Origin of the sequence: Hungatella sp. SB206, from assembly GCF_051132295.1 — a bacterium.
GTDB lineage: Bacteria > Bacillota > Clostridia > Lachnospirales > Lachnospiraceae > Hungatella > Hungatella effluvii.
The window spans coordinates 3137647-3252989 of sequence record NZ_CP096603.1 but is presented as its reverse complement, the minus strand read 5'-3'; the positions used below and the strand labels follow the sequence as shown (position 1 = coordinate 3252989).

Annotated in this window: 117 protein-coding genes and 7 pseudogenes (2 of these 124 only partly in view); 20 read left to right on the top strand and 104 right to left on the bottom strand. The window is 46.0% G+C overall.

Features of this window, described 5'->3' with window-relative positions; all coding sequences use genetic code 11:
- The 6 genes and pseudogenes from M1L66_RS14275 to M1L66_RS14250 all read right to left on the bottom strand — a co-directional run.
- Nucleotides 1-1531, bottom strand: partial view of a cell surface protein gene (locus tag M1L66_RS14275; protein WP_117634093.1) — the 5' portion only. Its footprint begins 122 nt before the window's first position; the window shows 1531 of its 1653 coding nt (coding positions 1-1531); its start codon is at nt 1529-1531; its stop codon lies beyond the left edge, outside the window.
- Between the two features lie 126 nt (nt 1532-1657).
- On the bottom strand, nt 1658-2602 hold the full coding sequence (locus tag M1L66_RS14270) for a 3D domain-containing protein (protein ID WP_434694253.1): 945 nt from the start codon (nt 2600-2602) through the stop codon (nt 1658-1660).
- A 47-nt stretch (nt 2603-2649) separates the two neighbouring features.
- Nucleotides 2650-3432, bottom strand: a pseudogene (locus tag M1L66_RS14265) (transglutaminase domain-containing protein).
- Between the two features lie 264 nt (nt 3433-3696).
- Nucleotides 3697-4587 (bottom strand): tyrosine-type recombinase/integrase, encoded by an 891-nt coding sequence (locus M1L66_RS14260; protein WP_117634091.1) that lies wholly within the window; start codon nt 4585-4587, stop codon nt 3697-3699.
- 981 nt (nt 4588-5568) lie between these two features.
- Nucleotides 5569-6954 (bottom strand): YfcC family protein, encoded by a 1386-nt coding sequence (locus M1L66_RS14255; protein WP_117634090.1) that lies wholly within the window; start codon nt 6952-6954, stop codon nt 5569-5571.
- A gap of 11 nt (nt 6955-6965) precedes the next feature.
- Nucleotides 6966-8144, bottom strand: coding sequence for a M20 family metallopeptidase (locus M1L66_RS14250; RefSeq protein ID WP_117634119.1), 1179 nt, complete (start codon nt 8142-8144; stop codon nt 6966-6968).
- A 317-nt stretch (nt 8145-8461) separates the two neighbouring features.
- On the opposite strand from M1L66_RS14250, the gene M1L66_RS14245 reads away from it, so the two are divergent.
- The gene (locus tag M1L66_RS14245; RefSeq protein WP_181988624.1) at nt 8462-9400 is read left to right on the top strand and encodes a LysR family transcriptional regulator; all 939 of its coding nucleotides are present in this window, start codon (nt 8462-8464) and stop codon (nt 9398-9400) included.
- A gap of 1581 nt (nt 9401-10981) precedes the next feature.
- Here M1L66_RS14245 and M1L66_RS14240 read toward each other — a convergent pair.
- The 10 genes and pseudogenes from M1L66_RS14240 to M1L66_RS14195 all read right to left on the bottom strand — a co-directional run bounded on the left by M1L66_RS14240 (nt 10982) and on the right by M1L66_RS14195 (nt 20330).
- Nucleotides 10982-12285: pseudogene (locus M1L66_RS14240) on the bottom strand (Na+/H+ antiporter NhaC family protein).
- A 703-nt stretch (nt 12286-12988) separates the two neighbouring features.
- Nucleotides 12989-13573: an IbrB-like domain-containing protein gene (locus M1L66_RS14235; protein ID WP_118077281.1), complete on the bottom strand. Its 585-nt coding sequence runs from the start codon at nt 13571-13573 to the stop codon at nt 12989-12991.
- Nucleotides 13563-14888: a phosphoadenosine phosphosulfate reductase gene (locus M1L66_RS14230; protein ID WP_117634086.1), complete on the bottom strand. Its 1326-nt coding sequence runs from the start codon at nt 14886-14888 to the stop codon at nt 13563-13565. The genes M1L66_RS14235 and M1L66_RS14230 overlap by 11 nt, the downstream gene beginning before the upstream one ends.
- 142 nt (nt 14889-15030) lie before the next feature.
- On the bottom strand, nt 15031-16065 hold the full coding sequence (locus M1L66_RS14225) for a hypothetical protein (protein ID WP_368271390.1): 1035 nt from the start codon (nt 16063-16065) through the stop codon (nt 15031-15033).
- Between the two features lie 78 nt (nt 16066-16143).
- The gene (locus M1L66_RS14220; protein ID WP_434693652.1) at nt 16144-16491 is read right to left on the bottom strand and encodes a 4Fe-4S binding protein; all 348 of its coding nucleotides are present in this window, start codon (nt 16489-16491) and stop codon (nt 16144-16146) included.
- Nucleotides 16479-17990, bottom strand: coding sequence for a recombinase family protein (locus M1L66_RS14215; protein ID WP_434693650.1), 1512 nt, complete (start codon nt 17988-17990; stop codon nt 16479-16481). The genes M1L66_RS14220 and M1L66_RS14215 overlap by 13 nt, the downstream gene beginning before the upstream one ends.
- A gap of 94 nt (nt 17991-18084) precedes the next feature.
- Nucleotides 18085-18240 carry a hypothetical protein gene (locus tag M1L66_RS14210; protein ID WP_412640640.1) on the bottom strand — a complete coding sequence of 52 codons (156 nt, stop codon included), beginning with the start codon at nt 18238-18240 and terminating at the stop codon, nt 18085-18087.
- 43 nt (nt 18241-18283) lie between these two features.
- Nucleotides 18284-19228, bottom strand: coding sequence for a MobV family relaxase (gene mobV, locus M1L66_RS14205; RefSeq protein ID WP_434693647.1), 945 nt, complete (start codon nt 19226-19228; stop codon nt 18284-18286).
- Nucleotides 19229-19409: 181 nt separating this feature from the next.
- A complete protein-coding gene (locus M1L66_RS14200; RefSeq protein WP_434693645.1) occupies nt 19410-19805 on the bottom strand; it encodes a replication initiator protein A in 396 nt (131 codons plus the stop codon).
- A 111-nt stretch (nt 19806-19916) separates the two neighbouring features.
- Nucleotides 19917-20330 (bottom strand): cysteine-rich VLP domain-containing protein, encoded by a 414-nt coding sequence (locus M1L66_RS14195; RefSeq protein WP_434693642.1) that lies wholly within the window; start codon nt 20328-20330, stop codon nt 19917-19919.
- A gap of 360 nt (nt 20331-20690) precedes the next feature.
- Here M1L66_RS14195 and M1L66_RS14190 point away from each other — a divergent pair, with 360 nt between their 5' ends.
- The 3 genes from M1L66_RS14190 to M1L66_RS14180 are packed head-to-tail and all read left to right on the top strand — an operon-like array spanning nt 20691 to nt 22638.
- Nucleotides 20691-21440: an SMI1/KNR4 family protein gene (locus tag M1L66_RS14190; protein WP_021750165.1), complete on the top strand. Its 750-nt coding sequence runs from the start codon at nt 20691-20693 to the stop codon at nt 21438-21440.
- A gap of 38 nt (nt 21441-21478) precedes the next feature.
- Complete coding sequence (locus M1L66_RS14185) at nt 21479-22279, top strand: helix-turn-helix domain-containing protein (protein WP_002606602.1); 801 nt, start codon at nt 21479-21481, stop codon at nt 22277-22279.
- Nucleotides 22210-22638, top strand: coding sequence for a hypothetical protein (locus M1L66_RS14180; protein WP_418615680.1), 429 nt, complete (start codon nt 22210-22212; stop codon nt 22636-22638). The genes M1L66_RS14185 and M1L66_RS14180 overlap by 70 nt, the downstream gene beginning before the upstream one ends.
- A 504-nt stretch (nt 22639-23142) precedes the next feature.
- Here the strand turns inward: M1L66_RS14180 and M1L66_RS14175 are convergent.
- From M1L66_RS14175 to M1L66_RS14165, 3 genes are all read right to left on the bottom strand, one after another.
- The gene (locus M1L66_RS14175) at nt 23143-23769 is read right to left on the bottom strand and encodes a 4Fe-4S binding protein (protein WP_243008465.1); all 627 of its coding nucleotides are present in this window, start codon (nt 23767-23769) and stop codon (nt 23143-23145) included.
- Nucleotides 23769-23855: a CD1871A family CXXC motif-containing protein gene (locus M1L66_RS14170; protein WP_333490840.1), complete on the bottom strand. Its 87-nt coding sequence runs from the start codon at nt 23853-23855 to the stop codon at nt 23769-23771. The genes M1L66_RS14175 and M1L66_RS14170 overlap by 1 nt, the downstream gene beginning before the upstream one ends.
- 82 nt (nt 23856-23937) lie before the next feature.
- Entirely contained in the window at nt 23938-25095 is a 1158-nt protein-coding gene (locus tag M1L66_RS14165; RefSeq protein WP_117635000.1) for a TlpA family protein disulfide reductase, read from the bottom strand.
- A gap of 876 nt (nt 25096-25971) precedes the next feature.
- Between M1L66_RS14165 and M1L66_RS14160 the strand changes: the two genes are divergently transcribed.
- Nucleotides 25972-26241 (top strand): tyrosine-type recombinase/integrase, encoded by a 270-nt coding sequence (locus M1L66_RS14160; protein ID WP_117635004.1) that lies wholly within the window; start codon nt 25972-25974, stop codon nt 26239-26241.
- 344 nt (nt 26242-26585) lie between these two features.
- The gene (locus M1L66_RS14155) at nt 26586-26900 is read left to right on the top strand and encodes a tyrosine-type recombinase/integrase (protein WP_319638387.1); all 315 of its coding nucleotides are present in this window, start codon (nt 26586-26588) and stop codon (nt 26898-26900) included.
- Nucleotides 26901-27955: 1055 nt separating this feature from the next.
- Here M1L66_RS14155 and M1L66_RS14150 read toward each other — a convergent pair.
- Complete coding sequence (locus tag M1L66_RS14150) at nt 27956-29122, bottom strand: IS110 family transposase (protein ID WP_195626101.1); 1167 nt, start codon at nt 29120-29122, stop codon at nt 27956-27958.
- A 277-nt stretch (nt 29123-29399) separates the two neighbouring features.
- Here M1L66_RS14150 and M1L66_RS14145 point away from each other — a divergent pair, with 277 nt between their 5' ends.
- The 4 genes and pseudogenes from M1L66_RS14145 to M1L66_RS14130 all read left to right on the top strand — a co-directional run bounded on the left by M1L66_RS14145 (nt 29400) and on the right by M1L66_RS14130 (nt 32486).
- A complete protein-coding gene (locus M1L66_RS14145; protein WP_117634835.1) occupies nt 29400-30098 on the top strand; it encodes a response regulator transcription factor in 699 nt (232 codons plus the stop codon).
- Entirely contained in the window at nt 29980-31128 is a 1149-nt protein-coding gene (locus tag M1L66_RS14140; protein ID WP_243008432.1) for a sensor histidine kinase, read from the top strand. Before M1L66_RS14145 ends, M1L66_RS14140 begins: the two co-directional genes overlap by 119 nt.
- 112 nt (nt 31129-31240) lie before the next feature.
- On the top strand, nt 31241-31579 hold the full coding sequence (locus M1L66_RS14135; RefSeq protein WP_117634830.1) for a hypothetical protein: 339 nt from the start codon (nt 31241-31243) through the stop codon (nt 31577-31579).
- A gap of 19 nt (nt 31580-31598) precedes the next feature.
- Nucleotides 31599-32486: pseudogene (locus M1L66_RS14130) on the top strand (DUF4300 family protein).
- A gap of 14 nt (nt 32487-32500) precedes the next feature.
- Here the strand turns inward: M1L66_RS14130 and M1L66_RS14125 are convergent.
- Nucleotides 32501-32914, bottom strand: coding sequence for a hypothetical protein (locus M1L66_RS14125; RefSeq protein ID WP_227146770.1), 414 nt, complete (start codon nt 32912-32914; stop codon nt 32501-32503).
- Nucleotides 32915-33574: 660 nt separating this feature from the next.
- Between M1L66_RS14125 and M1L66_RS14120 the strand changes: the two genes are divergently transcribed.
- From M1L66_RS14120 to M1L66_RS14110, 3 genes are all read left to right on the top strand, one after another.
- Nucleotides 33575-34069: an ABC transporter transmembrane domain-containing protein gene (locus M1L66_RS14120; RefSeq protein ID WP_227146767.1), complete on the top strand. Its 495-nt coding sequence runs from the start codon at nt 33575-33577 to the stop codon at nt 34067-34069.
- A gap of 369 nt (nt 34070-34438) precedes the next feature.
- On the top strand, nt 34439-34948 hold the full coding sequence (locus M1L66_RS14115) for a GGDEF domain-containing protein (RefSeq protein WP_182464870.1): 510 nt from the start codon (nt 34439-34441) through the stop codon (nt 34946-34948).
- An 809-nt stretch (nt 34949-35757) separates the two neighbouring features.
- Entirely contained in the window at nt 35758-36261 is a 504-nt protein-coding gene (locus M1L66_RS14110; RefSeq protein WP_118077407.1) for a DUF3955 domain-containing protein, read from the top strand.
- Nucleotides 36262-36607: 346 nt separating this feature from the next.
- Here M1L66_RS14110 and M1L66_RS14105 read toward each other — a convergent pair whose 3' ends face one another.
- On the bottom strand, nt 36608-36910 hold the full coding sequence (locus tag M1L66_RS14105) for a tyrosine-type recombinase/integrase (RefSeq protein ID WP_412331404.1): 303 nt from the start codon (nt 36908-36910) through the stop codon (nt 36608-36610).
- 320 nt (nt 36911-37230) lie between these two features.
- Between M1L66_RS14105 and M1L66_RS14100 the strand changes: the two genes are divergently transcribed.
- Both M1L66_RS14100 and M1L66_RS14095 read left to right on the top strand, forming a co-directional pair.
- Entirely contained in the window at nt 37231-37815 is a 585-nt protein-coding gene (locus M1L66_RS14100) for a class I SAM-dependent methyltransferase (RefSeq protein ID WP_118077409.1), read from the top strand.
- Between the two features lie 69 nt (nt 37816-37884).
- The gene (locus M1L66_RS14095; protein ID WP_118077410.1) at nt 37885-40377 is read left to right on the top strand and encodes a clostripain-related cysteine peptidase; all 2493 of its coding nucleotides are present in this window, start codon (nt 37885-37887) and stop codon (nt 40375-40377) included.
- Nucleotides 40378-40881: 504 nt separating this feature from the next.
- On the opposite strand, the gene rpmG is transcribed toward M1L66_RS14095, so the two are convergent.
- The 11 genes from rpmG to M1L66_RS14040 form a co-directional block, all read right to left on the bottom strand.
- Complete coding sequence (gene rpmG / locus M1L66_RS14090; RefSeq protein ID WP_118077411.1) at nt 40882-41031, bottom strand: 50S ribosomal protein L33; 150 nt, start codon at nt 41029-41031, stop codon at nt 40882-40884.
- A 317-nt stretch (nt 41032-41348) separates the two neighbouring features.
- Complete coding sequence (locus M1L66_RS14085; RefSeq protein ID WP_118077412.1) at nt 41349-42302, bottom strand: TIGR03943 family putative permease subunit; 954 nt, start codon at nt 42300-42302, stop codon at nt 41349-41351.
- Entirely contained in the window at nt 42299-43858 is a 1560-nt protein-coding gene (locus M1L66_RS14080; RefSeq protein WP_118077413.1) for a permease, read from the bottom strand. Before M1L66_RS14080 ends, M1L66_RS14085 begins: the two co-directional genes overlap by 4 nt.
- The gene (locus tag M1L66_RS14075) at nt 43855-44829 is read right to left on the bottom strand and encodes a CobW family GTP-binding protein (RefSeq protein ID WP_022512821.1); all 975 of its coding nucleotides are present in this window, start codon (nt 44827-44829) and stop codon (nt 43855-43857) included. Before M1L66_RS14075 ends, M1L66_RS14080 begins: the two co-directional genes overlap by 4 nt.
- 43 nt (nt 44830-44872) lie before the next feature.
- Nucleotides 44873-46387: a polysaccharide deacetylase family protein gene (locus tag M1L66_RS14070; protein WP_118077414.1), complete on the bottom strand. Its 1515-nt coding sequence runs from the start codon at nt 46385-46387 to the stop codon at nt 44873-44875.
- A 10-nt stretch (nt 46388-46397) separates the two neighbouring features.
- On the bottom strand, nt 46398-47195 hold the full coding sequence (locus tag M1L66_RS14065; RefSeq protein WP_002565713.1) for a metal ABC transporter permease: 798 nt from the start codon (nt 47193-47195) through the stop codon (nt 46398-46400).
- Nucleotides 47182-47889 carry a metal ABC transporter ATP-binding protein gene (locus tag M1L66_RS14060; RefSeq protein ID WP_434694250.1) on the bottom strand — a complete coding sequence of 236 codons (708 nt, stop codon included), beginning with the start codon at nt 47887-47889 and terminating at the stop codon, nt 47182-47184. Before M1L66_RS14060 ends, M1L66_RS14065 begins: the two co-directional genes overlap by 14 nt.
- Before the next feature lie 23 nt (nt 47890-47912).
- On the bottom strand, nt 47913-49007 hold the full coding sequence (locus M1L66_RS14055; protein WP_002571365.1) for a metal ABC transporter substrate-binding protein: 1095 nt from the start codon (nt 49005-49007) through the stop codon (nt 47913-47915).
- 182 nt (nt 49008-49189) lie between these two features.
- Nucleotides 49190-49501, bottom strand: coding sequence for an AraC family transcriptional regulator (locus tag M1L66_RS14050; protein WP_118077416.1), 312 nt, complete (start codon nt 49499-49501; stop codon nt 49190-49192).
- A gap of 472 nt (nt 49502-49973) precedes the next feature.
- On the bottom strand, nt 49974-50381 hold the full coding sequence (locus tag M1L66_RS14045) for a Fur family transcriptional regulator (RefSeq protein ID WP_118077417.1): 408 nt from the start codon (nt 50379-50381) through the stop codon (nt 49974-49976).
- 380 nt (nt 50382-50761) lie between these two features.
- On the bottom strand, nt 50762-51082 hold the full coding sequence (locus tag M1L66_RS14040; RefSeq protein ID WP_118077418.1) for an ACT domain-containing protein: 321 nt from the start codon (nt 51080-51082) through the stop codon (nt 50762-50764).
- A 688-nt stretch (nt 51083-51770) separates the two neighbouring features.
- Here M1L66_RS14040 and M1L66_RS14035 point away from each other — a divergent pair.
- From M1L66_RS14035 to M1L66_RS14025, 3 genes are all read left to right on the top strand, one after another.
- A complete protein-coding gene (locus M1L66_RS14035) occupies nt 51771-52055 on the top strand; it encodes a hypothetical protein (protein ID WP_147418942.1) in 285 nt (94 codons plus the stop codon).
- 316 nt (nt 52056-52371) lie between these two features.
- Complete coding sequence (locus M1L66_RS14030) at nt 52372-52926, top strand: putative ABC transporter permease (protein ID WP_118077419.1); 555 nt, start codon at nt 52372-52374, stop codon at nt 52924-52926.
- Nucleotides 52927-52999: 73 nt separating this feature from the next.
- Nucleotides 53000-53146 (top strand): hypothetical protein, encoded by a 147-nt coding sequence (locus M1L66_RS14025; protein WP_156703686.1) that lies wholly within the window; start codon nt 53000-53002, stop codon nt 53144-53146.
- A gap of 196 nt (nt 53147-53342) precedes the next feature.
- Here the strand turns inward: M1L66_RS14025 and M1L66_RS14020 are convergent, their stop codons facing one another.
- The 11 genes and pseudogenes from M1L66_RS14020 to M1L66_RS13970 form a co-directional block, all read right to left on the bottom strand.
- Nucleotides 53343-53600 carry a helix-turn-helix domain-containing protein gene (locus tag M1L66_RS14020; RefSeq protein WP_118077420.1) on the bottom strand — a complete coding sequence of 86 codons (258 nt, stop codon included), beginning with the start codon at nt 53598-53600 and terminating at the stop codon, nt 53343-53345.
- 12 nt (nt 53601-53612) lie between these two features.
- Nucleotides 53613-54365, bottom strand: a pseudogene (locus M1L66_RS14015) (type IV secretory system conjugative DNA transfer family protein); the annotation flags it as partial.
- Between the two features lie 1560 nt (nt 54366-55925).
- A pseudogene (locus tag M1L66_RS14010) lies at nt 55926-56939 on the bottom strand (type IV secretory system conjugative DNA transfer family protein); the annotation flags it as partial.
- A gap of 82 nt (nt 56940-57021) precedes the next feature.
- Nucleotides 57022-58002 (bottom strand): DUF3991 and toprim domain-containing protein, encoded by a 981-nt coding sequence (locus M1L66_RS14005; protein ID WP_118077422.1) that lies wholly within the window; start codon nt 58000-58002, stop codon nt 57022-57024.
- 18 nt (nt 58003-58020) lie between these two features.
- Nucleotides 58021-60891: a MobP3 family relaxase gene (gene mobP3, locus M1L66_RS14000; protein WP_156703684.1), complete on the bottom strand. Its 2871-nt coding sequence runs from the start codon at nt 60889-60891 to the stop codon at nt 58021-58023.
- A gap of 12 nt (nt 60892-60903) precedes the next feature.
- Nucleotides 60904-61242: a hypothetical protein gene (locus M1L66_RS13995; protein WP_118077424.1), complete on the bottom strand. Its 339-nt coding sequence runs from the start codon at nt 61240-61242 to the stop codon at nt 60904-60906.
- Between the two features lie 592 nt (nt 61243-61834).
- A complete protein-coding gene (locus M1L66_RS13990) occupies nt 61835-62272 on the bottom strand; it encodes a ribbon-helix-helix domain-containing protein (protein WP_118077425.1) in 438 nt (145 codons plus the stop codon).
- Between the two features lie 327 nt (nt 62273-62599).
- Nucleotides 62600-62863, bottom strand: a complete 264-nt coding sequence (locus M1L66_RS13985; protein WP_434693623.1) for a hypothetical protein — start codon at nt 62861-62863, stop codon at nt 62600-62602.
- Nucleotides 62860-63135: a DUF6103 family protein gene (locus M1L66_RS13980; protein ID WP_117634822.1), complete on the bottom strand. Its 276-nt coding sequence runs from the start codon at nt 63133-63135 to the stop codon at nt 62860-62862. Before M1L66_RS13980 ends, M1L66_RS13985 begins: the two co-directional genes overlap by 4 nt.
- 216 nt (nt 63136-63351) lie before the next feature.
- A complete protein-coding gene (locus M1L66_RS13975) occupies nt 63352-63486 on the bottom strand; it encodes a hypothetical protein (protein ID WP_264469643.1) in 135 nt (44 codons plus the stop codon).
- 425 nt (nt 63487-63911) lie between these two features.
- Nucleotides 63912-64916, bottom strand: a complete 1005-nt coding sequence (locus M1L66_RS13970; protein ID WP_117634820.1) for a C40 family peptidase — start codon at nt 64914-64916, stop codon at nt 63912-63914.
- Nucleotides 64917-65083: 167 nt separating this feature from the next.
- Here M1L66_RS13970 and M1L66_RS13965 point away from each other — a divergent pair, with 167 nt between their 5' ends.
- Nucleotides 65084-65458, top strand: a complete 375-nt coding sequence (locus M1L66_RS13965; RefSeq protein ID WP_117634818.1) for a helix-turn-helix domain-containing protein — start codon at nt 65084-65086, stop codon at nt 65456-65458.
- A 41-nt stretch (nt 65459-65499) separates the two neighbouring features.
- Here M1L66_RS13965 and M1L66_RS13960 read toward each other — a convergent pair whose 3' ends face one another.
- From M1L66_RS13960 to M1L66_RS13745, 44 genes and pseudogenes are all read right to left on the bottom strand, one after another.
- Complete coding sequence (locus M1L66_RS13960; protein WP_165643013.1) at nt 65500-66015, bottom strand: gamma-glutamylcyclotransferase family protein; 516 nt, start codon at nt 66013-66015, stop codon at nt 65500-65502.
- A 13-nt stretch (nt 66016-66028) separates the two neighbouring features.
- Nucleotides 66029-67114 (bottom strand): amidoligase family protein, encoded by a 1086-nt coding sequence (locus tag M1L66_RS13955; protein WP_320998659.1) that lies wholly within the window; start codon nt 67112-67114, stop codon nt 66029-66031.
- 16 nt (nt 67115-67130) lie between these two features.
- Complete coding sequence (locus M1L66_RS13950) at nt 67131-68960, bottom strand: helicase HerA domain-containing protein (protein ID WP_320998660.1); 1830 nt, start codon at nt 68958-68960, stop codon at nt 67131-67133.
- 83 nt (nt 68961-69043) lie between these two features.
- Complete coding sequence (locus M1L66_RS13945) at nt 69044-69808, bottom strand: Fic family protein (RefSeq protein ID WP_320998661.1); 765 nt, start codon at nt 69806-69808, stop codon at nt 69044-69046.
- Between the two features lie 140 nt (nt 69809-69948).
- Complete coding sequence (locus tag M1L66_RS13940) at nt 69949-70551, bottom strand: hypothetical protein (RefSeq protein ID WP_320998662.1); 603 nt, start codon at nt 70549-70551, stop codon at nt 69949-69951.
- Complete coding sequence (locus M1L66_RS13935; RefSeq protein WP_320998663.1) at nt 70548-70808, bottom strand: hypothetical protein; 261 nt, start codon at nt 70806-70808, stop codon at nt 70548-70550. Before M1L66_RS13935 ends, M1L66_RS13940 begins: the two co-directional genes overlap by 4 nt.
- A gap of 10 nt (nt 70809-70818) precedes the next feature.
- Nucleotides 70819-71331 carry a hypothetical protein gene (locus tag M1L66_RS13930; RefSeq protein WP_320998664.1) on the bottom strand — a complete coding sequence of 171 codons (513 nt, stop codon included), beginning with the start codon at nt 71329-71331 and terminating at the stop codon, nt 70819-70821.
- 22 nt (nt 71332-71353) lie between these two features.
- On the bottom strand, nt 71354-71755 hold the full coding sequence (locus M1L66_RS13925) for a DUF7768 domain-containing protein (protein WP_320998668.1): 402 nt from the start codon (nt 71753-71755) through the stop codon (nt 71354-71356).
- 22 nt (nt 71756-71777) lie between these two features.
- Nucleotides 71778-72680 (bottom strand): conjugal transfer protein TrbL family protein, encoded by a 903-nt coding sequence (locus tag M1L66_RS13920; RefSeq protein ID WP_320998665.1) that lies wholly within the window; start codon nt 72678-72680, stop codon nt 71778-71780.
- 65 nt (nt 72681-72745) lie between these two features.
- On the bottom strand, nt 72746-73114 hold the full coding sequence (locus tag M1L66_RS13915) for a hypothetical protein (protein WP_320998666.1): 369 nt from the start codon (nt 73112-73114) through the stop codon (nt 72746-72748).
- 24 nt (nt 73115-73138) lie between these two features.
- Nucleotides 73139-73807, bottom strand: a complete 669-nt coding sequence (locus M1L66_RS13910) for a hypothetical protein (RefSeq protein WP_434693614.1) — start codon at nt 73805-73807, stop codon at nt 73139-73141.
- Nucleotides 73808-73883: 76 nt separating this feature from the next.
- On the bottom strand, nt 73884-74471 hold the full coding sequence (locus tag M1L66_RS13905; RefSeq protein ID WP_244053156.1) for a DUF4259 domain-containing protein: 588 nt from the start codon (nt 74469-74471) through the stop codon (nt 73884-73886).
- Between the two features lie 48 nt (nt 74472-74519).
- On the bottom strand, nt 74520-74858 hold the full coding sequence (locus M1L66_RS13900) for a DUF3852 domain-containing protein (protein ID WP_117634802.1): 339 nt from the start codon (nt 74856-74858) through the stop codon (nt 74520-74522).
- 87 nt (nt 74859-74945) lie between these two features.
- A pseudogene (locus M1L66_RS13895) lies at nt 74946-75422 on the bottom strand (hypothetical protein); the annotation flags it as partial.
- A 763-nt stretch (nt 75423-76185) separates the two neighbouring features.
- Nucleotides 76186-77514 (bottom strand): annotated as a pseudogene (locus M1L66_RS13890) (hypothetical protein); the annotation flags it as partial.
- The gene (locus tag M1L66_RS13885) at nt 77480-78097 is read right to left on the bottom strand and encodes a DUF6550 family protein (RefSeq protein WP_320998627.1); all 618 of its coding nucleotides are present in this window, start codon (nt 78095-78097) and stop codon (nt 77480-77482) included. The pseudogene M1L66_RS13890 and the gene M1L66_RS13885, both read right to left, overlap by 35 nt.
- 105 nt (nt 78098-78202) lie before the next feature.
- Nucleotides 78203-78748: a hypothetical protein gene (locus M1L66_RS13880; RefSeq protein ID WP_117634794.1), complete on the bottom strand. Its 546-nt coding sequence runs from the start codon at nt 78746-78748 to the stop codon at nt 78203-78205.
- Complete coding sequence (locus tag M1L66_RS13875; RefSeq protein ID WP_117634792.1) at nt 78745-79149, bottom strand: DUF4320 family protein; 405 nt, start codon at nt 79147-79149, stop codon at nt 78745-78747. Before M1L66_RS13875 ends, M1L66_RS13880 begins: the two co-directional genes overlap by 4 nt.
- Nucleotides 79137-79466, bottom strand: a complete 330-nt coding sequence (locus M1L66_RS13870; protein WP_434693611.1) for a hypothetical protein — start codon at nt 79464-79466, stop codon at nt 79137-79139. Before M1L66_RS13870 ends, M1L66_RS13875 begins: the two co-directional genes overlap by 13 nt.
- A 28-nt stretch (nt 79467-79494) precedes the next feature.
- On the bottom strand, nt 79495-80367 hold the full coding sequence (locus M1L66_RS13865; protein WP_117634788.1) for a secretion protein F: 873 nt from the start codon (nt 80365-80367) through the stop codon (nt 79495-79497).
- A gap of 5 nt (nt 80368-80372) precedes the next feature.
- The gene (locus tag M1L66_RS13860; RefSeq protein ID WP_117634787.1) at nt 80373-81302 is read right to left on the bottom strand and encodes a type II secretion system F family protein; all 930 of its coding nucleotides are present in this window, start codon (nt 81300-81302) and stop codon (nt 80373-80375) included.
- On the bottom strand, nt 81299-82939 hold the full coding sequence (locus M1L66_RS13855) for a CpaF/VirB11 family protein (protein ID WP_117634785.1): 1641 nt from the start codon (nt 82937-82939) through the stop codon (nt 81299-81301). The genes M1L66_RS13860 and M1L66_RS13855 overlap by 4 nt, the downstream gene beginning before the upstream one ends.
- Nucleotides 82933-83745: a ParA family protein gene (locus M1L66_RS13850; RefSeq protein ID WP_117634783.1), complete on the bottom strand. Its 813-nt coding sequence runs from the start codon at nt 83743-83745 to the stop codon at nt 82933-82935. The genes M1L66_RS13855 and M1L66_RS13850 overlap by 7 nt, the downstream gene beginning before the upstream one ends.
- Nucleotides 83746-84615, bottom strand: a complete 870-nt coding sequence (gene cpaB, locus M1L66_RS13845) for a Flp pilus assembly protein CpaB (protein WP_320998625.1) — start codon at nt 84613-84615, stop codon at nt 83746-83748. It lies immediately after the preceding gene.
- Nucleotides 84616-84873: 258 nt separating this feature from the next.
- On the bottom strand, nt 84874-85269 hold the full coding sequence (locus tag M1L66_RS13840; protein ID WP_173892493.1) for a prepilin peptidase: 396 nt from the start codon (nt 85267-85269) through the stop codon (nt 84874-84876).
- A gap of 1 nt (nt 85270) precedes the next feature.
- The gene (locus tag M1L66_RS13835; protein ID WP_117634776.1) at nt 85271-85615 is read right to left on the bottom strand and encodes a SpoVG family protein; all 345 of its coding nucleotides are present in this window, start codon (nt 85613-85615) and stop codon (nt 85271-85273) included.
- Nucleotides 85616-85656: 41 nt separating this feature from the next.
- Nucleotides 85657-85887, bottom strand: a complete 231-nt coding sequence (locus tag M1L66_RS13830; protein ID WP_118077430.1) for a DUF6133 family protein — start codon at nt 85885-85887, stop codon at nt 85657-85659.
- Nucleotides 85888-85942: 55 nt separating this feature from the next.
- Nucleotides 85943-86500: a YodL domain-containing protein gene (locus M1L66_RS13825; RefSeq protein ID WP_117634171.1), complete on the bottom strand. Its 558-nt coding sequence runs from the start codon at nt 86498-86500 to the stop codon at nt 85943-85945.
- Nucleotides 86501-86631: 131 nt separating this feature from the next.
- Complete coding sequence (locus M1L66_RS13820) at nt 86632-87444, bottom strand: hypothetical protein (protein WP_320998788.1); 813 nt, start codon at nt 87442-87444, stop codon at nt 86632-86634.
- A gap of 27 nt (nt 87445-87471) precedes the next feature.
- Nucleotides 87472-87789, bottom strand: a complete 318-nt coding sequence (locus M1L66_RS13815) for a hypothetical protein (protein ID WP_320998787.1) — start codon at nt 87787-87789, stop codon at nt 87472-87474.
- Nucleotides 87790-87953: 164 nt separating this feature from the next.
- Entirely contained in the window at nt 87954-88529 is a 576-nt protein-coding gene (locus M1L66_RS13810; protein WP_117634157.1) for a hypothetical protein, read from the bottom strand.
- Nucleotides 88519-88809, bottom strand: coding sequence for an AbrB/MazE/SpoVT family DNA-binding domain-containing protein (locus tag M1L66_RS13805; RefSeq protein WP_117634158.1), 291 nt, complete (start codon nt 88807-88809; stop codon nt 88519-88521). Before M1L66_RS13805 ends, M1L66_RS13810 begins: the two co-directional genes overlap by 11 nt.
- On the bottom strand, nt 88802-89230 hold the full coding sequence (locus tag M1L66_RS13800) for a hypothetical protein (RefSeq protein WP_117634159.1): 429 nt from the start codon (nt 89228-89230) through the stop codon (nt 88802-88804). Before M1L66_RS13800 ends, M1L66_RS13805 begins: the two co-directional genes overlap by 8 nt.
- Entirely contained in the window at nt 89230-89613 is a 384-nt protein-coding gene (locus M1L66_RS13795) for a hypothetical protein (RefSeq protein ID WP_320998786.1), read from the bottom strand. The genes M1L66_RS13800 and M1L66_RS13795 overlap by 1 nt, the downstream gene beginning before the upstream one ends.
- Nucleotides 89600-90499 (bottom strand): DNA adenine methylase, encoded by a 900-nt coding sequence (locus M1L66_RS13790; protein ID WP_434693602.1) that lies wholly within the window; start codon nt 90497-90499, stop codon nt 89600-89602. The genes M1L66_RS13795 and M1L66_RS13790 overlap by 14 nt, the downstream gene beginning before the upstream one ends.
- A gap of 66 nt (nt 90500-90565) precedes the next feature.
- Nucleotides 90566-91747 (bottom strand): hypothetical protein, encoded by a 1182-nt coding sequence (locus M1L66_RS13785; RefSeq protein WP_117634162.1) that lies wholly within the window; start codon nt 91745-91747, stop codon nt 90566-90568.
- Nucleotides 91748-92063: 316 nt separating this feature from the next.
- Nucleotides 92064-93698, bottom strand: coding sequence for a hypothetical protein (locus M1L66_RS13780; RefSeq protein WP_320998784.1), 1635 nt, complete (start codon nt 93696-93698; stop codon nt 92064-92066).
- Nucleotides 93692-94399, bottom strand: a complete 708-nt coding sequence (locus M1L66_RS13775; protein ID WP_320998783.1) for a hypothetical protein — start codon at nt 94397-94399, stop codon at nt 93692-93694. Before M1L66_RS13775 ends, M1L66_RS13780 begins: the two co-directional genes overlap by 7 nt.
- 153 nt (nt 94400-94552) lie before the next feature.
- Nucleotides 94553-94984, bottom strand: a complete 432-nt coding sequence (locus M1L66_RS13770; RefSeq protein ID WP_320998782.1) for a hypothetical protein — start codon at nt 94982-94984, stop codon at nt 94553-94555.
- A 24-nt stretch (nt 94985-95008) separates the two neighbouring features.
- Nucleotides 95009-95437 carry a hypothetical protein gene (locus M1L66_RS13765; RefSeq protein WP_368271397.1) on the bottom strand — a complete coding sequence of 143 codons (429 nt, stop codon included), beginning with the start codon at nt 95435-95437 and terminating at the stop codon, nt 95009-95011.
- 91 nt (nt 95438-95528) lie between these two features.
- Nucleotides 95529-96374 carry a hypothetical protein gene (locus M1L66_RS13760; protein WP_368271398.1) on the bottom strand — a complete coding sequence of 282 codons (846 nt, stop codon included), beginning with the start codon at nt 96372-96374 and terminating at the stop codon, nt 95529-95531.
- A gap of 232 nt (nt 96375-96606) precedes the next feature.
- Nucleotides 96607-98292 carry a recombinase family protein gene (locus M1L66_RS13755; RefSeq protein ID WP_434693596.1) on the bottom strand — a complete coding sequence of 562 codons (1686 nt, stop codon included), beginning with the start codon at nt 98290-98292 and terminating at the stop codon, nt 96607-96609.
- Between the two features lie 55 nt (nt 98293-98347).
- Nucleotides 98348-98509: a hypothetical protein gene (locus tag M1L66_RS13750; protein ID WP_171905590.1), complete on the bottom strand. Its 162-nt coding sequence runs from the start codon at nt 98507-98509 to the stop codon at nt 98348-98350.
- A gap of 79 nt (nt 98510-98588) precedes the next feature.
- A complete protein-coding gene (locus M1L66_RS13745; protein WP_002576184.1) occupies nt 98589-98939 on the bottom strand; it encodes a type II toxin-antitoxin system PemK/MazF family toxin in 351 nt (116 codons plus the stop codon).
- Nucleotides 98940-99595: 656 nt separating this feature from the next.
- On the opposite strand from M1L66_RS13745, the gene M1L66_RS13740 reads away from it, so the two are divergent.
- Nucleotides 99596-99970, top strand: coding sequence for a helix-turn-helix domain-containing protein (locus M1L66_RS13740; RefSeq protein ID WP_004797313.1), 375 nt, complete (start codon nt 99596-99598; stop codon nt 99968-99970).
- 59 nt (nt 99971-100029) lie between these two features.
- Here M1L66_RS13740 and M1L66_RS13735 read toward each other — a convergent pair whose 3' ends face one another.
- The 16 genes from M1L66_RS13735 to M1L66_RS13660 form a co-directional block, all read right to left on the bottom strand.
- On the bottom strand, nt 100030-100455 hold the full coding sequence (locus M1L66_RS13735; RefSeq protein ID WP_102288198.1) for an RNA polymerase sigma factor: 426 nt from the start codon (nt 100453-100455) through the stop codon (nt 100030-100032).
- A 466-nt stretch (nt 100456-100921) separates the two neighbouring features.
- Nucleotides 100922-101293, bottom strand: coding sequence for a metal-dependent transcriptional regulator (locus M1L66_RS13730; protein ID WP_054330196.1), 372 nt, complete (start codon nt 101291-101293; stop codon nt 100922-100924).
- Between the two features lie 24 nt (nt 101294-101317).
- Nucleotides 101318-103054, bottom strand: a complete 1737-nt coding sequence (locus M1L66_RS13725; RefSeq protein ID WP_102288197.1) for an ABC transporter ATP-binding protein — start codon at nt 103052-103054, stop codon at nt 101318-101320.
- Nucleotides 103055-103056: 2 nt separating this feature from the next.
- Nucleotides 103057-104871, bottom strand: coding sequence for an ABC transporter ATP-binding protein (locus M1L66_RS13720; RefSeq protein WP_112148967.1), 1815 nt, complete (start codon nt 104869-104871; stop codon nt 103057-103059).
- Between the two features lie 159 nt (nt 104872-105030).
- Nucleotides 105031-105648: an MptD family putative ECF transporter S component gene (locus M1L66_RS13715; protein WP_177968971.1), complete on the bottom strand. Its 618-nt coding sequence runs from the start codon at nt 105646-105648 to the stop codon at nt 105031-105033.
- A 32-nt stretch (nt 105649-105680) separates the two neighbouring features.
- Nucleotides 105681-107099 (bottom strand): ABC transporter ATP-binding protein, encoded by a 1419-nt coding sequence (locus M1L66_RS13710; protein WP_434693588.1) that lies wholly within the window; start codon nt 107097-107099, stop codon nt 105681-105683.
- Nucleotides 107096-107800: an energy-coupling factor transporter transmembrane component T gene (locus M1L66_RS13705; RefSeq protein ID WP_058722591.1), complete on the bottom strand. Its 705-nt coding sequence runs from the start codon at nt 107798-107800 to the stop codon at nt 107096-107098. Before M1L66_RS13705 ends, M1L66_RS13710 begins: the two co-directional genes overlap by 4 nt.
- Before the next feature lie 129 nt (nt 107801-107929).
- Entirely contained in the window at nt 107930-108880 is a 951-nt protein-coding gene (locus tag M1L66_RS13700) for a helix-turn-helix domain-containing protein (RefSeq protein ID WP_227594383.1), read from the bottom strand.
- A 281-nt stretch (nt 108881-109161) separates the two neighbouring features.
- Nucleotides 109162-110577 carry a relaxase/mobilization nuclease domain-containing protein gene (locus tag M1L66_RS13695; protein ID WP_434693585.1) on the bottom strand — a complete coding sequence of 472 codons (1416 nt, stop codon included), beginning with the start codon at nt 110575-110577 and terminating at the stop codon, nt 109162-109164.
- 54 nt (nt 110578-110631) lie between these two features.
- On the bottom strand, nt 110632-110940 hold the full coding sequence (locus M1L66_RS13690; protein WP_434693584.1) for a hypothetical protein: 309 nt from the start codon (nt 110938-110940) through the stop codon (nt 110632-110634).
- On the bottom strand, nt 110937-111791 hold the full coding sequence (locus tag M1L66_RS13685) for a nucleotidyl transferase AbiEii/AbiGii toxin family protein (RefSeq protein WP_434693581.1): 855 nt from the start codon (nt 111789-111791) through the stop codon (nt 110937-110939). Before M1L66_RS13685 ends, M1L66_RS13690 begins: the two co-directional genes overlap by 4 nt.
- Nucleotides 111788-112333, bottom strand: coding sequence for a type IV toxin-antitoxin system AbiEi family antitoxin domain-containing protein (locus M1L66_RS13680; protein ID WP_227097388.1), 546 nt, complete (start codon nt 112331-112333; stop codon nt 111788-111790). The genes M1L66_RS13685 and M1L66_RS13680 overlap by 4 nt, the downstream gene beginning before the upstream one ends.
- 158 nt (nt 112334-112491) lie before the next feature.
- Entirely contained in the window at nt 112492-112803 is a 312-nt protein-coding gene (locus M1L66_RS13675) for a CD1845 family protein (RefSeq protein ID WP_002576210.1), read from the bottom strand.
- A gap of 155 nt (nt 112804-112958) precedes the next feature.
- Nucleotides 112959-113297: a plasmid mobilization protein gene (locus M1L66_RS13670; RefSeq protein WP_379710070.1), complete on the bottom strand. Its 339-nt coding sequence runs from the start codon at nt 113295-113297 to the stop codon at nt 112959-112961.
- A gap of 2 nt (nt 113298-113299) precedes the next feature.
- Nucleotides 113300-114118, bottom strand: coding sequence for a DUF3849 domain-containing protein (locus M1L66_RS13665; protein WP_434693577.1), 819 nt, complete (start codon nt 114116-114118; stop codon nt 113300-113302).
- Nucleotide 114119: 1 nt separating this feature from the next.
- Nucleotides 114120-115343, bottom strand: the final stretch of a protein-coding gene (locus tag M1L66_RS13660) for an SNF2-related protein (protein WP_434694248.1). Its footprint extends 4941 nt past the window's final position; the window shows 1224 of its 6165 coding nt (coding positions 4942-6165); its start codon lies off the right edge, out of view; it ends in the stop codon at nt 114120-114122.

Genomic DNA, 115343 nt, shown 5'->3' with positions numbered 1-115343 from the left:
TTCCTTCCTCTCCTTTTCTCCACCTCGGCTTATCCTCATCCCCGCACCAAGCTACCAAACGGTTTCGAATAATAAGCAGGTAACCTCCCTCCTTATCCTTTACAATCTTCTTTTTTCCTTCAATCACTTTTCCCTTGGTGTCCACCACCTGATAATAGGTATCCGCACCATCTTCTACTTTTACAACCCCGTATCCGTACTCCTCATCCGCTTCCAAACGAAGACCATTGATATAATACATGCCCTCTTTTTTCTGAAGCCGATTTCGGTTACCGAACGCCTTTCCATTGGAGGCAAATCCAAAATGAAAAACCCCATCTTCCAATTCAACCGCTATATCCTTTCCAATCTGCATGGAACCATCATTAAGTTCATCCGGAGAGAACAGATACAGATCTGATTTCTCAATACCATATATAGTTCCTTCAATAAAATCCTCTGAGCTCCAGTCATCCACTTCATAGCGGGCTACAAACTCAGACTTTCCATCGAAGAGGACAAAACCTGTCTGCATCCTGCCAATCCCATCAAAAGCATAGGAACGTCCATTGATTTTACGAATACGGTTCCGATATACCTCGCCTCTTTCATCTGTATGCCACCAACTGCATTCCTGATCATAGTAATCTTCCGTATCCAGATTCTCCGATGGATACATCCAAAACCAACTATCTTTCAGAAGCACGCCACCGTCATAGCCGGAATAATATCGGGCTGAAACATCGCTGCTAGGATTACTCTTATCTGCATTGCTGATACTGGCTACCTTACTCCACCAAGGAATCATAATGCCATTTTCATCAAAACCATACTGGTTGCCATTGATAGTCTTCTGCCTCAGGCGGGTTCCATTACTTTTAACCTTCTTCGAATTGCTGTCAAAAAAAATCCACATCTTATCGTAATCCATGTAGTTTCTCCCCGCAACCTCACTATCAAGGTCAATCCCTCCTATTTTCTCATCTACCTCTTCATAATCCAGCCATTCCCCAGTCAGGAGCCTTCCATCCTCCCTCGCATAGTAAACGCCTTCCACAAAGGGGATCTCTGAATCCTCAATGGGGTTCCCATCCTCGTCAAACCATCCAGACAGCATCTTGCCATTGTCATCAAATATGTAGGTACTGTCTCCTATGTTTCGTTTGAAGCTGTTGTTCTTACGCCGATAACCTTTTCCACTGGCCCCGAAATAGTACCACCCCTCTTCAAATTCTCCATTAGGGCAATTGGAGGAATCCACATAAATCCAGCGGCTCTGTACCCTTCGCCCATCTTCATCTACATAATAATTACAATCCTGATCCATGAAAATGCGATGTTTTAGTATTGCTCCCTCCAATGATAGGTAATACCAATCCCCCTTCGACTGCTTCCAAACCTGTGTCACTGGCTGGTCGTTCTGGTCATAATATCGCCATTCCTCATTTATCTTGGTCCAGCCTTCTGCCGCCTGTACGCTTCCCATTCCCAAAGCAGCTGAAAATCCCACAGACAACGTTAAAGCCATGATTGCTGTCATGCTTTTTCTCATTTCATTCTTTCCTTTCTACTATTGTATCTATATATAAACTGCTGAGGCACCCCACCAGCAGGTAATCTTTCCATTCACAAAACTTCTGCTACATTGACCGCCCCCTATTCTTCCATTGCAGTCCAATTATGGAACTAAATAAACGTTTATTTTCTGCCTGCCGAACCTCACCGCTTCCTCGTGGGTATTGAAATAAATATCTATCACTGTTCCCTTCACTAGCTTTCCAGTATCTTCCACCACATAGATAATATCATTAATTTCCACTTTACTCCCCATAGGAAGCACCTCTGGATCTGCCGCAATTGTATGCCCGGCCTTCGGGATTTTCTCTGCCTTAGTCAATCCACCTTTCAATCCACAGCATTTTTCACAGCCACAGTAACCAGTCACTTCAAAAATCCCTAAGGGCTCTCCCAAATGTTCCTCTCTAGATTTTATTTTAAAAACCGGCAGTATCTGTCTGCCAAACGAAATGGCGTCTGCATGATTGGAGAAATACAGGCATAATGCTTCCCTGGCTCCAGGCGACACCTTGTCTTCCACCCGATATATGTCCGGTCCGATTCTGAGCATGTCACCAATCTCAAACTCATTAAGGTCAGCCGCCACGGTTGTTCCTTGTATCGGAAGTCGTCCAGACCAAGTGACATAGGTGTCTGATCTTCCGATACAGTACTGACAGCCACAGTAGGCCACCACAGCCAATTCCCCTATGTATGCTTCCTGGACTTCATTTTCACCTATTACTGCAAACAATGCATCTCCGTTCCAGTTTCCTGTCTGCAAACTATCTGCCAACTGCAGTGCATCTGCGGCTTCTGCATCGTCCTTGGGTACATATACAGGTGCTGCGTTCTCTGTTACTTTCTCGGAACCTCCCAGCGCCTCTGTGCTCTCCAAAACCACAGTCAACGGCGGTACCTGAATATAATCCTGACCGGATGCCCCTTCCGAAACAAAAAAATAAGTTCTTATTCCCACAACAACCGTCAGACCTGCCACTGTTAGATACCGTATCATTTTTCTTCGAGTCCGCCGCCGTTTTTCCACCCTGCGAAACTCATTCATCTGCTGACGCTTTGGCGAAGCTCTCCTATGGCTGAGTCCTCCATTTTCTACAGAAAAGTCCTGTGCATGGGGCCCTCCTCCATTTTCGCCTCCGGCACCAGTTACCATCGGCCTAGCCCCGTACTCTTGTCCCATGTAATATCGCAATGCTTCCATCCCCCATCAATCCAAACTCGGTTCCAAGCGTGACCCCCGCCGTAGACCTGTTCACAGTCCATACCTACCATTCTGCATAACATCAGATATGCAGAGACGTGACCCCAACACACGGAACGCCCTTCCATTACAGCCTCGTAAACCGTTTTCCTCTTTAGTTCCGTGTCATATTCCACCTGGCTATAGACCCACTCGTAAAAAAATAAGGCTTTCTCTCTTTCAGACATGTAGGCTCCTTCCGCTACAATATCGTAAAGCCTGTCCTCTGTCTGCCTATGCTGTATCACAGCCTGGTGAGGATCATCACACTGCACATAAACAACAGCCCTGTCCCCATTCTCTCCCACCGCCAGCCGGATCTCCTGTTTTCCGAGATATGTGTAGCGATAAAAATAACGGCCCAATGACAAAGCATCCTCCATTGTACCAAAAACAACTCCTGAATCCTTCCATTCTGACAGTTCCTCGCTGTTTTCAATCAGTTCTTACATTTTATCTCCGCAGACCTCATAATCGGGAATTCTGCCGGTCATTTCCTCAGCATGTCTGCCTCTTTTTTCAAGCTCTATATCCTTCATCTGAGTCTGAGCATTCATTCCGCAGGCCGGCAGACTCCATGTAACTGCTAAGCAAAGAAAAAGAATCAACAAACATAGCCCATGAATTCTTTTCATAAATAATTCTCCCTTTACAACAAATTTTCTCTTTTGTTGTAAAGTCACTTCAAAATTCAGTGGAAGGAAGGCGAAAACCTAATAGACAAAGTTTTTTAGAATCTAAAATTTATAGATGCAGGCAATACAAATAGGCCAACCTCGTAAAAAATCAGTTGGCCATTTTATTATGTCGAAAAACATCATAGTTACAATATTTATTAAGAATTTCTGTAGACTTCTTTCAAAATATGTAGTAAAATAATTATGGTTGTATGAATGTTTTTACAACAAAAGAGAAAAATTGTTGTAAAAGTCAAACAATACTTCAAGTTTTTCTAATTGTCTCATATGGTTGCGTCCGCTTTCCATTGTATAAATCCTTGTTGTATTAATATTGCTATGCCCTAATATATCCGCAAGCCTAACCAGGTTTTTTTCCTGTTCATAATAGAGCCTGGCAAACAAATGACGAAAATTATGCGGAAATACCTTATCCCATAATACATCGGCTCCTTCACACAGTTTTTTCATGGTTCTCCATATATTGCTTCTGTCAAGCGCCTTTCCGCTTCTTGTCACAAAAATCATCCCGCTATCAATATGACTTTTCTTTGCGTAATCCAACAACATATAGCACAAACGGGAAGTCAAGAAAACAGTCCTTATTCTCCCTTTGCATTCAACTTCTGCCTTTCCAGCCTTTACCGCTTCTATCGTAATATAGGGAACTTCAGAAACCCGTATTCCCGTAGCGCATATGGTCTGAAGAAGCATAGCCATTCTTTCATCTCCCTTTTTGTATGCAGTTTTTACTAAACGTTCATATTCATCCTTATCTATTTCCCTGTTTTCCGGACAAAATACTCTGCGGCTTACCTTTAAAAATTTAGTCCGGCAATCCTGCCATGCGTTATATGAAAAAAATCCATTCACCGCTGCCAATGCACTATTGACCGTTACCGGAGCCATTCTTTCTCTCAATATCCCCTTCCACATAATTACATCCCTTTTCTCCACACTCTTCCCACTCATGTATTGCATAAACAGCATTAAATAGTACCTGTATTGTTTAATGGTTCCACTGCTTTTTTCGCATCCATAAAGCCATTCACAATATTTACTCACAGATTCCTGAGTAACAATTCTTTTTCTTATCTTTCCGTTTCTTTTCATCTTATTCTACTCCTTCTATCATTTATTAATTGTAAGTATTTATAATGCCCTAATTGTAGATGATTATCCCAACTCTTGAATTATAATCATAGACAAGGTTTTTATGATGAAACGCTTATCGTCCACATGTCAACATGATTTTGGACAGTGCTGTCACCATAGTTGGTAAGTAATAAAATAAGATAAATGCCATGTATATAAAGATACACAATAATTTACTGCCTAAAATTTCTTTGTAAGAACATTATCTGAGAAAAAGTCATCTGAGAAAAAAATCAACATTTTTACATTTCCCAGGATAAAGTCGAAAGCACTTTAATCCTGGAGAATTCATTCACTCGATGAGCATTCACAAAAGAACCCCATATAGTTGGTGCACTGTATGGAAGAATGGTATTATGTTATCTGCCATGAAGGCCTACTGTCAGAAGGAGGAGTTTGAAAGCTGAATCGCGAATGCACAGAGCTATGAGATTAAGCGATTTCAGAACTGTGCCAGGAGCTACCACTCCTGACAAGATAAAATCCTGAATACCTTTGAATACAGGCTACCCCATGGGCCACAGAAGGATTTAACAACAAGATGAAGGTATTAAAATAAAGTAACTACAATAGCCGAAACTTCAAGCGTTTCCGTTCCTAAATATTTCACTGTATATCATAGTAAAAATAATCGGTCATGTGGAGACTTATTTGGCATATCTAAAATCAGTAAATATTGGAACCCTACACAGAAAAGTGCCCCCATCATAGAGCGAGAGCAGGCGCACTTTCATACAAAAATTCATGATTAATTACAGTAAACTTTAGTTATCTAATGCCACTAAACATTTGTGCAAGTTTCTGTACAATTGGTGTTCTGTTTAATGTTCTGATCGTGTCTGACAATCCAAGAATCGGAAAAGCACCGTTTCAGCCATAAAATACTTTTTACGGTAAAACGATGCTTCCGTTTTCAATTAAATATTCACAACACCTTTTCTAATATCCGATGATTTGACAGAATACCATAATCAAACAGGCGGCCCCCACCCAAAACCCCCACAGTTTTCCAAAGAACTTCATCCACCTGTCATAGGGAATTGCCGCGGCCGCGATGAACGGCATCAGAGAACCACCGTGCGGTTGTACGTAACCGCATATTCCATCTCCGAGACGGTAAGACAATACGAGAATCTGCCTGCTGATATCCGAAAGATCCGCCACTGGAGCAAGAATCGGCATAACAACCGCTGCCTGGCCTGTACCTGATGTTACAAACACACTAGCTACCATATTGATGATTAACATAGCGGGAGCTTTCAAAAGAGTGGGCAGGTAATCCATGGTTAAGGTCATTCCCATTACTACAGTATCTAGAATATTGGCTTCATCCATAATCAATGTACAAGCAGCACCAAGTCCCACGATCAGCGCTGCGGATATCATTCCTTTAGCTCCTCTTACAAATTCGGAGGCAATCTTGCTGGGCGAAAATCCGTATACTAGGCCGCTCAAAATTCCCATCCACATAAAGATAATAGCATTTTGCTGTAGGGTCCAACCAAATTTAAGACATCCATATATCAGTACGGCGAAAGAGGCTAGGAATACAATTAACACAAGATAATGTCGTTTTTCTACTTTAGTGTCCATATCATTGACATCAAACTGTTTAATGTCAGGGACTCCGTAGATGGCACTTTTAGTCTGATCCTTCTTACATCTTTCTCCATAACAAATCAGATAAAATACTGTGATAATGTAAAGAACAATGAAGGCTACAATACGCATCGAAATTCCAGAATAAGCGGGCAGCCCTACCAGCCCTTGAGCAACGGCTGTAGTAGCTGCAAAAATACCAGAACTAAAGCCGATTCCAATTCCCAGCATCACAATCGCCACGCCCATAATTGCGTCATATCCGAGCGTGGCCGCCAGCATAACACCGAGTGGTGTAAAACCAATAAACTTGTTTGTGGACTGTGTGATTCCAATGCTAGCAAAAAGAAGCAGGAATAAAGGAATAAACCATTTTTCCTTTCCTGAACAGGCTTTGGAAAGCCGGTTGCAGAATGCATGGAACATGCCGGTTGACAGCAAAACTTCTAGGCCTGCCCCAACAATCAGAATGCCAAATATGATATCAGCCTGCTTTGTGAATGACTTCATAATATAGTTTGGGATCTCCCAGAACGGTACTGGCGTCTTATCAATAAATCCAAATGAATCCGGAATAACTACTTCCTGTCCAGCCGTATTTGTCTCGCGCAGATATTCGCCGGCTGGGATTAGATACGTCATAAACGAAACAAATAGCAAAATAGCAAAAATAACAACATAGCCATGCGGCATTTTAAAAGCCTTTTTCTTTTTTATAGTCTCCATTTCTATCTCCCCTATTTTTTCTCCTCCACAACTCTCTGTTTAAATTCCTCTTTTATCTCTTTCAGCAATTCCGGATTCATTATAAGCTCTGCCGCTGTCCCACTAAGAATTTTGGCCCCGTAAATAATTGCGCTGTGGGCCTCCGGCGTTTTCCCCGCATCCACAAAGCCCTGTGAATGGGATGGAACTCCATCTGGAACAAAAGCCACTCGGATACAAGAACCTGGAATTCGATGAAGAATATTTCCAAAATCGGTTGAACCAGTATTCTCTCTAGGCGGCGCCAGGCGGGGTGCTCCAACCCGTTCTGCCTCATCCATTATAAGACGGTTCAAGCGGATAGCTGGAATCTTATTATCTACTTCCTTTTCTGGCATGATTCTCACCTCTGTCTCCGTCATCATAGCTGCCCCTCTCAGAACCTTGCTTAGTCGTTCAATGACCGTATCCAGATAGGTTCGACTATAAGAGCGCACATACAGGCTAGCGGTAGTGCTGGCTGGCACGATATTGGCAGGGGTGCCACCGCTGTTCAGTATGGTGTAATGAATCTTGACATCACTATCTACGTGTTCTCTTAAGAACTCGATTCCCTGAAATGCCAGAATCATCGCATCTAACGCGCTTCGTCCTGCTTCTGGTTTAAGCGCAGCATGGGCGCTGATTCCCTGATATTCCACTCGGAATTTAGACAACGCCAAGGATTTGACATCCGTCTGCGTGTAATTTCCCCCGTGCATCATCAGAGCTACATCCAACTCCTCGAATGTACATCCTCCCTTAATCATCATGATTTTGCCGCTTACACTCTCCTCCGCAGGCGTACCGTAAACCGTAATCGTATAATTCCCTTCAATCCCCGAATGACGAAGCGCTGCTGCAGATGCAAGAATACAGGGGCCTTGCATGTGATGACCACATGCATGCCCAATCTGAGGCAGGGCGTCATATTCGCAGAGCAAACCGATATTAGGCCCTCCTTCCCCATGACGATATATCGCCCTAAAGGAGGTCTCCACGCCAGCTATTCCTCTTTCCACCTCGAAGCCATCTTTCTCCAGCCAGTCGGTTAGCCATTTACATGCATTGACCTCCTCAAGTCCCAGTTCCGGATGATCGAAAATCTGATCGGCCATTTTGAACATTTCTTCTCCAATATTGTCAATATAGCCGTATAAACGTTCTTTCATAGATATCTCTCCCTTCATGTTCAGCCTCCTTAAACCGCCGGCTAGCTTTCGGAACTGCTGTTCTGCTAATTTCATTTATTAATCTCATAAATTCATTAGATTAATAAACAAAAATATTAATTGAGTTGAGATTATTATAATTCAATTTGTTTATTTTGGGAAATTAGTAAAACAAATAGAAACTATAACGTTAATTTTCCGCAAAGAAATCACTCTTTCTATTTTGTATACTACAATTTTGTTTTATCATAATAAAAATGATTATAGTTAATCTTTTTAAGAATTAAATGCTGTATAAATTTCAGAAAGGAGGCGTTATGCACCTGAAGGAACAACTCTATATCTGCACCATTGCAGAATGCGGAAACATAACGAAAGCCGCTGAAAAACTGTTTATCACCCAACCCGCTTTAAGCCTGTATATTAATAATCTTGAAAAAATGTTTGGAGTTAAGTTGTTCGACCGGGTTGAAAAACAATTTATTCCCACTGCCGCCGGGAAACTGTATGTGGATAAAGCTAAGCAAATGTTATCACTTCAGCAAGAATTTGAGGCTAGCTTAGGTGATCTGAAAAACCATGTAGATGGGGTGTTGCACATTGGTGTCCAACTCCGGAGAGCACCGCTTCTTCTCCCCACAGTCATGGCCCGTTTTAAAATGAGCTATCCCAATATTAGGATCGATGTAAAAGAAGGCGTCAAAACTGATTTAGAAGAATTTCTCAAGTCCAATCAGATTCAGCTTCTTCTATATAATGCAGAACAGCCGCGGGAAGATTTAATTAATAAAATTCTCTATGTTGACCGTCCTCTGATCGCCATACCAGCCGATCACTCTCTGAATGCCCGGGCAGTGGAGATGCCTGGTTCCCACTACCGCTATCTGGACCTAAATTTCTGCCAAGATGAATTTTTCATTCTTCCAACAGCTAGGCAGAGCTTGAGACAGTACATAGACAAAGTATTTTTGGAGCAGCATTTTTACACCTACAATAAGATGGAGATACGTAATTTCGAGACTGCGATCCGGCTAGTTAATGAAGGCTACGGACTTGCGTTCAACCGTGAACAGTATAAAAAGTCTATGGTAGACCTTAGCAACGTGAAGTACTATGCTTTTACCTATGGAAAAAACGAAATCAGCCGAGTTTTTGTCGGATATAAGAAACACAGAGAGCTTCCTAAATACATTCATTACTTTATTCAGCTGTTGTCTATACGCGGAAAGGAGATTGAGGCTTTGGATTCAAAATGATAGTTTTTGAAGTTTGCTTATAAAAGAACCTATTTCATGCTTCTTTCTTCTTTGGAGCCTGATAAACAGGTAAAACTTTAATACTGGCCCAATATAATCTGACAATAGGATGCCTCTGAACTGACAAATCAGCCATGGTGCGGACAGTATGACATCTCTTTGAAAAGATATTATTACCGGCTTACCAAGATCCGAAAGTTCACCCTCGAGGATCTACTATGTAAGAAAATACAGTTATAGCGAAGCAAATCTTTTCCATAATGGATGCTGTCAACCACCTTACACGATCACACTACGGTAGATAACAATATTTGCAGAAGATCAGTACGGGAACTGTGGATCCCCATGGGGCAACGGTCTGATACATCCAACAAATGTCAGGGAACACCAATCTCATTTTTCGACTGTTTTAATCTGTTATTGTTAAAATTTGCTTTTACTCCCTCAATATTCCAGCTGCACTCCCAGATAAACACAGGACTTAAAAGCATCACCGTGATAATAAACTAAATATATAACCTAATGCAGATAAATGTGAAATAAATGGTGAAGTACTGTAAAATCTTGTGGTAGGCTTTTAGAGATAGGAAACCTTAGTAGATTTGGGGAAAATAGTGGTTGACAGCATTTATTTTTTTGAGATTCTGGGATGGTGGAAGGACGTTTATATATACCAAACTACAAATCATCAACTTGTATTATCTCCAGCCTTTCCCTTGGAGCAGCCAGGCTAAATCTATTCCCTCTGAAAAGTTTAGATTTGACCAGGCATTGCGCAACATATTACCCATTGGTTTTGATATTTTCACAAGGACTTCATAAAAAATAGAACTAAGATTTTAGTGTGAGTATGTGGAAAATTGCTTCGTTAAATTACATCAAATCCTTACAATATCTAGCCAAAGTAAGAAGAATTTAAAATTAGAACCTGGTGCTACAGTGAACTTTTTGAAATTTTGGCTTTTCGATGTGATAGATATGCATTATGGTTCCTGCGTATATGATAACTTACTTTTTTCATATCAGTTACTGTATATACGATCATTCCATGCATTAGTTTTATTACCATCGGTATTGTCAATGGGATTGCATTTTTACAGATTTTCCGTATCTGAGTGACAAACAGATAGCTTATCATTACAAACAGCATATGCCCCCTCCCCAACCAAATAAAAACAAAAAATTTTCTAGATTGCTCTTGCATTCATCAAAACATTGTTCAATCGGCCACTTAGAAAATTAGAAAGTTTTTTCAATTCATATTTCCGATATCAGCTGAAGCTTGATCCTGACACAAGAATGAATTCATAAGCCCATCTCTTCGAAAACTACTCAAACGTTAATACTGTTTACAAATATACGATTTCGAAAGCTTTACTGTCCGACAACCAGCGGTGTACCAAGCACTCTCTTTAAAATCAGGTAAGCATATTTAGCGGAAAACCGTTTGCTCCAAAACAGCGCGCCACGGTGATAGGACACCATCGATCAACCAATCTATTCTACCATAGAGCGCACAAAAAAATCAAAAAGGACGGCCCGATCAATAAAGAAAAAGGGGAAGTATGTACACCTAGTACCTTAGAAGAACAATGGACACAGGCATCCCAGGATAAAAATGGGGATATCCGATGCGATGAATGTAGGCACGCAAGTATCCCATATGTGGTTGTGTTGGCCATCGGCATTCAGTCCAGCTGTGGGTGCCAGAGTAGTGTCGGACACCGGGGAACCAGTGTCGCCTATGGTGGCTGCTGCTGCGATCAAAAGGGGGGTTGCTCCCAAGCTAAGGCCCAGTTCGGAACACAGGGGCACATATAGCACAGACAGAACCGGCACCGTACCGAAAGAGGTGCCGGTACCCATAACGATAACTAGGCCCACCAGCATCATCACGAAAGCACCCAGGAACTTGTTACCGTCAATGAATACTAGGGAACTCTTGACCAGTTCAGCCACAGCATTACTTTCGCTGAGCACTAAGCTGAAACCATTGGAGGCCAGCATGACAAAGGCGATAAATCCCATCAGCTGACGCCGCCATCCAAAATCTTGTCCATGTCGGACCACTTAACGGCTTGGGTGATAAACATAACGCTCAATCCAACCATAGCCCCAAGAGGCAAGGAACCAGTAAATAGCTGGATGAGCATAGTGGCAATGGCGGCCAGCAAAGCAATCCAATGCTTATAGGTAAGAGTGGTGTCCACGCTATCCAGGTCCGCCGCTACTCCCTTAATGTTCTTATATACCCGAGGCTTGCGATATAACACCAAAACAGCGAAGACCAAACCGGCCAGCATGGACAAACCCAGAGGCCAAGTGTACTTCCAGACATCCAATTCGCCGATCTCCATGCCATTCTGAGTGATATTAGTGGCCAAAATACCGTGATACAAAGCTCCAAAACCCGCAGGGATGGTTACATAAGGTGCGCGCAGGCCGAAGCCCAGGGCGCAAGCCACCGCCCGCCGGTCGATCTTCAGCTTGTTCATTACGAGCAACAGAGGAGGAATCAGGATTGGGATAAAAGCTACATAGACAGGAATAGGGTTCTGGGAAAAACAAGCAAAGAAAGCCAGTAGGAAAATAAAAGCCAGCCGTTTGTCGCTGATCCATTTGGCAATCTTCACCGCCAAAATATCGGACACACCCGTGTAGCTGATTGCAGAAGCCAGACCTCCCAACAGCACATAGGCAATAGCGGTTTCCGGGGCAGTACCGCAGCCAGAGATGAAAGTAGACATAGTGGTTCCAATGTCCATTCCTGAAACCAGGCCAGCCACTACAGAGGCACATATCAAGGCCAGCAGCACGTTCACCCGCAGGAAACAGAGAACCAGCAACACAATAACTGCAATTACCACAGGGTTTGTAAAAATCATTGCAATAACCTCCTATTTCGTTCTCAATTACAACACACACTAAACAAGAGTATAAAAGCCTACTTCCCCTTCTTCCGATTTCTGATTTCGCCGACCTATGAAAAAGAACGCAGACGCACTGTATACCTTGTGAAATATCATGCGCCTCTAAGCTCTCCTATGCGCTCCTGATATTGCACCCCCATGAATATTGAACTAATTTTCAACATATACTTTCCCTCTTTCTTGTATATTGTATTTTAATTTTATATCTACGAATGGAAATGTTCAATACAGGGTATATACTTTTAACAATTAATTGGCATTTTAATGTTTTATTTTGTGCATTTTTATAATTATTATCTGATAAAATTAAAAAATACAAAAAACAAAAAAATATCAATGTAGAAAGACATTTCCTTTTGAACATCCTAGTATAACTCATACCAACTAACTTATTACTTATCTGGCGCAACATCATTGGGATATTGTACTCTTTGATCTGATGAAACTAAAGATGATTAAAGTGAACTATACTAGGTAGATTCAACATTTATCCTTCCATAATAAAGGCCTCCTACTATGTTCTTATTTGAGCATAGTAAAAGGCCTTATAAATCTTTTATTACAGAAAAACTTTCATCGACTCTGTTTTTAAAGAATTTTAATTAGATGGCTTTTTCTTATTCCTATTTTTTAATCAATTACCTAAAAATTTTCCTCTTTAACAATCCTTGATAGATTTTCTTTGCAAACTATCAGAGGACTCATCATCCGGAACCCTATCTTCTCCAGGCCTCCATGCCTGACCAAATTTCACATCACGGAACAGCGCAGCCAGGCCAGTAATTTGCTTGAGCCTTAAAATTTCATCCCGGTCCATTCCCAGGTGTTTGGAAATCCACGCATCCGAACGCCCCAACTCGTGCAGTTCCTTAATGATATTACTCATTAAGTCCACATCATGCGTTCCACGGGCGCGGTTATGCCGGATGGTGCTGGCCATACGGTCAGATAACGGTTTATCGATTACCGAAACCGGTATCATCCCCTTCTCTCGCTCATAAATATCCGGGTAATCCCGCATCACTCTCCAACGATGAAAGCCATCTACAATTACATACTTATCACTGCCTTTTGCATAATAACAAACAATCGGCATAGTATAACCGTCCTCTTTGATGCTATCGTACAACAACCTCATTTCCGGTGGGGCCACGTTATTCGGGTTATATGTATTGGGTACAATGTTTTCAAATGGTACCGCACTGATATGGTATACCGGGCTTCTGAATTCCTTATTTACCATCTATCATCCCTCCGTACTTACGTCTAATAATATCCACACGTTTTTGTTCCTGCCGCGTAAGCCCAAACCCCATAAACCGACAGGTATGGTCATTTTTCAAAATACAGCAGCACATCCGTTTCCAACTTGGTATATCTTTCGTGCTCTTAATATCATCGGTATGATCAGGAATTGGTCCAAGAAAAATAATACGAGAATTTTTGTTGAGTGTATAGTTAGATATACCATTTCTCCGAATGTGGTACCCATGTTCCACAAGCTCTCGGATTGTTTCCTCAGACAATCCACCTCCGCTATCGTGCCAGAACCGGATGGAGGTGTTAAACTTTTTCACATAATTATTCCGCAGTCGGGCAGGTAACGTATCCAGCAAAAATTGAGTGTATGATTTCCAGGTATGACCCTCTGGTAACGTAATACTGCGATAACCCATCGCTTTTGTCTTACCATAAATAGCTCCAAAATTTGCTCCGCACACCCGCCCCACCAGTTTCACCCATATTTCTGGATCGATAACCCGATACAGATTCAAAGCATCTTTGGAATAGTCATTAAAGGGAGATGCCACCCGCATCTGATCTATCTTTAATCCTGCCTTATAATATAGGTCATATAAATGATTGTAGTCATAATCAAATCGGTAATTCGCGCACCATACATCAGAGTTTGACCAGTCGTATAAAGGTGAAGCACACCATACGTCTTTGAATTGCTTGGAAATCCAGCACTCATTTTGATACCCATGTTTTTTATTGACAAATCCGCTGTACCGCTGCAGAGACTCATCCGCCCGCATACCAAGCAGGCAGACCGTCCTGCCATTCCCATGTTCCTCCTTGTAGAATCGGCCAAACTGTTTTGCCAAATCTTCCTGATGCATCCTGTAACGATAGTGGGCAAAAGGCTTCGTCAGATTAATGACATAGGGATACTCTGGTATTGGACGTACCCATGTATCCTGTTTTGTATCATCCCAAGGATACCAATACATTTCGTAACTACTCAGTGCTGTCCGTGTTGCCATAGGAAGGCAGACCCAGTAAAGGTCTATGCCTGATTTGTTTTCCAGGCGCTTGAAAGTGCGGGTAATATAGTCCGTAGTCACGGTATACTGCGCCTCAAAATCCTGATGGAATATGCCAATCACACGATCTGAAGCATGCTTATTCCTGTAATCCAGCAGCAAATTTAAAAGAACACCGCTATCCTTGCCGCCGCTGAATGAGATATAAATATTTTTAAATTCCTGAAACAAAAACGCAAATCTCTTCTGCAACGCATCGAATACATCCATCTCAATGTATTCTTTTTTCATATCTCTAATAAACTCCTTATCTTTCAAGTAAAAATTTACAATAGCATCTGTTTGACAGTTGGATATCCTTCTAATTTTCCCAGACCATGACTGACGCTATCATTCTATCTTAAAACCTCTTTCACTTTTCCTTTCTTTCGCACTATATATTTTCTTTCAAAATTTCATATAGAAATACCGGTGTTGTTTCCGTTTGTTCATTTAGTTTTTCCTGCCAATTTGGAATCTCTAATTCTTCTAACAACAAACATAATAATGCTCCTGTTTCATAAGGCATACTATCTGCTAAAAAGCTTTTTTCCAACGCACCTGCTTTCAAAACAGGTATTACTCCATCAAAAGGAATGTCTTTTCCACTATCAAAATACATAACATTATAATTGTATCCTACAATTTCAGCAGCTTTTATTCCAACATATTCAGCTGTGCCTTCATCAGTTTCCATACTTAATTCTTTTTCCAAATATTCAGGATTATTTTTAATTCGTTCTTCCCTAACGACAATCAACTCGTTTGAGTAATTCAATAATTCATCTCTGCTTGGTTTTTCTTTTTTTAACTCGATTCGAATATTTTCTAATATTACATATTCTTTTTCAATAAGTGAAATATCCGATTCGGTTAACTCTCCATAAAATCGACTTCCTCCAGACCATTCGTTTTGCATAAAATAATGAAATGCTTCATGTACAAGAAATGGCATAAAATGTTTACTTGAAAATTCTTTTTCAAAATTGGATTCATCGTACTTTATGTAGTAAACTTCATTTCCAAATATTTTTATTTTTTCACCAATCACATTGAAAGAACCAGGCATTAATCTTTTGATAAATACTTGCGGTGTGAATTTTGCTAACCTGTAAACATTTAAGTTGCATTCTTCTGGTAAGATGATTTTTGTTGCAAACATACTTTTAATCTCAGAAGAAGGATTTATTATGTACGCCGAACCAAATATCCCATCATAAGCAAATATTGTTTTATCACTTAATTTATATCCAGGCCATAACTCAGACTCAATTTCTTTCTTGCAATACATATCCATTTCAGTCAACATTTTTTTATCAATTTCATTTAACTCTTCAAAAGATATCCGAAAGCGATTAAACATGACTATTCCAATCAATATACAAATAACACTTATTGTAAAAATCACAACCCATTTAATTTTTTTCATTTTTATATGTTCCTCTTACTATGTAAATCAATATAACAATTATTGAAATCAATGAAGAAATTGATATAAACTAAAATATTATAATTTTTTCTCAAAAAAATTAGTTTCTATTGCACCCTTTGGACAAATATTTTTACATTCCATACATCTAATGCATTCCGCTGAATTAATGTTTTCAAGAACCTTTACCTGCATTCTGCAATTACGTTCACATACTTTACAGTCGATGCATTTATTTTTATCTATTTCCATTCTATAAAAACTAAAACGATTAAACAATCCATATAGTGCCCCTAACGGACATATATATTTACAAAATGGACGATAAATAAAGATTGATATTATTACAACAAAAAAGTACAGTTTACAAGGGACTACACAGGGTAGGTATCTGACGGGAGGGGTTCCGCCCGTCAGATTTTCCATGTGATGTTCAAGCTGTCGCTTGTGGCGGCTATGGCGGTAATCATCAAATCCACCACCCGCCGCTTGTCGTCAAAGGATACATTGTCCCATGTGTCGAGGTAGCCGGAAATCTGATTGACCTGTTCCGGGCTGATGGCTTCCACCGTCAACTCGGCTATCTGCTTCACAAGTTCCTGTTTGCGCCCGTCCAGTTCCGCTATCTTCACGTTCACATAGGAGAGCAGGACATTGTTTGCACCCGTCAAACTGTCCACCAGCTTTTCGATCTCGCTGTCCACATGGAGAAGTTCCACTTGCAGGGCGGCAATTTTCGGGTTTGCCTTTGCCGCTTTCTTCCTGCCCGTCAGCGTCTTATAGCTTGCCAGTTTCTTTATCATCTGCTGATAAACAACCGTTTCCAGTTCCGAAGTAATGATTTTCCCGCACCCCGGACAACTCTTGTTATCCAGCCGTTTCGTACAGCGAAGGTATTGCTTGCCGGAGGGATTGAAGATACTCATAAGGGCATACCCGCAGTTCCCGCACTTGATTTTTCCCGCCAGCCATGTATGGGTAGCTTTTCGGGCAGACTGGATTTTCATGTTGTTCATCAGCTTCTTGCGGCAGGTCAGCCAGATGTCGGAGGAAACAATGCCCTCATGGGGAGCCAGTACCAGCATTTGGTCTTTCAAGTCGTTCTTTTTGCTGGGCTTCACATCTCGCCCTTGATACAGATAGCAGCCGTTCATGCCAGTAAAATCGGCAGCGTCATTGACAATGACCGTCCCTTGACTTTTGAAAAACTCGTACACATCAAGGTCTGCCTGCACATAGACAGGATTGCGTAACATCTGCGCCAGCGTGGGGCGTATCAGCTCTTTGCCGTTGAATAAAATCCCCTGTTCGGCAAAGTACCGGGTAATGTCCCCGTAGGAGGTAGTGGGCTGGGCGTACATCTCAAACATCAGCCGGATATTTGCCGCTTCGTCTGGGTTTACCACCAGCTTCTTTGTGTTGATACCGTCCATCTTGATTGGCTCTGTATGGAAGCCATAAGGGGCTTTTCCACCCATCTTAAACCCTCGCTGGCTGCGGGAATAATAAGCGTCCGTCACCCGCTTCTGTATCGTTTCCCGTTCAAGCTGGGCGAACACGATACAGATATTCAGCATCGCCCGCCCCATCGGCGTGGAGGTGTCAAACTTCTCCGTAGAGGACACAAACTCCACATTGTACTGCTGGAACAGCTCCATCATATTGGCAAAGTCCAGAATGGAACGGCTGATACGGTCGAGCTTGTAAACCACGACTTTTGCAATCAAGCCCCGCTTGATGTCCCGCACCAGTTCTTGAAACTTCGGGCGGTCTGTGTTCTTGCCGCTGTACCCCGTGTCTGTGTATTCCTTGCAGTTACCGCCTTTCAACTCGTATTTGCAAAATTCAATCTGGCTTTCAATGGAAATGCTGTCCTTTTTGTCCACCGATTGTCTTGCATAGATTGAGTCTATTCTGTTATTCATTTTGTCGCTCCTTTTCTAAAAAAAGAAACGGAGCTGCTGACAGTTCTATTATACCGTCAGCAGCCCCGCAAATCAACGATGGCTTTGGAAAACCTTATGCCCCGGCTTCCTCTTTCTGCCGCTTATCGGCATATTTGCGGAACACCTCATAAAGCTGCTGCTCCAGTTCCCGGCGTTTGACCGCTTCCTGTTCCGGCGTGAACACCGGGGAGAGGTTTTCCAGCGTGATTTCCCTGCCTTGAAAAGTCACGACTTCCGTTTCCTTTTTGTATCTGATAGTGGTACTTATAAAATCACCTTTCCTTTCCATGCTGCCGCTGCTGCCGTTTCAGTTCCGCCAGTATATCCGGCGGGATACGGTCAACCAGCCGCTGTAAATTGTCCAGTTCGCTTTTCAGCTTTGCCCGTTCCATCGTATCTTTCATCTTGCCTTTTTCACTGGCTTTTGCCCTTGCTTCCAGCTTTTCATTTTCCGCTAACAGGTCATTGATTGTGACCTTGTATTTTTTCAACTGCCCGGAGAAATTCCCCATCTGTGGGAACCACTTTTTCAGCATGGAGAGGGCTTCCTCTTTTTTCTTTCCGGCGTTGAACGGGGTAATATCGCCCAGCGTGGCTTCAATGGCTCTTGCCTGTTTGGAGAGATTGACCGCCTGTTTGAACAGACGGGTGGGGATATGCTTCCTGCCTGTCTTGCTGGCGCTTTCCCCACGCTCCAAGTCGGGATATTTCTCCACCATATAAGCGTGAAAATCGTCCTGCCATTTTGTGAGGGTGGCTCTGTTCCCTATAATCTCCTTTGCACACAGGCGGTTGTCCTCTGTCAGCGGGACAAAGACCAAATGCAGGTGGGGTGTTTTCTCGTCCATGTGTACCACTGCCGACACGATATTTTCCCGGCCTACCCGCCCGATTAAGAAATCAGCCGCCCTCTGGAAAAACGCCTGTATCTCCTTTGGGGATTTCTTCTTGAAAAACTCCGGGCTGGCGGTTATCAGCGTATCGACAAAGCGTGTGCTATCCTTGCGGGTGCGGCATCCGGCTTGTTCAATGCGGCTCTGAATGAAATGGTAATAGCGGCTCTCCGGCTTGACGATATGGAAATTGTACTTGCTCCGGCTGGTGTCAATATCTGGGTTGCTGGCGTACTGTTCCTTTTGTCTTTCGTGATGGGCTTCCAGCGGCCTTGCCGGATTGCCCTTGTGTTTTTCAAATCGCAAAATTGCGTGTTGTGCCATAATCTCCTTTCCCCATTCCTTTCTCTTCCGGGGTTTTTCACAGGAAAATCCCGCAGAAAATATCTCGGATAGGAAGGGAATGGATAGAATATAAATCAATATTTTTATCTTTGTATTTCTATATACCGTCCGATTTTCGTACTCCAAGAGGGTTGATTTTCGTACTTGTCAAGTGCGGTTTTCAGTCCTCCGGCGTACCAGAACGGGATTTCTTGAAGTCGGTGTTTGGAACCGCTTCAAAGGATTTTGGGTAGATGCGGTTGGGTTTTCCACAGCCTTGCTTCTGGATTTCCACCAGTCCGGCGTATTGCAGCTCCCGCAGGGTGTTGACGGCTTTCTGCCGCCCACAGTGAAGCAGGGCAACAACCTCGCAGATTGGGTAATACAGGAAAATCCGCCCGTACTCGTCCGCCCAGCCGTTCTTCCGGGATAACTCCGTCCGGCGCAGGATAAAGGCGTACAGTATCTTCGCTTCATTGGACAGGGGCGTAAATGTAGGGGCTTCAAAAAGAAAATTCGGAAGCCGGGTAAAGCTGACCGCCTTTTCCGGCTGATGGATATAAATGGTGTTTATCATATCGTGTTTTGTGGACGGTTAGAAGCCTGTTTCCGGGGGCAGACGGTAGTTTCTATTACCTGCCCCTGTTCTGTGCTTGCAAAGCCTTGAAAATCAAGGACTTTTCAGCCCTTAACTGTCCACAGCAGACCTCCTTTTCCGTTCACTTTCTGTTTTCTGCCGCCTGTGAACTCTGGCGGCGCAGTCGGGGCAGTATTTGCCCCGGTTGGATTTTGGCACATAGGGCTTTCCGCAGACCGAGCAGCGTTTCAAATCCTTATCCCGGAAAATCTCCGCTTCCAGCGTTCCGATTTGCGGCAAGACCGACCAGCGGAACCACTTACAGCAGACCGAGAAAGAAATCATCTGTGGGCAGGTGTGGGTGTCCCCATCGTCAAGGGGCATACAGTTCCCGTCCTCATAGTTGCAGCACTCCCGGCGGATTAAGGCGTTTGCCTGTTTCCTCTGTGCCGGTGTCATACGGTAAAGGGAACCGTCCGGCTTGCGCTCTATGGGCGGCAGTCGTTTATATGGGTTCTCTCTCATGTGTTTCCTCCATTTTGCTTTCCGTTGCCGCTCTCTCCGAAAAGGCTTCCTGCCCCATTCCTGCGGCGTGTTCCGGCGTTGGCACGCTCCCCGCAGCTTCTGGACACTTGTCCCGAAGTGACCTCTGGACAAAGTGTCCAGAAGTCCGGCTCCTTGCGGTGCTCCCCGGCCGGGGTATTCCTTTTCGGACGGTCATTCATTTTTCAAGGTACAGCTCATCGATGAACTACCACAAGTCTACACTTTTTCGACCGCCTGTGCCGTATATCCATAAGGTAGGAAATCACCTCGGAAAACTCGCTATTTCCACGCTCTCGGAATTGTGGTAGAATAGAAAAAGAATAATGCGAGGTGATAGAGATGGATAAGTTGGAGTTATTTTCAAAGTGCTTAAATTTAGTAGAGGGCAGGGAAAATCCTGAGAGTTGGTGGGGTTGGTGGAACGAACACGAATCCGAAGTGGAAAAACTATTGAACCACGGCGAGTTTTTGAAGTTAAAACCCCGGTCGCATGGATTTTCTTGGGTGCCAGTATTTGGTAGCCAAAAGGGAGCCATCACTATTCTGGAGAAGAACGGAATAGCGTTTGAAATTAGCAATCTCTATCAAGAACGGTATCTGGAGGAATTGGACGCTTACTGTAAGGAACAGAAACGAGTACAACGGGAAAAGCAAAAGAAATTCAAGGCACAGCACCCCGAATGGTTTACTCAATACCCTAAGTTCTCAAAAATGTTGGCAAAAGTCTTGGACTCCTCTGATGAAATAAAATCTGCTGCAACTGTGGAGAAGATTGTAGAGATAGAAAAGAAATTAGGATTTATTCTCCCAACACAAGTTCGGGAATTTTTTCTCATAACTGAGGGAGTTAATGTATCTACAGGTTTGAGTATCAGCTTATCCCAGCTCTTTAATCTAACTATTCACGAGGAGCATTATTGTGTACTAGGCGAATTTTGGAAAGAGGCTGACGGAGATTTACTCCTACTTCGCCCCGGCGAAGAAACTGTCTGGTACTATGCCCATGAGCAAGACAAAGTAAAATTTTTGCGGAATACCATGTATGAATTGTTAGAAAAAGAGTTAGTGAATTATCTGCGAGAAAATTAAAAATATTTTTGACTATCAAGCATACAAGGAGGGGGAGCATGGAACTATCCATACAGGAACGATTGAAAGACCTGCGTGTGGAACGAGGGCTGACGCTGGAACAGCTTGCGGAGGAAACTCATCTTTCCAAATCTGCTTTAGGCAGTTATGAGGGAGACAATCTCAAAGACATCAGCCACCATGCCCTTATCCAGCTGGCAAAGGTTTATGAAGTGACCGTTGATTACCTGCTGGGACGCTCTAAAACAAAAAATCACCCAAACGCCGATCTTGCAGACCTGCGCTTGAGTGATGATATGATTGAACTATTGAAAAGTGGGCGGGTGGATACTTCCCTCTTGTGTGAGCTGGCGGTACACCCGGATTTCCCCCGGCTGATGGCTGACCTTGAAATCTATGTGAACGGAACGGCAGTCAAGCAGGTACAGAGCGCAAATGCCATTGTGGATATTATGAGCGCAACCATTATGAAGCAGCACAATCCCGGCTTGTCCGACCCGCAGTTAAGGCAGCTTGTCGCCGCCCATATTGACGATGACAGCTTTTGCCGCTATGTGATACAGCAAGACATAAACAAGATAGCCCTTGACCTGCGGGAAGCCCATAAGGACGATTTTTTCAGCGTTCCGGAGGACAATCCGCTGGAAGATTTCTTGCAGACCGCCGAGGAAACTGCCAGTCCAGACAGCGACCCGGAGCAAGCGGCTTTGGCGTTTATCTGTAAGCGGCTCAAGCTGAATTTGAAAAAGCTGTCCGAGGAAGAAAAGAAGTGGCTGAAAAAGATTGCACAGAAGTCGGACTTGCTGAAAAATCCAAACCCGCAGCGGGGGAGAAAATAGAGAACGAGAAATTGGAGGGAGTAAAGGTGCAGGAGGCAATTATAAAATTGAAACTTCTCGGTCAAATGCCAGACGCAGTGAAAGATGACCCTACAGAAGAAACCATCAACATGTATGACGAATTGCTCTCCAATGTAAAAACGCCATTGACAAGAGAAGAAGTAGGCGTATTGATTGACATTTTCCCCGAAGGTGGAATGTATGGAGTAGAGTGGGATTTGCTAAAGTTGGTAGAGTCTTATTTGACAGAAGCACCATCAAGTGAAGAGTATCGAAAATTGATTACTGCTTGTCCAAGTGAAGAATGGCGAGAAACTATGCAAGCCCGTTTAGATAATTGGGAAAACAACAAACAATAACTTGTTTGGGAGATAGCAAAGCCAGTCGAGCCAGTCAACGGTCAAGATGAACGGCGCATTTCATGCGCCGCCGTTGACAGCCCGCCCGTCTTTGCTGATAAGCAATCAAGGCGGGAAAGCCCTAAAATGGCTTCCCGCCCATTTCAATTTTGAGAAGAAACCCTGTCTGTTTTCTCGTGAATGTGGCTATCCGTCTGGGACACTTTGTCCCATAGTCCAGCGTAAGACGAGGGACGGGGGCATTCATATACGCCCTGTCTGCTGATGAAACCAGTCCTGCGCTTGCGGCTCCACGCCACGCAATCACAGCCCTGCTTTCCTGCCGCTTCAAATGCCCTTGCCCTCTCCGGCGGCAACGGCATTTTCACGGCAACGCCGACAGAGCGTATAACACACTACACTTTGCGAGCAAAGTCGTGTGCCAAGGGGCAAGCCCCTTTGGAAACCCCGGACAACAAAACAGGCTGAATATCTCGCACTTTCCCGGTGCTTGATATTCAGCCTTTATTTGTTGTCAGCAGCCCCCGTTTCGTGGTCTGCGTGTAGTTCCTTGTAAACTGACCTAACCAGTATGCAAAACTTCCAATAATATAAAAAACCAATCGTTTCTTTTAATGTGCTGCTCATCAAAACCAAAGGTATCCCACCTTCCAACATTCCAGCAGGACAAATTAATTTGCAAAAGTACGGAGCTCCCAATCCATACTTATTAGTAAGCACCATCGGAAATATAATAACAAACGAAATGAATATTATGTATTTCACAAAACGCAACTTTTTATCTAACCAAGCAGAAATAGATATCTTTTTTGTCGGAATCTTATATAATAAATCTTGAATAAAACCAAACAAACACAAAAAACCACAAATCAATCTTCCTACCAAAATTCCAAAAAGCATAATCGTCCCTAATACGTAAAAGGCAGTTTTATTGTTAATGTCCCCCAGCGAGGCCTGGAGCGCCCCAATAGGGCAAGCTCCAAGTGCACTAGGGCAAGAATAACAATTTAATATAGGCACACACGCCATTTTAGTTTTTCCTTTAAAAATTGTTTTATCACGAAATCCTAAAAGATAACTATTAAAAAGAAATGCCGAAAAAATTTGTATGTAATGTCTATTTTTTTTCATTACCCAATTCCGATGCATTCTAAACAAATATTTATTGCCTTCTTAAATACGATTAGATGCTCCTTTCTACAAATTCCGATTGCCATCAATATTACGGATATACCTAAAATCCCGTTTCCGATAAAATTATTCTTGCGCATATATCTTCTCCAATATTCCAACTATGTTCTACTGGTTCTGTAATTCCGTCAGCTTATCTTCAATGATTGATTCATATTCTTCAAGGCTTCTTGCGCCTTCAACCATTTTACCAACCACATTTCCTTCCTTGTCAACGAAAATACTGGTAGGAACTGCGCCTAAGTTGTTTAAAATACTTTCTTTAAGCTGCTCATTATCCATAAGTGTGGTAAATTTCGCATTTTCCGTTTTCATGATCTTTTGTGCGGTCTCTTTGTTTTCTGTTGCATCAATACAGATCGAAATCATGTTCACGTTTTCATTTAATCCGTTATGAAGTTTCACCAAGTCCGGCATTTCTGCTAAACAAGAACCGCACCAGGTCGCCCAAACATTGATCATCGTAAGATCATACTGGTTAAAAATATCTTGCGTAATCTCATTTCCTTCTAAATCTTCTGCTTTAAAATTTGCAAATCCTTTTGCAATGCTGTCCATCATAGGTTTAAACACCAATATATGCTCTTTCAGATTTTTTATTTCACCTGTCAGTTCTTCGTATTCCTTATATTCTTCATCCTTTAATCCCGGGAAGTCTTCTCTTGTTTTTTCATTACTGTAAGCTATATAATAGGTGTTTCCAGCATAGGTTCCGACTCTCTCACAAATTTCAAATCCACTTTTTTTACCATATTCACTCGCTTCTGTATCATCTCCCTTTCCTTCTCTGTAAAACAGTTTTCCAAAGGAAACGCCTCTACCCTCAAATTCTTCTGGCGTTACACTTGCAGCCTCTTCTTCTGTCATTGCATTTATCTCTTCAAAAAACAGTGTTGAAAAGAATGAAATATTTAAATCTGTGCCGTCCGAATTTGCCATAATACCTTTTTCTTTCCATGCGTCTGGTGTTATGTATCCTGTTGCATTATAAAATACAACTCTTTCATCATCACTTTTAACCTCTTCGCCTGTTACCGTTTTATAGGTATCCTGTTCATAGCTTTCATTGCCAAAGATATCATCTTCAAGATTCATCATTCCTGCATTCAATACTTCGCCGGTTGTTTCATTAGCCACTTTATTCGTTGTTTCTGTTTTCTTGTTCGTTCCATGGTTGCCCGAGCATCCAACCAGTGAAGATAACGCACACACACCGGTCAGACACATAATTCCTATCGTTATTTTTACATTTTTTGAAAATTGCATACTACATTTTCTCCTTTTCTATTTTTGTTAATTTTTTTGAATGAATCCGATTTTTCGTCTACCTGTTTTTTTACCTCCTAGAAACAAATCAGAAACTTCATTGAATAACCATAGGCAATTTTAGTGAAAAAGGCAAGCAAGTAACTCTTGCATCGCGCTTTTTTAGGCAATTATCGCTTGCGCTATGCTACTTTTTGTTTTTTATATTTATGAATTAAATACACCTATTTTGTGTAAACTTATCAATTACACCTTTTATTACAACGCCGAATCGCCCATCCTTTACATGATATGAACAACAGGATAAAGTAAGAAATCTATCTCCAAATTTCGCTGTCACTTCCGTGCCATAAAGAGAAAGTTCCTCGATATTTTTATACCAGTTTTTTAATAAGCTTGATTATGTGTTTCAAAAAATTTGTAATATTTAAACACCTCATTCGCTTGTTTATAAACCTGATAATAAAACACCGAGATTAGTTCATATTTTTCTCTTCATACAAACTATCAAAACAGATAACTCTATGCTTCTTTCCATACTCTTCTTTTTCGTAAAACTTTAAATTTCCAAACATTTGTCCACTTTTCATTGCTTGTCCGCGGATGATTAGATTTATGAACGTCTTTAATCTGGAATCTGTATCCAAAATCAAACGCCTGTTTTGGTCCTTTTCTCCATAAAAATTTTTATCAAGATAATAATTAACAAAATTTCTCGTTTCTTTCGACATTACCTTTGTCTACAAAATTCTTTTTTTACAAAAGAAAAATCCCGTTCTTTCATTTGTTGTAATTCATTTACTTTTTGTTCTTGTCAATTTCAACCGTACCATTTTTTTTGCAAGGATGATATAAAGAAACTATTCTCCAGATGGAATACGTGCTTATACAGTTGAAACAGTTATCGGATTACTATGGTCAACCAGATCGAGACCATCCGAGCCAATAAAACTTACTATTGCAGATGTAAATCTTGAACAACAGCTACTTCATATACAGAAAACAAAGTTTTCAAAGGAACGTATTATTCCTATTGATGATTCCGTTTCTGCAAAACTTCAATCTTACAAGCAGCGGATTAGTAACAAACTCGATTATAAGATGCCTTACGAAGCGTTTTTTATACAACGGAAGGCGTTCCTTTAACAGAATCCGCATTAGCTTATGCATTTAAACTTATACGTCCTTGTATCAAAGCGACTCCAACTGGATATCCTCATGTCAGACTATACGATTTCCGGCATACCATGGCATGTAATGCTATTCGAAGATGGAACAAGCAGGGAGTAGATATCAACGCTAAACTGCATGTCCTTAGTAGAAATAGCGCATTTTGATCTCAGTTATCTTCAAGGGTTTTGCGAATATCTTGAAAAAGTAAGATGCAATAAGCCTGTTACGATTATAACAGAATCAATGCTATAAAATCTTTCATACATTATGTTTCGGAACTGGAACCCGAATATAGTGCTATAACAAAACGTGCACTTATGTTATCAGCTCAAAAGCACAAGCAACCAACTATGGTTTTTCTCACTAGAGCAGAATTCGATTCTCTAATAACTGTTTGTGATACCAATACATTCATTGGTGCAAGAGATAAACTGAAGCTTATGATTCTGTATAATTCTGGCATACGGGTATCAGAATTACTTGCAATAAAGTTGACTGATATCCAGAAAACAGACTCCATCAATCATGCCAATTTAAAAGTATATGGAAAGGGCCGAAAACAACGTGAAATACCGCTTTGGAAAAACACTGTCAAATATATCAATAAATATATAAAAAGATTGTCCTACTGATGAAGACGGATATTTGTTCATAAGAGTTACTATATAAAGGGTAGTTTCTGATACCTAATACATAGTGACTGCGGCTCATTTGTGGTGAATGGAAAAGCAGTTATGAGAAAGGAACGATACAGGCATTATAAGCGAAAAACACGCTTTCGGCAAGTGAAACATAAATCGTGTTTTCGGTTTTACGAGTCGAAAGAGAAAGTAACCGTTTCGACCTCTGAAAGCCTTGTGTGGCAAGGAGTTTTTTAGGCTAATTCTATGTGGGTAATGTGTTTGCCCTGCCTGCCCTGTTTTGAGCCTTCTGAGCGTTACGGAGTTCGGAGAAAAGCGGAGTGTCTTTTTCGGCGCAGTCCAAATCCTTTAGTGTGATTATACCAAGGGCGCATTATCCGAGATAAATCAGCTAAAGCCAATGAATACAAGCATTTCATAACAATTACCTCGGATAATTATCGAAATGACCGGTGATTTTTTCAGCAATAATTATCCGAGAAAACTTCTTTGAAAGCCTTGTAGAATGGGGCTATTCACAAGTTTCCTCGGATCATTGAAAATCTCGGATAATGCGCCCTATCCGAGTTCTTGGATAGGGCGCACTTACTCACCACCCGTAAGCGGGCGGTGGTACTGCCTTGCGGCAGTCGTGCGCTCTCCGAGAGGATCGGCGGAAATCGTTGAAGGAGAAATGATAGAGTTCCATCAGTTTTGTAAAAGTTCTTGTGTGGATAGTTTAATTCTGAAATATCTGTTCTTGAAGGATCCTCACTATTATAGTATCATTAATATAAAATAATATGCTGTTTAAGAAAAATACGAATCTACCTGACTTGAGCTGCTTATCAATGGTTATAAACCTACATAAGAATGTCTGTATCCAACACATAGAGAAACAGGCTGTCTGTTGCTTATATTATGGACATCGACAGGAGACCAGCTATGAAAAGTCAAGTATAAATTAGCCAAAAATTCCGTTTCTATATCGATGAAAAAAAGGGTAACTTTAATAGAACTCCCTAAAGGTGCTTTTTCAAAGTCTATCGATATTAGTATACAGGCCTCTATTCGAGGTTGAATTCCACTTCGTCAGTGAGCATCTTCCAGATGACCCTGACAAGTTTTCCGGCGCAATGTCCAAGGGCATTGTAGTGTGTCCGGCCTTCGGCTCTCTTGGTGTCGTAATAAACCTTGAAAGTCGCATTGTTCTTTACAACATTATGAGCTGCGTTCATAAGGGCGTAACGAAGTACACGTGACCCTCGCTTGGACATATGGGTTCTTTTAGCCTGAAAGTTTCCAGACTGGTATACAGTTGGATCCAGTCCAGCGAATGCAAGCAGTTTACCTGGTGTTGAGAAACGGTGAATATCACCGATCTCACCCAGTATCATCCCGCCATTTACGGTTCCAATGCCGGGAATGGTCATGAGTACAGAGTGCAGGCAGGTGACAAGATTCGCCATTTCAAGTTCTGTCTCGAATAACTGTGAATCCAATAACTCGATCTGTGCAATGGTCTGAGTTATCTGGATAGATAAAGAGCTGTCATTTAAGCCGACAGACCTCTGTGCGAGAACTCTTAATTCTCTGGCCATATCTTTTGTGAAGTGTCCATGGGAGGATTTGACAAGGAGATTGGAGAGATGAGTCAGGTGCAGGTAAGCAATGTCTTTTGGCATAGGAGCCTCTTTTAAGAGTGCATAGACAGCTTTCTGATGCAGACCGGATTTGAAAAAATACTGAAGTTCCGGAAAGACCTGATCCATATAGGAAGTCAATTGAATTTTCAAACGGGTACGCTGTTTCATGGTCTTCTGTCGGAACCTGCCGAGTTCCTTCAGTTCAATGTAATCCAGATCTTTCAGGGTAGAAAACCTGAGAGAGTCCTGCATCATAAGGGTTTTAGCAATCACCAAAGTGTCGACTTTATCGATCTTCGTCTTGCGTACATTGTTTTTACGCATGGACGAAGTCATGATAGGGTTGAGAACACACACTTTAAAATCCTTGCAGATTAGGAAACGAACAAGGTTGTCACCGTAGTGTGTCGTAGATTCAAGACCTATGATGATGCTGTGCTGGTCAAGTGGTGCCAGCTTAGACAGCAGCAGATAGAAGCCATCATAGTCATTTGAGAATTGAAACGGCTCGATGAGTATCTCGCCTTCCGAAGAAACAGCAGCGGCAAAATGGTTGAGTTTGGCAATATCAATGCCTACATAAATCATGAGGTTATACCTCCCTTTCAAAAAGTCTGATACCGTGATATCCACCAGTGATTATCATCGTAGACTTGATTGAAATAAGTACTCATTGGAACAGACGCTCCGGTACATCCAGCTAATAAACAATTCAGATAAAGGCAGCGGCAATACACTCCTGTTGAGTAGTCAAGGCTACAGGAAAAAATCAAAAGTCCACAGTATCTGAATGTATTAAACCACGATATTAAAACGAAAGGAAAGTAGATGTTTTCGCTTCTATAAACATCATACAAGTGACTATATGAAAAATGATAAAAAACTAATCTTAATAGCTGATGATGAAAAAGAAATCCGTGATATTCTGACATTGCTGCTGACAAGCAACGGATATGCTGTTGAAACGGCAGAAGACGGTCAGAGTGCCATTGATTCCGCATCAGAGGATATCGACCTTTATATTCTGGACGTCAATATGCCCGGACTTTCCGGTATTATGGCCGCTGCTGAAATACGAAAGAGTTATGATGCGCCGATTATTTTTCTCACCGCCTATTCAAGCGAGTCGGATAAAGTTATGGGCTTTTCTGTGGGTGCAGATGACTACATCGTGAAACCATTCTCCAATGTGGAACTGTTGATGCGTGTCAAGGCTATCTTAAAACGAAGCCCTGCCTACACCGTCTCACCCCCTACGTGTCGGGATACGAACCAGTTAACCTTTCAGGATGTGGTGCTGAATTTGGACAGTCAATCGTTCATAAAAAACGGTGAGACAATCGCTCTTACTTATACGGAATTTAAGATATTGGAGCTGCTTGCTTCCCATAAGAAAAAAATCTATTCTCTAGAAAACATCTATCAGAGCATCTGGGATGACAATGCTGTTGGCGACAGCGCCATTATGGTACATATCAAAAACATCCGCAAGAAATTGGGAGACAATTCTCGCAACCCCACTTATATTAAGACTGCATGGGGAAGGGGGTATTATATTGACTGAAGAAAGCAAACGACTAAGAGGAAAAAGGCTTCCTCGTGAAATTCTTGGCTTGTTGTCGCTCTCTTTTGTTATTACACTGATTCTGTTTCTGCTGCTCCGCATTTGTGCAACTGCTGTGGCCGACAGCATTCTTGTTATCCGGGGTATCGTCCTCACAGAAAGCAAAGTTCTGTCTCTAGAAGGCTGGATGTTCAATCTGAGCCTTCTTATATCGGTATGCTTTTTTACTTTCCTGTTTCTCTTTCTGCTTGGGGAGCGTTTATCCTACATATGGGATATCATCAAGGGGATCGATGCCCTGCGTTTAGGAGAAATGGATCATCTGGTTTCCGTGGAGGGAAACAACGAACTGACTCGTCTGGCCGAGGCCGTAAACTATCTTTCCATCACACAGAAGCAGGTAAAAGAGAAGGAACGCCTATTGGCAGAAGAAAAGGAACAGCTGATCCGCACCCTCTCTCACGATATCCGCACACCACTGACCTCCATCATGGCCTATTCGGAATTTCTGGCAGGCAACAATGATCGACCGGCACAAGAGCAACAGGGATATGCAGAACTGATCCGGGTAAAAGCGCAGCAAATCAAAGAGCTGACCGATATTCTGCTGGACGGCGGCAGGCGAAACCCGGAACGATTTGAAGATTCCCGATTGCTGATGGAACAGCTTGTAACAGAATTTGAAGAGTTGTTGGAAGAGGATTTTCAAATTTTGACTGATCTCAAAAGCTGTTTCTCTTTTTCTGGCAGTTTTGACATACAGGAGCTGCGCCGCATCTTTGACAATCTCAGCTCAAACATCCGAAAGTATGCGGATCCGCTGCAACCTGTATTCTTATCGGTTCGCTCCGATTCGGATCAGCTTGTCATATATCAGAAAAATTACATCTTTCCCGGCGATGAACAAAAGGAAAGCTACCAAATGGGACTGAACAGTATCCGCCGCATTGCACACAACTACGCAGGAACTGTAGATGTTCGGCGAGCCGAATCCGAATTTGAGATAACGATTACGCTTTCAGAGTTTTAACAGAGTTTCTTCAGAATTTTTTAGAAATGTCTTGCAAATTTCTTCAGAACTTCCTGTTATTCTATTCTCAACAAAGCAACACAACACAAAAAACGAAAGTGAGGAAATGAATATGTTAACTTCTTTGGATTGGTTGGTAATTGTTTACATGGTTATGGTGGCTGCAAGTCTTTTGTCTTTGTGCCTGATGTTTCTGGTAAGACGTCCCCGTATGAAACAGGTCTGCTTCTACATCGTAGCAGCCCTTGCAATCTACGCAGCTTCTGTCGGCATTCGCATCGGCCTTGGATTATTCCCGGTACAGGTTGCCATCGGTGTAGCCATTGGTGCCGTAGCCATTGCAGCAATCGTGCTCGAACGCACCAGTAAAGGTAATGCAGGAAAATTTAAATTTGCCCGTATTATGGCCGCAGCCGCGCTGATCATCGGCGTCATCAACACCTTCATGTAAGGAAAATGCGAGGATATTTATGAGAAAAATCCTTTTCAGCTTAAGTTCACTATGCTTGGTTATACTTCTGGCCGGCTGTCAGCAAAGCAATGACCGGTCATGTCCGGAAACGATTGAATACAGCAACCTCCTGAACGATTCTGTTCAGGAGGAGCTGTCTGTCATTATGTCAAGTGCCGGTATCTCCGATGAACGCCAGGAAATATTCTTTGAGCATGTCGATCAGTTCAACAGCACAGTTTCTACAGAAGGTCTCGCCGGAGAATTTGTGCAGAAAGATGTATCAAGGGCAACCTATGATCCGTATACCATGCAGGACGAATGAAACGAGGTATATCCATACTTTTTAGGATACAACTGCCGCATTACAGCCTTCAGCCTTTTTGGCGACTACATCGAAATCCCGACAGACGCCGAGATTCGATCGGATATGGTCATGCAGGACATGGCTTCTCTGGAAGAGGACTCTTCCGCATTGCTTAACGAAGGAGATTATGATCGTTTTCTGGCCTTTTATTCCACTGTTCCTACAGAGAGCACTCAGGAAACTTCCGTCCATGTGGAAAATCTGCAAGGCGACTGGGCCAAACGTGGTATTATCTTTGATAAACAATCAAAAGCACGGCTCATATCGGTAGTTTTCCATGACTCATGGGATGACGCAGATTATCTGTTCATTGGGCACATTGGGGTATTGTTTCCTGTTTCTGCGGACGCGCTGTATTTTGTGGAAAAGATCGCATTTCAAGAACCATATCAGCTGAGCAAATTCGCAAGTCGAGTTGAGTTAAATGACTACCTGATGTCAAAATATGATGTCAGTTTCGGTCAGCCTACCGCAGCTCCCTTCATTATGGAAAATGATAAGCTGATGGAGGAGTACAGACAAAAACCCGACAAATCCTAAAATTCAAACTCTTTTTATAAATACTTGCGTTTGATTGATAATCCTTGTTTTTTCGCAAAAAGCCCCCTTGACAAATCTCGTTTCAACAATATAGCACTCAAACAGATAACAACAGAAAATAAAATTTCCAATAGGTTCTTCTTTTTCAAACCGGCTTTACCGCTTTTATTAAATCCTGGTCGGATTAAGAAATTGTCTGCAATTTCCAGGATAATCAATATGACAGAACTATACCACCAAGAAAAAGATATATAATGCCCGATGATCTGAGCCACTCCCGAAACAATAAAAACAACGCTCCCATAGGCAAATGCACCGTAAAGTTTAAGACCCTCGGTATCACCTTTTCTTTTACGCACGAGCGAGTAACTAAGTCCAAATAATCCTATTCCAAAAAATATCAAAAGAAGATTTAACAATAGGAACAACTTCTATCCTCCTACCTTGTTGGTTAGTTTATGTTAACCAACAAGATACACTTTGTCTGTTGGCTCAATAGGACTTTACCACTATCAAAATCACAGCCAATTAAACGGATCAAGCATCTCTCCAAGGAATGCTAAAAAGCATTTCCAAAATGTTTTTCCATGTTTTCTTTGCGTGTTCCCGCCCTTTCCTGAGCGCTATCAATGTCCGTATCGATGCAATCAGTATCACGATAGCAAGATATAGTAGCAATACAAGAACCGCTATTTGCCCGATTTCCCTATGTAAAATTCCTTTTTTATGCCCGGATTATTATTCGTTTTTGCTATTGTATCAAACACGCTCTAGCGCGGTGACTAGCCCTAGATATGTGAATCCACCACTTTTTTTAAGTAGCAGTTTTTGAATATATGTTGTATTGTTGAGTTACCACACACGACAATTACATATATCATCAACTGCTATGCTTATATTATCATGGGTTTTAAACTAAACAACTGCATTATCTGAAATTTTTATCGTCCCCCTCCCAACTTGGAATGCTGTTCTAGTTGTTTTATCATTTATCACTAGGAGGTAAGAGCATGATTCAGACATTGTAAAGGTGTTTTGCGTTATCAAGGCAGGGGGCTGTCGATTTGATAAAGGGGTGTATCGTGTGTGTGTTTCAGGAGATATTCTTTATGATCCCTGTTGGGCTTCTCTATAGCTTTGTCATTGTTCTCATGAACGGGGGCGTAAATGGAAGCCGCATTTCTTTCTATGTGGTTGACACTTTGGCTTGTCTTGTACCCATGTTCATTGTAACGTATTTTCAATACAATGCCACTTATGTGGAAAGCGGCGTAAGGCGTGTTTCCTTAGCGGAACAGCTCCCACTGTCCTTTTTCAGGAAAAAGGACAGTGCTGATTTGGCAAATTCTATTATGGGGGATTGTGCCACCCTGGAAATAGCGCTCTTCCATTATGTACTCGCTTTAGCAGGTTCACTCATTTCCACAACACTGATTGCAATCTGCCTTTTTGCCTATGACTGGCGCATGGCTCTTTGGGTTTTACCGATTGCATTTGCAATCACATTCTTTTCAGCCCGCATCCAGGAATATTTTAACCATAAATTTGTAGAGGCAAATGTCGCGCTTGAAAGCGGTGTGTAGGAGTGTATCGAAAGTTTACAGGACTTAAAGGCGAATAATGCGGAAGAAATCTACCTAAAAGGACTAAACAAAAAATAGACTATGCGGAAAAACGGAATATTATAACAGAACTTGGGACCCCGCTGATATATATTTCACTGTCTTCTTGACAGATGCAGACATTATCAACATCTTCCCAATCAGCAACGAAATCACCGATGTGCTGGGATATTTCCTTGTGTATTTCCGTGCGCTTATGTTTATTGCTTTTGTTCGTTGTTTTATGGCAGAACGGCATCGCAAGTTCTGACGATTCCTTCTGTTGTGCTTTCGGCAATGATAGTGATTCAGCCTGCTCTGTACTTGCTTGGCATTTGCAGAATGTACGACATGTTCATCATCGGAATGTTCGTTATGGTTGCTTGTATATTGTACGCCGCAGTCTGCTTGATCATAGATGCGTTGAAGCAGAAGTCAATAGGGATATGGTTGATTGCAACATCGTATGTGCTCAATGTAGCTATCAACATCATGTACGTTGTGATGTTCTTCTCCCCGGCGGTTTCTGCGAAGTATAACAAAATTTATAAACCGTATATGTTTGTCAGCGATACCATTATTCTATTTTTGCTGATAAGCATCAGCTTGGGTCTTTCCCAAAAGGCCATCACGGACCGTGTTAGTAAAGCAAGTGCAGAAAAACCCAAAGCGGAACAAATGGCCGTGGAATTTGAATATCTTGCTACTCGTGATTCTCTGTCACAGTTGTGGAATCACAAAGCCATTATGGAACAACTTGATATCTGTTGTAATGGTAACGAACCTTTTGTTCTTGGCTGCTTGGATTTGGATGATTTCTGTAACATTAACAACACATACGGCTACCAAATAGGCGACTAGGTTATCCGTTTTGTATCTAAGATTAAGGTGGAATCCTTTGGTGAACTTTGCGGCAGAACCGGCGGTGATGAATTTTTGTTCATCCTTGATGATGCAGGGCAAATTACCAAGCTGGAGGACTCTTTGAATCAGTATTTGTATAGGCTGCGTCACAATTTCGTATTGAGAGAAACTGGAGAAGTCATTCCCCTTGGTGGTAGTATAGGCATTCTTAGGATTAAGTAACTACCGCATGTATCCGCTGAGGTATTCAAGCGCTGTGATGATGCTTTGTATGAGGCAAAGGCCAAAGATAAGAATCAGTTTAATTTTATTGAGATGTAAAACGAAAACTCCTTGCTGCCGCTAATGGTAGTGAGGAGTTCGTGTTTTTGGATTTATGCTTTTATCTCGGTATCGTTCTTGAAGGTGAATCGCACATCATTCTTGGAATAAACTGTGAAATTAATACTTATTATTTGATACAAAATACAGCAGCATAACCGCAAAAAAGGGCAGGTTTTTTTGTTTTTCAGTAGATTTATTTATATTCAAGCTATATAATGGATTGTAATGAGAAAAGGATAATTTGAATTTAACAAAGGATTGTGAGTGTATAAAAAGATCAATTACTAAGAGATTTTGATGGAAGGCTAATGAGTATAGAGATGGGGATTTTATTTCAACGTAATGAAGGAATTTGGGAGATTTTCTAAGTGTTTAGTTATGCAAGCAACTTTTGCGTCCATTATTTACGGATGCAAGCACTGCTTTCTTGATAAATTTTATGTGGTGTCCTACAATAAATCATGAAATGGAGGAGAAAAAAAATGAATTTTGGAAAACAGATTAAGCAGATTCGTACAAAGGAGGGATTAACTCAGGAACAGATGGCACAAAAATTAAATGTAACAAGGCAAGCCATTTCTAACTGGGAAAATGATAAGAATCTGCCGGATTTAGAATTACTTATTCAGATAGCTCAAGTGTTTTCTCTTTCATTAGATCAATTGATATTAGGAGGAAATGATATGAACAACATGACAGAAAAACTAATTAAAGACGGAAGTGAAACAAGAAGAGCTAAATTTAACATGGTATCAATTGCAATAGGTGCTGTTTTATTACTAATTGGTGTGGGATGTATTATTTTAAAAGGTATGACAGTTGAATATATTGACGCAGAGGGTGTTTTGCATGAGAACTTCTTTTTAATTCCGATTGGATTTTTATTTATGTTTAGCGGATTCATCACTTTTGTTGTTACAGGAATTAGAGGTTTCATTAATAGATTTAAAGCAAAAAACAACGAACCTCTCACCGCCATAATGTAAGCGCTTAATTTAAGTGTGTAACTAAAAACTCCAGGGCGTTTAGCCCTGGAGTAATTCTGCACATGTAGCTATAATAATGGTCGCCTGCATATTTCTTGAACACTGGTCGACCCTGGCGCTAGTATTTATACGGTTCCGAACTGTGAAGTTTCAGCATCTCTACAATGGCATATATGCCCATACTTGCTTCCGCCCCATCTATCATGTCGGAGAAAAGCCAATTCTTCCGGTTATGTTCTTAAGGACATAACCGGAATTATGTGCTGTTCAAAGCTTTGTGCAGCAATGGTTTACGAGCCGTTAATTAGCCCAAACCATTGCATTGTATAAGCATATAACTAAAGTTCTATAATGAGTTCAAAAAACTGAGTAAATCAGCGGATGGCTTATATCTGTATGAATCATTTCCAGCAGCACCTGCTTTTTCCATAGCTTTACGTTTTGATTCTATATCAGCAACCATATATTTATGAGTTGTTCCGATACTAGAATGGCCAAGCCATATCGCTATGATTGAAATGTCAACACCCGAAACTAGCAGATTCATAGATGCGGAGTCTCTGAATGTATGAGGTGTTATATTTTTCTCTAACAGACTTGGGGAGTGATCTGCCGCTTTTGTAACAAAAGTATTGATACGAGTACGCACACCTGATCTGGTGAGTTTATCACCATTTTTATTTAGTAAGAAATTGTTTCGATTTCCGCTTTTCTCCCATGCAAAGGGATATAGCAAGGCTTGGTCTTGTTTTGGGAACGATGGGAGAAATATGGATATCTGATATCTCCCGAAAAACAAAATATATCATCACAGGTGTGTTCATAACGGTTGACCTTATTATGTTTATTTGGAAATGAGGATGTAATTCAAACAGAACGGAACTCGTGCTAATACAGTAGGAAAGGATCGGTGATTCCCTAGGGATTTTCAAACAGTTTTTTAACAACACCAGAAAGCCGAATGGCTGGATGGGAAAAATGATGGTCAATGGCATGAATCAAGGTCATGCTGCGGTTTCAGATTGGGGTCTTTCCCATTTTCCTGTCGCTCCTGTGGCCCCTTCTATGATTACGGATTTTGGATGTGGAGGAGGACGCAATACCGCAGAGCTTTTAAAACGGTTTCCTATTGCAACGGTTACAGCCATGGACTATTCCCAGGTGTCTTGTGACAAAACAAAGCAGTTCAACCGGCATGCAGTACAAGCTGGGAGATGTAAGATTGTGCATGGGGACGTATCTCACTTCCCGTTTGAAGCAGAGACATTTGATGGGATTACCGCCTTTGAAACGGTCTATTTCTGGCCGGGGCCGATGGAAAGTTTTCAAGAAGTATATCGGGTGCTCAAACCGGGAGGGGAGTTTATGATCGTAAATGAATCAGACAGGACGAAACAGGCAGACGAAAAATGGACTGGCATCATTGAAGGAATACGTATCTTTACGCAGGAGCAGTTGACTCAATATTTACAGGATGCAGGATTTTCCCGGATAGCCGCACATATAAACCGGGAACATCATTGGCATTTTCTCCTGGCGGAGAAAATACGGTGAACAGAAGTGCCAATGCAAAATGAGGATTCATAGAGATTTCTTTTAAACCACATCATGGAGGGATAGGCAATGAACATAAGAAAAGAAACTGATTCTGAAAAAGATAATTTGAGTTCGTTTACAACAATAGATTTGAAAAAACAAAAGAAGGAAGCGAGGCAGGCTGCCAAACTCACAAAAAGAAAGGCATATCAAGACTTATCATTTCGAAAAAAGGCGCTTTACTGGGGAATGCGAGTAATTGGGGCTGTTGCCGTATGTGGTCTTGTGTTAATTATTGGCGTTTTCTGTATGAACCCGATATTGACGCTCGTTGATGAATGGTATTTCGATTACTGTTCCCAAAAGCCGGTATCAAAGGAGGAAATTTACTCTGAGGTACCGATTGATACAGACGGTGCAGAAGGAATTGCAGCGTTGCCCACCTGTCATGCGGATGATACATGGGCATTTTACATTTACATGTGCGGAAGTGACCTGGAAAGCAACCATGTGAACCGGCTTTCTGATGTCACAAAGTATCTAATAATGCCCGAAGCAGCTACTTATATCCAAAAAACACAGGAACAAATGGATACTCAGTTTTGGCAGTTCGTAACAGACATTCGAGAAAAAGGAATAGATCTTCCTACGAATATGTATCTACCACCCGCAATAGAGGCCTCTAAAACAACGGCAGGGGAATTTGATGAAGTCGTAGCAGATATGCAGCCTGGGTATGCATCTGCTGACATTGATGAAATCCTTTCGGTTGCATTGCCCCAAAATGTGAAATTTATTATCCAAACGGGTGGGGCTAGCAGATGGAGTTCACCGGAAGTAAATCCTAACCGTTCCCAAAGGTTTGTTTACGACAGCAAAGGCTTTCAAACTACAGAAAATAACCCGCCACAAAATATGGGGGAACAGGAAACTCTTATCGACTTTCTGAATTACTGCAACAAAAACTTTCCCGCGGATCACAAAGTTCTTCTTTTTTGGAATCATGGTGCCGGCGCATTTGGGGTTGCGTCCGATGAACTATATGGTCAGGACAGTCTTTCGCTCAGTGAGATGTCCGCTGCACTTGGAGCGGTCTATGAACAGAATGAGTCAGAACCTCCATTTGAATTGATTGGATTTGATGCCTGCTTGATGGCCTCGGTTGAAGTGGCACATTCACTGCATGGATACGGAAAATATTTGGCGGCCAGCGAAGAATTAGAACCAGGCGAAGGTTGGGATTACGCAGCCTGGTTAGAGAAATTTGTCAATGATACATCGATGAATGGTGCGCAAATCGGTCAGATTATTGCTGACAGCTATATTGATTACTACACTGAACAGGCAATTCGGTTGAAAGATTTTGGCATTGATTTTCCTTGTACTTTTTCCATCACAGACATAGGAAAAGCTAATGAAGTTTATATCCGTTACGGAGAACTGGTGACTGCAATACTACGAGATATCGTGCAAGAACCCTGGATTATGTCTGAACTTGGAAGGGCTTCGGCTCAATCGGTACGTTACGCCAGTGATGCCTACAGCGTATTTAACACCATTGACCTTGCGGTGTTCATGAGAGAACTATCTGAGATTTATCCTGCTGAGACACAAGCTGTTTTGGATACGTTGGATGAAACCGTGCTTTACAACCGGGCAAGCTCATATGTGAGAGAATCCCAAGGGCTTTCGATTTATTTTCCCATCGAATTGAAAAACATGGAAGGATTAAGTTATTATCTGAATTACATCAACAACATTTGTTCCAATAATGACATAAAAACATTGTATTATTACAAGTTGGCAGGATGTCTCAATGGTGAACTGCAAACCTACGCCTACAGCAAGGGTTACGGAACCTTTCCGGTTCTTGATACTACACCGTTGTCAATGCTTACCGAGGCGGATATACAACTTTCAGATAATGCACAGTTTCATATCCCGCTTGACAGTTCCGCTGTAAATCTTTTGCAGGATATGACATTTTGTCTTTGTCAGTTGGATACAGAAAATGGTATGATTACTTATCTTGGAGAAGATCGGTTGGTTTTTTTGAACGAACAAGGAATTCTCAATACTAATTTTTCGGGAAAATGGCTTTCCATTGACGGACAGCCATTGGCAGTGGAGGTAATTGATACCACAAAAGAAAGAATCCGCTATCGTGCTCCGGTACTTTATAACGGAACCGACTCCTACCTTGTGATAGGTTATGAATACGAGAGCGGTGAATTCTCCGTTTTAGGAGTTTATGATATGACGTCTTATAAAGAAGGCGGTGATACATTAATGAGAAACACACAAAATGTAGAACCGGGTGATGCAATTCAAGTCATATATGAAACCAGTCAAAGTACGGGAAGTACAAATGAGAAAATTTATGGTAAAAAGTTTATTTATCGCGTAAGCAGCAAAGTCGGAGAGCAAATATTGCCTGATGGAGGATACCTTGCAATGGTCGCTTTAAGTGATTCACGTGGTGATTACTATTATACGCCGATTGTAAATTTTGAAATTCAAACGGGCCGCGTTCATAATGCTAATTTAAGTGATATGCATGCTATAACGGTAGCAAAATAATGTTGCGGTTGTTTTCATTTATTAAATAAGAAATTGTTAAAAAACGTGCGTTATGTATCTAAGGCTCTTTGTCAATAGCTGGGGTGGGATTTGTAAAATCCTGCTCCAGTTCTATGAAAAGGGCTCTTTTTATAGGCTCTTTGTCAATAGTTGGGGTGGGATTTGTTAAAATCCCGCCCCAATTCTATGAAAAGGGCCCTTTTTATGTTTAGTTCCAGGTTTTACTGATTTTGGGCATGCCAAATAAGCCTCCGCATTACCGACCTTTTTATCCTATGATGTACAGTGAAGTATCCGGGTTCGGAACCGTTTGAAATTCCGGATTCCGTAGCTGCCCCGTTTTTTCTAAATAAATGCGTAACACACGTTTTTTGTTTTATTTTTGATTCGATTCGTGATTTTGGATGTTTTTACTTTTGTATCATGAAAAAGAGTAGCAAAACATATATTTTGTGCAATTTTAAATTCTCAAACACACTCTAAAAGCAAATGCAATCCATCGTTTTATTTTGTTTCTTTATGAAGCGTATATTTCCAAAGCCTCGGACAATATTTCATTACCTCCATCCGTTCCGGGTGCTTCTGCTTATTTTTAGTTGTTGCATAGTTTCTGTCGTGGCACTCCATACATGCCAATGTTACCTTGACTCTCATGAGCACATCTTCCTTTCCGGATTTTACCCTGTCAAATGTTTATTTCTCTACCCCCCCCCCGCCTCTGTAGACCGGTTTCTAATATACAATCTGTCCTCTTTATTTGAGCAGATATCTATGATAATGACCGATAATCCGGCAGCGTTTATGCAGCCGGATTGGGGAGGCATTCTTTGGCAGGCTGATTAAAGCCGCATGGTTCCCCTTCCCCTTTTAATTTCTGGCACAGTTTCCTGTATTGCTCCACTGTATTCTGCTCCTGTTTTACTTTTCAAGCTTTGATTTTCCTTTCAATTCTCCCTCATCCTATTTTCCGATTAGAAATATGGATAAACATATTCTTCTTCGGGTTTTTCGGCCGCTTCTATATTTTGGGCCTTTAAAATCAGAGAGGCTCCATCCTCGCTGATTCCAAATGTGCCCTTTACCGTCACCCAGTCGTCATCCTTGAATGTCACTTCATTGTCACTATCCACCAGAAAACCAATTGGGCTTAGATCCGCGGCACAGCACCACATGGACAGCCGGACCAGGGCAAAATCGCACTTTTTTTGAATGTCTGGAGCACGGTAGACAAACCCTTTCATTACAATGGTATAGCCTTCATACTTTTCATAAAAGTTACTCAGTTCATACATCCATGTGTAGTAATCTTCATCTGCAATCGTAATGGTTTTTTCCGCCTCGTCCAGACCATTTAAGTCATACCATGGATTTTCTTCTCCGAAGGACTGTCCGGTATCATCTTCTGGATAAGCATCAGTTCCGCTGTATCCATCCGTTTCTGTATTTTCCCCGTCCGGCAGCCCTGAACCTGATTCTCCATCGGAGAAAGGCCCCCTGGATTCTCCTCCGGCCGCAGGCAATGTCTGTCTCACAGTACTCCCCGCTGTCTGCCGCCCCGGATTTCCCGCCATCTGGCCGCCGCCATTTCCGGAACTCATGGAAAAACCGGAGCTCTCATAGCTTCTGACCATACTGCTCCCCCCAGGATCGGCCGGACGGAAGACAAGCAGCAGAATCGGAATAATAAAAACAAAAGAACGGGCCAGCTTTACCCGATACCGGGGTGTCAGTAAGTACCTTCCTGTAAACACCGCCCATAAAAACATTAAAGCAGACATGCCGTAAAGATACGGCTTCATCCTTGGAGTCACATAATTTAAATACCCGCCTGAATAAGTAAGCTGAAACAACAGGTATCCAAACAACAGATAACAGATACATTCTGTCAATACCTGAAGGTTGATTCCTTTTCCCCGCAGCGTCATATTCTGATTCCTCCGCTTCCCCCTGTCATAAATACACCTATCACAAGAAAACAGACAAGAAATGTGGTTGCAAAAAGACGAATAACAAAACTGGATTTAAAACCCGAAAGCAACATGGCGGCATTTTTGATGTCCATCATAGGGCCGAACACCAAAAATCCCAGGACAGCCCCCACCGGAAGGCTCCCGGCCATACTTCTGGCCACTACCGCATCGGAGGAGGAACAGAGGGACAACACAAAGGCCAACCCCATCATCACCAGAAGCGCTTTCCACGGTGCCGCGGCGCCGCCTGCGGCAACTGCCCGTGGAATCATATCCTGAAACAGGGTGGATGCAAAGATTCCGGTAAGCAGGAATTTGCCCACTGAGAAAAATTCATTCTGCGCGTGCCGCATCATCAGAGAAAAACGGGACAACTGAGTCCCCTTTTCTTCCAGAAGGCTGTAATCCCCACACGCCGCCTGGATAGGCATGGCATATTCCACCAGATAATTCACAGGCGGTTTAAAAAGATAGGTCAATCCACAGAGTACGGCGCACAAGATACCCAGGCCGCATCTGGCCGCGATGATCTTGTAATTGCCATTAAACGCATACCAGGTGGAGAGGATGACTACCGGGTTAATCACCGGGGATACCAGCATAAAGGTCACAGCAGCCGGCATAGGTACCCCCTTTTTGACCAGACCTTTGAATACAGGAATGGATGCACAGTCGCATACCGGCAAGCAAAAACCGGCAAGCACTGCAAAGAGCTGGCCAGACAGAATTTTTCTGGGGAATCTTCTCTGAATCCAGTCCGGCTTTAAATAAACCTGAATCAGGGAGGAAAGCAGGACACCAACAGCCAAAAAGGGCGCTGCCTGAAGAAAAACCCCAAGGAATATGCTTATATACCGTTCTGGCGAAGCCCCCGCATCATTTAGCACGGAAAAAGCTGCCATATACAACATGACCGCAGTCAGAAGCATCAGGAACCAATGCCGAGGCTTCATACCGAAACGGAACAAGGCGCGTACAAAACGGTTCCAGCTGGTATAGACCTGGATATCTGGGTTGCAGCCATAAAGAACATCCATGCCATTCCGAGATTTCCGATTTCCCTTCAGTCTCACGTAAGCGCAGTCGCAGCCCGCAATCTGTGAAAATGTTGCCACTCCTGCATCTGGAATCCTGGTCTTAAAGCTGGCTCCCTCCGCTGCATAAACCACCTTTTCAATACTCAGCACTGCTTTTGCAGAAAACTGGAGAAACATTTCCTCCAGTTTATGGAAATGCTCCATCCCGTTCCATTCGATCAGAATTAAATCAGGTCTGTGTTTATCAATGTAGTGAATGATGGTATCGGCAATGCCGAATGGACTCTGTTCCAGCTGGCTCTTGGAGAATGCCAGTTTCTTCACACGTTCTTGTTCTATCAGAGGTGTTTCGCCTGATTCAAACTGGATGACCAGGATATCCAGTTCATCCAGTTCCTGTTCAGCCAACTGGTTGATGAGCGTGGTCTTTCCCGAATCCAGCAGTCCAGTTATGACCCATACCGGTGTTGTCATGTTGTTTCCTCTCTGAATAATGTATGTATCTGCTGTTCATCCAGGCCGGTGCCTATGAAGCAAACCTGGTTCCCAACTATGTTTGCGGGTTCAATGCTTAAACTGCCAGGCAGATAGTGGAATACCAATCCCCGGCGTCCATCTGCCACAATCCCTTTTCCTCGGAGGATTTCCCCCTCTGCATGTTTCACAACATGCAGAATCTTTTTCCCCAGCCGCTCCTCCGTAATGGGTTCTTTCCACTCAATAGTAACAGAAGAAAAGACATCTCTGGCGAAGTGACGCCTGATAAAACCGGTTCTACGGGATGGTTCCCTACAGCTGCGAATCCGCACAGGTTTCATAGAGACCGCTGCTTCCATTTCTAGCTTAAAAATGCTGCTGTTTCGCGGGCCATACCGGAATACAGATGCAGGAATGGATTCCCAAAAATCCGCCTCGACTCTGGCTTCGGGATTCATTTCCTGAATTTTAATCTTAACTGATTGAATTTCCTGCCCCCCTTCCTCTTGGTGACTTAGCAGTATCAAATCGGCATAAGCAATCTGATCCTCAAAAAATCCCCCGTAATTTTTTCTATATTTATCAAATGACCGTATATCCACCACGGTTATTGTCCTTTTCAGATGGATAAGGCCCCTGTCCTCCTGTTTTAAACAGATTTTAATCAGATCGGATAATCTGCCCACGCCGGATGGTTCCACCAATACGGCATCCGGTATGTAGTCCTTTAATATGCGTTCCATCGCTTTCTCAAAGTCTCCGGTCAGACTGCAGCAGATACACCCATCGCTTAAACTGGTAACCGCCAAGTTGCATTCCTTGAGCAGCCCGGCATCAATCCCGGCCTCCCCAAAGTCATTTTCAATCACAACCAGCTTCTTGTTCTTGAACGCGGAATGCACCATGGTTTTAATCAGTGTCGTCTTTCCCGCTCCTAAAAAGCCAGATATCACATAAACATCCGTCATATACACTCCTTTCTGCCGGCCGCTTCCAACCAACCGGTATTGCTTACTTCCATCCAACCGGTGTTGGCCTGCGCGCATCAAATACCGTATTCACATCAATTAAGTCGGACAGCCCATTTGCACCGCAGCCATAATCCATCCACAGCCGGTAGCCGTCCAGGTTCCGTCTGGCCTGCCGGAGGAACTGGCCTCCTGTTTCCACCCAATATGGTCTGGAATCCACATTACAGAAGTACCTGAAGCCCAGGCTCTGCAAGTATCGGTATTTTTCATTTTCTTCCGTATAGGGCCTCCAGTCCCCCACATCGGAGCCAAAGGGATAAATCATGATGTCGCAGGGATCGGGAAGCAGACGAGCCACATTCTTTTCCCATCGCTCAATATCTGCTTTCATATGTTCAAGGTCAATTTTCCCGTAATCCCGATGTCCCCAGGAGTGGGAAGCGAACTCATAACCATCCTCTTTCAGTGCCTGTGTTAGTTTTTTTACATAGGCCCGGTCTTCCTCGATATTGGGATTTGGTTTCATGTCTGGATCATAGTTTGGAGAGGCCGGATCGTACGTTTCATCGGTGCGGTATCCCAGGACACCGTTATATCCAGTCAGGGCCAAGATTGCCTTGGCCCCTCTGTAGCTAAAATCCGGATGTTCCTCCACGAAACGGTCGAGAATGGGAACTAAGTCATATTCCCCAATCCAGACAGTTCCATCCTGATCCATGTATTCGCAAACTGGTTTCCTACGATCATCCAAAAGTATTTTACGCGCGCAGCCAGACTCCTCCATGTATTCATAGTAATTGACATCATCCTGGCTCATAACAAATGCTTTTTTGCCCGGGGGAAGCAGGATTTTCTTCGCTCTCATCTGTTCCATCCCTGTTTCGTCCTCACTCACCTCCGCCAAATCGTGAATGCCGACCAGCACATAACCTCTCTGATACATCTGAGTCAGGATCGCTTCAAATTCCGGAACCGTGGTCATCACAGAATTGTAGCCCTTGCCCTGGGCTGTGTCTAGAAATGTCCTTCCTGGGTCTTCTACCAGAATATGAAAGAATATATGGGTAATCTGGTAAATGTCCTGTTCCACCAGAGTTTTCTTTACCGCCTCAATATCAGAAAGTTTTTCCCCAATCCTCGGATCTTCCTTATCAGCCCCGTTTCCTACAAGCAGCTCCACAGCCCTGTCATAGTCATACTGGGAAACGGCTCTATCCACCTGGGCCAGCAGTTCATCCGTCTTGTCAAATAAGGATAGTGAAGCTTTCTCACCAGGAGATGACGAAGCTTCCTTGCCAGAAGCCGAAGCTGACTCTGCGGCAGATGCCGTGGTCGATATTTCCCTATCACCCAGAAGTATTCTCATTTTAAACAACAGACCGCCTGTAGCCAGCAGGCAGACGCAAATTATAGCCAGGCAGAGGTATCGGTTCTTACCTCTTCTTAGGCCTATCCTTCTCTGTAGTCTCCCTCTAACTGTTCTTTTAATATACAAATCCCTGCCGCAATATTTTCCTACTGTTCCGTACTGCTTTTTTCTCTTTTGCAATTTCATATAATTATTTTCATCTCAGAATTCTCTTTCCTACAAACACTAATATCAAAACCAATACTCCCACTAGCACAATCGTGCCGCCCGGCTTCAATCCCAGGTAGTACGCAGCGAACAAGCCTGTAATCATAAACAGAATATCCAGAACCACCGCCAAAATAAGCGTCTGACGGTAACTCGTTCCAAACTGCATGGCGCAGGCCACGGGAACCACCATCATGGATGAGACGATGAGAGCCCCCACCGTCCTTGCAGCGACAGAAACTGTCACCGCGATTAAAACAGTAAACAGAAAGTTCACTGTCTTTACGGGCACCCCGGCCAGCCTGGCGCTTTGTTCGTCCAGAGACACATAAAACAGTTCTTTGTACATAAGCAGAAACATAAGCAGAACCGCCATGCTGACGGCGATTACCAGATACAACTCCCCGTTACTGATTGCCACAATACTTCCAAACAGGAAGCTGTTGAAATTGGCTGCATTTTTAATAAATCCTGACAAAACGCCCGCCAGGCCAATCCCGGCAGACATAATGATAGCAATGGACATTTCCGAAAATCTGGGAATCTTCCTGCGTATCGCCTCAATCCCAATAGCGGCAACCACGCAGGCAGCCGCAGCGGTCAAGACAGGATTCAGCCCCAGGAGCAGCCCGGCCGCCACCCCAGCCAGCGAGGTATGGGACAGGGCGTCCCCAATCATGGACAGACGCTTACATACAATCACTAGCCCGATACACGGGATAATGGCCGCCAGAAGAATGCCCACAATAAAGGCCCGCTGCATGAACGCATATTCAAAGATTTCCATGCTCTCCCTCCTCTCTGCCTGGCTGGACCAATTTCATCTTCTCATCTTCTAAAAGCCAGATATCGTCTGCATAAGCCATGAGCCGTTTCCGATCATGAGTTACAATCCAGATGGTCACCCCCTGCTCCCGGTTAATCTGATACAGCAGCCGGTAAAATAAAGTAGTACTGTCTTCGTCCATACCGGAAGTGGGTTCATCCAGCAGCAAAAGCCGCGGGGCGTTTATCAGCGCCCTTGCCAGCAGGACCCTCTGTTGCTGCCCTCCGGATAGTCGGCCAATCAGCCGTTTTGCAAAATCTCCCATACCGACTTGATGCAGCACACGGCGAACCTGCTCCCTCTCCCTTTTTCCGGCAAACCGGAACTTTCCAATTTGGGTGTATAGACCTGCTTGGACAAACTCCTCTACGGAAGCGGGAAAATTCTGACAGGATGCCATACCGTTTTGGGAAACGTAGCTGATATTCTTCCAGTCTTTAAACTGCCGAATCTCCTGCCCCAGAAGTTCAATCTTACCTGTTTGTCCATTTAGCGGAAGTTCCCCCAGCATGAGCTTTATCAGGGTGCTTTTTCCTGCCCCGTTTGGTCCCAATAGAACCGCAAATCGGCCCTCGGGAACAGTAAAATTGATATTCTTTAATATCTGGGTATTTCCATAGGAAAAATCCAGTCCTTTCACTGCAATGACATCCATCATCAGTACTCCTGTTCCTGTTTTTATTCAAGTGCAGCTTTCAGCTGCTTTAAGTTATCCTCCATCACAGAGAAATAATCTGCGCCATTTTTTAGTTCCTCATCGCTTAATCCTTCTAGTGGATTTAACACCCGGGTCTGGGCTCCTGTTTCCGCCGCAATTGTCTCGGCCACCTTCGGGCTTACCAGTTCTTCAAAGAAAATAACTTTGACGTGATTGGCCTTTACAAAGTCAATGATCTCCGCCATTCTTGCCGGGTCCGGTTCCGAATCAGGAGACAATCCCTCGATGCCCATCTGAGTCAGTCCATAGGCATCGCAGAGATAACCGAACGCTTCATGAGACACTACAATGCTCTTATTAGGCAGGGCAGACAACGTATCTTTATATTCCTGATCCAATTTATCAAACTCGGCTGTATAGGTCTGATAATTTTTTTCATAGTAATCTTTGTTTTCCGGGTCTGCCTTAACGTAAGCATTCTTAATGTTTTCCATTTCTTTCTTTGCGTTCACAGGGCTGAGCCATACATGGGGATCAAACTGGCCGTGGTCATGGCCATGTTCTTCTTCCTCTGTGTGTTCCTCCGCTCCCTTATGTTCTTCCTCATCATGAATGTGTCCTGATCTGAGTGTAACTCCGGCGGAAGCTTCCACCGATACCAACTTCTTTGTTTCCAGGCTAGCAAGCACATCCTCCACCCAATGCTCCATACCCCCGCCGCTGTAGACAAAAAGAGCCGCTTCCTCCAAATTCTTAATATCGGCTGCGGCCGGTTCCCAGTCATGGGGCTCTGTGCCGGCCGGAACCATATTGGTCACCTCCGCTTTATCACCGCCGATTTTGACAGCAAAATCATACATAGGATAAAAGCTGGCCATTACCTTCAGCTTCTGTCCGTCCGTATCCTTTGATTCAATCCCAGCATCGGTGTTCTCTGCCTCCATTGACGCCTCGCCCATACTCTTATCTCCACCTGCCACAGCGGTGGTTGAAGCCTGGTCTGTATCAGAAGCCCCTGGTGCAGCGGTGGTACCTGAGCACCCTGAAAGCATAGCAACAGAAACCATTGCTGTCACAGCCAGTGTGCAGAATGTAGAATTTAATTTTTTATTCATAATAATCATCCTCCTGAAATGTGTTTTTTTACAGTAATAGCAGGTATACAAGCACACAAAAAACAAGGCGTGTTCCCAGTCCAAACGTATCTCCGCCAAACCGTGTATCCTGATACACAGAGTACACCATTCCAGAGGATAACGGTTATATGGATAGAAAACAGCCTTGTTGAAAGAAAGTTTTAATTATCTAATCGGATTTTTAAGCTGACCAAAGAAACCGGGCACAGATAGAGTCCAGTCTGGTAAGATGATAAGAGTTTTTGAGTAATGATATATGCAAAGATGACGATGGCTCCTGTTCCTGCTACTTCTGTTATCAAGCGGATAGTAGCAGCGCATTCCTGAAGCTCCGCGCAGACAGGACAATCCTCACCTGTACACTCATGTTCTATATGTGTGACAATAAAAAAGCCAGAGAGAAGCAACACAGCGGTTACAAGAAACGCTGTCACGAACGCAAAGATTCTTTTATGCTTATCTAAATAATCCACTTCATCTCCTCCTTTTTCTTTTATCCTGAACGGATGTTATCTTATTCCACTATCAGTTTTTAACCTATGGACTCTCCATTGCCTAAAGCCAATGATCTTCCTGTTTCATAAGCCTCGCAACCTGCCATCTCCTCAGGCTTCAAAACGTCAATCGTTTATTCTATGATATAGGTCCCCCTCCATTATCGTTATTCTACAATCATTCAGAATTTTGTTAGAATACAATGACACAGAATGTGTTTGCAGCATCCTCAATAATCCCAAGTAAGAGACAGCTGATAAACGGTAGCTTTACCACAAACCCGTCCTATCTCGCATTACTAAAAGAAACTAATTTTTGGGGGACTAATAGCTATTTTGCTTGTAGCATTGACAAAGTTTTGTCAGTATCCATGCAAAAATACATTACGTAACAAGACTTTCGTACGAAAGGCCATTTTGCCATCACAGATCAATCTTTAGGACAGACCTCTTAATTTTTACAGCATTCACAATAGCCATACAAGATTGTGTGTTTCTGATCCAATTCGAAGCCATGTTCCTTATAAATATGTTCCAGAAAATCTGCCATTTTAGAACATTCAAGTGGAATAAGACGACCGCATCCCATACATACCAATTTCCCCAACTTGTTCCAATCTTCTTCACCCGCAAAACAATAACGTACTTTGGTACCATCCTCCATCGGAAGCTTCATCATCTTTCCATCATCGACCATGCGTTCCAATACCCGGTATACCGTTGTCTGTCCAACGACCACTCCCTTCTCCCTAAGACAGTCCATGAACTGGCTCACTGTGAGAAAACGCAATTTTTGTTTTTTCAGACACTCTAATATGAGATCTTGTTGCTTCGTCTTGTATCTGCCTCGTTCTGCCATATAAGCGCTCCCCAATTTGAAATTGATTTTTATTTTTATATTATAGACATTTTCAGAATAATGTCAAGATGTCAATTTAATTTATAGCTACCCAGCATCCTCTCAAAAAATCACACAACATTGTGACTATGCTAATTCCAGACAACGCATCGTCCCCCAGTTCCCCTTCCCTCAGGTAAAGGATTGTGTTCACTGGTTCTTTCGGCTCCAGTACTATTACCATCACGTCAAGGGCCGCTTACCTACCTTTTTTCGTCATCAGCCCGTCCTCTGTCCTTGCCAAGACTAACTGCTTTGTATGTATGGATATAAAATTGTCAAACTGGAAATTATCACTCTATAATTTTATATCCAGCTTTACTGAGCGTTTTTATTGCCTTTTAATAATTTTCTTTTTTTATCAAAATATAGTTTGTATTGTAAGTAGATACAGCAAAAATCGAAACGTCATTATCTGCCAAATTGCTGGCGATTTTAGACAGTACCCCAATTAACAAAAAATCTAAAACACCTTGAATACGAAAAGCTTTCCAACCGTCCTCACGCTGAATTACATTTGGTGGGACTTCGTTTGTGATACATACAAGAGATTTTTCTTCATCAGTTTTTCCAATGAAACTATACTCAGAACCTAAATTTACAAACGAATAATCTTCTACTTGGCATACGGAAAATTCTTGATGTACCTTTCTTATTTCCACGATATTACCTCCCTCAAATCTAATTTATAGTGTATCAACATATTGCTTTGCTTGTACTAAATCCATAGAAGTCACTTCTCTCACTTTTTTTACAGCTTCTACATACTTACCACTATTTTTAAGATGAAGGATATATTCTTTATCCTCTTCTGATATATAATATGTTGCTAATTGTTTATTTCCTGTCTGTTTTCACAAAGTATCAATCTGTTTTTGCTGAGATTTTACCTGCTTTTTCAACTCATCAATTTCAATAAAAAGTAAAACTCCACAAATTATCATCACAACTATAATTCCATATTCCACCAAATATCCCTCCGTAAATGTAATTTATCGCTTTCTTCATATCCATATTATAACAATCCAATATATCTGCCACAATAAAAATCAGCATGTCTCTCAATATTTTTCTGTCTTAAAAAAATGCATATAGAAATTCTTACTTCTCTCATCACGGTTTTAGATGAAAATATTAAAAAACAGAGCCGATAAGCTGGGCTGTTCAGGCTTTGGATGCGATTCCAGGAATCGGGAGGCAAAGTGTGGAACGCATTCTGGCAGAAACAGGGTGGAAATGGAACACTTCCAAAATGAATTGCGTTTTAGTTCATGGGCAGGGCTTGTGCCAGAATGTAAAGAAATCGCCAGTAAAAAGATGAGTAGCCAAATATGAAAAGGAAATAGATATTTGAAAGCATGTTTAGTAGAATGCGCCCGTGCTGGAATAAGGAATAAGCAAAGCTATTTTTATTCACGATGCCAACGAATTGCAGCGCGCAGAGGAGGGAAACGAGTACTGACAGCTATTGCGCACAGCATGCTAACAGCCATCTATCATATGCTAAAAGAGAAAGTTCGATACTGCGATTTAGGAGCAGATTATTATACTGTTATCAATCAAGAGAATTTAATCAAGAGAAATCTTCGTTCGTTACAAAAGTTAGGGATAGATGTAATTATTCAGCCGAAATAACTTCTCCCTGCTTTTATTATTGGCAAGTGTTACGATTAAGCGATTTGAAAGCCACCAACATCAAAGAGTGTGCGGAAGCAAAATGTCCATGTTCTTTCATGGTCACGGTAGCCAGAAGTTGGGTGGTAGAAAATAAGGCCCAGAGCGATAGCGCGGGGCCGCAAATAGGCGGCCCTAACAAGCGGCTGGAAAGCATTTTACTGGCCTGTCAAAGCAGTAAAATTGTCAGTGTTATACACTGGCATTGCTTGCCGAAATGTGGTAAAATTATTTCACTCCATAAATTGCAAAAAGAAATACAAAGGAGTACATCCAGATGTTGGTTGATAGTAAGAAAATTTTGCGAAAAATCGAGGAACTGTTTCTGTTTTTTCTGCTGACCTCGTTTATCGGATGGGGATACGAGATTTTTTTAGAAGTTGTGATCTATCGGTGGGGATACTCCGACCGGGGGGTATTGACAGGGCCATACTGCCCAGTGTACGGCTTTGGTGCGATGGCTTTGTTGTTGTGCTTGTACCGACTAATGAAAACACGTATCCTTGTCTGTAAAATTCCCATCACGCCAGTACTGGTTTTTGCTGGAATCGTGGGCATCACAACCGTGATTGAGTTGGCGGCCAGCTATGTGATGGAATGGACTGCCGGAAGCTGGATGTGGGATTATAATCGTTTTACGCCAAACTTTCAGGGGCGAATTGCATTGAATCCAAGTCTGCGATTTGGTGCGGGCGGAATGGTATTTCTCTATCTGCTTTATCCCTGCTTTCAACGCTGTGTGTCAAAGACTGCGGATCGAACCGTACACGTGCTCGCGCTGATTTTGGGTGGAGTTTTTCTGCTGGATTGTCTTTGCTACATACTGGTGTAAAAATGATGTATCCCAGCTAACCGTGAAAGAAAAATTTTAGAGCATGATATATTTGCGAGAGCAAGGTGCGTTCATGAGAATTGTTGACATACGCGGTATGACCAGTATGGAGCTTGTGCGGGGAGGAACCGGTGAATGGTACTGGGTAACGGATTATATTCACGGTGATCTCTATGAAGTAGAAGAACTGTTCCGGCAGGGACACCCAGTACTCAGTTAGAATGACTCGTAAACACTCTATTATAAATATTTTAATGGTCACTTCCCAGACACCCCTGAATGAACTGCGGTTTTAAATGGTCTTATTTTTTTCTGTTTTAATAAACTATCTCGCAATGGGATATTCCCTTCATGCGCCATAGTGACGCATACCATAGGACACCGGAAATGCAGAGTATCCCCTTGGTGTAATCCTATCATTTCAAAACGGTGTATAGTAAGCTACTTTTACCCCCCTTTCTTCTAAAGCGTTGTTCTGTTTTAATAAATCCAGCCTTTTCTAAATCTGCTACAGCCCGCTGGATCGTTCTCCTCGAAAGCTTCAGTTCTTCTGCGATGGTGCTCATGGCCGGATAACACTGGCTGTTTTTATCTGCTCGCTCTTTTAAATACATATACACCGAAATCGCACGGTGTGGTAATTCCTCTGAGTAAACAGAATCGTAATATCCCACATACCTCCCTCCTTAGTCTGTCCGAAGTGGTTGTCTGGTTCCCGAGACTGCCTGTCTGATTGGCATCGGTACATGCGCCAGACCTCCGCCTGAAATCCCCTCTATTTCCGGTGGTTCATAAAAGTTTGCCTCCTCATCCTCACAAAATTGTCTCCTAACAATCTCCTGCTCCAACTCCAGCCGGTCCGCATAAGACACTTGCCTTGCCACATGCTGTTCCACCTCATATTTTTCCTCAAATTCAATCCCCCATTTAAAAAATAAGCGTAGTTCTACTCGCATCGGGTGACAGCCGGTCTTCGCCAGGATAAAGTGTCCCTTGGGCAGTGACTTCAATTCATCCGGAGTCATGAGCGGACGCCCAACCATCTGCAGGCTTTGGCTGTGATCATTTTTCCCCCGGCTGATGGAGCCGGACAACACCGTTTTATTTCCCAATGCCTTTGACAGAATCTCAGCACTTTCCGAGTTGGGTGCAAACCCACCAAATAAAACGTCTTGACAGTTATCCACGATGATTTCACTTCCCTCTTTCCCATAGTTTTTCTGCAGCTGGGCAAAGCTTTGTATGATGGGTATCATACTGATCCGCCTGGATCGACCAGCTGAAAAAAGCATCTCCAGAGATTCAATCTTGGGAATGGTACCGAGCTCATCTCCAAAAATCACCGCACGATTCGGAAGTTTCCCTCCATGTTCATCTGCGATTGACAGCATTTCCCTGTAGATCTGCTGCAAAAACAGGCTTACCATAAAATACTTTGATAGCGATAGGTAACCCTTTGATACTATCTCCAGATTTTCCCCCGCTTCACACCGGACATGAGATTTTCACCTCATCCGGCGTTCCATCGCAAGAAAACTTCAATATGATTTACACATTTTCAAACTCTATTATCAAATCGTCCACAGTTCACAGAGCTTCCGCTGGTTGCTTACACGCCTGATTTGATAGCCCATCAACTACAACGCTTTTAACCATGTCGTAATAGTTTCTTTCAGGGTAGCGCGAATCAACCCATGTACTTCGGCGCATACGAGCGTCAAATGTGCATGGCTATCACCGCCAAACATAACAGACAGCTTATGGTGACAGTGAATTTCCTCCACTATCATTCGTTTACCTGTTACTGCACATTTCACCATTTGTCTGGAATAATGAAAGATTCGATCATCGTTATAATCAATACTCCAATTCAGAATAGAATTCCGCATAAGGTAACGCAAGATTTTTACATTGATATCAAACAAGTTCTGGTGAATTTCTTGTCTCCCTTGCAGTGTATACTTATTACTATTACTTCTCTTCCACATAAGTTTCCTGATAAGGTCGGTATCGCTCCATCTTCTCAAATCATTAATGGTTTTATCGCCTACTCTGGGTGTTCTACTACCCCTGTTTGTTTTCATATTTCTATATGCCAGTTTATATTTTCTCTGACTGAATTATCCCCTGTAAATCGGCGAATACTTTTCCCTTTTTTTGCTGACGGCATATAATTCGTTAAACACACCTTACACATCATAATATTCACTGTTTCGAAGCTTTTGGCGTTTGGGAGTTTTCAAGTTTGTCATGGTTAGAACCTCCAACATGGAGATTTCTTTTCTTAGTCATACTCGAGCCCATGACATGTTGTGTAATATTTATTATTTAGTTTTCTTGCGACTAATGCCTATCCCTCCACGGCTTGTTATCACCGTTTCACTGGTACTGTGGCATCACTTTCAGCCAGATAAAAGCAAGTTATATTCATCGAATTTTCCTTTCTAACGCTTCTCTGCCTTGTGACAGGCTCCACGTTCTGACCTTACCACGTTCCGATATTCCTATCTTTCCATTCATGCCCTTAGGTGCCTCATCTAAGCCTGCAAACTACTCCGGTGCCTGTAACACCGTAGGGTATTTCATAACACCAAATTTTGACTCTACCCCGGCTTGCGTCTGCCATGCAGACCATAGCATTTCTGCTATGCGGAAGTTTAGACTCTTACAATCTGAGGTTCGTCAGTAGTCTTTTACACTACATACTCACCATAGGCATATTTTAGACCTCCGGCATATAGGCCACACCGTCCACCTCTGAACAGCGTTCCACAGCTCGACCTGTTTGGGTGACTCTCTGCCGACTTTTGCGGGCTTCAAACAGCAGGATTATCACAAAGTCCCACCTCTTGCCGCAGTATCAAGGGGGCGTTTCAGGGCGTTACACCATCATTCCACCTCTTGGAATATCAGTTCTTCAAGTTCGTATTTCAGAAACTCCTTTCAATTTTTCGTTTATTTGTCCTTGAGCCTAACCTTTTCAGTTAGAAACGTGTCGCACTGGTATCCTCCTCCGGAAGAACAATAAAAATGGCGGATTTAGAATTGCAAAAGGTCTCCGTATCCATCTCACTGTCAAAACACAGGATCTGCTCCATCTCCGAATCCAGAAATGCGTTTAATCGGGACATCGCCGTTGAAAGCACGGAAGACATAGCCTGATCCGCAGAGTTGAGCGCAGCGCCTGCAAACCATTTCGCCTTATGAGTTGGCGGCAACTTTTGCATTAATAGATGGAACTGATTCTTTCCCTTTACCGGAGATGGAGCCAGCAAGTCCTGGATCAGTTTGAATACGCTTATGATATGGCGCTGCTCTTTGGGACAGTATTCAGCAATCAACAGGATTACGCTGGTTAGCAGTCCCTCCGCCGCGTCATAGAAAAACGCATTCTGGCCATAGGAAGACGAATCTCCTCCACCGGAACTGATGATAGTTTTAGCTGTAATCTTCGCATACTTTTCTGCCTTTGCCTTGTTTGCCAAGTTTTCTGGATTCTCCAGGTATAAGTCCATGTATTTATTTACCATCCCAAGAATGTTATCTCCATCCGATCTGGTTGGATTTCTTAGATCCAAAATAGAGATATTGTACCCATAGTATTTCCTTGCGATATCCGCATAATTCCGATACAAATCTCCTTTTGTATCGGTACAGATGAAACTCATTCCGCTGGCGCAAGCATATTCGATACAAGGGTACAAAAAGTTGGCTGTTTTACCAACGCCCGCCGCTCCAATCATTAGCAGATGGATATCCCCTGAATCAATCAGTGCCGTCACTCCTCTCTGCGTAAACTTTGCGCCCACCACAAGTCCCTGTGTCTCCGGAAGGTTTTTCCCCTGCCTCCACAGCTTCGGTTCATATGGCACATATGCAAATGTCTTCCGGAGCTCTGCCTCGCTGGCAAACCGGGCTGTACCGTATTGTCCATCTCCTACGGTTTTAGATTTAATACCATTGAGTGAATAATGGTTTGCCACAAGCGGTATGACTCCAAACATGATAAGCATACCAATGCCGACACACACAAGTGGCACAAGTTGATTTTCTAACAAGTTACTCCCCCTTTTCCAAGAACAAGTACGCAACGCCTTAGATGTAGGCCAGATTTAATTCTCTTTCTATTGCGGGCTGTACCAGAAACTCCTCAGCCGCTTGTGCGGGCTGTCCATGCACGGCCTTACAGTCTTCATTCCAGTCTTTATAAATGGAGCGTTCCTCCTTCGTATCCTGGTATCCCAACTCCAGCAATTCATCTGTAATACGCCTCATCGCCTTTATCCCCGGAGCATCGGAATCCAGACACAGACAGATTGTTTTCAAGTTCGGATTTTCTTTCAGCATCTGGTACATGGACTGACGCCCAACACCGCACAACGCCACATAACTATGATTTTCCCAGCCCTCCTTATGAAGTGAAATATAGGAAATCAAATCAATGGGCGATTCAAATACATACAGGGTATTGCTGATTCCCTTCCAATGAAAGCTGTACCGAGGATCACTCCCTTCAATATTCCCGCGGTAACTTTTCCCGTAGGTGTAGATTCCCTTTTTATGTGCATGTCTGGCCGTCCCAGCTTCATCTTTTCCCACGAAAATTGCGTTGTGAAATTGTTTTGCGCCATCCTTTGATGGCTCCAGACTTTCATAAATCAGGCCGCTTCTTACAAATGCATCCACAATCTCCCGATCCAGAAACCGGTTTTTCAACAGATAAGCATATACCCGCCGCATGTTGCTGTTGGACGGCGGAAGTACAAACGGCGCCCTTGTGCTTTCTTCTCTCTGGCTTTGTTTGTATGCTACGCCCTGCTCTCCATTCAGCAGCATGGTAACCGCATCCGGATAGTTTTTTCCGTAAACATATTGGACAAAACTGATTGGGCTTCCGCCTTTTTCTTCCGCATGATCATACCAGGTATTTCCCCGGACCGTGATACTATGATCGCTGCTCAAACGCCATTCCCTTCCGGCTGAAATGAGTCTCTCTCCATTTAACCGAAGAAAATCCACCAAGTCCACGGAACCGGCCCTCTGTTTCTGATCTTCTGTAAAATGCACATACCCCATCTGCCCACCTCCTATTTTTTAATACAACAGTTCCTGCGGCTCATGGTCATCTCCCTTATGGCCCTGCGCCACTTTTTTCTCCCGGATTTTACGCCGCATTTTTCGATCCACACTGATATGCCTTGCTCTCTCTCTCCGTTCTTCTTCCTGGAATATCTTAGTCAGTTGATTCAAAAGCCTAGTTGCTGACAGAAAAACAGATGGATCCTGGAATGAGTCCAGATGATCCAGCAAAAACTGGGCATAAATATTTCCCTGTGCTGCCGCTGCCTCCAACAGCGAAATGGCTTTTTCCCGATCCCTCGGAACATCCCGCCCGCAAAGATATAATTTACCCAGCGCATACTGGGCGAATTGGTTTCCACGGTCCGCGCAACTGGAAATCCAGGTAATCGCTTCCTCTACATTTTTCGGAACATCCTCTCCCAGAAGATACAACTTCCCCAACTGAAACTCTGCATACTCATTGCCGCCTTCCGCAGCTCGTTTGAAGTAATAGATGGACCGTTCAATGTCTTTCGGTACATCCGCTCCCATAAGGAACAACTTGCCAAATGTATAAAGTGCATATAAATTGTTGGCACCCGCAGCCTGCCCAAGCCATTCCATTGCTAGCTCCACATTCTTTTTGATCTTCTCTCCCGACAGATAGAGACGTCCCAGACGGTACGCTGCATAATCATGTCCCTTCATGGCTGCCTTCTCAAATAATTCAATTGCACGTTTAATATCCGGTGGAACCATCTCGCCCTCCAGATACAGTTTCCCCAAGGAATACATGGCCGCTGTATTCTCTCCTTCTACGGCTTTCTGAATCCACTCTAACGCCTGCTGTAAATCTCCGGTCCCTGTTTTCAGCCAATGGCTTGCCAATGAATACTGAGCATTTGCATTTCCCAGCCTGGCTGCTTTCTGCCAGAACTCTACCGCCTTTGTTTCCTCTTTTTTAGTTCCAGTTCCCGTATAAAACATCTGCCCCAGGCGGTATTGCAATTTGTCATCATGGCTTTTACTTTCCAACGCAAGGAAGCCTCGGAAGGCCGCCTCAAAGTAAGTAGCCGCTTGTTGTCCATCCGGTTCTGCTCCGATTCCATCACGGTACATCTTTGCCAGCTCATAACCTGCATACGGGTTTTCCTGCTCTGCGGAACAGCGATAGAGATTTCGTGCCTGCCGGTAATCCTGCTCGACTCCCTGTCCTCTATAGTAAAGACCGGCCAGAGAATATTGAGCGTACTTATGATTCTGTCTGACAGCTCTCCCAAACCATTCCGCTGCCTCTCCATAGTCCTGCTCCGTACCTAGACCTGCCGCATACATTTTCCCAATCCGGTACTGCAGATAGGACTTCTGCCTTTCTTTTGCCGAGAACTCTGCTTCCATAAATGCAGCAATCGCTTTTGCATACCAATTCTGTGCGGCATTAGGATCCGCTTCCCTGCCAAGTCCATCAGCAAACATACGGGCAAGATCATACATGGCAAGTGCATTTCCTTTTTCTGCTTCCTGTTGAAACAGTTGGAATGCCCGTGCAAAGTCAGGCTCAGCTTCTTCACTCCCGTATAAGCAGTTTCGCGCTTCCCGGTACTCATCCCCCCATGTAACATGAGATTGATTTCCGGCATAGGTATTTGAAGCGGCTTCCCGTTTCGGTGTGTTGATTTCTACCGATGTTTCATACGTCTCCGCTTCTTCCAGTAATTCATCCAGCCCTTTCTCTTGCGGTAATTCTGTTGGTTCTAATTCCTCCGGTTCCTCATCAAATATAAAATGGTGACTGCCGATCTGTAATGCTTCGGCAATCACCATATTTTTAATACTTTTAAATTGTGGCTGTTTTGATAAGGGCGGAAGCGGCGGAGGGTTGTTGGAGTAAAACTGTAAAATCTGATTGTTCCATTCTCCCCAGGTCTGATACAGCTTCCCAACCTCAGGTTCTTTTTCCAGCTCATCGACTATCTGATCTACTATTTTTTTTACATCCGCCTTCAGATAACCGTATACTTTTTTCCCTTTTGTTTTTTGCAACCGGTCGGCAAGCTGACAGATCCGTCTTTCAATCTCCGGATTCACCAGCACTCCCTGTTCCAATTGACTCAACAGTTCTTTCATCAGCTGTTCCGCTTCTTTTTTCAAATCCGTGCGAGCTAGGTTCTGCTCTTCATAGAGGTTTGCAAAATCCTGACGGAAGATACTATGAGCCAGTTCGGAACGCATGGCTTCAATCGCCGGCTCCGTCAAATATCCATCATTATCTTTCGCAGAGAACACCATTATGTGAACATGCGGGTGGTGGCTTTCATTGTGAAACGCAGCATACCAGCGCAGGTTCTCACTATCAATCTTCATGTGTTTGCTGAGCATCGCCCGCTTGGAACGCAGAAGCTCCCGCCACTGCTTTCCAGAGTCATATCCCAGACGGGCTGCATCCTCCCTCCGCAGGCTGACCACGTGTGTCCATACCGGTCCCTTATGATGTTTCACATCCTCCTGCACCTTGGAAATCACCACTGGAGTCCCAACATCTGTAAAAAGTCCGTGTTCTCCCACACGTTCTACACGAGGACGGTTCGCCAAATAGTCCACATAGTTCTCCCGGTCCGAGAGCTGATCCTGGTTCCATTCCAACACAGTGGAAATAAATTCAGACGCAGTTCCAATTGTTGGATGTATTTTAAAATCTTCATACTCTAACATATTTTTGGCATCTGGAAAATCCTTGAGAAGCTGGGAAATCAGTTTTTTCTGTGCTACGGTTGCCGGGAGTTCCCGCTTGCTCTCATCAATCTTTTCTACCCCTTCCCTGGTAGCGATGTATTTCACATAGTTTGCAAGCTGAGCAGCTGGTGCAGCCTTCATATAGCGGCTGGTAAAAATGATTTTAGGCATAACATGTTCCTTCTATGAACTCTTATAGCGCGGTGGGCAATAAAATATCAATAAATCAAAGCCGTATTCACCCTCTCCTGGTTCGTCTTCATAATAGTTGCAGTCTATATAAAAGTTATCAAAAACAAATGCTGTCACCCTCTTCTCCAACAGAAGGATTTCACGTGTTTTAAAATTTACAATTCCGAGATTGTAATACGTTTCATCATAGCACTCATCCAACAGTGTATTGAGGCAGCCGGTACAGAGAAACCCAGATACCTCCTCCAAGTCCAAACCTATATGGCTTTTCATACTGGCCTGCCCGGAATAGTAGCCCCGGCTGTTGTCTGTACTTCCCCACACGGACATACCATCTTCTCCTGTTGTCAGCATGTTGAAACTAGAACCGCTCCAGCCATTTTTAATTCTTCTGCCATGATCATCATATTCATTGATGCTGATATGAGAAATTCAGAACGGATTTAAGTCAATGATTCCAATGTTATCTTCTTCCCAATATGCCGGAATCAGAGTCCCTCCCCTCCCCGCAGAGCTAACAGTCTGACGGTGAGGTATCAGAAATATAAGCCGGCTCCGGAACATGTTCCGGAACCACAGCGCCGCTGCTTCCATTGGATAGGGGCATTTATTTTGCACATCCAGCCATCAGAATCACGCACAGCATAAGCCCGGCACCGCCTCTTATAAAGTTCCATTGTTTCATTGTATTTTCACCTCCCACTATGACCTGTTGAAAGTGATTAAAGCCGGAAGCTGTTCCATCAATGCTTTAACCTCTGTACCCAATGTCTCCAGTTCATCCAGCAGCTCCCGATCCTTTGGCTTCGGCTCTCCGATTCTGCAACGCCTCTCTCGCTAACCGGTGGATGATAACCTCCATCCTCTGATCCTGTGCCATATTGAATCTTCTCTCGTATCATTCTTTTTATTTTATCATTACTTAAACTTCCCGTTTCTGATACCGATAAGCATCCTCGAACTCAATCGCACCATTGATCCGCTTTACTTCCTCCACGCATTTCACATGCAGTCTGTGCAGCGCTTCCTCATCCACGTCATGGGAATACGCGATCACATGCGCCAGCTTGGACAACTCCACTGCCAGTTTAAAATCCATCCGGGCCAGACGATTTTCACTGTCATGTACCGTACCGGTGAGGACGGAAGATAATGTCTGAAGCAGATAGTTCTCCGCTTTTCTAGAATGAAGATATCCGATATAAAACTTTACCGCTTCCGCCACGAACTCATTTCTGGAGCGGGCTCCGGCAAAATTCAACAGCTCATCGGCCCGGTCTACCAACTCCTTCTCCATGTAAACGCCTATGCGCACCTTCTTTGTTTCCTCCTCCAGTTCCTCCCCTCCTTCGGTAATCATAAAAATGCCGCAGCTTCCCTGTACTTACGCCATTTTCTTGCCCCATCAGCACCATATTTTCCTCTTATCGCCAACAAAGTATTCAAACCAGAATCTCCGGACGGCTTTGCCGGCCGGTGTTTCTCGGGGTTAGGCTGCAAAAGCAGCATAACCCCTTTAACCTGCACCACTTTCGACCCAACCAGTCCTGCAGCTACCTGTCCGTATAACCTCCGGCTACAAAGGCCCAACAAGGCCGTCATTCCTGCCGGGGTATCCCAGTCCCACTCCGCCTGCCAAAGCGGCACAAACGGCCAAATACAGGCTCACGTTCCCGGAATGGATGCTCTATCCCATCATGCCAGGCTGCCGCAGTTCCAGCTCCGGCTCGCAAATCTCCACTTCTGACAGATCAAACTCGGAAAGCGGGTATAATTCATGGGGAAAATCCCCCAAACCGTGAGCCTGCAGATAGGCTTCATTGCTGGCATTAATCCCAAGATCGCTCTCATCTCCTGTCTGGCAGGCATAGACCTGCTCTACACTGCCATCCTCAAACCGGAGATACATGCCCTCGGTAATCTCATTGCCATGCTGATCCTTATACCTCATACACTGCCCGCCTGTCCCAATTCCTGGCACGTCTGATTCCTTGCATGGCTCTCTTCTGCCTGCCGTCTCGGCCTGGCCGGCTTTGCTGCTCCTTCCCTGGAAATCCTGTCATCCAGGTACTCCCGGGTGGCCTGCGGCACATATTTCTCATACATCTTCTGCAGGTAATCGCCTAACTCCTCCTTCAGATCCGCTTCCTTTTTGCCCATATGATAGGTCAGGGCATCTAGCCGCTCCGTGTTGAAGGTCAGCGTCAATGTAGTATTTTTCATTCCGACTTCCCCTTTCATGAGTATGTGACTTCAAAGTTTTCACAATCAGAACAGGCCGCTATGCTACTATCCATAGCGGCCCTACTCCGATTCATATTCTGTTTGTTAAAGACCAATCGTCATGAGCAAACGCATGGCATCCCGGAAACCGGCCATATATAACTCCCGGCATTCCGTCTCGCATATGCAGAACTTATCAAGCAGCTGATTGTCCAGTCATTCGTGGTCCTCATCTGACAGTGAATGAAGGATGCGGTCCATTCTTGCCACATGCTCCTTCACCTGTAAATCATAGGTCTTGGACCTGCTCATCCTGTATTCATCTCTGACTTCCCGAACACGCGTTGCCATCAGTTTTTTGCCTGCTCTTCCAGCTCATTTATGATTCCTCACCTCCTTTTACCAGCCAACATATCTTATACTGATTCACAAGTCGATACATAAAACCACCAAAGATATTCGCGAAAAGCAATCAAACCCAATGTCTGTTTACAATTAAAACTGATAATTTCCAGCACAATTTTTACAATTATGTTTGATAAAATACCGTTTGATTTCATCCGGCATAAAAGCAAAGCTATACTTAAACGTGCTCACTCTAAAATATTTGTTTCAAGCAGATATGCGTTTCAGAAACGGCCCTGCATTATCAAACATAATTGTCTTTTTCATACTGTTTTTATCAAGCCATTTGTCACTTTTTTGTTGAAACAGCTTTTATCATTTTTTATTGTAAATTATCAATCTTTTTTGCAACTTTATCAGTTACTCAACACCTAAGCGGCCGGAAGTCTGGCAAATGCATAAAAATGGCTGCGCCAATAGCTGGAATCAATGTTTGCATAACCGATGGGATCCCCGCAATGTAACATTTGATTCCCGCCAACATACAAGCCGACATGACTGACCGGAGTAGAGGAAGCATAGGTCTTTGTGAAGAACACCAGATCCCCCGGCTTCGCTTCCTTCCTTGGAATCACAGCGCACTGGTCAAAGATTCCCTGGGCTGATGTCCGTGGCAGCTGGTACGCTCCGGACTGGGTATAAATCCAACAGATATAACCGCTGCAGTCAAAGGAAGTCTGCGGGTTTGAACCGCCCCACCGGTAAGGAAATCCAATGTACTTGCTTGCCTCTGTAAACAGTGCCTGGTAGCTGCCATCTCCCATGGCAGCTCCGGCCATCATCCCTCCCGGAACAGCCGAACCGTATACTGCAACGGTATAGATTCTCTGGGCATTTGCCTCCTGCTCTGCCCCGATTTCCAGCCCCAGGCGCTGCCTGATGTTATCATACACAGTGCTGAGGTCTGTGATAGGGATAGCCGCCGTGTAGGAATCCCCGTCCTCATCCTCCCGCTCCTCGTACTCCACAAAGCAGTCCACAAATTCTTTCTGTGCCAAGAGTGACGGCTGTGCGCTGCCAAAATACATGGCATAAAAAACAGATTTGATTCGTTCCGTATCCAGTTCCCCATCTTCCACATGATCGATCCCTGCGATCAAATCCTCCAGGGAGGTAAAGCTGGTCCGCATGTCCACAATGTACTTCCGGTATTCTTCAGGCACCTGGCTGGAAATGATTCCGTCCCGGAACACCTGGTCAACCGCAGACACGTTATGGGAGCTGGTCCCGTCCATAATGCTTAACAGCATAATGATCACTAAAACAAACGGTACCAGAACCGCCGCCACAACCGAGGCAATCACATTCCTCCCACGTTTATCCACCGCCACAGCTACTGCCGCCTTGACAGCAAGAAGCGCCGCTGGAGCTGCCATATCGTTTCTCTCCTTTCTACTCTATTTTTTTCTTCGCTTTAAGATGGCAGGGATAAAACCGGCACGCTCCTTCCATGTGTCGCTATATCCGTTCTCCGTTATACATTATATCGGTTTTATTCAACCGATTAACACGCTGTATATGTGCAATAAAGTAGGTTAAACTGTTGATATCGTGTATGAAACGGGGTGAACATATGACTGAAAACAACGCAAAGGAAATCGGCCTGCGCATCCGCCGCCAGAGGAAAGCCCTTGGTTATAGCCGGGAACGGCTGGCTGAGCTTTCCGAAATATCCAATTCCTTTCTTTCCGATATTGAGCGCGGTGACCGGGGCTTTTCCGTTGCATTGCTGGGAAGGCTAGCCCGTGTACTTGGACTCTCTGCCGACTATATCCTGTTCGGAACCGAACAGGTCACCGATGTCAGCGCCATCACAGACATGCTTTCCGGTCTGGATGGAAAGTATCTTCCGGAACTCAAGGAACTTTTGGGTGCCTATCTTAAAACGATTACGATTGCTGAAAATCAGAATGATTAACGCGCAAAGCTGCCGCTGTATGAGCAGCTTTTTTGCTTGCCTTATAAATGAAAGCCGTCCAGATCATGAAAACGCTGCTGGTGATACTGGGACTCCTCCTGTTTCATTCGCTCCTCTGTCCGCTCCAGGGCATGTTCCAGCACAGCCGTATCGAATCCGGCTGTTTGGTATCCCTCCTCAATTACCTTGTAATAGGATTCCAAGGGCATCCCGAGAAAGCGCACGTCATTCATCACGTAAACCATAGCGGAGACACTTTTTCCTTCCAGCTCTACATCCATCATCTCCTTCCGGTACAGATGAGGCCAGCCCTCATACCGGTCCAATGCAGCCTCATCGAGAGCCTCAATCTTCCATAACAGAATTGGAACACTCGCTCCTTCCTTCGGCTCCACAGTAGCCACACCACGGAATAACAGCTCGTAGTTTTTGATTTCACTGGTTCCCACCACCTTTGCAGTCGGGCAGCGCCGCTCCATCTGGGGAAGATTTAAGTTGCTGCCGTAAGCAATGTACAGCCGCTCCTGTGTTGCATTTTTTCCTGTCCTTCTTGCCATTCCTGTTTCTCCTTTACATTCCTGTCATCATAGAAAAGACCGGGGACTGTGCCTCGGCCTCTATGTGCATATTTTCTTCCTGTATTACTTGCTCCCTTATTTCTGATTCATTGTCTGATTCTGATCCAAAGGTCCCCCTCTCCTCCCGCATCTGCTGTTCCTTCTCCCGTTTCAGTCTAAGACGTTCTTTCTGGGCCTCAGCCTGGGCCGGATCCTTCCAAGCAATACAGCCATCCAGATGTTTCAGCAGGTGAAGCCGCGCTGTCTTAAACTCATCCCCGTTTAATCCCAGCCGAAGCAGCCAGGTACGGAAGGTATATTTCTCATTGGTTGTCTGCGTTTTCCTCCGGCTGGCGCTGGTCTGGTTGAGGGCCTGGGCCCCGATAGCCAGGCAGAGCTGAATATATGCCTTGATTTTACCTGCATGAGTCGTCCCGTTAAACAATCGAAACTCTACAGTCCCTTTCTGGAACACACTATGAAGGTTCAGACAATGATAACGGCTTTCATCATAATGATCCCGCTGCCGGCTGGCCCCGTTGTACCAGATGTGTCTCACTTCTTCCAGTGTCCCCGGTTTCTTCTGGTTGAGTTCCTCCAAAAAACGCTCCTCCACCGGTTTACACCAGCGATTCTGTCTGGCCACAGATACCTGCAACGCCTTATAGATCAAATCCTCCTTTGCCGCCATGATATTAGTGATGTTGCGCAGAGTCCTTGCGTCAAACGATGAGGCATCGATATGCACATGGATCCCACAGCTGAAATTCGCCAGGGCTCCTGCCTCCCGCAGCTTCCGCACCAGTTCCTGTATGGTCTCGATATCCTCATAACGGCAGATGGGGCTCACCATCTCGGTTTTATAGCTGTCACTGGCTGCCACGCGGCTCTTTTCCTCTTTTCTCTCCGGTTTTATGCTGGCGTCACTCATGAATTTCCATTCCCTGCCCTGGGAATCCAGCGCAACATAGGTGTCGTAATAAGTTCCTTCATAGTAGGACTGGGTGCCAAAATAGGCAGCTGCAATCTCCGCCCCACGTTTCCTGGCGATCACCGTCAGCTCAATCTCAATCCCAAACCGCTGCTGTTTCATGTCCATGGAACCACCTCCCGGCTCATCGTCCGCCTGCCTTTCCAAACAGCTTTGCCTTATAATCCGGCGCCGTCACCATTAGGTTGTAACGCTCATTCCCGCATTTATAGAGACACACACCGCGCTGGGGATAGCGGATCAGGCTGAATTCGCTCGCCTCTAACTGCAGGGTATCCGTATAAAACTTCTCGTCCACAGCCCCTGCATTGAACAGGAACTGGTGGGTGGGAATGGAGAACAGCGGCTTGGTATATTCCCGGATCCCCTCAATATTAAAATCCTCCAGGTTCTGGCTGGCCAGAATCACAGAGGAGTTTTTCTTTCTCACACGTTTCATGAAGTTTCGGACATACTCCACCGCTGTCAGGTTGGATAGGAACAGGTAAAATTCATCCAGTCCTGCCACCGTATCCCCTACCGTCAGAAGCCGGTTGCTCATGAACGAAAGGGTGTTAAACAACAGGGCATCACGAAGGTTCCGGCTGGCCTGCAGGACCCCTTTTACACCGAAAGTAACGAAGCTGGAATCCGTGATATTGGTATGGCCGTTGAAAAACTTTTCTTCCGGTCCCCTGCACATGGAGTGGAGCCCCAGAAGGATGTTCTGTAACAGTTCCGCGGTATACAACTGCCGCTCCCTGCTGTCAAATCCTTTATATTCCGCCTCAATCAGTTCGTACAGTTCGGAAAGGGTGGGGTAATCTTTTGAGCCCAGCCTCTGAAAATCCGTCTCATCCGTAAGCCCGCACTTGGCGTAGAGGCGCTGGACCATAATCTCAATCACGTCAATCTCCCGGTCCGTAAAGTCCTTATACGAGCGGAAAAAGTCTTTTAAAAAGCTGATATGCTGGCTCAGCCGGCTCCGGATCCGGAAGGTTTCCGGCGCATCCGGATCCTCCGGGCCCTCCCCTTCATCCCATACCTTTGGCTCCAGGGGATTAATCAAAAAACGGCCGCCCATCAGATCGATAAAACAGCCCCCAAGATTGTTGGTCAGGTCCTCATATTCCATTTCCGGATCCAGGCAGATGACATCCAGTCCGGCTTCCCGCAGGTTGCACAGGAGCAGCTTTAACAGATAGGACTTTCCCTGGCCGCTGTTGCCCAGGATGAGGATGGAACCGTTGGTCTTATCGTCCGCCCTCTGGTTAAAATCCACCAGAATGTTACTCCCAAACTTATCCCGCCCCACATAAAAACCATGGGGATCCGTCTTTCCGCTGTAATTAAAGGGATAGAGATTTGCCACACTGCTGGCCGGCAGAACCCGCTCAAACTGATCCCGGAACACATTTCTCCCACTTGGCATCACACACTGAAAGCCCTGCTGTTGACGCAGGAGAAGCCGGTCCACGTTCAGTTTTGAACGAATAAGCTCGGTCAGGACCTCCGTCTGTAACAGCTTCAGGCGGTCGTATTCATTGGCGGTCAGTTCCATGTAAACAGCCGTATGCAGGAGCGGTTCCCGGTTGCGGTGGGTCCTTGCCACAATCATCGCCACATCCTGGAGATTGCTCTCCGCCTGGACCGTCTGCTGCAAATCATTGGTACTGGACTGATTCAGCCGGTTCTTACTGGCAGCATTGCTGATGATTTTCCGTTCCTCCGCCGCACTGACATGGCGGGTATAAATCTTTAAGGTGACCCCATCCTTTTCCCCCAGCCGTTTTAAGATTGCCTGCTCCTCTGTGGAAGTCGGGTACTCCCTCAGCGCCCAGACACAGCGGTATGTGTTGCCACAGATGAAGTAGTCAGTTTCAAACTTGATGACGGAGGGCGCAATCATGTCCAGAAATTCCTGGATGCGCACATCCTCCTTTTCCGCCACCGGGGCGGTTTTTGCATGTTTCAACGTTCTCCCTCCTTGATTTTGGCGCAAAAAAAGCGCCGGACACATCTCTGCATCCGGCGTCATGCCGTTTTGTTCTTCTGTTGTTACATCTTTGGATTCTTCTGTATATCCTCTGAAGGCTCCATCATGCCCAGGTAGCGGTCCAGCTGCTGGTCGGCCAGGTCTGCAACCATTTCTGCAAAAGGAACCAGATTACCCTCCGTGGCATAGGCTTCCAGGGCATTGAAATAATCCAGCCGGTTCTCTTTTGCGATAGACACGGCAGGAAATCCATTTGCCAAAAGCTGATAGTTCATAATCAGACGTGAGGTCCTCCCATTGCCATCCGGGAAAGGATGGATTCGCACAAACTCAGCGTGGGTCCATGCCGCCAGTTCAATGGGGTTCATTTCTTTTCCCTTCCATGTGAGATCGGCATAAAAATCTTTGACCTGCCGGTACATCTCACCAGGTGATGGCGGGGTATGCTGCGCTCCGGAAATGTACACGTCTACGTTCCGGTAAATCCCTCCCACAAAGATATTCTCCATCAACAGTGCATGGATGTCCTTAACGATTTTTTCATCAAGAAGCTGCTCCTTTGCGATACACTCCTTCACATAGCGGTATGCCTTCTGGTGGTTGACGGTCTCATAAATCTCCCGCAGCCTCTTTCCGCCTATGGTAATCCCATCCTCTAACAGCACCTTTGTCTCCATAAGGGTCAGGGTATTTCCCTCAATGGCGGTAGAGTTATGGGTATATTCTATCTCAAACGCCTGCTCGTAGGACTGCAGCGTCAACTCTGGGATGGACGCCCTGCCAGACTGGTATAAATCCCTTTTTCTCAATAATTCCGGGTAATTCAAGCAATCCACTCCTTCCTTCTCACGATGATTGCATTTCTTTTACAGTATACCACAGTTTGATTGAATCGTAACCATCAATTTACTGTTCCCATCAAGGCTGGCTTTACGATTCCTATTGAAATTTCTTCAGCCTCCCGCCTTTAATCATCCGGAATGATCCACCGCTCCCCATCAAAATCCTCAAACTTCTCACTGGTCACGTTCTGCTCATAATACACCGCCAGAATCCGTTTGATATCTTCCTCATCCGCCCTTCTGGAATCAAATCCCTGTTCCTTCAGGGATTTTTCAATGCGGTCCAAATATGAAAACACATCTTTTCCCTTCTGGTTCCGAAGTCGAATCATGATTAAAAATTCACGGGCTGTTGCCATCTGTACCTGAATTCGATCTAAAAAGTTCTGATCTCGCTCCAGCAACTGGCGGATGACAGGATTGCGTTCTTCCTCCGCCCTTCTGCGCAGAAATTCCTTGTTCTCCTCGAAATTTTCCCGACTATTTAAGCACAGCATCTCAATCTCAGCCACACCCTTCAGCACATTCATCAGGGCATACACCCTCGCTCCTACACTGGATTCTGAAAGAACCGACAGGTTGGTAGGCCGGATCATAAAGTACACTAGCTCATCGCCGTCATAGGTCTCCAGGCTGTACTCCGTAATCCTCCTGGTGTTCATCAGCTGTCTGGTGGAGAGCCTTTGTTTGGCTGTTGTCTTTCCCTCCCGTTTCCCTTTTCTGCTCATCTGGTCATCCTCCATTTAAAAAATTGCTGCCTGAAAAAATAAGCGCAGGCATAGCTGATAAAATCCAGGATACTGGTATCCTCAAAACGGATGGTTAAAAAGGCATAGGCAGCCGTAATCAGAGCTGGGATAATCACCCCGGTCTGGACCGCCGCAAGTACAGAAAACAAAACTCCCACCCCAATCACGGTCAGATCCCGAAGCTGCCACAGCCACATGACAGCCCTTGCCTTCAAATGTTCCGGGTAAATATACATCCTCCACCTCCTACAGTTCCATGGACATGCCGGACGTCTGGTCCTGTCCACACTCCATTTCGTTTGCAAACTCCTGCTGCATGGCCGCCAATTCTGCCTTAATCTGCCCCAGCTTGTCAAGCACCTCCCGGCCAGTCTTCTGGGCCTCGATGGATGTTTTCAAGTCCATACCCTGGTCCAGATTCACATAGAAACTGCCTGCCAGCTCCCGCTCTGCCCTGCTTACAATTCGAATGGCCCGTTCATAAAGGGACGGCGTCTGCTTCATGGTTTTCTTCGGGGCCCCCATCTGATACACACCTCTTCGCAGACGGCAGTAACCGCTTCCGTCCGTATTCGCCAGCCGCCAGAGCGCCGAAGATATGACCGTTGCTCGCATCGGCTCCCCCATCACGGCATGGCCTTTACAATTTTCCATCACATAATCATAGATTTCCGACATGGGATGCTCAGCCCCATCCCGCAATAACGCCTTGATGTAATACAGTGCCATCTCTGTGTTGGTATGAAAATATAAGTGCAAGACCTCCACCTCCTTCCCGCGGTTACGTCCCAAGCTGAACATTCTTCTGGTGCGATTGGCTGGTTTCCATCCCTCCCCCTATGCCTTCCCCCATCTCCTGAACCGTTTGATTCTCCATGATCTCACATAGATGGATCCGGCGCACCGGAATTCCTTTGGCTTTGGCATATGCTGCTTCCCGCTTCATTCCCGCCGACATCCGGTCCCCGCATATCCAAAGTTCCTCGCATCGCTCCAGTATCTCCAGCCCAAGGCGGATTCCTGTCTCCCGCTCTTCCGGTACGGAATCATTCAGTATCTGTGGATATAACAGGTGGGGGGCCAGAGGAACCGCTCCCTGCCGGATGGCATAACCGCATGCCTGTCTTGCAAATGCTGTATTTGCTTCTGTATTCCCCGCATAAGGGGTACAGATATAAATCATCCTGCTCTTCAATCAGTTCCTCCTATTTCGCCGCTGCCTGTACAATGGTCCTGGTCAGGTTTACCGCGCTCTGGGCTGCATACACACTGCTCATCAGGTTCGCCCTAGTACTTGTATCCAGCCCAAACTGTCCGGCAATCCTCGGCACCTCCCCTGCCGCCAGCATAATCCCCAGCCCCAGAAGGGCGTTCTTGCTCAGCACCATCAGGCCGGCAATCAGCATCGTAGCCTGTAAAAAGGCAGTCAGGCAGATACCGATTACCTGCTTGCACCAGTTCGTAAAGCCATCCATATACCCTCTTGGAACACTGAACAGGTACAGGCTTCCTACCGCAATCTGAATCAGCAGGATCCCGCCCCGTTTCAGGTTAGCAAAAAACACTTTGATGGTGGAATACCCCATCATAAACAGGATAAAAATCATCAGGATCGGATTCGTGATTGTATTGAGCCCACCGAACACCCCACTGACCATCGCATCCTGCAGGGTTCCTGAATTCTTCAGGCTGTCAATGATGTTCCCTGCCATGGAACCAAAATCGCCACCCAGCCCGGTTATTCCTCTGGTAATCTCTCCCTGGAGAGACACACTGAATTTGTAAAGTTCTACCGGCACAACGGAGAAAAGACTGGCCGCCATAAAACCTTTTAATGCATTCAGCGCCGTATCACGGACGCTTCCCCTGCCACTCTGACATTCAATGGCGCATTCAAATACCGCCACCACAAGTCCCACCACATAGAGCACCCAGGCAAGCTGTGAGAAAAACAGGACAATCGCCTGGATCCAGTCCAGTTCGAACAGCTCTGCCCCCATCTGCCCCATGAGCGAGAAAAAATTCCCCAGAAACCCAATCATCTGGCCATAGATCCAGTCCACGATCTGGCCGAGAACCGTATCCGCTACAAAGTCCCAGATAAACATCGAACCATCACCTCTTTCTTAATCCTCATATTTCCGGTCTCTTTCCCGAACAGGCTGGACATCCGTCATCTTTCCCACAAGCAGATGTTCCGGGTGGATACTATCTTCAAATCCAAAGCTCCCAGGCAGAACAGCGTAAATTCACCGCCGACCAGTCCCCGGCCTTCTCCCTCTCCACTGTGTTCATAACACTCAATCCTGACTTCCAGCTTCCTTGTGTACTGATAATCCCGACAGTTCTGCCTCATAAAAAGTGTTTCTAAAAATGCCATATCCAGTACGTGATCCGGATAGAGGGATTCCCCTATTACTTTTCCATCTGCAATTACAGATACCCGGGAGTACCGGAGCGTTGCCTGATCCTCCGGCAGATAGCGCTCATTGGACCCCCTCATCGGGTCATAATACGCCAAGTATTCGTTTAATAATTTCATAAGTAGCGTCCCTCCCTGCCTGTGTTACATTTGAAGTCCGTCTTGCATATGCAGGTTTTCTTCTCTGCTCTTCCATGCTTCGATCTCATCCATCAGTTTGAATACGTTCGGATTAGGACGGTACAACATGCTCCCGCTTTCATCAACCTCCGCCACACGGCTTCCCTCCAGATACAGCTGTAGCAATCCGTCCTCTACTCCTTTTACCTCAAACCCCATTTTCTCAGCCGCGGCTGAAATGTCTTTAAAAAAGCGGCTATCTTCCCTTGTTTCTGATGGCGGCTGTTCTTTATATCCTGCCATACTCCCAATGAGGAAACACAGATGAGCCGCCCATACTTTATCCATGTCCCATCCATCTGCCAGTTCCTTTATAACCGCTTGAACCTCTTTCACCCGGTCTGCCGCCTCCGCACCTTGTGCGGAAACCATTTCACTCGCATAACGGTATAGTCCATTCACCGCAGCAATTTTCTGTTCCTCTGATACCCGATTCGTCCTGCCCATCTGGACTGCACGCCGCAGCGTTTTGTCAAACTGCTCCTCCCGATCCCTTCGATTACTTAACCCCCAATATGCCTCCATCTCCCCGATCATTTTCCTCAACCGACCAATGCTCTCATCGCTTTGCGCTCCTTGGTTCGTTTTGATCATGGCTGCGTATTGGGTCAAATGCTTAATACACGTTTCCATCAACAGCTTATCCTGTCTGTCATTTGAAATCATATCTGTCTACTGATTTTCTCCCATCCACATCCCCTATTATGCCTTACAGCCCAAGTTGATTCTGTAAAGGCAGCTCCACCTCTCTGCTATTTTCCATCTCCTGATGCTCTGGCCTTTGTAATGGAATCAGCTCTATTTCTGCTTCTGGAGAATCAAGAATTATATCCAGACGGCCGACCAGTTTTTCCATATGCTCCTGCCAGTCAATCCAGTTTTTTTCCTCAAACCATCCTCCCCATTTCGCACCATCCCCTGTTTGGGACTCAGCATATTTCTTTATAGCATGGAGTGTGTCAAAAATATAGTTCCGAATCCAATGGACCGTTTCTCTGGATGCGGTGAAAGAAGTGATTGAACAAAACTTATGCTCTTCCGTATTCCAGTCCTCCTCATCGTCCAGGCTCTTGACAGCCCTATCTACAAACTTCAACATCAATTCCGCCAACGCCATCACACTGGTGTGGGCCCCTGCCATCTCTACATCCGGAGGCGCATTCCATGAGTCTCGCTTCAGGGCTTCCAGCAATGTTTCAAGCTCCAGTTTACCATTCTCCGGAAGACTCTCCCTGATAAAATCTATCGCATCCAGACCTTCATCCGACTCAAATGCCGTGATTCCCCAGCACCCCATTCTTCTTCCTCCCATATTCTTATTCCAAACAAAATCTTATTTCACTTCTTAGATTCCAACAATCTGCCACACATACATCGGAGCAAATAGACTGAATACCAGCCCTGCAAACAAAATAGCGGCCGGAGTCCATTCAATCTGACCATGCTTTCGGTAATCCATATAGGCAGTAGCTACTTTGATGAAAAATAGTAACGCCAATACCAGATCAATCGCCGGGAACACCACGTTGTTGACCACCGTCTTGATCTGGGACGAGGCCGCTTTCCAGGTGCTTTCCACTGCTCCTGCTACGTTCCCAGTGTTAGCTGCAAAGGCAGTCATTCCAAACATGGTAGTCAGAAGTAAAACAACAATCAGTGCAATCATCCATTTAAACTTTTTCATATGGCTCTCCTCTCATATGGAAAAAGCCGCAGAAATCCTGCAGCCCTCACTTTATTTACCTATTTTTATACCCTAAAAACCGTTATCCTACCTCGGTTTCTGAGGCGAAATATGCCAATCCTGCCAAAGATTCCCTCGCACCTGGACCGAATCCGTCAGATTCATAGACAGCATCCCCGCCGGCGTCCAGCAGTCAATCAGCCAGGTATAGGGCGTGTATCTGCCATCGGGATACCAGATCGGCAGAAAATGTGTCCTCCGCCCATAGGTACTGAATGGGTTTTCCTCAAACCCAAACCGTGTCTGGTATCCCCGCCCCATCCGCTCCAGTACACGCCAGTAGTTCTGATAATCAAATTCTGGAAAGTATGTGATAGCATTCTGGGCTTCTGTCACTGCATGGCTTTGATTGGTGCTCACCCCTGCTGTCACTGTCTCCTGGATGCCATATCCTGACTTCAGTGTATCTCCGGAAGCGGTCGGGGATTTCTCATCTGGATGGATTTTCATCTCGGCAGATAGACTGGCATGGTAACGGTCATAATCGAATTCCCACCAGCCGTACCGATAGGTAAGCCACATCTTTTACCTGTCCACATATTGCGAACAGGCAGTCAGAGGGCTTTTCCCCCGGTTCGCACCGTGCGTGAGAGTTTCCCCTCACACGGCGCTCCATCTATACAGTTGCGATTCCTGTACAGACTATGCCCCTTCGCTCCACACCCATTACGATGCTTCCTCACTACTACGGGCTGCCGTCCCACAGCTTCACAGGCCATTTCCTACCTGTTAGAGCGAGTGCAATAACTCTTTTAACGACTTACCGTTCTCTGCTGCGGTTCCTTCGTTCCCTGCATTCTAGCTTTACATAACAGTTTTAGCTCTACTCTGTAGCCCGACTGCCATCTTTAACCGGTGTGACGCTTGCTAAAGACATTCGACCACGGTTTCCCTATGGTTTTCTGTTGGACGGGACGACCACAGATGCCGTCCAACGACAGTACCCCATTCGGGGCAAATACCTTCTTATTTTGGTATCCTTGGTGTTACGAGCTGTACGTTCAAGTATTCGTCAGCCTTTCGACATACTAAGCATGACTGTTTTTTAGCCCCCGCGGTTACTTGCCCCATCACAGGCGTTTTTACCGCTCTTCACCGAGCTTCATACACTGGACTCATTGCCTGCCAGCGCATGTCGGAGTATTAGAGATTTTGTCACCTCTCACACGAGGTCAGGCAGGAATTACACCTGCCGATTCAAATACAGAGTTCAGATTTCCTTTGCAAATCTGTTCAGCTTTATTGTGCATTTCTACACAGATTAACTGAAAACGAAGCGCGCATGGTCGCACCAATATCCATCGTCATCATCGTCACCACTGTGCCAGACCCAGTAAGAATACCACCATGGCCTCCACACACCCCAATCGGCTCTCGTCACCTGTTCCCTACTTGGAACTGATAGGATTGTAAATCCGTCATTCCGATCATCCGCATTAGGATCCGGAGGAGGATTCTTACTCAAGTCTACGATATTGGCTGTAATCGTGTTTTTGTCGGTCCTTCCCCCGCCGGATACCGTGACATGTATGGTCATGGTATCCGGTGTGGAAGGTGTGGTCCAGCGAATCCAGGCAATCTGACTATCCCCATCCGGATAATATACGTGATCCACGCGCATCGTCTTTCCGGCCACCCGGAAGGTAACCGAGACCGGGTGATCCGGATCTGACTGGCCTCCTCTTACAGTCACAGCGGTGATAACTTCCGTATTCACCCGGTACTCATAGTCAAATGCATCCACGGCTGGCGGCGTGGTTGTCTCATTAAAACGCACAATTCCCAGCCCCAGGGACGTGATGATTTCCCGGTTGGAGCGCACACCAGACTTTGGTCCGCTCCAGGCAGGATAGCCTAAATCTGCGGTCTCCAAAAACATGGACAGAGGCAGATTTTGAAATGCAACCGTAGGGAGCATTGCCCGCATAGCGCCGTTTACCGTCTGATCATACAGGGCAGCTTCCGTGGCAGTCATTGCCACGTTCACCCCCTGAAACACAACGTAGGCAATCGGTTCCAGCATCAGCTTATACTTGCCGTTTGTCAGCACTTCAAAGTCCATTCCTGTCAGGTTCGCAATGCTACGGATGACCTGCTCGTCAGTAAAATAGCTTTTTATCGCCTCAATACTGGCCGCACCAAGACTCTGGGAGCTGATGATCCGCGGCAGGGACTGTCTCGGATTTACGAACGTATAAGCCTCACCGCTTGCACTCAGCGCAGTCCTTTTGTTATAGGACAGCTTGCTAACCTTCCTAAAGTGCAGCTGGATATTGGTCGGCCTTTTATTAGTAAAGTCAATGGGCTGTGTCACCGGGGTCCTGGTATCCGCCAAGATGACCGTCACCCTCACGCCCTCCATGCCGGGCGTCCACTTGTTCTGTGAGGTTCCCTGTCCCATGGACCCGCCGCCTCCATCCAGATTCCCTTCCCCGACTGCATATGCAGTGAGAGGAGACATAAGCATCAAAGCCATTGCCAGCACAGCCAGTATCTTTGCCCCATTCCTACACATTTTCAAAGAAAAAACACCGCCGAAGCGGTGTCTCGTCACAATCCTTTTAATCCATAATGCCAATCTTATTTCCATTCTCATACATATCCTCAGCTACCGTTCCCTGCCCTTCACCAATCTCATCAATCCAGCCAAATCCCGGTACATAAATCTTCCCATTTTGTGTGTCTCCATACTGCGGCTCCCCAGCTTGTGTGGGTGCCTCGCTGGGCTGCACCATCTCCTCATGAGGCATGGCCTCCAGAGTACCTTCTACGGACTCTCCATCCGGCTTTTGGGTAGGATTTTTTAACACCTCTTCTGGAGGAGCAGTTGGTTTTTCTGGAGCCGGCTGCACAGCCTGTTCCGTCCGGTCCGTCTGTGCCGGCAGAGCCGCTGTTGGCTCCGTTGTCCCTGCTCTGGAAGGTTCCGTTGCCGGTTCGGTTCTCACCATGATATGCGGTTTGCTTGTCTCTGTTTCTTCCTCTGTTGTTGCTGCCTCTGTTGTCTCAGTCGGTATTACCACTACTGTCACCGCTTCCGTCTGTTCTGTCTGCTCCTCCGACTGATTGCCTCCCTGTGCCTTTCCTCTGAATTGGCTGCCGATTGCTGCAATCAATACAGCTCCCACGACCACGCAACCAAGGACAGCCAGCCGCCGCTTCATTCGCTCATTCAGTTTCATTGATTACGCCTCCTCATACTTTTATCTTTGTACGACATAGCATACAGTAACCCTCTCTAAAAGTCCAGCGACTTTTCCCATTCCCCCCTCTTTCTCCCCTATTTTTCAGAATACTTCAATATAACCCGCCTGTACCTTAATTTTCATCTTCATGGGAGGAAATGTCTTCCCTGCAAATCGCACCGGAACCTCCAGCCAGACCACGGCATCTGCTTCAAACCGTTGAGCATTTGCAGGGTCGGAGGGTGCCAGGGGTGCATTGCGGATTGTAACGTCCAGCCCAGTTATTTTGTACTCCAGGGCACCTCCGGTATATTTTACACGTTTTCCTCCCTCCCGCCGGGTTCCCAGAGTTTCACCCAAGTGGTAATAAATATCCCCGGTATCCACCGATTCCTCAAAGCCGTATCCTTCCGTATAATATCCTCCTGAGTATCCTTCCCGTACCCCATGATATACATTGGCATAGTTGTCATTTACCACCACAACCACTGCATCCTGCAGGGCTTCCTTTACCCCAGAGGCAATCAGGCTCAGACGGAAAAATTCCATGATTCCGCACAGAATCAAAAGGCAGGCCAGAGTCACCGCGATTACCAGAGGGAACGCAGTCCCACGTTTATCTTTCAAACACACCAGCCATTTTTTCATTTCCAATACACCTCAGACTTTCCGGTTGCTGCAGCCCGCAGGGTGACGGGGAAGGAACCAAGTCCTCCAAACAGCCCCAGATCATAGCGGCAGGTCAGCTGCACGGTTACTTCCTCATTGAGCTGAATCCGACCACTGGCTGACCAATGGATCTCGGGGTTAAGTCCTGTCTTCTCTCTGAGGGCAGCCGCCCTCCGGTTCGTCTCGTTCCCAATCTGGCCCGCAATCTCCGCCTCCCTGCAAAGCTCTGTCGCAAAGGTATCCAGCTGCTGTTTTGCTATAAATACTGGCAGAATCTTTACAGAAAGAGCAAGGACCAGCATCACACACAGGATTAAAACTGCCACATCAATGTACCCTTCCCCGTCTTGTCCGGCAAGTATCTTCTTTAAATGCGACACACCATTCCCTCCTCACTGGTTCTGGCAGGAATCACTTCCGACTCATTTAATCGCGTCAACACATACCAGGTGCCATCCGCATGGTTCATTGACTTCACCTTCTGCTGTAAAAGTTCCTCCGCCTTGATTTGGACACATTCCCTCCAACTATAGGGATTTCCTTGGACGGCTTGACCCGCCAAAAGATTCCCTATCTGCTCCGGGACCAAATACACATATCCACCAGGCGTCATCATAAATACAGGTTCTTCGGGATGTCTCTCCAAAAACTCCCGCACCGTCCCAGTCGCTCCTGTCTCATTCTCCACGCTGCTCATGTCCTCGCGCCTCCATCTTTTTTCTTTTCTAAAACATACTTTCCATGGACTTTAGAATCTCAAATACGATAATCGCCAGGTAAGTGATAATAAAACACACCAGCATGAGGAAGCTGAACACACGGATCTTGTGCGGGATCTTCTGGGCTTCCTTTTTCAGCCGCTGCAGCTCCATCTGTTTGAAATCATGAAACAGCATTTGAAAATACATGGCCCCATCATCGCCGCGGAGCACGCCAATCAGCCCACGAACCACATCGGAGAACATAGGAGAGTTGAGCCTAGCCTCAAACCGGGTGAGCGCTGCCTCGTAACTGGAGGAGCGCATATCCGCCGCCAGGATTTCCAATTCATTGGCGAATTCTTCCCCGGCGTTCTTTTTATAGTTCTCCACAATGGACAGCACATCCCGGCTGTTCTTCAGTTCCTGCTCAATGGTTGACACAAATCGGGGCAGCTCGCCTTCCAGCTCTCCCCTCTTCTTCGCCAGCAGATCATCCGCCCGCTCCTGTTCCTTGAAATACACCATCACCGCCAGAATCACATCAATCACAGCCAGCAGCGGAAAGACCAGCAGACAGGGAATGACTCCCAGCAGCACAAGTCCTGCCTTGGAAATAACATAAGCCTGATATACCTCTGGCTCCATGTTCAGCCCGCTGGCCTTCAGAATATTCTTCTGCCGTCCCCGTTTATATTCATCCATGTGGATATAAGGCGCCAGCTTCACTGCCAGGGAAAGGAAGTACGTTTCCATGCTCTTTGCTGCCCTTCTGTTTTCCCTCCCTGTATTAATCATTGCCTTCGATGTCTTTAAATACGGCAGCCGGAGCAAGTCCGCTGCCAAGAAAAATAATCCGGCAGCCAGCAGTCCGCCAAAGCAAACCAGTAATCCAATCATCCCCGTCACCTCCTGTATTCCAGCGGCTTAGTCAGACGGATCACACATGCCGTGCTGACAAAGATAAGAGCCGCTGATACTGCCAGGATGATCTGTCCCACATAAGAAAACATCAGAGTCTCATACCAGCTTCGGTTTAAGAAATACATTAACGGGATATTTCCAATGACAAGGATCACCATGGTAATAAATTCCTTCCTGGGTTCCGTCACCAACAGCTCCAGCTCCGCATTCACGATCCGCATATCTGATAACTTGCTCACAATCGGCGTCAGCGTGGTCTTTAAGCTACGGTCATACTGACAGTCACACAGTGCATTACACCACTCCTCGAACACATCGTTCTCAATCCGCCCTCTCAGTGCCTGCAGCCCGGCTTCCACATCAGGATTCACCATCCGCACCTGGGTCGAAAATTCCTGGAACACGTTGCGAACCGGCGGATTTAAATAGTGCAGGTTTTCCTCCACCGCAGTCAGGATATCCTCATTTCTCAAATACGCTGTAGTAATGATAGACAGGGCGGTCTCCAGCTCCGCCGCCACGTTCTTCTTGTAATGGCCGGCCGTCAGCCGCACATACCAGAAGGGGAAGAACAGGAAGCCCACCGCCAGGACCGGGGCCAGAAAATAATTCCCCATCAGGATTGCCAGGGAGCCGCCAAGACAGAACAAGGACAGGCTGGCTGCACAAATCATGGAAAAACGGCTTTCCCTGCCCGTCATAGCCAGGATCTCCTGAGCTGTGCGGATTTCCCGGCGAAACACCCCCGGCTTCTTCCGGCTGGTGGCCTCGTTGATTTCCTCCTTTATCGTCCTGGGCTTTTGCATCAGAAAACCAAACAGGCCGTCTGTAAATTCCATCGGTTTTAATCCCAGAATCAAAAAAGCGCCGGTTATCATACCGGCACAGGCCAAAAGCTGCATCAATGTCATACATTCACACCTCCCCTCAATCGTTTCAGCGTCTCGCCCGGCATCCCGTTCTCCAACAGCCGTTTCGCCAGCCCGTCCGATATGGCATGTACCTGCTCATGGTGGCCTTCAATGATGAATTTCCCGTCTTCCACCCGGTTTTCCGTGATCTTGTACTGGAACAGCGGCCGGTAGCTTCTGGTTCCATCCAGACGGATTTCACACTCTTGGATTTCCATCAGACGCCGTTCCCGGTTTTCCAGCTGTTTACAGAATGCCACGATTGGATAGGCCTCCGTCACATAGGATAGGAGAGTCTCATCGCTCATATCCACCGCACGTTTGCACAGGGACACCATACGCCGGTATGTGGCTTCACAGCTGTTGGAATGGATGGTGGTTACCACCGCCACGCCGGTCCTGGCCGCCTCCTGAGCCGCATTGGCCTCCGGCCCGCGCATTTCCCCCACCACAATAATATTCGGGTTAAACCGCAGCGCCATGTCCAGCAGGGCAATCTGATCCACCCTCTGGCGCTCATTCTCACTGTCCCGGGTCAGGGTATGGATGACGGAATTCGTTACCACACCTTCCTTCTCGCGCACCAGAGCCAGCTCCCTGGAACCGCTCTCAATGGTGTAAATTCGCTTGTTATCCGGTATGGTGGTCAAAAGCCATCCGAGCAGTGTTGTCTTCCCAGAACTTGTCGCCCCTGCCACACAGATGGATATCCCATATCGCAGACACTCGGTCAAAAAGTCCATCATCGGCTGGGTGGCCGTTCCCCCGTTTATAAAATCTTCCTGCTTCATGGATTGTGGATTTACAATACGGATTGAGGCTGCAATCCCTACGTCCTCATCCACCAGCGGCGTTTTCATGGCTGCAATTCGGATGTTTTTGGATAGATGCCCCAGCACTGCCGGGCTGGCATTGTCCAGAACCATGCCGGACGTATGGAGCATACGGCGGATCACATTGATTGCGTGCTGAGGACTCTCAAAACGCTCGGTCAGTTTCTTCGTAACGCCTCCGGAATACTGGACTTCGATATCCCGCCAGCTGTTGACGTCAATCTCCTCAATCCCTGTCCCATACACATACTTGGTGAGGAAGGAGAACTCCGCCATTTCAGTATAAATGGTATCCACCAGGTCCTGACGGTCCATTCCCTTTACTGCAATCCGGTAGTCCTGCACATACTTGGTGATATAGCGCTTAATCTGATCCTTCACGTCCTCGCTTCCCTGGTCAATGATCAGCGTGGAATATTTGCTGGAAATGTACTCCTGCACTTCTTTTAAAACATCCGTAAATTCCCGGCCTTCTCCTTCTGGAGAAAAGAACAGGTTGTGGGCGAGCGGAGCCCGTACCTCGGAAAGAAGAGGTCCCCTATCATCTCCTGGCTCCTCTATATCATCTGATTCCTCTGGCTCCATTTCACCCGGGGCAGGCTGTTTTTCTGGCACAACTGCCTCGCTTTTTTCTCTCTGTTCTGATTTGTCCTTGTATTCTATTTCGCGTCTCTTGGAATCACTATATTTCTGCAGTTCTACTTCCTGATCATCACCAGCCACTTCTGCCATTGCTGCCGGTACACCAACTTCCTGCTTTGATCCCGGCCCAAATATATCCCCGGAGCGCTTTTCCCCTAACATCCAAACACCTCCCTGCTGATTGCTTCAATCGCCTTTCGGAACCCTTTACTCTCCCGCAAGGATAGATCCGCCAGAAGATCCCCGGCCAGACTCTGCGCCGCCAGTTCCGCACAATACGGCAGCTTAAATGTCACGCTTCCAAGCACCTGCTCCACATGTTCGCTGGCCTCGTTGAGCTTGATGTTGCTGGCTACCTTGTACTGTTTATCCGCATCCCATTTGTTGTCCCGCAGCAGGGGCAGCTGGCTGGAAAGGTAGCTGATACTCTTCAAATCGCAGTTTACCAAGCGGAGAACCGCATCGGCCTCCATCAGAGCAATGGCCGACAGGATATCATTGGCAATGTAGCTTCCACAGTCGATGATCACATAAGGGGCCATTTCCCGTAGACACGTAATCAGCTCTGTTGCCTGCTTCGCGTTGTAAGGCGGATAGGTATATTCATTCTCTCCCCGCAGCATCCCCATCAGGGTCAGGTAGTCATACTTTTTATGGGTAATCAGATTGTGGCGGACCAAGGATTGTGTCACCTGGGCTGCCGCCAGCACACTCCCCAGGGAATGTTCACATTCAAGGTCTGCCGGAGGGCAGATACAGGGCAGCATGGGAGCCGTCATATCACAGGTCAGGAGGACCACGTTCCGCTTCTTTCCAGCCAGGTACCTTGCCAGCTTCACAGCCACTGTGGATTTACCGCTTCCCGGACTCCCCCAGACCGCCAGGATCTGATTCCCCGGCTCATCCACGAAGTCCTCCTGCGCCTTTGCCGAGCGGTCGAAAATACTTCCTTTTTTGAAATTCAGCATTTACTCCACCCCGCTCTCGCTTTCTGCGGTTGCCCCTGTCTCCTCTCCCTGTACTGTTTCTCCACCGGCTTCTTCTACTGTATCTGTTTCTTCGTTTCCGCTTTCCTTCTCCGTATTCTCTTCCGTTCCCTCACCCTCTGGCGGATATAGTTCTTCCAGTATGATTTCCTGGGCCTCCACAAACTTCCGGGCATTTTCCTTTGTCCCCCGGTACACCAGGGATAAATGCAACTTCCCTTCCGCCTCCAGTTCCGCAAGAACCTTTCCCTGCTCCGGTGTAACCAAAAGGGTCACGGTTCCCGGCAGTTCTTTCTCCGTCTCCTCATCGCCCCGTTCCCCGGTATTGGCGTCATATCCGCTGTTTGCCGTTACTGCAATAACCTCCACATACTGCAGCTCCGGCGGAATAATTGTAGAACCCTGCTTTCTAAAATCCGGCGCAATCACAGATACAATGTCACCACTGATCAGTTTTCCGGATAACCCATTGGCAAAGGCCTTCACACTGACAGAAATGGCCTGCTTTTCCCCATTCAGATTATAAAGATATGCATTCTCCGCTGCCGGTTCCTCCGCCACCTTGGAACGGACGATATAGTCACCAGGAGCCATATCCGCCGATGCATACTTGCCAATCACTTCATCCAGATTGTGCACAACAGACTCCGGCAGGTTGTAAGCTCCCACCTCCACGGATTTCACCATATCCTTTGTGATCTCATCCCCAATCCAGATGTTTTTTGTGACCCGGACAATCTCTGTTTTCTCGCTGATCGTCCGGTTAAACATCGGCGTGATTGCAAAGCAGATCACCAGGGACAGTACAATGCAAAGTAAGCCGATCACGGTTCTGTTCTTAAAGAAATTCATATCTCTCTCCCTTCTTCTCTATCCTTGGACCATACAAAATTCAGCTGTCTCGGATATTACAGGGCCATCTGCCTTCTCCTCCAGTTCAAACGGTTCATAATACATGGTGAATGCATTGGCTCTCTCAATTTCCATATTGATTCTCCTTACCTTACTGCAGATAAATCTGCCTTTTTTATGAACCGAAAACAGAAAACACTCACACAGCCAATCAGTACAAACAACCTAAGAACCCTCTTCTTCATTTTCCAACTCCTCCTAAATATAATAGGCGGCAGCGTATCCAATCGCCAGGAATGGAGCCATTGGATACGCAGAGCTTACCTGCTTTCTGAAAAACAGCAACACGCACTTTGAGCACATATGAAACAGAAGCTGAAGCATTAATCCTACTACCATTCCCATCAAGGCACCCGGCAGTCCCAGCACAAGGCCGCAAGCTGCAGCCAGCTTCACATCTCCGCCGCCGATTCCCCCTTTTACTGCCGCTGCCAGGAAAAACAGCGCTGGAATAAGCCCCAACAGACATTCCGGTTGAGCGTGCATAAGGAAGAGGGCGGCGATGCCGCCGCTCACCCAGTCCGGAATCTCCCGCCGTTTCAGATCCACAAAGGCAGCGGCCAGCAACAGATAGAGAAACAGAACTCCCTGCACCCTACATCTGTAGGCTCGGCTGTTCCCCGGCCTGTTCCGCCGCATCCGCCTGAGTAGTGCCAGTCTGCTGGGCAACAGACTGCTCCAGCGCCTGCTGATAGGCCGATAACACTGCATTGTGAAGCTGTTCCCGGAACTCTGCCGTTACCGGGAAACACACTTCCTTATATCCTTCCGTTGTCTTCCGGCTGGGCATGGAAACAAAGAGTCCACGCTCTCCTCCATCCACTACTTTGATCCCCCGGATTCCAATACAACTGTCGATGGTAGCGGATGCATATCCCCGGATACTTCCCGCCTCTCCTGGCGGGTACATGGATGTAATCCTTACGTCTACAGTAGGCATATAAAGTTCCTCCTTCTTTCTTTATCTTTCTGCGTTTTTTGTCAGCCTGCATAGTTGAACATCTCGGTAATGCGCCGGGACAACGTGGGTAACACATTTTCAGAGAATAATGCGTACAGACCCGCCAGCAGCAAAGCACCGATCACCACAGCCATCAAGATTTTGATAGCACTATCGATGAAATTTTCACCGGAACGGTCTGCAATGACTGCCCGTACTTTACACATGTTCCACTCTGCCGCACGTTTTACACGCTCAAATCCTGCTCTCATAAATTAATCCTCCTCTCATGATAAAAGGCAGCCTTTCGCTGCCTGATTTCCATCTTTACAACTGAAGCACCTGGGACTGGATCGGTTCCGGTCCCCCAAATGCAACCGGTTTAAAATCCCTATAGTCCACGTAATAGAATTCACTGGTGTCCTCATCGTATAGCTCAATCACATCTGACACCGAGAGGGAATGTCCCGTATAGCCTGGAACCTCCTGCCCTCCATCAAATTTCTCGTAGATCCTATCCAACTCATTGGTCTCTATTTCCCCGTCATAGACCATGTGGTAATTCTGTGGGGCCGGTTCTCCGAATCTCGTAACCAGCGTATCATAGCCAATGAATTTCATATGGATATTGACATCGGACTTCAACTGCCAGATCCGGCAGTTCTTCAAGGGTTCACAGCCCTGAGTCTCTGCCTGTCCATTCATCAGCCGATCGTATACGCCGCCCTTCCATACCACGGCTTCAATCCCGCCCTGCCGTTCCAGATAGGCTTCCAGTTCCTTTCCCTTAAAGATCGGGTCCACCACCGCCTGGCTCCCGGCAACATATCCGGCTGGGTTTCCAAAGTATAAAATCCTCCCGTTTTCCACCCGAATCCCACGCATGGGCATTCACTCCCTTCTTGTTGTTTCAATCACTTCTTTACTGCCAACGGCGTCTTTCCCAAGCGTTATTACTCCCATTTGCAGCGTCCCTGGCTCAAAAACCATGCCACATCTCAAGTTCCTCCTAACAGTTACAGACTCATGCCTTGTGAAAGAGCGGTACCGCTCTCCTCCTGTTCCATCCTGTTTTTCCCTCCCGATTGGTTCATCCGGTGGGCTGACTGGATCCCTTCATATTTCTCCTTGTGGATAATGGCTGCTTTCACATAGACGGTTTTTCCGTCTTTGTATTTCCGGTAATGTCCTCTCCTGGTGTGAGGCAGCATTTCATACCCCGTTCTCCTAAATCCGCCTCTTCCGCTGTTCTTCTTGCTAAAAAAATAGACAGCTCCGATGGAATCCGGGGCTGCTCCTTCCTGTTTCATATCGAACACCTTGATACTGTTTTTGTCTACAAACCGCTGACTTTGAATCGCCTTTCCTGCATACTCCGACTTTCTGGGATGCTCCTCCAGATACTTGCGCCGTCTCTGCTCTGCCAGTTCCATTTCCTGCAAATAATCCAGGAGACTTAAGAACACCGCCGTCACACCGTCCGTCTTTCCGACCAGGTTTTCAATGGGAATTTTCCTGCTCCCCTTCAACCGGTCTAGGATTTTAATACAGAGATCTTCATCCTTCTCTACCAGATAGGCACAATCTACGCCACTGCTTCCCTGTATGTTAATAATATAATGCACATCATCTGCCACCAGCCGGTTCAGGCTCTCCTTATCTGTTTGGGTCATCTCATAGTAACCGTATTCTTCATAGAGCCGCTCATTGATCAGCAGAAGCTTGGGAACACAGTCATATTCGGTATAATATTTTCCCTTCTCCCTATCGTATTGAAAATGGCGGCTTCTCTGCTCCGGCAGGATGGATGAGGCAGACTTCTCATCCACATACCGCCGTTTCTTCTCTGACTGTCCTTAAAAAAATGGGATCATGAGCAGCATATCCAGATAATGGTCCAGGCGCTTCCGAAACTGCTTCATGTCCCGCCCTGTCAGATCCTTCAGACAGCGTTTTCGGTCCTCCTCCTGGCTGTAAATAAAATCCGCCAGACGTTTTTTCTTGGTTGCCAGCGTTATTAACGCCTGGCTGCGCTCTTTCTTGCTCCCCCTCTCCAGTATCATTTCCGCTGTCAACAGGTCGCTGACTAGTTCTTTCCGCTCCTCCCCTTCCCCCACCATGTGGTTGTAAAACCGGTACTGGGGAAGGTTCATTTTGTCCACGTATTTAGACATCCGCTGCCCTCACTTTCCTACTTCTACCTACTGTATCAACTCAACACCATACCATGCTGTACGCCGGAAAGCGATTCACAAAAACCAACAAACATTGGATAAGAACATGCAGCAGACCTGGCAAAACCATGGGCCGCTCAGTGTGCTAAATCGCAATTCTCTTCTTACATCTGCATTGGTCCCGGACTGCCTTCCAATCCCTGGCGCATTTGATCTAACTCTTCCTGTGTGGGGTAAACCTGCCTGCCATCCCGCACCTCCCAAACACAGAAATCATTCCGGTCACAGAGCATGATCCGGTGCTGATAGGATTTTTGCATTTCCACATATTCCATGGCTTCCTTTTCATTGCAGAGCCACACCCCGGCCGCATACCTTCCATCCTCCAGAAAGCTGTATCCGCTGTACTGGGGTTCATGGTTCTCCAAAGGCAGGGCTCCAAGTGGGCGGATCTGGGAAAGCTGCAGCTTCTCCTCATCCGGCAGCAATTCCGGCTTTAACACCCCAAGCACATGATCCCGAATGCAGCGTTCAAACTCTCCGTTCTTTAAATTCACCAGAAACACAGACTTTCCCAGGGCATTCGCATTGGCTCCTTTCCCGCCTGTGCAGTAATAAAGTTGCCGGCCAAAGCCAGCCTCCTGGGCAGATTCTTTCAGGACAATCACCTTCCCCTTCAGAGAACAGCCACTTCCTGTCTCCACACAATCCCTGTCTGCATAAATCCGACTATCCGACATGGTATTCCTCTTTCTCCCGTACCAGCCCGGACAGGTCTGAAATCAGGCTTAAGCGGACCGCATCTGGCATGGTTTTAATGGCGGCGCGGACGTAGGCTTCTACTGCTTCCGGTGACTGGTCCCCCACCTCCACGATTTCTACCTTACGCACGGATACCTTTCCATCCTGGAGCTGAAGGGCCAGGATATCCCCGCCGCACATACCGGCCGCCAGACGCAGTTCCCGCGGAATTAACACTCTTCCCTTACTGTCCATCACCTTATATACCAGCTTACTCATCGTAGTACCCTCCTTCTTCGATTGTCTTGTACGCTTCCTCCGCAGATATCCCAAACAGGGACAGGATCTCCAGAAGCGGCGCCTGGACCGCCGCCATGGGATCCGTATCACCGATTAAAATCGCCCCCGGAATCGTCTGCACCACCAGCCCTGCATCCATTGGGATATGGGCATCGTTCAGTAAATCATGAGGGACTACCAGCGCTGCCTCCTCCTCATCGGCAATGATATCCGTCTCACAGATCCCCGTTTCCACCTGAAACCGCGGCCCATAGCCGTTAGCTTCTTTTACCGGACTGGTGGGGGCAAACTCCAGCGTTACCAGATTCCCCGGAGGCAGGCACATGCTTTCCAATACACCTGGCGGCAGGATGATGCTTCCATCCTCCGCCACTCTTCCATTGATTTTCACGTTTCTCATCACGCCTCCCTTTCCTCTCCTTCTGCTGTTTTATCCTGCTGTTCTAACTCCCGAATGAATTCCTGAAGTTCCTCTTCACTCACACTAAGCTGCGCGGCCTCCAGTTCCTTCACAAGCGCCGCCAGCCCGCTTATTTCCTCCAACAACTGCTCCAGCCGTGTTCCATTGCAGTACCCGCTGAACGTCCGCAGATAGCCCTTTACGTCCGCATGATACTGCCCGGTTTTCTGATTCCTGACCATGGCAAAGTAACAAGCCGCCAGACAGCTGTCATCCACCTTCACGAAGAGGTGTCCTCCAGCTCCAATAATCAGGCGCTGTTTTCCTTCTGTCTGTTCCTCCAGCCGATGCTTTGCCCACCAGAGTTTCTCAATTCCTTCCATCTTCCGTCTCACCTCCCAACAGCCCGGCAGAAAACAGGTTCATCTGCTGTGGGCCCCATTTCTTCCGCTCCTGGGGATCATAGTTGGTAATGATTACCTCCGGGAATTCACACCCACGGTCATAGCGCTGGGCCAGGTTATTGATCCGGCTGACCGCCGTGATGTGGCAGCCCTCGTACAGCCCCCGGATATAGTCGCAATCGTTATAGCTGACCATCCATTTTCCCTGACAGCCTGCCAGGGTTTCCCGAAGCCTCACATGGTCCTGCCTTGGGAACTCCACCTCATAGTGGTCCTCCGTCATAAAATAGGGCGGATCGCAATAAAGAAAGGCGTTCTCCCGGTCGTACTGCCGGATGAGCGCCTCAAAGTCTTTATTCTCGATGACCGTATTCGCCAGCCGGTCCGCCGCCTGCCAGATCAGATAGAAGGTCTTTCTCACATCAAAGGGCTGACAGCCAAAGGATGTGCAGCCGCTTCCATAGCTGTACCGGATTACCTTGTAAAATGCCGCCGCCCTCTGGACATCCCCCGGCGCTGCGCGTTCCAGAAGGAGGGAACGCAGTTCCTCGAACTCCATGAGCGGCAGGTTATGCCTTGCCAGCTCCAGTTCCTGCGCCAGGAAAGTCCGATTGAACTCCTGCCCCTCTAAAAACCTTCGCAGCACAAGAAATTCATCCCTTCCGTTTAAAGGCAGGAATCCCAGCTGGCGTAAAAACTCCATGGGATGGTTCTTTACACAGGCATATAAATTGGTCAGGTTGGAATTGAAATCATTATAGACCTCCATCACCTTCGGATCCGGCAGTCTCCCGAACAGCACCCAGCCTCCGCCTCCGAACACCTCAATATAACGCTCAAAACTGGCCGGAGACAATTCATACACCGTGTTCCGCAGCGCCTTTTTGCCCCCCACCCAGGATATAAAACTGTTGATACTACCTCGCCTCCTCTATCCCATTTCCTGCGTCATCATGGCATGGTCCTCCGATTGAACTTCCACCAGGTCGGGCTCCTTTGAGACCGCCCCATAGGCTGTGAGCTTCCTTCCGGTCTGGACATACAGTTCTTTCCCATAACCTTCAAAGTCAAACCTCCGAAATGCCTGTGCCTCCAGGTCTGCTCCCATCTGCTCCAGACATTCCCTGCCGTAGGTGGCATAAGTCACCTGTGCCGGATCAAACGCATACTGAGCCAACCTATCTGTCAGCTCAGTAGCCTGCTCTAAACTGGAACAGCTTTCAAACTCAGCCACTGCTTTGTATTTCAGCAGCTCCTTCTCCGTCATGGACGTTACCTTCACCGCCAGGTAGTTCCACCGTTCTATGTCATGATCTTGCCCTGTTAACTGCTCAAAAAGCGGAGCAGCAGAACGCACTTTGGCAATCCTACAATACTTGAATGATTCCAGTCCCAAACTCTCGAACACCTGGACTTTTGTCGCTTCATCATACGGAAGTTCCAACCAAACTCCCACTCCTAAATCTTCCGGGTTCGTTGCCTCTGGGACAAGGTACAGAGAAAACAGAGATTGGTGAATCTCTACCTGTTCCGGAAGCTGCTTCCCGTCATAGACTTCCTGCCACTGATCTGAAACACGGTAGCAGTAGCCCCTGGATGTAAACACGCCGTTTTCCGTTTCTCTTACATATGCTCCAACCTTTTCAGTATCTAAAAGCGGGTAAATGTCTCCTGGCAGCTCCTTTAACAGTGGATCCAGATCATTTTCAATGGTCATTTCCCCGATATCACTGTCACATCGGATCCCTGGGAGGAATTCAAACCGCTCCAGGTTATACAGACCATTGATAACCTGCTTCATATTTTGCTCCGGAAGAACCTTTAAAACCCCTTCATAAACTTCAATCTGCCGCTCTGTCATTTGTGACAGCTTATAAGCTAACAGATTTAATTCCTCCAGTGTATGATTGTAGCGCTCCAGAACCGATTCGATAAAACCCGGCCAGTACCCTCCGCGGTCCAAAAGATAAGGCTCCCCCTCCTTTAGTCTGGCCCTCTGAAACGCATCCTTTACCGCCTCCTGGTGAGCCGGCAGAGAAAGAACACTTCCCTGATAAGCAGGATCTTCCTCAAACTGGAAGGCATAGATCCATACCTTCATGGGTTTACTCATACCTCTCATCCTCCTTTCCTTTTCTCCCTCTTCCTCTTGCATGGTTCACTCCATGCTCATTCCCTGCGAAAATGTCTTCTGGACAGACTCAGCTTGCACCAAGCGGCATTTCTCCGCTACCTCCTGTACCAGATTAAGCGATTCCTCCAGAGCTCTCTTTTCTGTCTCTAAATCTATATTTGATCGCAATGCTATGATGATCGTCCTTTCTGCCTGCTGCAAATCGCTGCGGACACGTTCATAATACCTCCATCTCCCTCACCTCCTCTTTCAGATTTATCGTTTCACAGCTGTCGACTGGCTCCTTCCCTTCTTTTTATGAGATGCCGCCCATCCCCTCCATGCCTGTCAGTTCCTGCTCCGAGACAATCCCCTTCAGCTCCTGTTCCGTCTGTACACGAAATTTAGAATGGCCAAAATAGACATACAGATCACAATCCGACTCACACTCGATGCCTTCCTGTGAAAAACATTCTCCCCAGCCATCACAAGCTTGTCCGACCCATTCCCGTTTGAGGACCTCCAGTTCTTCCGGATTCAACTCCCCATGGCTCTTGATTTCCAGCACACCCCAAAGATTATATTGATAACGTTCTACGGTTGGGCGCATACTGATTACCCTTTGTTTTAAAAGTTGATTATCCAGGTACTCTCCAAGTCCTTTTTCTGTTTTTAAGATATCATCTGCGGCAATCGCCTCCCGGATATCCTCCTCATAAGAAATCAATCCAACAGAAGAAAGTGAAGAGGAATACTCATCCTCATCCACCAATTCTGCCAACAGCGGACTGTACAGTCTGATAACGGAAGCATTCTCGCTCAGTTCATTGCAATGCCACTCATCACACAGCACGGTTCCCTGTTCCGACCACCTGGTTCCATCCCGCTTCATCAGCGCCTTTCCCAGACTGTTCCAATCCAGGTATGCTTCACAAAACCGGGAAACATACAGCGAACCGTCATCTTTCATCCGCCATCTGGCATAGTCTTCTGGTGTTCTAAATTCTGAAAGGATCTGATAATGATCCAGGTCACTTAAAACATCCGTGGCCTCATCCAGGCTGCGGGGGCATTCCGCGGTTAACACCGCTTTCAGCTTTTCCACGATCTGTTCCGTGCCGTCCAACACCTTTTCTTTTAAAAACCAGGCAAACCGGTTCAGTTCTTCTATCTCACTCCCTACCGGAAGATAATGACGCAGTTCATCAAGCGGTCCTCCGTACTGATTCCATTGGCATTCGGAAAACTCCTGTATCCCCAGTTCCTTTTTTGCCAGCTCCATTTGTTCTTTATCTGCCGGGATTGCCAGAGAAACATTTACCAAACCATTTTGCGAAGGGCGGCGCAGATGAAGCAGAAATAGCGAATTTTTATCATATCCCGGATCCGGAAGGTAGTTCTGATACACTTCTTTATAAACAGTATCCTCACGCTTTAGGACCAGACCACTTGGACAGTAATCCCCTCTGTGGTCTGCAAAATAGGAATCTCGGATCCGTCCAAAATCCAGCATAGGATACAGTACCTCTGGTATCTCAATCTGTTTCCCCCTGCGTAATAGCTCTGCCGCAATTCGCCCCGGATCACTGATATCCTCCAACAGATCATAGAAATCCAGGTTAAAGGAAAGATTGATGATCTCCTTCAGCGTTCCGGGCGCTTCCAATTTAAGCGCCACAGAAAAAATGTCCTGTTCTTTCCTTGTCATATGCCGCAGCCGCAAATCCAGGAAGTCCAGTTCCTTCCGCATCATCTCATCTCCGTAATCCATCCCTGTAATCATCTCTGACAGTAGCTGAACCGATGAAACCAGAGAACGGACCGTCACCGTCTGATTCCCAGCTTTTCCCTCGTCCAGTATCTTTTTGACAGCCTCAAAGTCTGAAGCCGACATAGGAATTCTCATCAGCTCTGAAACCATATCCCCATAGCCAATCCGGATTTCTAACATTCCACTTCCTCCTTTAAAACAGTCCCTATTCCATGCCGGCTGATTAAGACCGCATGGATAATCAGACGCAGCAGTCCGTCATGGAACAGTTCCGGATCCCCTAATTCTGATAAAGACACATAAGATTTTCCAGTACATAATTCCTTAGCCACACAGAACGTTGCATAGCTGTCCAAATCAGCCCCGCGAAGGCGGAATCGGATGAAGTCAATCGTGCGCTCCTGCACAAATGGCCCGGCCTTTTCCCAAAGCCTCTCCTCGCTGCTCAACAAAAACACGGCTGCTGCAAATCCCGGTTCCGTCACAAGCCCCGGATATAGACCACAGCGCATGAGCGCACGAAACCGCCGCCTGTGTTCCTCACTTTTAAAAAACATAATCCCTTTCTCCCCTTCCTCCTGGAGCTTCCCTACCCGGACCGTCAGGGCCGAGCTCGGCAGCTCCTCTGCCAACAGTCTGAGTAAGATCTGATAGAATGCGGGAGGCATTTCCTCATCCGCTGCGGTATACAGATGTCCATCCATTTCCTGTTCTTTTTCTGCTCTCCACACATTGACATACAGGCAGCTTCCAACTCCCGCTGTCTCTCCAGCCTGTCGGCTCCGGATGACCCCGCTTCTACGCGGTCTGAACCCTGGCACCTGCTGCATTTCCCGTTCCAGCTCTGCGATTGACGTTCCTTTCATAAATCTTACAGTCATGGTTCTCAGTCCTTTCTTTCAAATCGGTGGGATTTTGACATAAAAAAAGCAGCTATGCCCTTATTCTAAAAGACATAACTGCGGTTCCATGGTCTCACCAGATGCCAGCACTTTCCTGTCAAAGCCCGCCTGATTAATTTCCATTGCTTCTCTCTAACGGAATACCATGGATTCCAATTCATCCAGCCACCCCATATCCATCTCTTCTGCTTTTGAACTGATACTCTCCATACGGTAACCCAGTTCTTCCAGTCTGCTCTGGACTCCTTTTACACAGTAGTTGGAAAATCCTTCCGCCTCCTGTTTATTTTCATCGTAACAGGAAAACTCATACTCCACCCTTACCTTGTAGCCGTCCAGAAACCGCAGCGTCAGATCGCTGGTGATATATCCCTTAAGACTTTCATCATTTAGGAATGCGGTCTGAATGTCATGTTTAATCTTTTCCTTCATCCCTTCATACATCAGGCAGTTATTCTCTCTGTCATCAAAACCAGTATGAAAGGTTATGGCTGTATTCACTGTATAATCTTTCAATTCATGATTCACCATCTTTCTTTGATGTATTGACCTTGCGAAAACCAATTAATTGGTAATCCCCCTACCCTTTTACTGCTTCATCGACATCCCGCCCAGACCAGCTTCCTCGCCTTCCCATGCAGAATGAGACGGGTGTTCACCCAGCTGTTGAATCTCCTCTGTCTTTTGTGCAGGCGCCTCGTCCAGAAAACCTCCCAACCGGTTCGGAACATAATCAGACAGCCAAGTACCCCCAAACGTCTCATGGCTCTTAATTCTCCATATCGCCAGCTTTCCAAGATCGAGTTTCACATCCTCAAACGGAAACAGCAGGTTGGTCAATCCCTCATGGCAAAATGACTTCACATGCTTAAACTCTGTCCCCTCCAATAAAATGCCTTCCTGTGTTAACAGTTCGTTGATTCCGTCTATCCACTCCTGCGCATCCCCTCCGCAGCCTTGGAGAATCAGTCCCTCCTGATTTGTCATCCTGCGTAATTCATTGGCTATAATCTGCATGAAATTCCCCCTACTTTTTTCTTATCTATTAAAAAGGCCAGCCATTTTTTGATCTGACTGACCTGGAATTTTTATTCGATTACCTTTTCGTTTACATCCCCAATGCTGGTGCCTGCTGATTCTCCATGCTCTGACAATGCTCAGTCACCAAATCATTCAACTCCTCTATGGAACCATACTCCAGCAGCCAATCCCACAGCGTTGGCACTCTGCACTGGATGGCTAACTGTTTACATTCGCTCCAGTTTGAAATTCCCATAGCGCTCTTGAGCGCATCCATTTTGCTTTCGATTGCCGGAAGGCTCAATGTATAGTTATCATAAGGATTCCCTTTATAAATCCATACTTTAAAACTACAAGTCTGTTTGAAATCCGGATCTGGTAACTCATTCCCTCTATAGATGGGCTCCAGTTCTTCTTGAATCCCGCTGGTATAGCCAAATGCATGAAACATACCACCGTGTTTTTTTATATAATCTTTTCCAATCCCTTCATAATTAAATCTGGCTGCCTGTTCCTCCATAGCCATATCAGCGTTTCCCTTCAGCAGATATTCTCCTAATTTTACTTCTGTAGTTGCGCTCGGCAGATATCTGAATTTATCCATGTTGCAGGAGAGATTGATCATATCTTGGATCGTCTCCGGTTTCATCATATCAATCACGGTTCCGAATACCGCCTCATCCTGGCTGTCCATCCATTTCACACGATAGGCCAGGTAGTTCAGTTCCTCCAATCTTTTTTCTGACACCGGGACCTCATACAGGTACTGGCGCAGATTTGGAATGGACGATTCCACATAGGCGGTAGCTGTTTCCAACGGAACTGTATCCGTTCCATTCAGAAGAGAATAAGCTTCTCTCATTTCTTCGATTGTAGCCGGCAGACTGATACCTACACCAGGGCTTACTGTCCGGCTCAAATAAATCTTAAACATTTAATTTCCCCTCTCTATCCCTCCGCATATAGCCGTTTCTATTTTTGATACTCTCTATTAAAAAGGCCAGCCATTTTTGATCTGGCTGACCTGAAATTTTACCCCATATCCTCTTTTACCCGTCTCACATCTATGAAAAGGCCAAAAAATCGGGGTCAAAAACGGCCATTTTTTGCCCGATTTTTTCCTCGATTTTTCGCCAAAAACCACTATATCTTGCGGTTTAACCCTTCTATTTTCCTTCCAAACCACAATTCCGCATCATTATTACCACCTCAACGGTATTCCCTTTGTCCCACAAAAGCTCCGTAACTTCCCCGCCATCCCTGAACACCGGAAAATTCAGACCAATCCGCTTTAGCGGATATTCAGACTCGTCATTCCTGTAAATTTCAATTTCCTTAATCAAGGCTGTGACCACATTTCTCTTTTCTTCGTCATTTATTATATTATAAACGCAGTCGAAATTCACCATGATTTTGTAAATATTCTCAAGAGTAATTGCCTGCTGCTTAATTGCATCTCGCCTAAGTCTGGCATCTTCGATTTTTTCCTCCAGCTCAACAATGACATCATATAGGGAATCTAACCGCAAGGTCATATCATGGAGCTTTCGTTCCCGGTATTTTGCATCAGCAGGGAGACTGTCAATTTCCCGTTCCAATCTTGTTTTATTCAGATCAACTTCCTTCAGCTTTGCCTGATAACCCTCCAGTTCCTTATCCACTGCTTTCGTGTCAATCTGAACGCCAATCCGTTTTTTAATGGCTTGGGCATATTCCTCATTCCTTACGATCTCACGAATTGCCTCAATGACCATCGGTTCAATATCGGTCTTTTTCAGCATCGCCTTATATTCACAATGCTTACCCCGGACCATCCTATTCCGACTACATACATAATAGTAAATTTCTTTGTAAGTGCCATCTTTATTTGTCCATGCGTGTTTATTCGTATACATGGGACTTCCACAAACCGGGCATTTCAGCAGACCTGATAACAAATGAACTCGATCCCGCCCAATTTTTGACGGTTGCTTTACTCCGGTTCTAAGACGCTTGGCATGAGCCTTTTCCCATACCTCCTCACTAACGATTCCTTTATGCTGTCCCTCTGTCAGAATGTAATCGTCATTTCTTTTCATCTGGTAATCGTTTTTTGTGCCTTTGACTTTTTCCTTCGTTCTCCGTCCATAGGCAATTTTACCGCAATAAACCGGGTTATCCAATATCAGTTTAATAAAATGTCCTGTCCAATCCTCTAATGTGCCATTCTGCCTCGGAATTTTCCGTATACCTTGTAAGTTCAACTGATTCGCAATACCACCCAAACCGATTTCCGATGAAGTATATAATTCAAAAATCTTCCGTATTGCCACAGCCTCTGTTTCTTCAATCATCAGCTTGTTATCTTCCAGTGTATACCCGTAGGGAGCAAAGCCACCATTCCATCCACCTTGCCGTGCCTTTTCGCGCCGCCCGTTCATCGTCTGCTCGATAATATTCTCACGCTCAATCTCAGCCACAGCAGATAGTACAGAAATCAAAAGTTTTCCGCTTGTCTGAGAGGAATCAATCCCTTCTTCTATGCAAATCAGATTTACACCATAAGATTGAACCAACTCCAAAGAGTTAAGTATATCTGCTGCATTACGGCCAAACCGTGACAGCTTATACACTAAAATATAGTCAATGTCCAAGCCATCCTCAATATCTCTGAGCATTTTTTGAAAGGCAGGCCGTCCCTCAATGGATTTACCGGATTTACCGGCATCTTCATAAGTATCAACAACGATCATTTCCTCACGATCCGCAAATCGTGTCAGCATATTTTTTTGACCTTCCAGGCTGTATCCGTCCACTTGCATCTCTGTGCTGACCCTCGGATACAAAACACAGCGTTTTCCATATCGGTTCATAATTCATACCTCCAAAATTTACTTTTGGAAAATATCCTATGTAAAGCTGCGATTCTCACGCAGCTCCGTCAACCTCGCCCAGCACTCTCATACCATATTTCTCGATGATATGTGCCAGCGAAGTGATAAACGCTTCAAATTTTTGTTCCGCCAGAAGTTCTTCTGACCGGATTTCATCTGAAGGAATCAATGCGCTTTTATGCTGGATATTCTCCATTCAGAATCACCTCCGCAATTCCTAACGAAATTATAACTCTACTTGCACAGCCTGAAAATGATACGGCCTTTCGGCACTTTTATGTAATCCCCAGACTGCACAAGAGCGTCTTGTTTATGTTTTCCATGTCATCCTTGTTTAGATGACCAATATAGTTTTTTAACCTCGACTTGTCGATTGTTCTGATCTGTTCCAGCATAACAACAGATGGTTTCACCAAACCGCATCTGTCATTTAAGTGGTAATGCGTGGGGAACTTTCTGCTTTTTTTGCTTACACTGGTAATTGCTGCAATAATAATCGTAGGACTGAAACAATTTCCCACGTTGTTTTGAAGAATGAGTACAGGACGAGAGCCACTTTGTTCGGAGCCGATACCAGGGCTTAAATCAGCCGAATATATGTCACCTCGATGGAATTTTTCAAACATCACTCTCGCCTCCTTAATATCTTAATACTTAAACAGCCGCACCAGTCTGAAAGAAATCTTCGGATAAAAAACCTGGTGCGGCTACTGTTATTCTGTTCGGATTACTCGTCATATTTGCCACGCCCCCTGACGATGGGAACACAACAGGTCTCCGCTGGCGCGGCTGTCATAACTCCGCAGCGTCGTTCGTAGCGTGCGCCGCAGGGTTCCCCCCAAGTCTTTGGCGGGCCGTGAGGAAGTATCTTTAAGCCCCCGCGCAGTCATCGCGCCGGATGTGCCACCATCCGGGTCACAGGGACGTTGATCGCTCCGAAACAGCTTGTCCATCACCTCCTGGCTGCTCCATCTTCGCGGCGTCCTGCACTCGCTCATGCGCGGGTTATGTACCTGTTCTGCCGTGTATTCAGTTGTCAAAGGTCAGCGAAAGAAAAGCTCCTTCTTGACAGCCATGACAAAAACAGGCGATTTGTCCTGTCTGTACTGCGATTTATTTGAAAAAAATATTTTGCCTTGTCCCTTCATAGAAGCTGCGGACAGCGCAAGCTCCTTACAAGCATAATAAAATAGGTACTATCGTACTCAAAAACACCTTTTATGAGGTTCTTCCTGCAAGGAAATGGGCACGATAAAATATGATTAAGGAGACGATAGTGCCTATGGAACTGATAAAAGAGCTGGGACGAAGGATACAAAAAGCGCGTAAGGAAAAAGGATTGACGCAGCAGGAACTCGCAGATCTGAGCCACGTTTCTCTAAAGCACGTTCAAGGCTGCGAAAGAGGGGTGAAGAATCCTTCTTTTGAGGTTCTGCGCGCTTTTTGCAAAGTCTTGAATTTATCTTTAGATTCCCTGATGAATCTCGATCTGCCTGAAGATGAGCAAGCCGCCAACGATATGCGGCAGCTTTACCTTTCGTGCCCTCCGGCTGCCAGAAAAGTGCTGTTAAACTCAACCCGCGCGTTGACTGATGAGCTAAAAGAGATGGTGCAGACGGCTGGGGTTGACCCAGATGAACATTTAGAGAATAAGTAAGCCGGTGGAGGAATAAAAACCCCCACCGGCTCTCTTTTTGCCGCTATGCGGCGGTCAGGTTATTGGGCCGTATCCAGCAACCGCGCCAGCTTCTTCAGTCCGCGCCGGATGCTCTCCCACACGCGGCGGCGGTCAGCACCCTCGATCCGGGCGATCTCGGCCACCGTCATGCCCAGGTAAAACCGGGCGTAGATACGCCGGGCCTGGATGGCAGGCAGCTGCATCAGCGCGGCGTACACTTCCTCCCGTAGCTGCTTCTGCTCCAAGATTTCCTCCGGGATGAGCGGCCGGTTGAGGGCATCGTTTTCAATGCCATCCTCCCGGTTTAGAGAGTAATGGGCCTTGTGCCGGAACTTCCGGCGCTCGTAGGCAGCATCGTCCTTCTCCTGGCCCCGGATTGCCGCCAGCACTTCCTCGGCCACGTCCACAAAGACATCGGTTTTATACACATCGGGATACAGTTCCCGAAGATTGATCTTCTGCATTATGTACCTCCATTTCGATTCACGGGTTGACGGGTGAACCGAAATGAAGGCGGTGAGCGACACCGTTCGGGGAAATTCCCGAAAAAACGACAAGCAAAAGCGCCAGCATCCGAAGAACGGCGGCTGGCGCTGCTAAAAAAGGACTTATGGCACTTATGGACCAGCCACGATAGTGCCTGTTCATAAGCAGATGGAGGCCGATTGACGGTCAGGCTTTTTTTGACAGGTAAATTCCTGCCGAATTATGTCGAAGCGGTCTTTGCTTCACGGCGGCTCCCTCCTAAAGCCGCCGTGTCAGCGTGTAGTCGTCACTCCTTTGTCGAGGGCATAAGGAACGGCGGCCTTGATGTTACTCAAAACCGCCGCAGTACCCGGAAAATCCATTATGGGCGCACGAAGCTACCTGCCCTGCAACGGTTTTTTTCTTTCCCCGTCTGGCGGGGCAGGATCGCTTGGCATATTCAGTTTAGTCTTGCTCCTGTGCAGCTGCCTCCTTCAGCCGCAAAAAGCTCTCGTCGCTAATGATGTGTTCAATCCGGCAGGCGTCGGCCTCCGCAGTTTCAGGGTCAACGCCCGCTGCGATAAGCTGCTCAGTGAAAAAGCAATGGCGCTCGTAGATTTTTTCGGCAACTGCCCGGCCTACATCGGTCAGGTGCAGGAAATAGTCGCTGTCCATCGTGAGAAAGCCGCCGTCTCGCAAGGTAGCCACTGCATGGCACACGCTGGGTTTTGACACCTCCATGTGCCGGGCCACATCTACGGAGCGCACCATACCCGTTTTCTTATGGAGAACAAGGATGGTTTCCAGATAGTCCTCCCCGGACGCATGAAGTTTCATGGAACATCTCCCTTCTAAAACAATTTACACAGCCCAACCAAGACTCTCCTGTTGGATATGGAACAGTTTATGGTACAATCCGTTCTTCTTCATCAGCTCATCGTGGGTTCCATGCTCTACCAACCGTCCATTGTCAAGGACGAGGATTTGGTCTGCATCTACAACTGTACGGAGCCGGTGAGCAATCATAATGACCGTCTTACCCTCCACCAGTTTGGCAATCGCCTTTTGAACCAGGACTTCATTTTCCGGGTCAAGGGATGCTGTTGCCTCGTCAAGCAGAATAATGGGCGCATTTTTCAGCAATGCGCGGGCGATGGAAATACGCTGGCGCTCACCGCCGGAAAGAGTGCTGCCGTTCTCACCGAGGACCGTCTGATACCCGTCCGGCATTTCCCGGACAAATTCATCACAATAGGCGGCTTTGGCCGCAGCAATTACTTGATCGTCCGTTGCGTTTGGATTGCCAAGACGGATATTGTTCATGACCGTATCATTGAACAGGGTCACATCCTGGAACACGAAGGACATATAAGACATGAGACTTTCCGGCTCCATACTCTTAATGTCTTTTCCGCCCACGGTGATCTTTCCCTGCTGAACATCCCAAAACCGGGCAATCAGTTTGGAAATCGTGCTTTTACCGGAGCCGGACGGACCAACAAGGGCAGTCACGCTCCCCTGGGGAATTTTACAAGAAACATCTTTGATGACATCTTCCTGATTGTAGGCAAAGGTCACATGGGAAAGCTCAATATCGCAGTTCGGGACCGTTTTTCCTTCACCGTCCATCGCAGGGGTAGTGAGCAGGGTACGCATACGACTTGTGACCACATTCAAATTCAGCAGTGAGGACAGGTTCGCCAGGATCGCCAGGATCGGTCCATAAATCCGTGTGACCATCAGCAGGAACATAAGCAGAGGAAGAAGCTCAATCTGTCCTTGTGTTAGAAGAATAGCGCCAACAAAAATCGTGATACCGATGCCAGCCTGCAAAATCATACTTGCACTGGACATGAACACGCCGACAGCCATCTCCACTTTGATGGCGATTTTTTTCATTGCTAACAGAGCTTTATCCAGCGCGCTGAAATGAGAACCGGACAGCCCGCAGGACTTGATGATCTTCATGCCTTCCAAGTATTCCTGTACCTGGTCAGAAGCATCCAGCTTTGCGTCAACCTGTTTTTCAAACAGCTTCTTTTGATGGTTCCGGCTGAGCCAGATAATGAGGAAGGCAATCGGAACCGTGATAAATACGCACAAAGCAAGCCGCCAGTCAAAGAAGGCCAGCAGGATGCAGGTCAGGGTCACCGTGATGCCGTTTGCAATCAGCGGAGGGATCGTGCTGCTGAGCAGGGATTCCATGCTGCTGCAATCTGCCATCATATTTGTGGTCAGTTCAGAAAGGTCCTTGGTGTTAAAGAAATTCATCGGAAGTTTCCGCAGATGCTCCGCAATCCGAAGCCGGGTCGTGTTCGACTCTTTATATGAGGCAATATAGGTTTTGCGGTAATCGTTTTTGGCAGCCAGAAATACCAGAATGGCCGAAACAATACCCGCGCCCCACAGCATCCAGATATGGTTCCACTGAATGGAGCCGCCATTGACAAAGGGAGTCAGAATTTCACTGAAAATCATAACAGTTACACAGAACGGAAGAAGCATAGCCAAGTTCGTCAATGTGCAGGCGAAGATTGCTTTTTTCAGATCTGCGTAACCTTTGTCTGATAAAAAGAGAGCTTTTTGTAATCTGCTCATAGTTACACCGCCTTTCCGCTGATTTTCCAGCCAATCGCTTCTGTATAGTGGTTCCACATTTGCGCATAGCGTCCGCCTGCGTCCACCAGCTCGTCATGTTTTCCTTCTTCGATCAGGTGCCCTTTCTCCATGACAATAATCTTATCTGCATTGCGGATCGTGGAGAGGCGGTGTGCGATGATGATAACTGTCTTACCCTGCATCAGCTTTTCAAAAGCTTTCTGGATCAGGTATTCATTCTCCGGGTCGCTGAACGCCGTTGCCTCATCCAGCACGATGATGGGCGAGTCCTTGATAATGGCCCGCGCAATGGCAATTCGCTGGCGCTCGCCGCCAGAGAGATGGATGCCTTTGGAGCCGACCACCGTATGATACCCGTTGGGCAGATTGGAGATGAACTCGTGGCACTGCGCCGCTTTCGCCGCCGCAATCACTTGTTCCTCACTGGCCGAAGGATTGCCCATACGGATATTATCCAAGATGCTCTGCTTGAACAGGAAAATATCCTGGAACACAAAGCTGACATGGCGCATCAGGTCATCCTCCGCCATATCGCGCACATCTACGCCGCCGATGGTAATGCTGCCGGAAGATACGTCCCAAAACCGAGAAATCAGATTGGCAATCGTACTCTTGCCGCCGCCGGACGGGCCGACAATAGCTGTGATCTGTCCCTGTTTTGCTGAGAAAGATACATTTTCCAGGGCTTTCTCGGAAACATCCCCCGTGTAGGAAAAGCTGACATCGTGGAAAGCAACATCATCCCCAACAGGTTTCTTAGGATGAGATGTTTCCGGCATTTCAGGGATGTTCAGAATTTCATCCATCCGAGCCACATTCCCATCAATCTGCATGAACGATTCGGAGATATACATGATTTTGTTCAGTACACCGGAAATTGCGGGTACAAAGAGCAGATAGAAAATGAAGGTCATGGCAAACCCAGCAAAATCATCCGACCTGGAGCCGATTAAAATTCCGACAGGTACAAGGATCAGATAAACATTATTGATGATTGTGGTGAAGGCGGGCATACAGTTCTGCCAGCCTAGGGAAAATTTCAGGACCCACTCTGTATATCCGGTAATTGCTTCTTTGAGTTTTTTGAAAGAGGATGCGGTCTGGTTAAACGCCTTTACAACCGACATTCCACGAACATACTCCACAGAAGCGTTGTTCATTTCTTCCAGGGCTTTTTGGTACTTACCCATATTCTCCTTCATCTCGCCGCTGCCAAAGCCAATGAACTCCGCAACAAACGCCAGAATGATACCGACCAGAGAGGCAAGACCGAACCGCCAGTCAACGGCCAGTAGGATGATGACCATGACAATGGGAGCTGTAATAGAAGCGACAAAATCCGGGAACTGGTGAGCAATAAAGCCCTCTACGCTTTCAATGTTTTCATCCATGATTTTCCGCAGACGTCCGCTGCCAATCGTCAGGTGATACCCAAGTGGAATTTTAGTAATATGGTCTGCAAAGAGAACCTTCAACTCGTACAGCGTTCCGAACGCTGCCATGTGTGAACTGAAAATAGCCAGGAAGTACAGCAGGATATTCGCCACGATCCCGGCGAGCGCCAGCCAGCCGTAATTCATGACCATCCCCATATCCAACTGGTCAAGGTTCGGGAAAACACCGATAATTGAGCGGATCATAAAATAGACCGCTATGTACGGGATGAACGAAGCAATGGCCGCCAGTGACGAAAGAACCGCAGCTAAGAATACAAGGCCCTTTCTGTCAGAAGCCAATTCCATGCATCGCGCCAAACCCGTCTTTGGTTTTGCTTGTTTCGACTTTGCGTTTGACATAGCATGAACCCTCCTTAAAATTGAAAATGGTGAGGTTAGCAGTTTCTAACCTCACCACTCATTTTATCAACCTTTGGAATTGCCTGCTACTCCATAACTCTGTTCCACTGTCCAAAATAGCCCAAAGATACCAGAGAGTTAGTCGCAACTATATCGCCCTTAGACAATGCCTGCCTTCTGGAAGTGCTTTTTGAACACACCTTTTGCAATCAAAGCGCCGATGATGCCTGCAACGAAAGTCACAACAGCAATGATGACTACCATTGTTCCATTCATAAAGCTATGCAGCTCCGTCAGATACTCGGCGCTGACACCATTCGACGTAGACATATCATCCACATAGCCGGTCATAATGACCATAGGGAGATAGGTTCCCAGCGCAAAGAACATCATATACACGGAATAGCCAATGGTATTCAGCCAGAAGCTCTTGTAGTGGCCGATACGGGCCAGAAGCTCCGCAATTACGGCACCGGCAATAAAACCGACGGCAACCGCCCATCCTGCGCCAATCAGGAACTCAATCAGGCCGATCACCACACCGCTCAAGAGAACGCTCCCGGCCTTTGGCACTTTAGCGCGCATCAGCATATAGATAATGCCTCCAGGAATTGCAGCAATGGCGCTCCCAAACGCGAAGGTCACCACGGTAGCTGCGGAGGCAAAGATGCACACCATTACTACGGCAAAGAACAGAACCGTAAAAATGCCCAGTGTAATATAGTCCTTTGCCTTCATTTTGTCGGACACGCCGACAGCTTTTGCTTGTTCACTCATATAGATAGCCCCTTTCTATTATTGGTATATAACTAAGATGAAGTCTTTTCATCCATGCGAATGACACGGGAACAAATCTTCATCAGTAGTTCATTGTCATGGGAAATCACCAAGATGGCTTTTCCTCTTTTGGACAGCGCACTTAAAATTCCTGCAACACTCTCCATGTTTTTGTAGTCCAAGCCGCTTGTAGGCTCATCAAAAATAAGTACCTCTGCATCCCGGAGAGCCGCAACGCCGATAGCAGTGCGTTGCTTTTGCCCACCTGATAGGGACATTGGATGCCGCTCTTTATAAATCGTCAAATTCAGCTCATCCAGAATATCGTCTATTCTCTTTTCGTCTTTATCCTTCTGGTCAGATAATGCCAGCAGTAGTTCCTGGTAAACGCTATCGGTAAACAGTTGATAGTCCGGGTCCTGCATGACAAGATATGCTTTCCTGATCCGCCGTTTGCTTGGGATCATACTGTTTTGGTATAGAACTTCTCCACGGAGTTCCTTCTGCAAGCCACATAAGGTCCGGGCTAAAGTTGATTTCCCGCAGCCATTTTTTCCTACCACACCAACAATTTCTCCTGGGTAGACACGAAAATTCAGGTGCTGCGCCACGGGTTTCCCTTTCTCATATCCTATCGCAAGATCTTTAACTTCGACAGCCGGGGTATCGTTTCGAGACGGCATTGTTTCTGGAAGTTCTAACCTTGCAGGCGTATAGCTTCTAAGTCCCAGCGCCTTGATTTGCTCGGTACTGAGTAAAGCAAAATCACGGGCGGACCAAGATTGTTTCAGCTTACCATGTTCCATAAGGACAATGCGGTCTGCAATCCCATTCAAAAAGTAAAGGCGATGTTCGGATACAACAATCGTTTTTCCCTGCGCCTTAATCAGCAAAAGCAGCCGCCGTAGTTCTTGGATGGCCTCCGGATCCAAGTTTGAGGAAGGCTCGTCCAAGACAAAAATATCAGGATTTAATGCGTAAACGCTGGCAAAGGCTATGGTCTGCTTTTGCCCGCCGGACAAGTCAAACAGGTTGCGATCCTTTAACTTTTCAATATGTAATTCCCGGATAGTCTGTTGGTAACGATCCAGCATCACTTGATAGGGCATACCCTTATTTTCCATACCAAACACAATCTCGCTGTCCGTATCCAGGCTGAAGAATTGACTGCGCGGATTTTGGAAAACAGAGCCTATCTTGTCTGACAAATCGTGCGGTTGGATCGTGCGGGTATCAACTCCGTCAATGAGAACCGCCCCGGACAGTTCCCCTTCGTAAAAGTGGGGAATAAGCGTATTTATCAACCTGGTCACACAAGTCTTTCCACATCCAGATTCGCCAGTGAGAACAACACACTCCCCCTTTTTAATCTGCAAATTGAAATCTTGCAGATTTTCCTGTTCAGCGCCGGAATATTGAAAAGATACATGGTCAATATCAATCATCATCATATCCTCCCATATATCTGGTATTTGCAGAAAAACAGCACAACGAAGGCAACAAGAAAGAAGCACAGTACCATCCAATCTTTAGCATGAACTTTTAGCTGAATGAACGAAGTTCGTTGTGCCGGATTATCAATGCCTCGTGTCACCGCAGAAGCAGATAATTCTTCTGCAATCGAAGCAGAGCGCATCACAATGGGGATAGCGATTGCCTCCAGAATGAGCACAGGGCGCGTGAATACATTTTTCCACGAAAGTGCGATGCCTCTTAACTTCATCGCGTCATAGATATTGTGGATCTCCTCACTGAAAGTCGGAAAAAAGCGCAATACCATAGCGAATGTAATGGTAATGCTCCGAGGAATTTTTAGCGAGTACATGGCCGCAATCAATTCGCTGACTTTCGTTGTAGCGATAAAGGTTGAGGCAAAGAGTACCACGGGTATCATCACCCGAATAAACAATGTGAAGATCGACAAAATAGTTTCGATGGCCTGGGGAAGGAAGGCGCAAAGCTGCTGTATGGCCGCAATCACCACATAAAAGATAAGGTATTTCAATACAATCTTTTTCTGCCCCATCAGGCACGAAAGGATACAGATAAAGAAAAAACACACGCTGCCAAGAATGAAATCCTTCAAGCCGAACACCATAAAGTTGATAAGAATGAATAACAACAACTTTATTCGTGTGTCTATAACAAGCACAAATCACCACCTCCTAAAAATGGGTTGATGCAGTTAGATAAAGCTAACTACATCAACCCATTATACACAGTCCCTCAATTTTTTTCCGCTCCATTCCTTTGAGATGATGCAGAAAATAGCCCGTTCTTCCTATTTATTTTTTCGATAGTCCTTTGGTAACATCCCATACACAGATTGAAACGCTTTAGCAAATTTGCTGGCATTGCTATATCCGAGTTCTAAAGCTATATCCCCGATTTTCATTTTATCTTCCGAGAGCCACTGGGCTGCTAAATTCATTTTGTATTTTTTGAGATACGCATAGGGTGTGTCTCCGTAGATATGAGAAAAAACCAAATGAAAAACAGAGAGGTTTAAGTGTGCTTCCTTTGCCAACTGCTCCAGAGACACTTTTTCATCCAAATGGGAAATGAGGTATTCTCGTATCGCTTTTGTGGTCTGTATCTGTTTCTTATCAAAATACTTCAAATCGCACCCGTTAATCTGCGTTAGCTGATCCATGTGGTACAGGAGTTCAATAGCCTTAATTTTGAAATAGCCGATTGGCTCCGTCTCAGCGGCAGAATATAATTCTGAAAACAAGTGCTGTAATTGCGCTGGGGTATCACTGACATACCACCGTGTTTCAAGTCCCAGCGTTGTTCCTATTTTATCAAGGTCAATAGGGATTGTCTGCATCATCCGGCGTGTTCCATCTGAAAGCGCCTGACGGTCAATGACGAGGCTGACGCCGTAATATTTTCCCAAAGGGAAAGAAAAGGAAACCGGCAAATGCTCTGTTGCCGCAACGCTAAAATAGCCCTCTGGCAAATACGATACAGTGTGGTTAGCAAATTCACATTCATACCGGCCGGTCTGGCAGTGCGTGATCTGAATAATATCTGGATTAAACTTTTGTGTTTCCATAGACTCATCTGATTCAAAATCGAGGAAACAAAGCTGTATTCCCTCAAACAGATTATAGTTTTTTACAATTCCCCGGCCTTTGCAACCATAATCTACGACTACACGATCATCACTTTGCGCCAGAACTTTGGCCTGCATACCGTACCAGTCTTGATTGAAACTGGCATTTCCCATTATCCTCACTCCAATCAGTTAATTATAACTTACTGATTTTATAATAACACACGCCTGGACGAAATTCAAGAAAATAGCCCGTTCATGTTTTTACGAGTCCAGATTCGGGATAATACTGGCAAGCAATGCCTGTGTTAATACACACAGGCCCGCAGGGAAGAAAATCCCTCCGTGATTTTCCTCTCCGCTTGCTTGTTGAGGGCAGCGCCCCCAAGCCCCTTTGAACACAGAATTTCATTCTGTGGCTGCGCGTTCTGCGAACGCTTTGGACCATGACCGGCTCACCGCTGGCCGTGGTCTTTTTCTTTTTCAACATCCTGTTCTACCTCCATTTTCAGCACCCGGTCCACATTGGCTTTGGCAGTCAAAAGTTCCCGCATTTCTTCACGGGAGTGCCGGTACTCGGCGTAGGTTTTCTTCTTTTCCTCCAGCAGTTTTGCATACTCGGCTTGCAGGTCTTTGACCTTGGGCAGCTTCTTCACGCCCATCTCGTCAAAGGCATTTTTGGCTGCCTGATGGAGCAAGATTTCCTGCTCATGTTCCTCGCGGAATTTTCGGGAATAACCGGCCTTGCGGTAGGCTACATAGGTCTCGCGGGTCTTGGCATAGTTGATGATATGGGTACGCAGTACGGCAATCTCCGCCATGCGCTTTTCCGCTGCCTTGATCTGCGCCGACAGTTCGTTGTGGTGGGCGGTGGCTGCCGCCGCTTTTTCTGCCAGCTCCCCATAGTCCAACAGCTGATGTTCGGTGAGAAAATTTACAGTCTGCGCCATCTGTTTCAGGTTAAAAACCTTGGCCCAGCGCACATACCCAGCGCCTTTCCCAGCTTGTAATTTTGCCTGAATGTCCACCAGCAGATTGACCTTGGGCGGCTCCGGCTGCACGGCGGAATTTTTACGGGGCGTATGCTGTTTTTCACCGGCCAACACCGCACGGATTTCTGCTTCACTGTACCCGGCCCCCAGCTTGTCATCCATGCGGGCTACATTCTTCCAGCCGGGCGCTTTGAGCCGGATTGCTTTCCCGCGCCGGGATACTTCACAGCCCATTTCTGTAAGCAGTTTCAACAATGCGTCAAAGTCAGTGGGCTTTTGCTCCAGCGCACGGTCAATCATCACTCGCAGCTGTTCCCGATGGGAGGGCTTGGCCTGATCACCCAGCCATTTGTTGTAGCTTTTTCCGTGGGGCTTGGGATTCTCCACAATGGACAATCCGTTCTCGATACAGATGGTATCGCTCAAGCGCCGGACGGCTCTGGTGCTGCCCCAAAAGTTGCGGAATTTTCGGTCACAATCCGCATTGACCGCCGACCAGATGATGTGATTATGGATGTGCGATTTGTCTATGTGGGTGCAGACCACAAAGGCGTGATTGCCCTTGGTGAACCGCTTGGCAAATTCCACGCCCAGGCGGTTGGCTTCCTCCGGTGTGATCTCTCCGGGTTTGAATGACTGGCGCACATGGTAAGCGATCACATCATCCACCCCGCGCACCCGCCCGGTGGCGGAGATATACTGCCGCTTCGCCAGAAGGAACTCTGCATCGGCGGTCCGGCTGTCACAGCCATAGCCGGTAATTAGTTTTCCGTTGTCGGTCTTTTGCGGATTTGCCACATAATCAATGATGTCGCTGATTGCCTGACTTTCGGTGCGGCCCTTGCCGATATGCAGGGGCATGATGCGTGTGGTTGCCATAGAAGGGCCTCCTTTCTAAAAAAGAAACGGCCTGCATGGTGCAGACCGCTTTTGCTATTCTATAAAATCGTCCTCGATCTCCTCTAACCGCTTCGGAGGAAACCTCATCTCGTATTGTTCTTTTGCCAGTGCATGAACTTCCGGGCGCTTATCTTTCATTCGGTTTTTCAGCCAGGAAATCTGCTCCTTTGATAACCGCCAAGGGAGATTCAGTAAGCGGTTTACCGTCATTTGCTCCGCTTGTTTCTCCGGCGATAAAGAAGCACAGGATTTACAGATGTGCGCCGCATGACCTTTGCCGGAAAATTTTTCGTTAGCCTTATATTCTCCGCAGACTTTGCAATAATGACCGTGTTTTTTCATAGGCTCGATCCCTTTTCACATAGAGCGTATAAACTGCGAACCGCCCCCATGATGATGCTCCACTCCAGATCTGCCGCATAGGAAAACTTCCTGCGGTAAGATTCCCAAAGTTTCTGCATCACATGACTGCTTTCCACTTCATTCAAAACATCCACAGCTTCTGCAAGATGCCGTTCGGTTCCGCGTTTTTTGGCAGTTGCCAACAGTGCATCATAGAGCGTCTGCCGGTTCAATGTGTTCCCGTGGAGCTGATCCAGAATATAAATGTCATAGAAATCTCTCATGCGGGTGTTGGTGGTGGTTCTGGTGATGATTGTTTCCAGCTTTTCAGCCAGAACGGTTTCCAGATTGTATGCCCAAATGTCAATGGAGCGATCTTCCAGCATCAGCTTGAAAGAGTAGCGTACCTCCCTGGGGGTAATGGCATCCCCTGTGGAAATGTCAATCTTCAAAGGTGTCACCACACCGTCAAAGGTTGTAGTCATGCTGACCCGAATCCCAGGATACTCCGCTTCATCCATAATCTCTGAAATGCTTTTCAGCTGAAATTTGACGCCATCATCAATCGGCACACTCACAATAGCAGAAATCAGGTTCTCGATCTCCTCTACATTAACATTGGCTCCTTTTACAGTAGCGTCCAAGTCCATCGTGGAACGGGCATCCAGTCCAACCATTGCCGCTACCAGCATCCCGCCTTTCAGAATAAATTTATCACGATATTCAGAAAGGGAAATTCTCTCCAGAAAACGCTCCATCATATAGTTTCGCATTAAAAGCTGTGCATCCGCAGATTTTTCTCTGGAAAGATTGCGAATCAAATCTTTTAGCTGCCTTGCTGTTTTTATCATAAAAGCACCTCCAAATACTGCCGTAAAATTTTTTCAACCCGGAACATACCGGCATACCGCATCAAAGTCCGCAGATCCTTGTCCTTTCTTCTGGCATACATCTTCAGCGCACCTTGAAAAGTCTGTATTTCCATGCTGCTTCGGCTGCGGAGCAGATCGCAGATGGTGCGCTCCATATCATAGACAGGAACCGTATGCCCAAAAGGTGTTTGGCCAGTTGTCAGCCCTACCTCATATAGTTCTGGTTTGATGGTGTAAACAGAAAGGCCCTCTGCCTTTAAGCGAGTGGTGCTGTACCCTCTGCGCACCGTGATAGCGTATGGAGATGGTTCCCGGTCTGTCAAGTCATGGAAAAATAGCGCTGATTCATGGGAAAATACTGCCTGACCACATCGCAGATGTAACAGAAACATCGCATCAATCCAGGTGTCCTCAGAGACATAAATTCCGTGAGCAACCTGCTGAAGATTCTTCTCTTTGACATATTCATAAAAAATGGGTTTTACAATTCCGCTGGCGATTACCTGTGCGGTTTGCAGCATCCCATCATGCTCGGTCAGAAGTCTGTCTAATTGCTCAAACCGTTCTGATTTGGTCACATCCATCACTTCCTTTCGTGCTACTATTATACACGGATGTAGCACAGAAGTAAATATAGCAATTTAACAGACACTGTCTGGCATTTTTGTGACCGCGCATTTTATCCATAAACCAAATCCTGAATGGCAAACTTCAAGTCCTGCACCTTGCCCAGCAGCCAGATGGCAGCCATCGGCAGACCATAGGGACTAATAAGGAATGCCATCACCAGCAGGATAATGCCGTTTTGCAGGGAACAGGTCAGCAGAACCGCCACACCCAGCAGGGCGATCACCATGCTGATAAGCCCCAGCACCAGACCGGAGACATAGACGATCCCCACACAAATCCAAACGAACAGGGTCAGCGCCAGAATCACCGGAACCATCACGATCTTCAACAGCAGTTTCAACAAAAATACCAATGCCCTCATTGTTATGCCTCCTCCCAAAATCACAGTTCCTGTTCCTGATTCCATTATCCCTGTCTCACAGCCAAAAGGCAAGGATACGGGCAAAAAGAAAAAGCGGAGGAAGGCGCGGCGAAGAAACGCCGTTCCTCCCTCCGCAAATGGAGTATCTATCCCTGTTATGAAAGTTTGGAGAGTTGGGTAAGGATTTCCTTTACACCCTCCCACAGTTGTTCCTGCCGCTGGGATATATCCTCCAAGTCAGCATTATAAACCCGCCCGGTCTCATGCACTTTGCGGGTCAGCTGATTCAAGTTGTTGCTGCTTCGGCGCATCAGGGAAACCAACTCCTTCAGCTCCGGCAGTTCCAGCTTGACCACATAACCATCCAGCGCCATTTTCCGCAGATAAGCGCTCAAATTCTCTGTCTCGTATTGCTGCATCTTTTGATGGATCAACTCCAGTTCCTCTGCTGACACCCAAAACAAAACCGGAACATCCCGCTTGCGCTTTGCCATGGTTATCGCTCCGGCTCCCGTTTTTTCGGGGCGGCAGACTTATGGGCGGGCAGTTCCTGTTTGAGCTTATCCCGTACTGAGGGACGGGACGGTTCCAGCTTTTCTCTCTGGGTACGGCTGCGCTGCTGTTCTTCACGCACCAGATCAATAAAACCATCCAGAACAGCAGGGTGGCTGTTTAAGGCATAACCACAACGGACGGTTTCGGGATTATCATTAGGAATGGTCTTAGCCCATTCTTTGTTGCGTCGGGAGTAGCGCCCATCCCAGTCCTGAAGCTGGACCGTGTTAGACAGAACCATAGACACACGCTCCATGCCATAGGTCTCGATCACACCCTTTGCCGCATCGTGGCTGAGATACATTCCATCGAAATGTTCCCGCACCGCCGCTTCAATGGACTCCTTGCATTGGCGATTTACATTGTTGGAAGCTCGGTACTGCTCCAGCTCCCCATGTTCTCTCGCATAGGCAGCTGAATGGGGATAGACCGGTGTTGTTCGCAGTTCCTCTTTGGCTCTGCACACATCATCGGCACGGTTTTCAATGCTGTCCCGGATCACATCCATGTAGCCGGTCTCCAGCTTTTCAAAATAACGGTACACATCAGCCAGCGGCGAGGGGGAATCCAAAAGCGCCTGGGTCTGTGCGTCGGTCAGCTCCAGCTCCTCCATCGCCATCACGATGTCCTCCCGGACGGTGTACTCATAGGTGTGGTGCAGGATTTCTTCTGGGGGCTGGCTTTTCAACCAGTCCCTATATTTTTCCTGCTCAGTGGCCATCTTTTCATAAAGGGCCGTATTCAGATTATTGGTATTCATGTTATCGCACCTCCTCATGCTGTTTTGGTTTCTTGTCTATACTGCGGGGCGTCACCGGGCGCTTCAGGCTGTCCAGCACCGAAGGCCGTGTGCTTTTGGCAACAACAGCCTCGGCGTGTGCCTGTCCCTTTCCGTCGATGTTCAGCAAAGTATCCAGCTCCACCAGACGGTCATTTTTGCTTCGCAGTTCTTCTTCATAAAGGAATGGCTTTCCGACTTCCTCCTTTGCGGCAGCCTGCTGCTGATAGAGGTTATCCAGCTGGGCCTTTGCCGCCTCCAGACGCTGGGGCATTTGGGCGAGGGCATTGTCGATACGGGTAAGATTTCCGCGAGGGTCTGTACCAAGGGTTGCCCGGTGGGTCATCTGTCCTTTCAGCAGGAGCGTATACTCCTGTTTCCATGCGGAAAATTCCACGGATATGGCATAGCCCCGGTAGCTGCCGATCTGCACCGGATCGGAGGTTTTGACCTCCTTGCAGGCATCCAAAAGGGCTGCGCCGGCGTTCTCCTTATCGGTCAGCAGATCGCCGCGGATTTCCATACCAGCAAAACCGTCCTCCGGGTGCGGGTGCGCTGCCAAAACCTCCAGATCGGATTCAAAGCCCTTGATAAAGCCTTTGTGCTTTTCAATCTCCTCCGGGAAGTATTTGAGCAGCTGGTCCTCCAGACGATACTGCTTGCTCTGGTGGTCGGCTTTCATCAGCTTTAGGCGGGATACCTCCACATCCAAATCCATACGCTCTTTGATACGGGGGTCTCCGGCACACAAAGCCTTGATCTCTGCAAAACTGAGGGCGGTTTCATCCACATCATCGCAGGAGCGCACCGGCGATTTAGAAGTCATGATCTGGCTGATGAATTTTTGTTTATTCTCCACCGTCTGCCAGAGGTATGCGTCAAAGGTTCCTTCGGTCACATAGCGGTACACATGGACAAGGGGGTTCTGGTTGCCCTGACGCTCGATACGGCCCTTGCGCTGGGCAAGGTCTCCCGGTCTCCACGGACAGTCCAGGTCATGAAGTGCCACCAGACGGTCCTGCACATTGGTGCCTGCGCCCATCTTGGCGGTGCTGCCCAAAAGAACACGAACCTGACCGGTACGGACCTTAGAGAACAGCTCCTTTTTCCGCACTTCGGTATTGGCTTCATGGATAAAAGCGATCTGGTCGGCAGGCATTCCCTGAGCAATGAGTTTCTGACGAATATCGTCATATACCGTAAAGAC

Coding starts and splice junctions, on each gene's coding strand:
- M1L66_RS14270 (WP_434694253.1), bottom strand. CDS start 2,602: ATGAATGAGTTTCGCAGGGTGGAAAAACGGCGGCGGACTCGAAGAAAA.
- M1L66_RS14260 (WP_117634091.1), bottom strand. CDS start 4,587: ATGAAAAGAAACGGAAAGATAAGAAAAAGAATTGTTACTCAGGAATCT.
- M1L66_RS14255 (WP_117634090.1), bottom strand. CDS start 6,954: ATGGAGACTATAAAAAAGAAAAAGGCTTTTAAAATGCCGCATGGCTAT.
- M1L66_RS14250 (WP_117634119.1), bottom strand. CDS start 8,144: ATGAAAGAACGTTTATACGGCTATATTGACAATATTGGAGAAGAAATG.
- M1L66_RS14245 (WP_181988624.1), top strand. CDS start 8,462: ATGCACCTGAAGGAACAACTCTATATCTGCACCATTGCAGAATGCGGA.
- M1L66_RS14235 (WP_118077281.1), bottom strand. CDS start 13,573: ATGGTAAATAAGGAATTCAGAAGCCCGGTATACCATATCAGTGCGGTA.
- M1L66_RS14230 (WP_117634086.1), bottom strand. CDS start 14,888: ATGAAAAAAGAATACATTGAGATGGATGTATTCGATGCGTTGCAGAAG.
- M1L66_RS14225 (WP_368271390.1), bottom strand. CDS start 16,065: ATGAAAAAAATTAAATGGGTTGTGATTTTTACAATAAGTGTTATTTGT.
- M1L66_RS14220 (WP_434693652.1), bottom strand. CDS start 16,491: ATGGAAAATCTGACGGGCGGAACCCCTCCCGTCAGATACCTACCCTGT.
- M1L66_RS14215 (WP_434693650.1), bottom strand. CDS start 17,990: ATGAATAACAGAATAGACTCAATCTATGCAAGACAATCGGTGGACAAA.
- mobV (WP_434693647.1), bottom strand. CDS start 19,228: ATGGCACAACACGCAATTTTGCGATTTGAAAAACACAAGGGCAATCCG.
- M1L66_RS14200 (WP_434693645.1), bottom strand. CDS start 19,805: ATGATAAACACCATTTATATCCATCAGCCGGAAAAGGCGGTCAGCTTT.
- M1L66_RS14195 (WP_434693642.1), bottom strand. CDS start 20,330: ATGAGAGAGAACCCATATAAACGACTGCCGCCCATAGAGCGCAAGCCG.
- M1L66_RS14190 (WP_021750165.1), top strand. CDS start 20,691: ATGGATAAGTTGGAGTTATTTTCAAAGTGCTTAAATTTAGTAGAGGGC.
- M1L66_RS14185 (WP_002606602.1), top strand. CDS start 21,479: ATGGAACTATCCATACAGGAACGATTGAAAGACCTGCGTGTGGAACGA.
- M1L66_RS14175 (WP_243008465.1), bottom strand. CDS start 23,769: ATGAAAAAAAATAGACATTACATACAAATTTTTTCGGCATTTCTTTTT.
- M1L66_RS14170 (WP_333490840.1), bottom strand. CDS start 23,855: ATGGCAATCGGAATTTGTAGAAAGGAGCATCTAATCGTATTTAAGAAG.
- M1L66_RS14165 (WP_117635000.1), bottom strand. CDS start 25,095: ATGCAATTTTCAAAAAATGTAAAAATAACGATAGGAATTATGTGTCTG.
- M1L66_RS14155 (WP_319638387.1), top strand. CDS start 26,586: ATGTTATCAGCTCAAAAGCACAAGCAACCAACTATGGTTTTTCTCACT.
- M1L66_RS14150 (WP_195626101.1), bottom strand. CDS start 29,122: ATGATTTATGTAGGCATTGATATTGCCAAACTCAACCATTTTGCCGCT.
- M1L66_RS14145 (WP_117634835.1), top strand. CDS start 29,400: ATGAAAAATGATAAAAAACTAATCTTAATAGCTGATGATGAAAAAGAA.
- M1L66_RS14135 (WP_117634830.1), top strand. CDS start 31,241: ATGTTAACTTCTTTGGATTGGTTGGTAATTGTTTACATGGTTATGGTG.
- M1L66_RS14115 (WP_182464870.1), top strand. CDS start 34,439: ATGTTCATCATCGGAATGTTCGTTATGGTTGCTTGTATATTGTACGCC.
- M1L66_RS14110 (WP_118077407.1), top strand. CDS start 35,758: ATGAATTTTGGAAAACAGATTAAGCAGATTCGTACAAAGGAGGGATTA.
- M1L66_RS14100 (WP_118077409.1), top strand. CDS start 37,231: ATGGGAAAAATGATGGTCAATGGCATGAATCAAGGTCATGCTGCGGTT.
- M1L66_RS14095 (WP_118077410.1), top strand. CDS start 37,885: ATGAACATAAGAAAAGAAACTGATTCTGAAAAAGATAATTTGAGTTCG.
- rpmG (WP_118077411.1), bottom strand. CDS start 41,031: ATGAGAGTCAAGGTAACATTGGCATGTATGGAGTGCCACGACAGAAAC.
- M1L66_RS14085 (WP_118077412.1), bottom strand. CDS start 42,302: ATGACGCTGCGGGGAAAAGGAATCAACCTTCAGGTATTGACAGAATGT.
- M1L66_RS14080 (WP_118077413.1), bottom strand. CDS start 43,858: ATGACAACACCGGTATGGGTCATAACTGGACTGCTGGATTCGGGAAAG.
- M1L66_RS14075 (WP_022512821.1), bottom strand. CDS start 44,829: ATGACGGATGTTTATGTGATATCTGGCTTTTTAGGAGCGGGAAAGACG.
- M1L66_RS14070 (WP_118077414.1), bottom strand. CDS start 46,387: ATGAAATTGCAAAAGAGAAAAAAGCAGTACGGAACAGTAGGAAAATAT.
- M1L66_RS14065 (WP_002565713.1), bottom strand. CDS start 47,195: ATGGAAATCTTTGAATATGCGTTCATGCAGCGGGCCTTTATTGTGGGC.
- M1L66_RS14060 (WP_434694250.1), bottom strand. CDS start 47,889: ATGGATGTCATTGCAGTGAAAGGACTGGATTTTTCCTATGGAAATACC.
- M1L66_RS14055 (WP_002571365.1), bottom strand. CDS start 49,007: ATGAATAAAAAATTAAATTCTACATTCTGCACACTGGCTGTGACAGCA.
- M1L66_RS14045 (WP_118077417.1), bottom strand. CDS start 50,381: ATGGCAGAACGAGGCAGATACAAGACGAAGCAACAAGATCTCATATTA.
- M1L66_RS14030 (WP_118077419.1), top strand. CDS start 52,372: ATGTTGGTTGATAGTAAGAAAATTTTGCGAAAAATCGAGGAACTGTTT.
- M1L66_RS14025 (WP_156703686.1), top strand. CDS start 53,000: ATGAGAATTGTTGACATACGCGGTATGACCAGTATGGAGCTTGTGCGG.
- M1L66_RS14005 (WP_118077422.1), bottom strand. CDS start 58,002: ATGGGGTATGTGCATTTTACAGAAGATCAGAAACAGAGGGCCGGTTCC.
- mobP3 (WP_156703684.1), bottom strand. CDS start 60,891: ATGCCTAAAATCATTTTTACCAGCCGCTATATGAAGGCTGCACCAGCT.
- M1L66_RS13995 (WP_118077424.1), bottom strand. CDS start 61,242: ATGTCCGTGTGGGGAAGTACAGACAACAGCCGGGGCTACTATTCCGGG.
- M1L66_RS13990 (WP_118077425.1), bottom strand. CDS start 62,272: ATGATTACCGAAGGAGGGGAGGAACTGGAGGAGGAAACAAAGAAGGTG.
- M1L66_RS13985 (WP_434693623.1), bottom strand. CDS start 62,863: ATGAGGTATAAGGATCAGCATGGCAATGAGATTACCGAGGGCATGTAT.
- M1L66_RS13980 (WP_117634822.1), bottom strand. CDS start 63,135: ATGAAAAATACTACATTGACGCTGACCTTCAACACGGAGCGGCTAGAT.
- M1L66_RS13975 (WP_264469643.1), bottom strand. CDS start 63,486: ATGGCAACGCGTGTTCGGGAAGTCAGAGATGAATACAGGATGAGCAGG.
- M1L66_RS13970 (WP_117634820.1), bottom strand. CDS start 64,916: ATGGCAGCTCCAGCGGCGCTTCTTGCTGTCAAGGCGGCAGTAGCTGTG.
- M1L66_RS13960 (WP_165643013.1), bottom strand. CDS start 66,015: ATGGCAAGAAGGACAGGAAAAAATGCAACACAGGAGCGGCTGTACATT.
- M1L66_RS13955 (WP_320998659.1), bottom strand. CDS start 67,114: ATGGACATGAAACAGCAGCGGTTTGGGATTGAGATTGAGCTGACGGTG.
- M1L66_RS13940 (WP_320998662.1), bottom strand. CDS start 70,551: ATGAGCAGAAAAGGGAAACGGGAGGGAAAGACAACAGCCAAACAAAGG.
- M1L66_RS13935 (WP_320998663.1), bottom strand. CDS start 70,808: ATGTATATTTACCCGGAACATTTGAAGGCAAGGGCTGTCATGTGGCTG.
- M1L66_RS13925 (WP_320998668.1), bottom strand. CDS start 71,755: ATGATTTATATCTGTACCCCTTATGCGGGGAATACAGAAGCAAATACA.
- M1L66_RS13920 (WP_320998665.1), bottom strand. CDS start 72,680: ATGTTTATCTGGGACTTTGTAGCGGATACGGTTCTCGGCCAGATCGTG.
- M1L66_RS13915 (WP_320998666.1), bottom strand. CDS start 73,114: ATGAAATTATTAAACGAATACTTGGCGTATTATGACCCGATGAGGGGG.
- M1L66_RS13910 (WP_434693614.1), bottom strand. CDS start 73,807: ATGGAAACGTGTATTAAGCATTTGACCCAATACGCAGCCATGATCAAA.
- M1L66_RS13905 (WP_244053156.1), bottom strand. CDS start 74,471: ATGGGGTGCTGGGGAATCACGGCATTTGAGTCGGATGAAGGTCTGGAT.
- M1L66_RS13900 (WP_117634802.1), bottom strand. CDS start 74,858: ATGAAAAAGTTTAAATGGATGATTGCACTGATTGTTGTTTTACTTCTG.
- M1L66_RS13885 (WP_320998627.1), bottom strand. CDS start 78,097: ATGAAACTGAATGAGCGAATGAAGCGGCGGCTGGCTGTCCTTGGTTGC.
- M1L66_RS13880 (WP_117634794.1), bottom strand. CDS start 78,748: ATGAAAAAATGGCTGGTGTGTTTGAAAGATAAACGTGGGACTGCGTTC.
- M1L66_RS13870 (WP_434693611.1), bottom strand. CDS start 79,466: ATGAGCAGCGTGGAGAATGAGACAGGAGCGACTGGGACGGTGCGGGAG.
- M1L66_RS13865 (WP_117634788.1), bottom strand. CDS start 80,367: ATGATTGGATTACTGGTTTGCTTTGGCGGACTGCTGGCTGCCGGATTA.
- M1L66_RS13860 (WP_117634787.1), bottom strand. CDS start 81,302: ATGACATTGATGCAGCTTTTGGCCTGTGCCGGTATGATAACCGGCGCT.
- M1L66_RS13855 (WP_117634785.1), bottom strand. CDS start 82,939: ATGTTAGGGGAAAAGCGCTCCGGGGATATATTTGGGCCGGGATCAAAG.
- M1L66_RS13850 (WP_117634783.1), bottom strand. CDS start 83,745: ATGCTGAATTTCAAAAAAGGAAGTATTTTCGACCGCTCGGCAAAGGCG.
- cpaB (WP_320998625.1), bottom strand. CDS start 84,615: ATGAATTTCTTTAAGAACAGAACCGTGATCGGCTTACTTTGCATTGTA.
- M1L66_RS13835 (WP_117634776.1), bottom strand. CDS start 85,615: ATGCCTACTGTAGACGTAAGGATTACATCCATGTACCCGCCAGGAGAG.
- M1L66_RS13830 (WP_118077430.1), bottom strand. CDS start 85,887: ATGAGAGCAGGATTTGAGCGTGTAAAACGTGCGGCAGAGTGGAACATG.
- M1L66_RS13825 (WP_117634171.1), bottom strand. CDS start 86,500: ATGCGTGGGATTCGGGTGGAAAACGGGAGGATTTTATACTTTGGAAAC.
- M1L66_RS13815 (WP_320998787.1), bottom strand. CDS start 87,789: ATGTCTAAATACGTGGACAAAATGAACCTTCCCCAGTACCGGTTTTAC.
- M1L66_RS13810 (WP_117634157.1), bottom strand. CDS start 88,529: ATGTCGGATAGTCGGATTTATGCAGACAGGGATTGTGTGGAGACAGGA.
- M1L66_RS13805 (WP_117634158.1), bottom strand. CDS start 88,809: ATGAGTAAGCTGGTATATAAGGTGATGGACAGTAAGGGAAGAGTGTTA.
- M1L66_RS13800 (WP_117634159.1), bottom strand. CDS start 89,230: ATGAGAAACGTGAAAATCAATGGAAGAGTGGCGGAGGATGGAAGCATC.
- M1L66_RS13795 (WP_320998786.1), bottom strand. CDS start 89,613: ATGGAAGGAATTGAGAAACTCTGGTGGGCAAAGCATCGGCTGGAGGAA.
- M1L66_RS13785 (WP_117634162.1), bottom strand. CDS start 91,747: ATGAGTAAACCCATGAAGGTATGGATCTATGCCTTCCAGTTTGAGGAA.
- M1L66_RS13780 (WP_320998784.1), bottom strand. CDS start 93,698: ATGTTAGAAATCCGGATTGGCTATGGGGATATGGTTTCAGAGCTGATG.
- M1L66_RS13775 (WP_320998783.1), bottom strand. CDS start 94,399: ATGACTGTAAGATTTATGAAAGGAACGTCAATCGCAGAGCTGGAACGG.
- M1L66_RS13765 (WP_368271397.1), bottom strand. CDS start 95,437: ATGCAGATTATAGCCAATGAATTACGCAGGATGACAAATCAGGAGGGA.
- M1L66_RS13760 (WP_368271398.1), bottom strand. CDS start 96,374: ATGTTTAAGATTTATTTGAGCCGGACAGTAAGCCCTGGTGTAGGTATC.
- M1L66_RS13755 (WP_434693596.1), bottom strand. CDS start 98,292: ATGAACCGATATGGAAAACGCTGTGTTTTGTATCCGAGGGTCAGCACA.
- M1L66_RS13750 (WP_171905590.1), bottom strand. CDS start 98,509: ATGGAGAATATCCAGCATAAAAGCGCATTGATTCCTTCAGATGAAATC.
- M1L66_RS13745 (WP_002576184.1), bottom strand. CDS start 98,939: ATGTTTGAAAAATTCCATCGAGGTGACATATATTCGGCTGATTTAAGC.
- M1L66_RS13740 (WP_004797313.1), top strand. CDS start 99,596: ATGGAACTGATAAAAGAGCTGGGACGAAGGATACAAAAAGCGCGTAAG.
- M1L66_RS13735 (WP_102288198.1), bottom strand. CDS start 100,455: ATGCAGAAGATCAATCTTCGGGAACTGTATCCCGATGTGTATAAAACC.
- M1L66_RS13730 (WP_054330196.1), bottom strand. CDS start 101,293: ATGAAACTTCATGCGTCCGGGGAGGACTATCTGGAAACCATCCTTGTT.
- M1L66_RS13725 (WP_102288197.1), bottom strand. CDS start 103,054: ATGAGCAGATTACAAAAAGCTCTCTTTTTATCAGACAAAGGTTACGCA.
- M1L66_RS13720 (WP_112148967.1), bottom strand. CDS start 104,871: ATGTCAAACGCAAAGTCGAAACAAGCAAAACCAAAGACGGGTTTGGCG.
- M1L66_RS13715 (WP_177968971.1), bottom strand. CDS start 105,648: ATGAGTGAACAAGCAAAAGCTGTCGGCGTGTCCGACAAAATGAAGGCA.
- M1L66_RS13710 (WP_434693588.1), bottom strand. CDS start 107,099: ATGATGATGATTGATATTGACCATGTATCTTTTCAATATTCCGGCGCT.
- M1L66_RS13700 (WP_227594383.1), bottom strand. CDS start 108,880: ATGGGAAATGCCAGTTTCAATCAAGACTGGTACGGTATGCAGGCCAAA.
- M1L66_RS13695 (WP_434693585.1), bottom strand. CDS start 110,577: ATGGCAACCACACGCATCATGCCCCTGCATATCGGCAAGGGCCGCACC.
- M1L66_RS13690 (WP_434693584.1), bottom strand. CDS start 110,940: ATGAAAAAACACGGTCATTATTGCAAAGTCTGCGGAGAATATAAGGCT.
- M1L66_RS13685 (WP_434693581.1), bottom strand. CDS start 111,791: ATGATAAAAACAGCAAGGCAGCTAAAAGATTTGATTCGCAATCTTTCC.
- M1L66_RS13680 (WP_227097388.1), bottom strand. CDS start 112,333: ATGCTGCAAACCGCACAGGTAATCGCCAGCGGAATTGTAAAACCCATT.
- M1L66_RS13675 (WP_002576210.1), bottom strand. CDS start 112,803: ATGAGGGCATTGGTATTTTTGTTGAAACTGCTGTTGAAGATCGTGATG.
- M1L66_RS13670 (WP_379710070.1), bottom strand. CDS start 113,297: ATGGCAAAGCGCAAGCGGGATGTTCCGGTTTTGTTTTGGGTGTCAGCA.
- M1L66_RS13665 (WP_434693577.1), bottom strand. CDS start 114,118: ATGAATACCAATAATCTGAATACGGCCCTTTATGAAAAGATGGCCACT.